The 115,343-nt window shown below is 66.9% G+C and carries 99 protein-coding genes and 2 tRNA genes (1 of these 101 cut by a window edge); 53 read left to right on the top strand and 48 right to left on the bottom strand.

What is annotated here, in order from left to right; genetic code table 11:
* On the bottom strand, window positions 1–74 hold the beginning of the coding sequence (locus tag OG804_RS22770) for an ATP-binding cassette domain-containing protein (RefSeq protein ID WP_328389696.1). 1,018 nt of this gene lie to the left of the window's left edge; 74 of the gene's 1,092 nt are visible here — the first part of the coding sequence; the start codon lies at window positions 72–74; its stop codon lies beyond the left edge, outside the window.
* Between the two features lie 892 nt (window positions 75–966).
* Here OG804_RS22770 and OG804_RS22765 point away from each other — a divergent pair.
* Together OG804_RS22765 and OG804_RS22760 are read left to right on the top strand one after the other, a co-directional pair.
* Window positions 967–1,872, top strand: coding sequence for an oxygenase MpaB family protein (locus OG804_RS22765; RefSeq protein ID WP_328389694.1), 906 nt, complete (start codon window positions 967–969; stop codon window positions 1,870–1,872).
* Window positions 1,873–1,968: 96 nt separating this feature from the next.
* Window positions 1,969–2,478 carry an acyl-CoA thioesterase gene (locus OG804_RS22760; protein WP_328389692.1) on the top strand — a complete coding sequence of 170 codons (510 nt, stop codon included), beginning with the start codon at window positions 1,969–1,971 and terminating at the stop codon, window positions 2,476–2,478.
* Window positions 2,479–2,494: 16 nt separating this feature from the next.
* On the opposite strand, the gene OG804_RS22755 is transcribed toward OG804_RS22760, so the two are convergent.
* Window positions 2,495–2,773 (bottom strand): cold-shock protein, encoded by a 279-nt coding sequence (locus OG804_RS22755; protein WP_328389690.1) that lies wholly within the window; start codon window positions 2,771–2,773, stop codon window positions 2,495–2,497.
* Between the two features lie 92 nt (window positions 2,774–2,865).
* Here OG804_RS22755 and OG804_RS22750 point away from each other — a divergent pair, with 92 nt between their 5' ends.
* Together OG804_RS22750 and OG804_RS22745 are read left to right on the top strand one after the other, a co-directional pair.
* Window positions 2,866–3,507 (top strand): class I SAM-dependent methyltransferase, encoded by a 642-nt coding sequence (locus OG804_RS22750; RefSeq protein ID WP_328389688.1) that lies wholly within the window; start codon window positions 2,866–2,868, stop codon window positions 3,505–3,507.
* Window positions 3,508–3,662: 155 nt separating this feature from the next.
* Window positions 3,663–4,190: a helix-turn-helix domain-containing protein gene (locus OG804_RS22745; protein WP_328389686.1), complete on the top strand. Its 528-nt coding sequence runs from the start codon at window positions 3,663–3,665 to the stop codon at window positions 4,188–4,190.
* Between the two features lie 62 nt (window positions 4,191–4,252).
* Here OG804_RS22745 and OG804_RS22740 read toward each other — a convergent pair whose 3' ends face one another.
* Window positions 4,253–5,131 carry an NAD(P)-dependent oxidoreductase gene (locus tag OG804_RS22740; RefSeq protein ID WP_328389684.1) on the bottom strand — a complete coding sequence of 293 codons (879 nt, stop codon included), beginning with the start codon at window positions 5,129–5,131 and terminating at the stop codon, window positions 4,253–4,255.
* A 177-nt stretch (window positions 5,132–5,308) separates the two neighbouring features.
* On the opposite strand from OG804_RS22740, the gene OG804_RS22735 reads away from it, so the two are divergent.
* The gene (locus tag OG804_RS22735) at window positions 5,309–5,614 is read left to right on the top strand and encodes a winged helix-turn-helix transcriptional regulator (protein ID WP_328398629.1); all 306 of its coding nucleotides are present in this window, start codon (window positions 5,309–5,311) and stop codon (window positions 5,612–5,614) included.
* Window positions 5,615–5,657: 43 nt separating this feature from the next.
* Here the strand turns inward: OG804_RS22735 and OG804_RS22730 are convergent, their stop codons facing one another.
* Window positions 5,658–6,410, bottom strand: coding sequence for a GlxA family transcriptional regulator (locus tag OG804_RS22730; protein ID WP_328389682.1), 753 nt, complete (start codon window positions 6,408–6,410; stop codon window positions 5,658–5,660).
* A gap of 80 nt (window positions 6,411–6,490) precedes the next feature.
* On the opposite strand from OG804_RS22730, the gene OG804_RS22725 reads away from it, so the two are divergent.
* Window positions 6,491–6,694 carry an isochorismatase family protein gene (locus OG804_RS22725; RefSeq protein WP_328389679.1) on the top strand — a complete coding sequence of 68 codons (204 nt, stop codon included), beginning with the start codon at window positions 6,491–6,493 and terminating at the stop codon, window positions 6,692–6,694.
* A gap of 83 nt (window positions 6,695–6,777) precedes the next feature.
* On the opposite strand, the gene OG804_RS22720 is transcribed toward OG804_RS22725, so the two are convergent.
* Both OG804_RS22720 and OG804_RS22715 read right to left on the bottom strand, forming a co-directional pair.
* Window positions 6,778–6,850: transfer RNA gene (locus OG804_RS22720), tRNA-Ala, on the bottom strand.
* Between the two features lie 94 nt (window positions 6,851–6,944).
* On the bottom strand, window positions 6,945–8,228 hold the full coding sequence (locus OG804_RS22715; RefSeq protein WP_328389677.1) for an oxygenase MpaB family protein: 1,284 nt from the start codon (window positions 8,226–8,228) through the stop codon (window positions 6,945–6,947).
* Between the two features lie 281 nt (window positions 8,229–8,509).
* Here OG804_RS22715 and OG804_RS22710 point away from each other — a divergent pair, with 281 nt between their 5' ends.
* The gene (locus OG804_RS22710) at window positions 8,510–9,160 is read left to right on the top strand and encodes a TetR/AcrR family transcriptional regulator (RefSeq protein ID WP_328389675.1); all 651 of its coding nucleotides are present in this window, start codon (window positions 8,510–8,512) and stop codon (window positions 9,158–9,160) included.
* Between the two features lie 295 nt (window positions 9,161–9,455).
* Here OG804_RS22710 and OG804_RS22705 read toward each other — a convergent pair.
* From OG804_RS22705 to dnaA, 9 genes are all read right to left on the bottom strand, one after another.
* Window positions 9,456–9,529: transfer RNA gene (locus OG804_RS22705), tRNA-Ile, on the bottom strand.
* Window positions 9,530–9,866: 337 nt separating this feature from the next.
* Window positions 9,867–10,979 carry a DUF3566 domain-containing protein gene (locus OG804_RS22700; protein ID WP_328389673.1) on the bottom strand — a complete coding sequence of 371 codons (1,113 nt, stop codon included), beginning with the start codon at window positions 10,977–10,979 and terminating at the stop codon, window positions 9,867–9,869.
* Window positions 10,980–11,018: 39 nt separating this feature from the next.
* Window positions 11,019–13,520 carry a DNA gyrase subunit A gene (gyrA, locus tag OG804_RS22695; protein WP_328389671.1) on the bottom strand — a complete coding sequence of 834 codons (2,502 nt, stop codon included), beginning with the start codon at window positions 13,518–13,520 and terminating at the stop codon, window positions 11,019–11,021.
* Between the two features lie 85 nt (window positions 13,521–13,605).
* On the bottom strand, window positions 13,606–15,648 hold the full coding sequence (gyrB, locus tag OG804_RS22690; RefSeq protein WP_328389669.1) for a DNA topoisomerase (ATP-hydrolyzing) subunit B: 2,043 nt from the start codon (window positions 15,646–15,648) through the stop codon (window positions 13,606–13,608).
* Window positions 15,649–15,954: 306 nt separating this feature from the next.
* Window positions 15,955–16,521, bottom strand: a complete 567-nt coding sequence (locus tag OG804_RS22685) for a DUF721 family protein (RefSeq protein ID WP_328389667.1) — start codon at window positions 16,519–16,521, stop codon at window positions 15,955–15,957.
* Between the two features lie 346 nt (window positions 16,522–16,867).
* Complete coding sequence (gene recF, locus OG804_RS22680; protein ID WP_328389665.1) at window positions 16,868–18,094, bottom strand: DNA replication/repair protein RecF; 1,227 nt, start codon at window positions 18,092–18,094, stop codon at window positions 16,868–16,870.
* A gap of 184 nt (window positions 18,095–18,278) precedes the next feature.
* Window positions 18,279–19,454, bottom strand: coding sequence for a DNA polymerase III subunit beta (gene dnaN / locus OG804_RS22675; RefSeq protein ID WP_328389663.1), 1,176 nt, complete (start codon window positions 19,452–19,454; stop codon window positions 18,279–18,281).
* 1,294 nt (window positions 19,455–20,748) lie between these two features.
* Window positions 20,749–21,330: a putative glycolipid-binding domain-containing protein gene (locus OG804_RS22670; RefSeq protein ID WP_328389661.1), complete on the bottom strand. Its 582-nt coding sequence runs from the start codon at window positions 21,328–21,330 to the stop codon at window positions 20,749–20,751.
* 49 nt (window positions 21,331–21,379) lie between these two features.
* A complete protein-coding gene (dnaA, locus tag OG804_RS22665; protein WP_328389659.1) occupies window positions 21,380–23,581 on the bottom strand; it encodes a chromosomal replication initiator protein DnaA in 2,202 nt (733 codons plus the stop codon).
* A 573-nt stretch (window positions 23,582–24,154) separates the two neighbouring features.
* Here dnaA and rpmH point away from each other — a divergent pair.
* The 6 genes from rpmH (at window position 24,155) to rsmG (ending at window position 27,805) form a co-directional block, all read left to right on the top strand.
* Window positions 24,155–24,298: a 50S ribosomal protein L34 gene (gene rpmH, locus OG804_RS22660; protein WP_280468670.1), complete on the top strand. Its 144-nt coding sequence runs from the start codon at window positions 24,155–24,157 to the stop codon at window positions 24,296–24,298.
* A 105-nt stretch (window positions 24,299–24,403) separates the two neighbouring features.
* Complete coding sequence (gene rnpA / locus OG804_RS22655) at window positions 24,404–24,808, top strand: ribonuclease P protein component (protein WP_328389654.1); 405 nt, start codon at window positions 24,404–24,406, stop codon at window positions 24,806–24,808.
* Window positions 24,805–25,152: a membrane protein insertion efficiency factor YidD gene (gene yidD / locus OG804_RS22650; RefSeq protein ID WP_328389652.1), complete on the top strand. Its 348-nt coding sequence runs from the start codon at window positions 24,805–24,807 to the stop codon at window positions 25,150–25,152. The genes rnpA and yidD overlap by 4 nt, the downstream gene beginning before the upstream one ends.
* A 4-nt stretch (window positions 25,153–25,156) precedes the next feature.
* Window positions 25,157–26,248: a membrane protein insertase YidC gene (yidC, locus tag OG804_RS22645; protein ID WP_328389650.1), complete on the top strand. Its 1,092-nt coding sequence runs from the start codon at window positions 25,157–25,159 to the stop codon at window positions 26,246–26,248.
* Between the two features lie 79 nt (window positions 26,249–26,327).
* Window positions 26,328–26,873, top strand: coding sequence for a Jag family protein (locus OG804_RS22640; RefSeq protein ID WP_328389648.1), 546 nt, complete (start codon window positions 26,328–26,330; stop codon window positions 26,871–26,873).
* A 185-nt stretch (window positions 26,874–27,058) separates the two neighbouring features.
* Window positions 27,059–27,805 (top strand): 16S rRNA (guanine(527)-N(7))-methyltransferase RsmG, encoded by a 747-nt coding sequence (gene rsmG, locus OG804_RS22635; RefSeq protein ID WP_328389646.1) that lies wholly within the window; start codon window positions 27,059–27,061, stop codon window positions 27,803–27,805.
* A gap of 637 nt (window positions 27,806–28,442) precedes the next feature.
* Here the strand turns inward: rsmG and OG804_RS22630 are convergent.
* Window positions 28,443–28,826, bottom strand: a complete 384-nt coding sequence (locus OG804_RS22630; protein ID WP_328389644.1) for a hypothetical protein — start codon at window positions 28,824–28,826, stop codon at window positions 28,443–28,445.
* Between the two features lie 877 nt (window positions 28,827–29,703).
* On the opposite strand from OG804_RS22630, the gene OG804_RS22625 reads away from it, so the two are divergent.
* The 3 genes from OG804_RS22625 (at window position 29,704) to OG804_RS22615 (ending at window position 32,672) form a co-directional block, all read left to right on the top strand.
* A complete protein-coding gene (locus OG804_RS22625; protein WP_328398627.1) occupies window positions 29,704–30,660 on the top strand; it encodes a ParA family protein in 957 nt (318 codons plus the stop codon).
* A gap of 57 nt (window positions 30,661–30,717) precedes the next feature.
* Complete coding sequence (locus OG804_RS22620; protein WP_328389642.1) at window positions 30,718–31,734, top strand: ParB/RepB/Spo0J family partition protein; 1,017 nt, start codon at window positions 30,718–30,720, stop codon at window positions 31,732–31,734.
* A gap of 218 nt (window positions 31,735–31,952) precedes the next feature.
* A complete protein-coding gene (locus OG804_RS22615; RefSeq protein WP_328398625.1) occupies window positions 31,953–32,672 on the top strand; it encodes a GNAT family N-acetyltransferase in 720 nt (239 codons plus the stop codon).
* Between the two features lie 24 nt (window positions 32,673–32,696).
* Here OG804_RS22615 and OG804_RS22610 read toward each other — a convergent pair whose 3' ends face one another.
* The 8 genes from OG804_RS22610 to OG804_RS22575 form a co-directional block, all read right to left on the bottom strand.
* Window positions 32,697–33,890, bottom strand: coding sequence for an N-acetylmuramoyl-L-alanine amidase (locus OG804_RS22610; protein ID WP_328389640.1), 1,194 nt, complete (start codon window positions 33,888–33,890; stop codon window positions 32,697–32,699).
* Between the two features lie 175 nt (window positions 33,891–34,065).
* Window positions 34,066–34,398, bottom strand: a complete 333-nt coding sequence (gene trxA / locus OG804_RS22605; RefSeq protein ID WP_328389638.1) for a thioredoxin — start codon at window positions 34,396–34,398, stop codon at window positions 34,066–34,068.
* A 38-nt stretch (window positions 34,399–34,436) separates the two neighbouring features.
* On the bottom strand, window positions 34,437–35,426 hold the full coding sequence (gene trxB, locus OG804_RS22600; protein ID WP_328389636.1) for a thioredoxin-disulfide reductase: 990 nt from the start codon (window positions 35,424–35,426) through the stop codon (window positions 34,437–34,439).
* 88 nt (window positions 35,427–35,514) lie between these two features.
* A complete protein-coding gene (locus OG804_RS22595; protein WP_328389634.1) occupies window positions 35,515–36,378 on the bottom strand; it encodes a hypothetical protein in 864 nt (287 codons plus the stop codon).
* A 131-nt stretch (window positions 36,379–36,509) separates the two neighbouring features.
* The gene (gene sigM, locus OG804_RS22590; RefSeq protein ID WP_328389632.1) at window positions 36,510–37,133 is read right to left on the bottom strand and encodes an RNA polymerase sigma factor SigM; all 624 of its coding nucleotides are present in this window, start codon (window positions 37,131–37,133) and stop codon (window positions 36,510–36,512) included.
* Window positions 37,134–37,347: 214 nt separating this feature from the next.
* The gene (locus OG804_RS22585; RefSeq protein WP_328389630.1) at window positions 37,348–41,166 is read right to left on the bottom strand and encodes a murein biosynthesis integral membrane protein MurJ; all 3,819 of its coding nucleotides are present in this window, start codon (window positions 41,164–41,166) and stop codon (window positions 37,348–37,350) included.
* 1,218 nt (window positions 41,167–42,384) lie between these two features.
* Window positions 42,385–45,000 (bottom strand): DUF6049 family protein, encoded by a 2,616-nt coding sequence (locus tag OG804_RS22580; RefSeq protein WP_328389628.1) that lies wholly within the window; start codon window positions 44,998–45,000, stop codon window positions 42,385–42,387.
* Complete coding sequence (locus OG804_RS22575; protein ID WP_328389626.1) at window positions 44,997–45,533, bottom strand: NUDIX hydrolase; 537 nt, start codon at window positions 45,531–45,533, stop codon at window positions 44,997–44,999. Before OG804_RS22575 ends, OG804_RS22580 begins: the two co-directional genes overlap by 4 nt.
* A 461-nt stretch (window positions 45,534–45,994) precedes the next feature.
* On the opposite strand from OG804_RS22575, the gene OG804_RS22570 reads away from it, so the two are divergent.
* A complete protein-coding gene (locus OG804_RS22570; RefSeq protein WP_328389624.1) occupies window positions 45,995–47,455 on the top strand; it encodes a CCA tRNA nucleotidyltransferase in 1,461 nt (486 codons plus the stop codon).
* A 9-nt stretch (window positions 47,456–47,464) separates the two neighbouring features.
* Here the strand turns inward: OG804_RS22570 and OG804_RS22565 are convergent, their stop codons facing one another.
* Complete coding sequence (locus tag OG804_RS22565) at window positions 47,465–48,289, bottom strand: hypothetical protein (protein ID WP_328389622.1); 825 nt, start codon at window positions 48,287–48,289, stop codon at window positions 47,465–47,467.
* 166 nt (window positions 48,290–48,455) lie between these two features.
* Here OG804_RS22565 and OG804_RS22560 point away from each other — a divergent pair, with 166 nt between their 5' ends.
* Complete coding sequence (locus tag OG804_RS22560) at window positions 48,456–50,096, top strand: DUF4185 domain-containing protein (RefSeq protein WP_328389620.1); 1,641 nt, start codon at window positions 48,456–48,458, stop codon at window positions 50,094–50,096.
* Window positions 50,097–50,146: 50 nt separating this feature from the next.
* Here the strand turns inward: OG804_RS22560 and OG804_RS22555 are convergent, their stop codons facing one another.
* From OG804_RS22555 to OG804_RS22545, 3 genes are all read right to left on the bottom strand, one after another.
* Window positions 50,147–51,016, bottom strand: coding sequence for a biotin-dependent carboxyltransferase family protein (locus OG804_RS22555; protein ID WP_328389618.1), 870 nt, complete (start codon window positions 51,014–51,016; stop codon window positions 50,147–50,149).
* Window positions 51,013–51,657: a 5-oxoprolinase subunit B family protein gene (locus tag OG804_RS22550; RefSeq protein ID WP_328389616.1), complete on the bottom strand. Its 645-nt coding sequence runs from the start codon at window positions 51,655–51,657 to the stop codon at window positions 51,013–51,015. Before OG804_RS22550 ends, OG804_RS22555 begins: the two co-directional genes overlap by 4 nt.
* A gap of 63 nt (window positions 51,658–51,720) precedes the next feature.
* Window positions 51,721–52,476: a LamB/YcsF family protein gene (locus OG804_RS22545; protein ID WP_328389614.1), complete on the bottom strand. Its 756-nt coding sequence runs from the start codon at window positions 52,474–52,476 to the stop codon at window positions 51,721–51,723.
* 572 nt (window positions 52,477–53,048) lie between these two features.
* Between OG804_RS22545 and OG804_RS22540 the strand changes: the two genes are divergently transcribed.
* The 7 genes from OG804_RS22540 to OG804_RS22510 all read left to right on the top strand — a co-directional run bounded on the left by OG804_RS22540 (window position 53,049) and on the right by OG804_RS22510 (window position 60,164).
* Window positions 53,049–53,996 carry a winged helix-turn-helix transcriptional regulator gene (locus tag OG804_RS22540; protein ID WP_328389612.1) on the top strand — a complete coding sequence of 316 codons (948 nt, stop codon included), beginning with the start codon at window positions 53,049–53,051 and terminating at the stop codon, window positions 53,994–53,996.
* A 266-nt stretch (window positions 53,997–54,262) separates the two neighbouring features.
* The gene (locus OG804_RS22535) at window positions 54,263–55,303 is read left to right on the top strand and encodes a dihydrodipicolinate reductase (protein ID WP_328389611.1); all 1,041 of its coding nucleotides are present in this window, start codon (window positions 54,263–54,265) and stop codon (window positions 55,301–55,303) included.
* Complete coding sequence (locus OG804_RS22530) at window positions 55,300–56,022, top strand: hypothetical protein (RefSeq protein WP_328389609.1); 723 nt, start codon at window positions 55,300–55,302, stop codon at window positions 56,020–56,022. The genes OG804_RS22535 and OG804_RS22530 overlap by 4 nt, the downstream gene beginning before the upstream one ends.
* Window positions 56,023–56,290: 268 nt before the next feature.
* Entirely contained in the window at window positions 56,291–56,875 is a 585-nt protein-coding gene (locus OG804_RS22525; RefSeq protein WP_328389607.1) for a nuclear transport factor 2 family protein, read from the top strand.
* Window positions 56,872–57,642 carry an SDR family oxidoreductase gene (locus tag OG804_RS22520; RefSeq protein ID WP_328389605.1) on the top strand — a complete coding sequence of 257 codons (771 nt, stop codon included), beginning with the start codon at window positions 56,872–56,874 and terminating at the stop codon, window positions 57,640–57,642. The genes OG804_RS22525 and OG804_RS22520 overlap by 4 nt, the downstream gene beginning before the upstream one ends.
* Window positions 57,639–59,246: a class I adenylate-forming enzyme family protein gene (locus OG804_RS22515; RefSeq protein WP_328389603.1), complete on the top strand. Its 1,608-nt coding sequence runs from the start codon at window positions 57,639–57,641 to the stop codon at window positions 59,244–59,246. Before OG804_RS22520 ends, OG804_RS22515 begins: the two co-directional genes overlap by 4 nt.
* Before the next feature lie 192 nt (window positions 59,247–59,438).
* Window positions 59,439–60,164 carry a DUF1295 domain-containing protein gene (locus tag OG804_RS22510; protein ID WP_442941900.1) on the top strand — a complete coding sequence of 242 codons (726 nt, stop codon included), beginning with the start codon at window positions 59,439–59,441 and terminating at the stop codon, window positions 60,162–60,164.
* Window positions 60,165–60,175: 11 nt separating this feature from the next.
* Here the strand turns inward: OG804_RS22510 and OG804_RS22505 are convergent, their stop codons facing one another.
* Window positions 60,176–61,561 (bottom strand): MFS transporter, encoded by a 1,386-nt coding sequence (locus OG804_RS22505; protein WP_442941600.1) that lies wholly within the window; start codon window positions 61,559–61,561, stop codon window positions 60,176–60,178.
* A gap of 10 nt (window positions 61,562–61,571) precedes the next feature.
* The gene (locus OG804_RS22500; RefSeq protein ID WP_328389599.1) at window positions 61,572–62,075 is read right to left on the bottom strand and encodes an NUDIX hydrolase; all 504 of its coding nucleotides are present in this window, start codon (window positions 62,073–62,075) and stop codon (window positions 61,572–61,574) included.
* A 201-nt stretch (window positions 62,076–62,276) separates the two neighbouring features.
* On the opposite strand from OG804_RS22500, the gene OG804_RS22495 reads away from it, so the two are divergent.
* From OG804_RS22495 to OG804_RS22485, 3 genes are all read left to right on the top strand, one after another.
* Entirely contained in the window at window positions 62,277–63,056 is a 780-nt protein-coding gene (locus OG804_RS22495) for a pirin family protein (RefSeq protein WP_328389597.1), read from the top strand.
* 120 nt (window positions 63,057–63,176) lie between these two features.
* Window positions 63,177–63,650: a DUF4190 domain-containing protein gene (locus tag OG804_RS22490; protein ID WP_328389595.1), complete on the top strand. Its 474-nt coding sequence runs from the start codon at window positions 63,177–63,179 to the stop codon at window positions 63,648–63,650.
* A 59-nt stretch (window positions 63,651–63,709) separates the two neighbouring features.
* On the top strand, window positions 63,710–65,713 hold the full coding sequence (locus tag OG804_RS22485) for a M13 family metallopeptidase (RefSeq protein WP_328389593.1): 2,004 nt from the start codon (window positions 63,710–63,712) through the stop codon (window positions 65,711–65,713).
* Window positions 65,714–66,057: 344 nt separating this feature from the next.
* Here the strand turns inward: OG804_RS22485 and OG804_RS22480 are convergent, their stop codons facing one another.
* Complete coding sequence (locus OG804_RS22480) at window positions 66,058–66,951, bottom strand: L,D-transpeptidase (protein WP_328389591.1); 894 nt, start codon at window positions 66,949–66,951, stop codon at window positions 66,058–66,060.
* 664 nt (window positions 66,952–67,615) lie between these two features.
* Between OG804_RS22480 and lppU the strand changes: the two genes are divergently transcribed.
* Entirely contained in the window at window positions 67,616–68,230 is a 615-nt protein-coding gene (gene lppU, locus OG804_RS22475) for an LppU family putative lipoprotein (protein ID WP_328389589.1), read from the top strand.
* Between the two features lie 97 nt (window positions 68,231–68,327).
* Here the strand turns inward: lppU and OG804_RS22470 are convergent, their stop codons facing one another.
* On the bottom strand, window positions 68,328–69,020 hold the full coding sequence (locus OG804_RS22470) for a serine protease (protein WP_328389587.1): 693 nt from the start codon (window positions 69,018–69,020) through the stop codon (window positions 68,328–68,330).
* Between the two features lie 575 nt (window positions 69,021–69,595).
* Between OG804_RS22470 and OG804_RS22465 the strand changes: the two genes are divergently transcribed.
* The 10 genes from OG804_RS22465 to OG804_RS22420 all read left to right on the top strand — a co-directional run bounded on the left by OG804_RS22465 (window position 69,596) and on the right by OG804_RS22420 (window position 80,053).
* A complete protein-coding gene (locus OG804_RS22465) occupies window positions 69,596–70,450 on the top strand; it encodes an MlaE family ABC transporter permease (protein WP_328389585.1) in 855 nt (284 codons plus the stop codon).
* A gap of 4 nt (window positions 70,451–70,454) precedes the next feature.
* A complete protein-coding gene (locus OG804_RS22460) occupies window positions 70,455–71,318 on the top strand; it encodes an ABC transporter permease (protein ID WP_328389583.1) in 864 nt (287 codons plus the stop codon).
* A 3-nt stretch (window positions 71,319–71,321) separates the two neighbouring features.
* Window positions 71,322–72,872, top strand: a complete 1,551-nt coding sequence (locus OG804_RS22455; RefSeq protein ID WP_328389581.1) for an MlaD family protein — start codon at window positions 71,322–71,324, stop codon at window positions 72,870–72,872.
* Window positions 72,869–73,900 (top strand): MCE family protein, encoded by a 1,032-nt coding sequence (locus OG804_RS22450; RefSeq protein ID WP_328389579.1) that lies wholly within the window; start codon window positions 72,869–72,871, stop codon window positions 73,898–73,900. The genes OG804_RS22455 and OG804_RS22450 overlap by 4 nt, the downstream gene beginning before the upstream one ends.
* A complete protein-coding gene (locus OG804_RS22445) occupies window positions 73,897–74,892 on the top strand; it encodes an MCE family protein (protein ID WP_328389577.1) in 996 nt (331 codons plus the stop codon). Before OG804_RS22450 ends, OG804_RS22445 begins: the two co-directional genes overlap by 4 nt.
* Window positions 74,889–75,983, top strand: coding sequence for an MCE family protein (locus OG804_RS22440; protein ID WP_328389575.1), 1,095 nt, complete (start codon window positions 74,889–74,891; stop codon window positions 75,981–75,983). Before OG804_RS22445 ends, OG804_RS22440 begins: the two co-directional genes overlap by 4 nt.
* Window positions 75,980–77,074, top strand: a complete 1,095-nt coding sequence (locus tag OG804_RS22435; protein ID WP_328389573.1) for an MCE family protein — start codon at window positions 75,980–75,982, stop codon at window positions 77,072–77,074. Before OG804_RS22440 ends, OG804_RS22435 begins: the two co-directional genes overlap by 4 nt.
* On the top strand, window positions 77,074–78,237 hold the full coding sequence (locus tag OG804_RS22430) for an MlaD family protein (protein ID WP_328389571.1): 1,164 nt from the start codon (window positions 77,074–77,076) through the stop codon (window positions 78,235–78,237). The genes OG804_RS22435 and OG804_RS22430 overlap by 1 nt, the downstream gene beginning before the upstream one ends.
* A 183-nt stretch (window positions 78,238–78,420) precedes the next feature.
* On the top strand, window positions 78,421–79,383 hold the full coding sequence (locus OG804_RS22425; RefSeq protein WP_328389569.1) for a hypothetical protein: 963 nt from the start codon (window positions 78,421–78,423) through the stop codon (window positions 79,381–79,383).
* A 40-nt stretch (window positions 79,384–79,423) separates the two neighbouring features.
* Window positions 79,424–80,053 carry a hypothetical protein gene (locus OG804_RS22420; protein ID WP_328389567.1) on the top strand — a complete coding sequence of 210 codons (630 nt, stop codon included), beginning with the start codon at window positions 79,424–79,426 and terminating at the stop codon, window positions 80,051–80,053.
* 118 nt (window positions 80,054–80,171) lie between these two features.
* Here the strand turns inward: OG804_RS22420 and OG804_RS22415 are convergent, their stop codons facing one another.
* The 4 genes from OG804_RS22415 to OG804_RS22400 all read right to left on the bottom strand — a co-directional run bounded on the left by OG804_RS22415 (window position 80,172) and on the right by OG804_RS22400 (window position 83,851).
* A complete protein-coding gene (locus tag OG804_RS22415; protein ID WP_328389565.1) occupies window positions 80,172–80,741 on the bottom strand; it encodes a ribonuclease H family protein in 570 nt (189 codons plus the stop codon).
* Between the two features lie 9 nt (window positions 80,742–80,750).
* Entirely contained in the window at window positions 80,751–81,221 is a 471-nt protein-coding gene (locus OG804_RS22410; protein ID WP_328389563.1) for an SRPBCC family protein, read from the bottom strand.
* A 363-nt stretch (window positions 81,222–81,584) separates the two neighbouring features.
* A complete protein-coding gene (locus OG804_RS22405; protein ID WP_328389561.1) occupies window positions 81,585–82,388 on the bottom strand; it encodes a TIGR03084 family metal-binding protein in 804 nt (267 codons plus the stop codon).
* Window positions 82,389–82,495: 107 nt separating this feature from the next.
* On the bottom strand, window positions 82,496–83,851 hold the full coding sequence (locus tag OG804_RS22400) for a hypothetical protein (protein WP_328389559.1): 1,356 nt from the start codon (window positions 83,849–83,851) through the stop codon (window positions 82,496–82,498).
* A 156-nt stretch (window positions 83,852–84,007) separates the two neighbouring features.
* Between OG804_RS22400 and OG804_RS22395 the strand changes: the two genes are divergently transcribed.
* Window positions 84,008–84,808: a cyclase family protein gene (locus OG804_RS22395; protein ID WP_328389557.1), complete on the top strand. Its 801-nt coding sequence runs from the start codon at window positions 84,008–84,010 to the stop codon at window positions 84,806–84,808.
* Window positions 84,805–86,514: a thiamine pyrophosphate-binding protein gene (locus OG804_RS22390; RefSeq protein ID WP_328389555.1), complete on the top strand. Its 1,710-nt coding sequence runs from the start codon at window positions 84,805–84,807 to the stop codon at window positions 86,512–86,514. The genes OG804_RS22395 and OG804_RS22390 overlap by 4 nt, the downstream gene beginning before the upstream one ends.
* Before the next feature lie 27 nt (window positions 86,515–86,541).
* Here OG804_RS22390 and OG804_RS22385 read toward each other — a convergent pair whose 3' ends face one another.
* On the bottom strand, window positions 86,542–87,039 hold the full coding sequence (locus tag OG804_RS22385; RefSeq protein WP_328389553.1) for a pyridoxamine 5'-phosphate oxidase family protein: 498 nt from the start codon (window positions 87,037–87,039) through the stop codon (window positions 86,542–86,544).
* A 281-nt stretch (window positions 87,040–87,320) separates the two neighbouring features.
* Between OG804_RS22385 and OG804_RS22380 the strand changes: the two genes are divergently transcribed.
* The 6 genes from OG804_RS22380 (at window position 87,321) to OG804_RS22355 (ending at window position 95,059) form a co-directional block, all read left to right on the top strand.
* Complete coding sequence (locus tag OG804_RS22380) at window positions 87,321–87,950, top strand: MFS transporter (protein WP_328389551.1); 630 nt, start codon at window positions 87,321–87,323, stop codon at window positions 87,948–87,950.
* 196 nt (window positions 87,951–88,146) lie between these two features.
* A complete protein-coding gene (gene lon, locus OG804_RS22375; RefSeq protein WP_328398621.1) occupies window positions 88,147–90,474 on the top strand; it encodes an endopeptidase La in 2,328 nt (775 codons plus the stop codon).
* Between the two features lie 182 nt (window positions 90,475–90,656).
* A complete protein-coding gene (locus tag OG804_RS22370; RefSeq protein WP_328389549.1) occupies window positions 90,657–91,313 on the top strand; it encodes a fasciclin domain-containing protein in 657 nt (218 codons plus the stop codon).
* 150 nt (window positions 91,314–91,463) lie between these two features.
* Complete coding sequence (gene sigK / locus OG804_RS22365; protein ID WP_328389547.1) at window positions 91,464–92,126, top strand: ECF RNA polymerase sigma factor SigK; 663 nt, start codon at window positions 91,464–91,466, stop codon at window positions 92,124–92,126.
* Entirely contained in the window at window positions 92,116–92,970 is an 855-nt protein-coding gene (locus OG804_RS22360) for an anti-sigma factor (RefSeq protein ID WP_328389545.1), read from the top strand. The genes sigK and OG804_RS22360 overlap by 11 nt, the downstream gene beginning before the upstream one ends.
* Before the next feature lie 490 nt (window positions 92,971–93,460).
* Window positions 93,461–95,059, top strand: a complete 1,599-nt coding sequence (locus OG804_RS22355; RefSeq protein ID WP_328389543.1) for a molybdopterin-dependent oxidoreductase — start codon at window positions 93,461–93,463, stop codon at window positions 95,057–95,059.
* Window positions 95,060–95,132: 73 nt separating this feature from the next.
* Here OG804_RS22355 and OG804_RS22350 read toward each other — a convergent pair whose 3' ends face one another.
* The 4 genes from OG804_RS22350 to OG804_RS22335 all read right to left on the bottom strand — a co-directional run bounded on the left by OG804_RS22350 (window position 95,133) and on the right by OG804_RS22335 (window position 100,570).
* On the bottom strand, window positions 95,133–97,013 hold the full coding sequence (locus OG804_RS22350) for an ABC transporter ATP-binding protein (protein WP_328389541.1): 1,881 nt from the start codon (window positions 97,011–97,013) through the stop codon (window positions 95,133–95,135).
* Between the two features lie 69 nt (window positions 97,014–97,082).
* Window positions 97,083–98,186 (bottom strand): DNA polymerase IV, encoded by a 1,104-nt coding sequence (locus OG804_RS22345; protein WP_328389539.1) that lies wholly within the window; start codon window positions 98,184–98,186, stop codon window positions 97,083–97,085.
* Window positions 98,187–98,321: 135 nt separating this feature from the next.
* Window positions 98,322–100,262 carry a hypothetical protein gene (locus OG804_RS22340; RefSeq protein WP_328389537.1) on the bottom strand — a complete coding sequence of 647 codons (1,941 nt, stop codon included), beginning with the start codon at window positions 100,260–100,262 and terminating at the stop codon, window positions 98,322–98,324.
* Window positions 100,259–100,570 carry a hypothetical protein gene (locus OG804_RS22335; RefSeq protein ID WP_328389535.1) on the bottom strand — a complete coding sequence of 104 codons (312 nt, stop codon included), beginning with the start codon at window positions 100,568–100,570 and terminating at the stop codon, window positions 100,259–100,261. The genes OG804_RS22340 and OG804_RS22335 overlap by 4 nt, the downstream gene beginning before the upstream one ends.
* A 241-nt stretch (window positions 100,571–100,811) precedes the next feature.
* Between OG804_RS22335 and OG804_RS22330 the strand changes: the two genes are divergently transcribed.
* Window positions 100,812–103,604, top strand: a complete 2,793-nt coding sequence (locus tag OG804_RS22330; RefSeq protein WP_328398619.1) for an FAD-binding and (Fe-S)-binding domain-containing protein — start codon at window positions 100,812–100,814, stop codon at window positions 103,602–103,604.
* Window positions 103,605–103,882: 278 nt separating this feature from the next.
* Window positions 103,883–104,830 carry a DNA-3-methyladenine glycosylase family protein gene (locus tag OG804_RS22325; protein WP_328389534.1) on the top strand — a complete coding sequence of 316 codons (948 nt, stop codon included), beginning with the start codon at window positions 103,883–103,885 and terminating at the stop codon, window positions 104,828–104,830.
* Between the two features lie 109 nt (window positions 104,831–104,939).
* Here OG804_RS22325 and OG804_RS22320 read toward each other — a convergent pair whose 3' ends face one another.
* A complete protein-coding gene (locus tag OG804_RS22320; protein ID WP_328398617.1) occupies window positions 104,940–105,140 on the bottom strand; it encodes a hypothetical protein in 201 nt (66 codons plus the stop codon).
* A gap of 279 nt (window positions 105,141–105,419) precedes the next feature.
* Here OG804_RS22320 and OG804_RS22315 point away from each other — a divergent pair, with 279 nt between their 5' ends.
* The gene (locus OG804_RS22315) at window positions 105,420–105,656 is read left to right on the top strand and encodes a DUF397 domain-containing protein (protein WP_328389532.1); all 237 of its coding nucleotides are present in this window, start codon (window positions 105,420–105,422) and stop codon (window positions 105,654–105,656) included.
* A 72-nt stretch (window positions 105,657–105,728) separates the two neighbouring features.
* The gene (locus tag OG804_RS22310) at window positions 105,729–105,926 is read left to right on the top strand and encodes a hypothetical protein (protein ID WP_328389530.1); all 198 of its coding nucleotides are present in this window, start codon (window positions 105,729–105,731) and stop codon (window positions 105,924–105,926) included.
* Between the two features lie 18 nt (window positions 105,927–105,944).
* Here OG804_RS22310 and OG804_RS22305 read toward each other — a convergent pair whose 3' ends face one another.
* The 5 genes from OG804_RS22305 to OG804_RS22285 form a co-directional block, all read right to left on the bottom strand.
* Window positions 105,945–106,691 (bottom strand): succinate dehydrogenase/fumarate reductase iron-sulfur subunit, encoded by a 747-nt coding sequence (locus OG804_RS22305; protein WP_328389528.1) that lies wholly within the window; start codon window positions 106,689–106,691, stop codon window positions 105,945–105,947.
* Window positions 106,692–106,695: 4 nt separating this feature from the next.
* Window positions 106,696–108,666 carry a fumarate reductase/succinate dehydrogenase flavoprotein subunit gene (locus OG804_RS22300; RefSeq protein ID WP_328389526.1) on the bottom strand — a complete coding sequence of 657 codons (1,971 nt, stop codon included), beginning with the start codon at window positions 108,664–108,666 and terminating at the stop codon, window positions 106,696–106,698.
* A gap of 15 nt (window positions 108,667–108,681) precedes the next feature.
* Window positions 108,682–109,515 carry a hypothetical protein gene (locus OG804_RS22295; protein WP_328389524.1) on the bottom strand — a complete coding sequence of 278 codons (834 nt, stop codon included), beginning with the start codon at window positions 109,513–109,515 and terminating at the stop codon, window positions 108,682–108,684.
* A gap of 286 nt (window positions 109,516–109,801) precedes the next feature.
* Window positions 109,802–110,089, bottom strand: coding sequence for a hypothetical protein (locus tag OG804_RS22290; RefSeq protein ID WP_328389522.1), 288 nt, complete (start codon window positions 110,087–110,089; stop codon window positions 109,802–109,804).
* A gap of 442 nt (window positions 110,090–110,531) precedes the next feature.
* Window positions 110,532–111,719: an ATP-binding protein gene (locus OG804_RS22285; protein ID WP_328389520.1), complete on the bottom strand. Its 1,188-nt coding sequence runs from the start codon at window positions 111,717–111,719 to the stop codon at window positions 110,532–110,534.
* A gap of 460 nt (window positions 111,720–112,179) precedes the next feature.
* Between OG804_RS22285 and OG804_RS22280 the strand changes: the two genes are divergently transcribed.
* Both OG804_RS22280 and OG804_RS22275 read left to right on the top strand, forming a co-directional pair.
* Entirely contained in the window at window positions 112,180–112,758 is a 579-nt protein-coding gene (locus tag OG804_RS22280; RefSeq protein ID WP_442941899.1) for a C40 family peptidase, read from the top strand.
* A 3-nt stretch (window positions 112,759–112,761) separates the two neighbouring features.
* Window positions 112,762–113,166 (top strand): RNA-binding S4 domain-containing protein, encoded by a 405-nt coding sequence (locus OG804_RS22275; protein WP_328389516.1) that lies wholly within the window; start codon window positions 112,762–112,764, stop codon window positions 113,164–113,166.
* Between the two features lie 91 nt (window positions 113,167–113,257).
* Here the strand turns inward: OG804_RS22275 and OG804_RS22270 are convergent, their stop codons facing one another.
* Window positions 113,258–115,267: an acyltransferase domain-containing protein gene (locus tag OG804_RS22270; RefSeq protein ID WP_328389514.1), complete on the bottom strand. Its 2,010-nt coding sequence runs from the start codon at window positions 115,265–115,267 to the stop codon at window positions 113,258–113,260.
* Window positions 115,268–115,343 lie beyond the last annotated feature (76 nt).

The raw sequence follows: 115,343 nt of genomic DNA, 5'->3' as shown, positions 1-115,343 counted from the left end.
TCGAGCCCGTCCAGGGCGCGTACCCGGCGGCCGTAGTGTTTGACGAGACCCTCGGCGACTATTGCGTCGGGCATGATTCTCCTGGTTCGAGTGATTGTCGAGGACGAGTCGTAGATCGCCGGTGGCGGTATCGAGCCACCGACCTGAACGCTTCGGCAACCGGCCGATAGTGAGCAGTATTGTCTCGCTCGCCGACGTTTTCATCCGATTTATCCGGTTTCCCGGTGACCTCCCCGAACCTCGGGAGCCGCACCGCGGACCGGCTGTGCTCGGGGTAGCCGGTCCGAGGTGCGACAGACTCCATCGTCGCCGCGGCGGCCGGGCGGGTCGTGCGTAGCGCACTACTCGATTCGGCACGCGCCGATACTCGGTTCGTCGCCGAATCACCCCGGCAGGGGTGTTCGTGCTCACGATCACAGGGCATAGCGGCATGGTGACAGCGGAGTCCGACAGGTTCGTCCGGGCGCCTCGGGGCATGACCCCGGACGGTCGCGCCAACCCTTGTTCCGCTGGACGGAATGAGCCAGGAGTTATCGCGGAACATGCTGTGCACCAATAATTTTCGACCCACCCATGACCGAGCGGCGGACCCGCTCGCAGCACTGTGATCCGCACCAGAAAAAGTTCGAAACTCTTGGGCCCCTTGTGCGCGCATATTGGCGACATCGCGTAGGATCGACACCGTCGGCCCCTCCCCCCCGGGCCGACCCTATGCGGGCCTCGGCTAACTCCCCCCCTTCGCCGAGGCCCGCTCTCATATTTCGGGGTTCCACCCTCACTCGACGGCCCGCCCCGCCCCCACACGCCACCCAACACCCAGACTCTCGAGCCGGACGGTCTCGCGACCCGCGCTGCTTCCCACTGCTCCGTATCCGGTCGGCCGCGGCTGACGATATAACGCAATGGTGAGAGATTTGCAGTATCATCGTCTCACCAGCTCGATGCAGTAGATCAAGGGAGATCCGCATGACCGCGTCCGTCGCAGCCATCGACACGCACGCTCCGGCGGAGCGTCGTCCATTCGGTCCCGGCACCCGGACCTGGGAAGAAACCGGCCTGATCACCTTCTCCCTCACCGCGGGCTCGGCCTTCCTCTTGCAGACCATGGAGCCCACCATCTCCGCGGTGGTCGACGCCCACTCCACCTTCCGCACCGACCCGATCGGCCGCGCGGTGCGCAGTCTGTCCGCGGTGATGATGTGGACCTACGGCGGTGAGGAATCCCTCGGCGAAACCGACCGGCTGCGCAAGATGCACGCGACACTCAACACCACCGACGCCGAAGGCGTCCGCCATACCGCGCTGTCCAGTGGCCCGTGGGCCTGGGTGCTGCACACCGGCACCTTCGCGTTCTCCGAGAACGCGAAGTACTTCGCGAAACGGCCGCTCACCCGCACCGAGAAAGAGGACTACTACCGCGAAGCCCTCCAGTTGATGCGCAACTTCTCGGTACCGCCCAAGGAGTTGCCGGCGACCTACGCGGACTTCGAGAAGTTCTTCGCGGATCAGGTGGAGAACCACCTGGAAGCCACTCAGACCTCGAAGGACTACCTGCGGGTCATCCGAACCATCGCCGCGCCCACCCAATTGCCCCGGGTCCTGCACCCGGTATGGCGCGCGCTGACCGACCCGTTCGGACGGATGCAGTACTTCGTCACCGTCGGCACCACACCGGAAGCGGCCCGGCGGAAGCTCGGCCTCACCTGGAGCGAGTCCGACGAACGCAAACTGCGGATTCTGGGCTGGTTCGTCGCCCGGTTGATACCGCTGCTGCCGGAGCGGCTGCGGTACTTCCCCATCGCCTACGAAGCCCGCAAACTCGAACGCGACAAGGCGCGGCTGCGCAAGGTCATCGACGTGCGCCCGCTCTGATTCCACTCGACCGGCAGTCACCGCCCCTGATCCGCCCGGATCCGGGGCGGTTCTGTGTCGATACACTGTTGCCGTGCCCAACCGAGCGGAGTACATATGACCGGCGTCGTCTCGATACCCGACTACGACCAGGTGGTCGCGCTGCCCCGGGAACTGGGGCCGATCACCGTCCCGGAGTCCTACCGCGACGAGAACGATCACATGAACATCGCGCACTACTTCGACCTGTGCGTAGCGGGCGCCACCCGGGTCTTCGATCGGGTCGGGATCAGCGACGAGTACCGCGGCACCCGGGGTGTCGGATTCTTCACCGCCGAACACCACATCCGGTACTATGCCGAAACCCTGGTCGGCCAGGACGTTTCGATCTATGTCCGGGGTGTCGACCGTTCCGACAAGGTCGTGCACATCATCGCGCTGCTGGTCAACGACACCACCCGGCGGCTCAGCTGCACCGTCGAGGTCACCGCCGTCCACGTCGATCTGCGCACCAGATCGGCCACACCGTTCGCCGCCGATATCGCGGCCGCCCTCGATCGCGAACTGGCGACCTCGGTCGCGGACTGGCCTGCTCCGGTATGCGGCGCGATGGGTGTCCGGCGCTGACCACCGCTCCAGCGGACTAACCTGCCCCGTCGGGGCGGACGGTCACCGCCTCGTGGCCACGGGGTCGGGCGGTACTGACGAACAGCACCGGCTGACCCGCACGCAGAGTCCGGTAGCCGTCCGTTTCTATGCACCGGTATTCCACGAAGACCTGTTCGGTCCCGTCATCGGGTTTGATGTAGCCGAACCCCTTCTCCGAGTCGAACCAGAAGACTCTTCCCCGTCTCCAATCCGAGCCGTCGATCCCGGGTACGGCAGGCTCCGCAGCGGACATGACCAGGTCTTCTCCACTCACTCCATCAGGGTCGACACCTTCAAAACTACGCCCCGGCAGCGGCGGCGTCACTGTCGCCTCCGGTTCGCGGGGCCGGAAGCTATTGTGCCCCTGTGCTCGAACCTCCCTTCCTCTCCGCCACTCGTGCCGGTTACAACGCGATCGCGACCGCCTACACCCAGCACTTCGAGGGGGTACTCGAAGGCGACCCCTGGGCCAGGGCGGTGCTCACCGCGTTCGCGGAACTGGTCGGCGATACCGGACCGGTCGCCGATATCGGTAGTGGCCCGGGCCGGGTCGCCGCCTTCTTGTCCGCGGCGGGGGTCCGAGTGCACGGGATCGACCTGTCACCGGCCATGGTGGAGATGGCCCGGCGCAGCTTTCCGGATATCCGATTCGACGAGGGCTCGATGACGGCACTCGATATCGCGGATCATTCGCTGGCCGGCGCGCTCGCCTGGTACTCCCTCATCCATATCCCACCCGCCGAACGGGCCGCGGTGCTCGCCGAGTTCCACCGGGTGCTGCGACCGGGTGCACCACTCCTGCTCGCCTTCCAAGCCGGTCGTGACGTGAGTCATCACGACGAGGGATTCGGGCACGCCATATCCCTCGACTTCCACCGGCTCGTACCGGAGGAGATCGAGGATTTGCTCGAGGGCGTCGGCTTCACAGTCGACGCGCGGCTCGGTCGCCGAGCCCGGGGTGAGGAGCCGACCCCGCAGGCCTACCTTCTCGCCACCCGCTCGAGTTGATAGATGACCGAATGCCATCAAAACACTTCTACATCAGATCATTTCGATAGCTATCAAGATGATCTGACGGTGGCGTTCGACCGCTCCGAACCCCCCGACCTGGACTGATCAAGACGATCCTTGACGCCATCATTTCGATAGATCAACCTGGTCAGGTGGTGATCAAGAAGAACCCCTTCGGCCCCACCGGGGATACTGTTCGCAACAATGTCCTTCGGTATCGCAACCGGATGAACCTGGGCTATGCCGATCTCGCGCGCAGGCTCGAGGCTCTCGGCCGGCCGATCCCGGTACTCGGATTGTCGCGGATCGAGCGGGGTGAGCGCCGCATCGATGTGGACGATCTGATGGCGCTCGCGGTCGCCTTGGGCGTCTCCCCGACCAGTCTGCTACTCCCCGACACCTCCGGCTCCGACGATGTCGTCACCGCCACCGGCATCGAAGGCACGGCAGCGGATCTGCTCGGCTGGCTCCGGCTGCACACCCCGTCGGCGCATATCGGCAAACCGGCCGACGATCGCAATGTCCGCGACGCGATCCGGTTCATCGCCGACGCCCGACCGCGCTGGGATATCGAGAGCCTGACCCTCGAGCAACTCCCCGGCGTGGGCCACCAGGCGTACGCCGAGGAGATCGCCGAGAAGGCGCGCCAGGCGAATCCCGGTGCGGGCCACCGCGCATAACGATCGACATTCGGGTCGAGGTACGCCGAGCGGCCGGTGCCGAGCCGAACGCCGGCGCACGGTCAGGAAACTCGGGAGCCCATCAGTTCGAAGATCGACACCGGACGCCCGGCCTGTTCGCTGACGGCTCGGGCCCGGCGCCACAGGCCCTGTGCCGCATGAGAAAGCGTGGCGTCCACGCCGACCTCTTCGCTCGCGTCGATGATGTGCTGCGCGCCCGCATCCATCATCTGGAACGCGGCGAGATCACCCTGTCCACCGTTCTTCGCTGCCGCTGCCCATTCAGCCATGAAGAACGGGTAGGCCGCACTGGAACGTTGGGCGTAGGGCAAGAACTGATCGATATCGTTGCCGGATCGCTCGATCACGGCCAACGCCTGATCGAACGCGAGCATCCACGGATGGAAGGTGATCAGCAGCGCCTGGTAGAACACCTGGGCGAGACCGTCGTCCTCGCCCAGATACTCCTGGGGGCTCAGCGGAAGCAGCAGTTCGGCGTGCGCCTCGAAGACCGCGCGTGGGCCGCTGTAGAAGACATACGAAGCCGGGTGGGCGATATTGTCGCCTGCGGACATGAATCCGCCGGAGACGAACTCCGCGCCGTGGGACCGCACCCACCCCGCCCCTTTCCGAGCGTTGTCCGGCGAATCCGACGATAGGTTGGCGATCACCTTCCCGGGAAGCCGGTCGGTTGCCCCGCCGAGTACGTCGTACATCGCGGCATAGTGGGTCAGGCTCAGCACGATCACCTCGTTGGCGTCGAGGGCCTCGGCTATGGTCGCGGCCCGTTTCGCCCCGAGTGCGGCCATCGCGTCCGCCTTTTCAGCGCTTCGGTTCCACACGGTGACCTCGGTCCCGGCGGCCAGCAACGCACGGACCATCGCCCGGCCCATCGGGCCCAGCCCGATCACGCTGACTGACCGACTGTTCTGCTGAGACATACGGGTGTCCTCTTCCATAGTGGTTCAGATGGTTTCGGCGCCGGTATCGATACTCGTCGCCGCAGGTAGAGTCGGAAAGAACGCACTCGCGGGTGTGGTTGCTTACCGCGAGGTCCGTATCGAGGTCGGGAGGACGCAGTGACCGGTATCGGTGATACGGATCACGAGGTATGCGGTATGTCGGTGGCCATCGACGTGGTCGGCGGCAAATGGAAACTGCATCTGATGTGGATCCTCGGCGAGGGCCCCCGGCGGTTCGGGCAGATCCGCCGGAACCTGACCGGAGTGAGCGAGAAGGTGCTCACCGAGAATCTGCGTCAGCTGGAAACCAGTGGCGTCGTCCACCGCGAGGTGTACCCGGAGATCCCGCCGCGGGTCGAATACTCCCTGACTCCACTGGGTGAGGATCTCGCCCGGGCCCTGCGACCACTGGAGGAGTGGGGTGACCGGCACCGCGACCGGCTCGGCCGAGCGGCCTGCTGACCCACGGCCGTGAGCTTCGCGAGCCCATCCGAGCGCGTTCCGATCAACCCGTCCGGAACCGCTTCCGGTAATCGGCGGGTGTGACCCGCAGTGTCCGGCGGAAAGCCCGCGCGAGGGTGTCGACGGTGTTCAGCCCGCTGATCGCGGCGACGCGTTCGAGGGTGTCGTCAGTGGTTTCCAGCCGGTTGCGGGCGACCTCGACCCGGGCGCGCTCGATGTAGGCCGCCGGTGTCGTACCGAGCTCCTGTTTGAAGACGCGGGTGAGTTGCCGCTCGCTGACGTGCATTCGCTCCGCCAGTGCGGCCACGGTGAGATGTTCGGTGACGTTGCGAGTGATGTAGTGGCGGATCTCGTCTATCCGCCGCGTCGTCGAAAGGGGGTCGAGGGGAACACTGAACTGACTCTGGCCGCTGGGACGTTTGAGGTAAACGACCAGCTGTCGCGCGACGCGCAGCGCCAACGCCTCACCGAAGTCGTCCGCGACCAGCGCCAGCGCGAGATCGATGCACGCACTCAGCCCGGCTCCCGTCCAGACATCCCCGTCCCGGATATATATCGGGTCCGCGTCGACGGTGACCGCGGGATATTCGGCGGCGAGTTGCCGCGCCGTCGACCAGTGGGTGGTCGCCCGTTTCCCGTCGAGGAGCCCGGCGGCGGCCAGGAGATGCGCTCCGACGCATACCGATGCGACCCGTCGCGTATTGCCGGCGAGCTCGCGGACCCGTTCCGCGACAGCGGCGTCGGCGACCGCCCGGACGCGGCGCCGCTCGTCGGACTCGACCGCCCCCGGAACCACCAGGGTGTCGATGGCGCGAGTCGCGACCTCCGCGAAGGTGATATCGGGCAGGTAACACCGATCTGGTCATCGCCGGCTTCATGACCCACATGTGTGTCACCTTCACCGCCGAAGGCGCCTTCCTCCGCGGGAACAGGCCGACTGTCGTCGCGGACGCCTGCGCGACGCGGCCGCTGGCCGGGCTCGTATCCGAAATACCGGCCGACGGGTTGCACCACAGCGCGTTGGCGACGATCGCCGACCTGTACGGAGTGGTCGTCGCCTCCGCCGATGAACTCGGGTGAGCAGGGCACTCGGGTGAGCAGGGCACGGACCTGAGATACGAAACGCCTCCGGCCTGTTCTCACAGGTAGGAGGCGTTTTGAAGTGGAGCCTAGGGGAATCGAACCCCTAACCCCTGCCTTGCAAAGGCAGTGCTCTGCCAATTGAGCTAAGGCCCCGGCCGGACAGGCGGGCGCGCCGCGAGTCGCCTGCGAAACAGTAGCGTTCCGGCACGTACACCGTCAAACAAGGGTACCCGGCCCGGACGGCGTATCACCTGCGCAGCGCACCGCTGGCCTCGAACTCCGCCTCGCGGCCCTGCATCTGCTCGCGATACCAGTTCTCCCGATGCCAGAGCATGATCTGTTCGTGCAGGCGTCCGATCGGCGGGATCCGCCGCGCGACCTCCATGACGGTCACCAGCGGAATCCGGGCGATGGGCAGCAGTACCCACGGGAACGCGGACGGCATGCGATAGTTCCGGCGCGTGGTGGGCAGCATGTACAGGGCCGGATAGGCCGAATTGATCCGGTAGTTGTACTGCGCGCGCACGCGGGCTAGGCCGCGGTGCTCCTTCCTGGGCGCGAACGCCTCCGGATAGGACTCGATGAGCTCGGCCCCGTGATCGCCCGAGTCGTAGGCGCGGGCGACCATTGTCATCGCCATCACCCGCAGTGTGTCGGCGACGGTCTCCGGATGCCAGGCCAGCCGGACACCCAGCAGGTATCCCAGGTACTTCTGAAAGTGCAGGAGCGCACGGAATTCCGCGGGTGTGGTCTGATAGCCGAGCGCCCACAGCCCCAGGCCGGGGATGGTGCTGCCCGCGATCAGGGTGAGCAACTGGTAGGTCTGGCTGATCGGCAGCCCCCACCGTTCGATATCCCATTCCGGGTGCCGCTCGACTCCGGAGCGCACCGAAACATGCATGATCCGCACCTTCAGTGCGGTAGCCCGCCCCGCCGACCCCGGCGTCAGCAGCGCGCCCGGCCGGGAGACATCCATCCAGAACCGGCAGGTCTCCAGGAAGCGGCGCAATGCGCTGTCGCCCGCGTACCCGCCGGCCAGCGACAAGGGTGTGGCGACCGCGGATTCGGTGTACATCTCCAGGGTTTCGGCGCCGGCGAAACTGAACAGCATCGTGCCCCAGCGCCGCCATACCGCGGCACCGCGCTCCACGAGTTCGGGTTGGACCCAGTCGGGAACGGTCTCGAACTCGTCGAACAGGGCACACATGGCGTCCGGGGCCCCGGGAACGGCGTCGATTCCGTCGCGCAGGGCGGTCTCCAGCAGCGACCGTCCGCGTTCGCGCCCGATCTCACCGCGCACGACCTCCGCGACGAACCGTTCCGCGACCGGATCGCCGGAGAACATATCCGCGCACAATGCTGCGGCCTGCTCATCGGTCGGGAACAGCTCACTGCCGGTGAGCCTGCGAACCATCCGTTCGGCCCACCGGACCCGCGGGTTCTCCCGGGCCTGCCAATAGCGGAAGGCCGCCGGACACCGACCGGCGGCCTTTTCGGTGCTGCTGTCCGGGGTCGTCGCTGGTATCGACATCGCTGTTCTCCCTCGCCGGGACAGCCGTGTATCGACCGGCTGTCGCCGTTCTGGTGCACCGCCGCGGTCGCGCGGCCACACCATACTGACATGTATGGAAGCGCAGTACCATGGAGTACGGAGAAGAAGGACCGGTGAGCAGAGTCGCGAAGACCGAGACGCGCGGACGCCGGACCCCGGACAGGAATCGGGCCGACCACCGCGATCGACGAATACGTCGAGGCCCCCGACCCGCTCCCCTACCATCGGGGTATGAGTCCCAGCGCTGACCCATCGGACCGATGACGGCGGATCCGTCCACCGCTTCGCACCCCGACCCGCCCGATGCCCGGACGGCGACGCAGCGACCGAAATCGAAAAAGGCTCGAGCCCAACAGAGCCGGCGCCGACGCCCGGCCCGGCTGTCCTACGACGACTGGGTCGACGGCGCGCTGCACCTCCTGTCGAGCGAAGGCGTAGGGGCGATCAAGATCCCGCGACTGTGCCAGGAACTGGGCGTCACCAAAGGTAGCTTCTACTGGCACTTCGACGATATCGAGCAGCTCATGGCGGCGATGGCCGACCGCTGGAGCGCGGTACAGAGCGACACAGTGCGCGAACTCGGCGCCTTCGCGGCGATACCGGTGGAAGACCGTATCGAGAAAATGGCCGCGATGCTCGTCGATCACCGGCACTGGATCGTGGAGACCACAGTGCGGGAATGGTCGCGGAGCAATCCGAAGGTCGCGGCCGCCGTGCGCAAACTGGATCAGGGGGTATTCGAAACCGTCTACCGAATCATGCTGGATCTCGGCTTCGACGAGAATCAGGCCGGCCTGCGGGCCGGCGCGATGGTGTACATCGGACTCGGGTTGATCCACGGCCGGGACAATCTGCCGATACCGACCACCGAGCAGGTGTACTCGGTCATCGAACTGCTGGCCCGGCCGTGATCATATGAGTTCCCCGGTGTGCACCGGGTCATCCGGCAACGATGGAGGATGCGTCAGCGGGTGGTAACCGCGTGCCACGCATCGTCGTCATCACGCCGGCGCAGCTTGTTGATACCGATGAGAACCGCAGCGACAATTCCGATGGTGAGAACGTATTTCATGAGCACAGCTTAGTGGTTGCCGATTCAATACGCGTCGAGGCCCGAACCGGTCAGCGCAATGGCCACCGCACAGCAAAAACCCGACCCGTTCCGCGCGGTACAAACCAGCCGGAAACAGATCGGGTTCTGTTCTGTGGGTCTAGGAGGACTTGAACCTCCGACCTCTTCGTTATCAGCGAAGCGCTCTAACCGCCTGAGCTATAGACCCGTGATTTTGATCGTTGGACGCTAGCGAGACTTTACTATCGTCAACGACCGAACAGAGACTACAGGAACACTCGATGACAAGACAAAACGCCTGGTAAGGGCCGGTGATCACTCCCACGTTACGGGTGGTTCCGGCAGGCTCGGGACCGAGAGCCGTACCTACGTCCGCGGTCGACCATGGATCCGCGGCACTTCGCCCGGTCGACCGGCTGTGTTCCAGCCCCGAAATAGACCGAGAGAAGAACAGCCGTTCAGGGGTTGTTCGCCGATGGGATCGCCCACAACGCGAAACGGCCGGCGCCCGTAACCGGGCGCCGGCCGTTTCGTAGTGCGAACGATCAGTCCGGGTCGGCCAGGGTGACCTGGATTCCGCCGACCATGTCGCAGCACTGGTTGTAGATGAACGTGCCGACCGTGGCCAGCGCGGTGAACAGCACGACGTTGATCAGGCCGATCACCCCCGCGTAACCGAAGACCGTGCCCGCATCGATCAGACCCACCGATCCGCTGTCCGGGGAGACCATATCGGTGAAGGTGCTGTTGAGCCGTTCCCAGACGCCCATACCCGCCAGCACCATGTACAGCAGCGCGACGGCGATCATCCACACGAAGAACATGGCGACGCTGATCACCAGGGTGATCTTCAGCGTGGACCACGGATCGATGCGGCGCAACTGAACGGTGGCGCGCAACGGTTCTCCGCCGAGCACCGCCTGCGGCAGCCCACGGGGAGCGGGCGGCGCGGACGGGGCCGCGGGGGGCGGCGGCGTGTACGGGTTGTGCTGTGGGTGCTGAGCCTGGGGTTCGGGGGGTAGTGGATGCCGGATATCGGACAGATCCGGCATATCTTTCACCAGCTCCGGCCGGGCGATACTGCGGGTCGGTCCGTCCAGGCCAACGGATTTGGACATGGCCGCTTCCTTGCGTGCCGCCTTGGCAGCCAGGTCGCTGGTGGTGCGGGCATTGGTGACCCCACCTTGGAGCCCGCCGCCCTGCAGCCCCCCGCCCTGCAGCCCGCCCGAGCGCTGCTGGGCACCGCCCACCGGCATATGGCCGGGCCGTGAGAGGTTCGACTGCGGCTCCCGCTGCGGCAGCTGCGACCAACCCTCCTGATAGCGGCCCGCGTCACCGCCGTTGCCGCCCTGCTGATTACCGCTCCCGCCCTGCTGATCGCCCGGCCCGCCACCGGCCTGCGGACCGGAATTCCGGTCCGCAGGGGTGTTGCGCGATTCGGACGCGAATTCGCCTTGCTGCTCCTGCTTTTCGGGCTGCGGACCACCGGCGGGCGAACCGCCGGGCGGATTACCACCCGGCTGGCCACCGCTCTGTTCGTGGTCCGCGGCCTCGCCCGGCCGCTGAGTCGGGCGCGGCGAAATCGGGGACGGGGTGACCCGCTCGGTCACACCGTTCGTCTGCTGCCGCTCGTCGCTCGGCTGTTTCGGAGTGGTCAATGGGAATCCTCGGATCCGTTCTTTGCCGCCGATATGGGATTACTGCTCGGGAGAACCGCCGCCGTCGATCTGCTCGGGCTCGTCGGCGTTACGTGCGATCGCAAGCAAGGTATCGCCCTCGCCGAGGTTCATCAATCGCACGCCCTTGGTCTGCCTACCGGCCTTGCGCACCTGCCGGGCGGCAGTGCGGATAACCCCTCCGCTGGAGGTGATCGCATACAGCTCGTCGTCGTCGTCGACGATGAGCGCCCCCACCAGGGTGCCACGCCGGGTGTCGTACTGAATCGTCAATACGCCTTTTCCGCCGCGACCCTGCGCCGTGTACTCCTCGATGGCGGTCCGCTTGGCGTACCCGCCCGAGGTCGCGACCAGCAGATATGTCCCGGAACGGACGACGTTCAGAGACAGCAGGGCGTCCTCGGCGTTGAACCGCATGCCCTGGACGCCGGAGGTGGCGCGGCCCATCGGGCGCAACGCCTCGTCGGTGGCGGAGAAGCGGATCGACTGTCCCTGCGCCGAGACCAGCAAGAGGTCGTCCTCGGCGGAACACAGTACGGCTCCGACCAATTCGTCGTTGTCGCGCAGATTCACCGCGACGATCCCGCCGCTGCGGTTGGAGTCGAAATCGACCAGCCGCGACTTCTTGACCAGGCCCTTCTGCGTGGCGAGCACCAGATAGGAGGCGTCCTCGTAGGACTTGATCCGGATCACCTGGGCGATCTTCTCGTCCGGCTGGAACGCCAGCAGGTTCGCCACGTGCTGCCCACGCGCAGTGCGGTTGGCCTCGGGCAGTTCGTATGCTTTGGCCCGGTAGACCCGGCCTTTGTTGGTGAAGAACAACAACCAGTCGTGGGTCGAGGTCACGAAGAAGTGCCTGACGATATCGTCCTGCTTCAGCCCCGCGCCCTGCACGCCCTTACCGCCCCGCTTCTGGCTGCGGTACAGATCGGTCTTGGTGCGTTTGGCGTACCCGGTTTCGGTGATGGTGACCACCACGTCCTCGCGGGCGATCAGATCCTCGTCGGCGACATCTCCGTCGGCGGAGACGATTTGAGTGCGCCGGCCGTCGCCGTATTTTTCGACGATCTCGGCGAGCTCGTCGTGCACGATCGCGCGCTGACGTTCGGGCTTGGCGAGAATATCCTTGAGATCGGCGATCTCGGCCTCGATCTTGGTCAATTCATCGACGATCTTCTGCCGCTCCAGCGCCGAGAGCCGGCGCAGCTGCATATCCAGGATCGCGGTGGCCTGGGTTTCGTCGATGTCCAGCAGTTCCATCAGGCCGGTACGCGCGGTATCGGTATTCGCCGAGCGCCGGATCAGCGCGATGACCTCGTCCAGCGCATCCAGCGCTTTGACCAGGCCGCGCAGGATATGGGCCCGTTCCTCGGCCTTGCGCAGCAGGTACCGGGTACGCCGGATGATGACGTCCAACTGGTGTTTGACGTAGAACCGGATCATCTGGTCCAGCCGCAGCGTGCGCGGGACGCCGTCGACGATCGAGAGCATATTCGCGCCGAAGCTGGTCTGCAGCTGGGTGTGCTTGTAGAGATTGTTCAGCACGACCTTCGCGATCGCGTCCCGTTTGACGGTGACGACGATCCGCAGGCCTGCCCGGTCAGAAGACTCGTCGTGGATATCCGCGACACCCGCGATTCGGCCGTCCTTGACCTGTTCGGCGATCGCGTTGACGAAGTTGTCCGTATTGACCTGGTACGGCAGTTCGGTGATGACGATCGTGGTGCGACCCCGCTGGTCTTCCTCGATCTCGACCACGCCGCGCATCCTGATCGATCCACGCCCGGTGGTGTAGGCATCGTGGATGCCTTGGTTACCGACGATCAGACCGGAGGTCGGGAAGTCCGGACCCTTGACCCGCTCCATACAGGCGGCCAGGGTGGCTTCCTCGTCGGCCTCATAGTTTTCCAGCGCCCAATAGATGGCCTCGGCCAACTCGGTGAGGTTGTGCGGCGGGATATTCGTCGCCATACCGACCGCGATACCGTTGCTGCCGTTCATCAGCAGGTGCGGCACCCGGCTCGGCAGCACAACCGGTTCCATGGTCTTGCCGTCGTAGTTCGGGATGAAATCGACCGTTTCGTGGTCGATTTCGCGCAGCATCTCCATGGCCAGCGGAGTCAGGCGACACTCCGTGTACCGCATGGCGGCGGCACCGTCGTTACCGCGACTGCCGAAGTTGCCCTGGCCGTCGACCAGCGGGTACCGCATCGACCACGGCTGCGCCATCCGGACCAGGGTGTCGTAGATGGCGGAGTCGCCGTGCGGGTGATAGTTACCCATCGTGTCGGCGACCGGGCGCGCGGACTTCACATAGCTGCGATCGGGGCGGTAGCCGTTGTCGTACATCGCGTACAGGATCCGGCGGTGCACCGGTTTGAGGCCGTCGCGAACCTCGGGCAGCGCACGGCCGACGATCACGCTCATCGCGTAATCGATATAGCTGCTCTGCATTTCCTGCTGGATATCGACCGGTTCGATCCGGTCGCCCGCACCGTTGGGCGGCAGGGTGGTGTCGGTCATGGAATCTCCTTGTCCGGGAGGAAGTCGGGTGCGGCGATCGCGGAGAACACGCCGCGGCCGGAATCAGCCGCGGCGGTACGCGTCGCTACACGTCCAGGAAGCGGACGTCCTTGGCATTGCGGGTGATGAAGCTGCGACGCGCTGCCACGTCCTCGCCCATCAGCACGCTGAACAGCTCATCGGCGGCGGCCGCGTCGTCCAGCGTCACTTGACGAAGGACACGCACCGACGGGTCCATGGTGGTCTCCCACAGTTCCTTCGGGTTCATCTCGCCCAGACCCTTGTAGCGCTGGATACCGTCGTCCTTGTTGATCTTCTTACCGGCCGCGAGCCCGGCCTCCAGCAGCCCGTCACGTTCACGGTCGGAGTAGGCGAACTCGGGCTCGGAACGCTGCCATTTCAGCTTGTACAGCGGCGGCTGCGCCAGGAAAACGAAACCCTGTTCGACCAGCGGACGCATGAAGCGGAACAGCAGGGTGAGCAGCAGGGTCGAGATGTGCTGGCCGTCGACGTCGGCGTCGGCCATCAGCACGATCTTGTGATACCGCAACTTGGCGATATCGAATTCGTCGTGGATACCGGTGCCGAACGCCGTGATGATCGCCTGGACCTCGTTGTTCTTGAGGACCCGGTCGATTCGCGCCTTTTCGACGTTGATGATCTTTCCGCGCAGCGGCAGGATCGCCTGATACATCGAATCGCGACCGGATTTCGCCGAACCACCGGCCGAATCGCCCTCGACGATGTAGATCTCGGATTTACTCGGATCCTTGGACCGGCAGTCGGCCAGCTTGCCCGGCAATCCGCCGAGATCGGTGGCGCTCTTGCGGCGAACCAGCTCACGCGCCTTGCGTGCGGCCACCCGGGCCTGCGCCGAGGACACCGCTTTGTTCACGATCGTCTTCGCGTCGGCCGGGTTCGCCTCGAACCAATGCGACAGATGTTCGTTGCAGGTGCGCTGCACGAAGGATTTGACCTCGGTGTTGCCGAGTTTGGTCTTGGTCTGGCCCTCGAACTGCGGCTCGCTCACCTTGACGCTGACAATGGCCGCCAATCCCTCACGGATATCGTCACCGGTGAGGTTGCCGTCTTTCTCCTTGAGCAGCTTCTTTTCCTTGGCGTACTTGTTGACCACCGTGGTCAGCGCGGCGCGGAAGCCCTCCTCGTGCGTGCCACCCTCATGAGTGTTGATGGTGTTGGCGAAGGTGTGCACGGACTCCGAGTAGCCGGAATTCCACTGCATGGCGACCTCGAGCTCATGCCCGGTGCCCTTGCTGGTGAAACCCACCACCGAATTGTGGATCGCCTGTTTGGTGCGGTTGATGTGCCGGACGAAATCCTCCAGCCCACCCGGATAGTGATAGGTACGCGATTTCACCTTGTGCTCGGTGGGCGCCGTCTCGTCGACATGTTTCGGCGCGTCCGCCGTCTCGCTCACCACATCGTCGGTGATTTCGCTCTCGGTCACCCGCTCGTCTGTCAGGACGATGGTCAGACCCTTGTTGAGGAACGCCATCTCCTGCAACCGACGCGCGACCGTCTCGAAGTTGTAGGAGGTGGTTTCGAAGATCTCCGGGTCTGCCCAGAACCGGATGGTGGTGCCGGTGGCCTTCGTCGCCTCACCCTGCACCAGCTTGCCGGGCTTCGCGTCTTTATAGGTCTGGGTCCAGTGATAGCCGTCGTGGTCGATCTCGGCCTCGAGCCGGGTGGACAGCGCGTTGACGACGGAGATACCGACTCCGTGCAGACCACCGGACACGGCATAGGAGTCGGAGTCGAATTTGCCGCCCGCGTGCAGCTGGGTCATGACGACTTCGATGGTCGGAATGCCCTGGGCGTGCATGCCCACCGGAATACCGCGGCCGTCGTCGATCACCTGTACACCGCCGTCGGCGAGCAGCGTGACGTCCACCCGGGTGGCATAGCCGGCCATGGCCTCGTCGACCGAGTTGTCCACAACCTCCTGGATCAGGTGGTGCAGACCGCGCTCACCGGTCGAACCGATATACATACCCGGCCGCTTGCGAACGGCCTCGAGCCCTTCCAAGACCGTGATGGAAGAGGCGCCGTATTCCTTCTTGTCCGATGCCTTGCTCGGGCCTGGTGCTTTGGAGTCGTTGGCAGCCACTGGTCGGTAGCTCTCCTTACTTGCTGATCCCCGGGACGGCGGTGGGACAGCGCAGGTGGGCCCGGGATCGCTCAGAGGGCTGCACACAACGCGCCGAAGGTATCGCCGCTGATTTACGTTTCCATCCTACTTCGCAGTCCAACTTACAGTGCATCTGCGACACCCCTGACGGCTTCCAGGATGGGAGAAATCAGACCGGCACGGGTCCCTTCGCAGCGCGGCGGTTTCCGACCATCAGATTCGTCCTGAGAGTTCACTGTGGGGCCGAGGCCGCAAAAGCGGTCGCGTTCCACGTGAAACCGGGTGCTATCCGTAGGTATCGCGCGGGCCCCGGCCACGGACATGCCGTTGCCCCTTACGCCAACTCGGCGCCGTCGGACCGGAGATGCGCAGCGAGCGCACCACCCCCGGGCCCACGGCGGCACTGATCTTCGCGAGCAACTGCGACTGCAACAGGCGTAGCTGAGTCGCCCAAGCGGTGGACTCGGCGGCCACGCTGAGCACGCCGTTCTCGAGCTTCACCGGTTTCGCGTGGGCGGCGATATCCTCGCCGACCACACCGGACCAATGCCCGAAGACCGTGCCCTCGGCGACTTTGGTGGACCAGCCACGGCTGCGCGCGATCGAGGTGGCGAGCTTGGACAGCGGCTGTGGATCACGGTCGTCGGGCCGGGGGCCGGACCAGCCACCGCGGCGGCGAGCACCGGAACGATGGCCGCGGCGCGGCGACGAACGGCCCTGACCGACTGATTTCCCACTCGCGCGGGCGGCGGCCCGGGCCTCCTCCAGCGCACGGCGGGCAAGATCGACACCGCGCAACTCCGGTTCGGGCGGGGGCGTCGCGCCACCGGGCGTTCCGGGCTGGTCGATCATCGCTGCTCCGCTCACCGATCCGAGTTATCCCCAGGCTGACCGGTTTTTCCTCAGGCTGTGCACATCCGGGAACCCAACTTCGGTACCGAAGTTCCCGAATCGGGCAAGCGACTGCCTTGCTGGATAAACACCCAGGTCAAGGTAGTTATTGCGGCACCTGCGCCGGTTGCCGCCGACCGGGGCCGGTCGCCGGCCGGGCTACGGAGCGACGACCTGGTGAAACAAGTTATCCACAGGCTGTGGATAACTTGCATACTGCAGGCCGATTGGGGATAACGGCCCGGTGTACCGGCTCACTCTACGAACGCCCCGGCCCGCATGCAAGGCAGCACCGGGTGCGTGTCCGTCATCCCGGCAGATCACCGGCGACCGTCTCCGGCAGGTCCGCGGCGGGCGGCGGAAGAGACTCCGGCGGCGCGGGTAACAGGCCGGAGACCCGGTGCTCGGGGTCACCCGTGGTCGTTACCCGGACCGTGTTCCCGACCAGCTCGGCCGGCACGTCCTCGGGCACGGCGGCGGTGACCAGTACCTGCTCCGCGGCGGCCGCCACCGCGGCCAGTGCGGTGCGCCGCCGCCGGTCGAGCTCGGCGAACACATCGTCGAGCAACAGCACAGGTTCGGTACCGCCGGCGCGCAACAGCTCGAACGCCGCCAGCCGCAGGGCCAGGGCGAACGACCAGGATTCACCGTGGCTGGCGAACCCTTTGGCCGGGGTCGCGCCGAGCATCAGGTCCAGATCGTCACGGTGCGGACCGACCAGGCAGATACCCCGTTCGAGTTCCTTGGACCGCGCCGCCACCAGTTCCCGCAGCAGTATCTCCTCCAGCATCGCGGGATCGTCCGGTTCCGGCACCCGGTCCGGATCGAGTAGTTCGGCAGGCAGCGCGCCACTGCGGTAGCCGACCGCGGCCGGGCGTGACTCCGGTGCGAGAGCCGCGTAGGCGCGCACCAGGTGGGGGTGCAGCTCGTGCACCAGACTCAGGCGTTCCGCGAGCAGCACCGACGCGTGCGCGGCGAGATGCCCGTCCCACACATCGAGGGTGTTCAGATCTGCCCGCGCCGACCGACCGGCGGTCTTCAACAGGGCGGACCGCTGCCGCAGCACCCGGTCGTAATCCGCGCGGACCCCGGCCAGACCGGGGCGCCGCGCGGTGCACAACTCGTCGAGAAAGCGGCGGCGCTCTCCCGGGTCGCCCCGGACCAGAGCCAGATCCTCGGGCGCGAACAACACGGTGTGCAGAATGCCGAGAATCTCCCGGGGACGACGCACCGGTGAACGATTGATCTGCGCTCGATTGGCGACACCGCGGTTGAGTTCTATGTCGACGCGCAGCTCCCGACCGAGATTCACCACATTCGCGCCGATCCGAGCCCGGTCCGCACCCGATCGGATCAGCGGAGCGTCCGCGGAAACCCGGTGCGATCCGAGGTTGGACAGGTAGCCCAGAGCTTCCAGCAGGTTGGTCTTGCCGTTACCGTTCGCCCCCAGGAAAACCGTAGGGCCTGTGGATAACTCGATCTCAGCCTGTTCCCAGGATCGGAAGTCACGCAAGGTCAGAGCCCGGATATGCACCTTTTCACACCGTCCGGGAGATGAGCACCGAGTTATCCACAGCTGTGGATAACTCCGGACAGTGCAGGTCGGAGCGGTGGTTTGCGGAGGTATCGCTGTCGTGCCCCGCCGCGATCGCGATGCGGGACACCACGGCCTCCCGAACAGCTACGCGCCGAGTGGTCGCTACCGAACCCACGCCCACTCAGCCCGGAAGCCGGACCGGCATCAACAGGTAGATGTAATCGCTCGCCAACGCGGGATAGGCACCGGTGTCGAGCGGCTCCGGTTCCTCCTCACGCGCGGGCAGCAGGACCGCGGGGCGACTGGGCGTCGTGAAGCCGAAGGTGACCCGGTCGGAGCGCAACGCCGAAAGCCCATCGATCAGGTATCCGGGGTTGAAGGCGATCGTCAGCGGCTCGCCCCGGAAATCGGCGGTGAGCCACTCTTCGGCCCGTCCGGCGTCATCGCCACCCGCCGACAGCAGCAGGCCTTCACCGGAGAACTCCAACCGCACCTGCGCGCCTCGCTCGGCGACGAGCGCGACGCGTTTGATCGCCTCGGCGAGCGACGCGACCTCCAGTGTGGCGATCGATGTGTGCTCCTTGGGGAGCAGCTGGCGGAATTTCGGGAACTCGGCATCGAGCAGCCTGGTAGTCGTCCGCCGTCCGCCGTTCACGATCCCCAGCAGGCCGTCGGCGCCCGCGCCGGAGCCCAGGGACAGTTGCACCGGCCGATCGGCCGCGCCGAGCGTCTTGGCGGCCTCGGACAGGGTCCGGGCGGGGATGAGTACCGCGGTCTCGATATCGGTACGCGCGGGCTGCCACTGGATATGCCGCACCGCGAGCCGGAACCGGTCGGTCGCCGCAAGGACCACCTGCGGTCCTTCGATCTCGACCCGGATACCGGTGAGCATGGGCAGCGTATCGTCGCGCCCCGCCGCGACCGCCACCTGACCGACCGCCTCGCCGAACACCTCCACCGCCAGTTCGCCGCTGGACTGCGGCACCTCGGGCAACTGGGGGTAGTCCTCGACCGGCATGGTCGGCAGCGAGAACTTCGCGCTCCCGCACTGGATCAGCACCCGCGTGCCGTCGACCGAGACGTCCACGGGCTTGTTGGAGAGCGCCTTGGTGATATCCGCCAGCAGTTTGCCCGAGACCAGGACCCGGCCGGGCCCCGCGACCTCCGCGGCGACTCTCATCTGCGCGGAAACCTCGTAGTCGAAGCCGGAGACGGTCAACCCGTCCTCGTCCGCGACCAGCAGGACTCCGCCGAGTACCGGGACCGGCGGGCGCGACGGCAGACTGCGTGCCACCCAGGCGACCGACTCCGCGAAATCCTCACGCGCGACCCGAAACTTCATGCCTGCAAGGTCCATCGCCCGAGGTGTCCTCTCCCGTTCAGTGTGGATCGGCGGCTGTCCTGCCCCCGTGTATCCCGCTGCGCCGACTCCGCCGGCACATCACGCGGCGGTCGATGCGGCGGTCGGAGATCCGGACCGACCGCCCCAGGAGTCTGGCACGAGCGACCGACATCAGACCGTACCCCGTATCGAGCCACCGGGTCGGCTGCCCCTCCGAGTGGAGGATACGTCCTCCTGGGTCCGGCAGGCCAGGCCGGTCGTTCCGATATGGGTGCGCCGCCCCGGCCTGCGCCGATCACCTGTGGACGGCTGTGGACGAACAGGCCGCCGACTCGGGACGCTTCCACAGCCATCCCCTGGCCGAGGTGGGGACAACTTCATGCCGGTCTGTTTCCGGATCGGCATGGTGGCCGGTGCGGACAGGCGGCATCGGACTCCCCCGGGTCATTTCGGTGAGCGCCCCGCGATCGGGGAGGGCATGCGGGGGCTCGGGTGCCGGCGAACCGGTGCGAGACCTACGGGACGACAGGGAGAGATTCCGGACGGGACGGGAGCGGGGGTCGACCACTGCCCACTCCGTCCTTGCCTCGTTCCTGGTTCGGTTTCGGTCGTCCGGTCCGCTCGAGACTTGTCCACACTTCCTGTTTTGAAGAGGAATTCTCTAGATGAAGAACAGGAGTAGTAATAGGTCCTGTGGATACTGTGGATTTCCCCTGTTATCCCAGTTCATAGCGCGTGTCCGCCTGTGGATGGCCGTGGGATAACTCGAGGATGAATCTGCCTCGGCTGTGGACAGGTTTTGTTGTCCACATTGCATCCACAGCGCGTCCACAGGTTGGTCCCCAGATTTGGGCCAGTTGTGCACACTGTGCATGGATCCGTGGATAACCTGTGGATTCCTCGAGGATTCCACAGGGATTCCCCAGGTTGTCCCCAGCCCTCTGACCGGATCCTGCGCTGGTCAGCTCCTGTGGACGAATTTGCCTGTGGAAACTGTGGATAAACAGCCTGTGGACAACCTGTCCCCACCAGGGCTCGAAACCTGTGGATGAACCAGTGGACAACCTGGGGATTCCACAGGCAGAATTATTACAAAGCGCCTGGTCAGCGAGTGATAACCCTGTTAGCGACACACCTGTGGATGGTTTGGACACGCCGACCGCCACCAGAGACGGCTGCGCGGTGCGATTCGTCCGATTTCCCAACCCGATTGCGCCGGAAGAGCTTTCCCGTATCCCGGGTGCGGCCGGCGCTCCGGCCGGAAGATCTCGGACGGTGAACGGGCCGGATCGGTGCGCGACTCGGTGACTCAGGCGACGCGAACCGCGATTCCGGGATAGCTCAGGACCAGACCCGACTCGTCGTAGGTCAGGCGGCAGGCGAACCCGTAGGCCGGCGCGGTGTAGTCGTAACACTGGTAGGCGCCCTGATCCGAGGTGCGCAGATAGTCCTGTTCCAGTCGCATGACCGACAGGTCGTCAGTGCGAAGGTAGGCGGCCGGCGCGGCGGCGCGACCACCGACGGGCAGTGCCAGACGGTGCACGGGTAGCGCGTTGGTCAGCGCCGACGATTCCAGGTCCACGTCGAGGCAGCCGTCGAGATGAGGGGCGACAGCGCCGTCGACCAGCCAATGCCCCGCGCCGTCGGCCTCGAGCAGTACGGCGCGCCGTCCCGTCGCCGACAGGCCGGTCGCCCTTGCTGTCCGGGTGAACCAATCGGCGTCCAGGGTTATCTCGTATTCCACGATCCAGGTCCGCCCGTCCTCGACGGCCGTGGTGCAGCCCTCGATCCGGTATCCGGTGCCGACGGTGTGCAGATAGACGACCTCGAAGCCCGACCGCGCGTCCAGATGCGACCAGGCCGCCGTCACCGGTATTGCGGCCCACGACACGACAGCTCCACCTCCGGGCGGACCCGCTATTCGGCGGCGGCCCGATCTCCTACCGGGAGCGCTGTTTGATCCGGGCGGTTAGCTCCTGGACCTGGTCGTACACCCGGCGCCGCTCCGACATCTCCTTGCGGACTTTCTTTTCCGCGTACATGACCGTCGTATGGTCACGCCCGAACGCCTGTCCGATCTTCGGCAGCGACAAGTCGGTGAGCTCACGGCAGAGATACATGGCGATCTGCCGGGCCTGTGCGAGTGGCCGCGCCTTACCCGGGCCCGTCAACTCCTCCATCGAGGTGTTGAAGTACTCGGCCGTGACACCCATGATCGTGGACGCGGTGACCTCGACATCCTGGGATTCGGGCATCAGATCACGCAGCACCACCTCGGCCAGCGACTGATCCAGTGGTTGCCCGTTCAACGACGCGAACGCGGTGACCCGGATCAGCGCGCCCTCGAGCTCGCGGATATTGCGCTCGACCCGGCTGGCGATCAGCTCCAGGACATCGTGCGGTACATCGAGCCGGTCCATCCGCGCTTTCTTGCGCAGGATCGCGATCCGCGTCTCCAGCTCCGGCGGCTGTACATCGGTGATCAGACCCCACTCGAATCGTGTGCGCAGTCGCTCCTCCAGCGTGGCCAGCTGCCTCGGGGGGCGATCAGAGGACACGACGATCTGTTTGTTCGCGTTGTGCAGGGTGTTGAAGGTATGGAAGAACTCCTCCTGGATACCTTCTTTGCCCTCGATGAACTGGATATCGTCGACCAGCAGGATGTCGGTCTCCCGGTAGCGGCGTTTGAAGGCCACCTTCCGGTCGTCGCGCAGACTGTTGATGAAGTCGTTGGTGAATTCCTCGGTGGAGACGTACTTGACCCGCATTCCCGGGAACAGTCGCTGCGCGTAGTGGCCGGCGGCATGCAGGAGATGAGTTTTGCCGAGTCCGGAGGCGCCCCAGACGAACAGCGGGTTGTAGGCGCGGGCCGGAGCTTCGGCGATGGCCACGGCCGCCGCATGGGCGAATCGGTTGGACGCGCCGATGACGAACGTCTCGAAGGTGTACTTGGCGTTCAGACTCGCGGCCGGTTTGGCCCTGTCGTCGCCGTCGGGCGATTTCGCGAAGAAGGTGGGCCAGGAATCCCGGACGTTGACAACCTTCTCGTCCTCATGGTGTACATCCGGTTCCGCGTCGCTGCCCGAATCGCGGACGCTCTCGCGGAGACTGTCGCGATCGGGGTCCCGCATCGGATCGCGCGCCGCGACATCGGCGGCGAGGTCCGGGGCGAACAATGTTTCTTGAGCCGGGCGGCCGGTGCGCCGCGAAGGAGCCATCGGATCGAATTCGGGACCCGGTTCCCGGGCGACAGGTGCGGTGCGCTCGCGGCCGCTGGTCGGATCCGCGATATCGGCGCGGTTCGCGGGGTAGGGCGCGCGGTACTCGCTCGGCGGATACTCCCGCTCCCGCTCATAACCCGGGTCTCGCGTGTAGTCCGCCCCGGGCGCGTACTCGCGCGGGTAGGTCCGCGGGGCCGGATAGGGCTCCCGGGGCGGCTCCTCTGCCACCCGGGTGACTCCGGGGTCGGTCGGGAATTCCGTGCCGTGCGGCAGCTCGGGCAGCGTCGGCCGTCGCACGGGTTCCGCACCGATCGGATCCGATCCGCGCGGGAGTTCGCCGTTGAGCGGCAGTTCGGCCTCATGGGAGAAGCCGCCGCGCGGGAAACGTGGCTCGCCGGAGGGTTCGGGAGTGCGCGGGTAACCGGGGTCGCGCTGGTACCCGCGTGCCGGAAACTCGCCCCCGTCGGATTCCCGGATGCTGTCGGCCGGCCAGGCGGGCTCGGCCGGGCCGGCCGCCGGAAATGTATTCGGCCGGGTACGGCCGGGGGGAAAATGTTCCGGCCGGGCGGTGGCCGACTCCGGCCGGCTGGTCATCCGCGGATTCCGGGTCGGCCCGTTGTCGGGACCGGTCGGCAGCGGCGCGGCTATCCGAACCCCGAGGCCTTCCACCTGTGGCCCGAGCCGTCGGCCGAGTGATCGGAGGATGGGTTCGCGCAGATCGCGTTCGATGGCTTCCTGGGCGAGCGAGGACGGAACCGAGAGCAGAGCGAAGCCCTGTACGACCATCAGCGGTTTGACCAGTTTGAGCCAGGCTTGCTGAGCTCGGGTCACCGCGCCGATGCCACCGTCGGGCGAACCGGTGGTCAACTCCGCGACCACCTCCGGCCACACGGTGGCCAGTACGTTCTGCTCGTCGTCCATCCAGTGTCCTCCCCGGGAGTCGGTTGCTCGGCGCAGACGTCCGGGGCTCGCGGTGCGTCTACTGTACTGGTTTCGTTTCAGTGACACCGCATACGTCCGCACCACCAGATCTGCCGTATCCCGTGGATACGCGCCCGGGGACGCTGCCCGGAGTCCCCGATCTCCCGGCTGCGGCATAGCACCTTCGGCCCTACGAATATGCCATTCACAGGGTATTTCCACACAATTATCCACAGATGGGGACAATCTCGGCGGACCACCGTTCTGGTCGCGTGCTGCGCCGGAGCGATGGCAGGCGCACGACCTGCGAGCCTGTGGCCCACCACGATCGTACGGTGATCATCGCCACCGCGACCCGGAGTGCGCCGGGTGCCGGCGGCGTCCGCGGATCGCCGCGACGGGGGCGAGTTTGACCGGGTAGAACTGGGTAAGTACCCTCGTACAGTCACCCCCGGCGTGGTGATTGTTCTGTGCTGACCGTTCGCCAGAACCACAATGCCGGGCAGACATCATCAGAATCACCGAAAAGCTTCGGGTGCCGCTGGGCATCCACCAATTCGAGGAGTGTTGACCGTGGCCAAGGGCAAGCGGACGTTCCAGCCGAACAACCGTCGTCGGGCGCGGGTCCACGGTTTCCGTCTCCGGATGCGGACCCGTGCGGGTCGCGCCATCGTCTCCGCGCGGCGCCGTAAGGGCCGCGGCTCCCTCACCGCCTGATTTCCCGTCGAATTCGGTGTCCGATGCCGGGTCCGCCGAACCCCGTAACCCGCGCCGCCGGTAACCCAGCCGGATCGGCGGCTTTGACGAACCCCGGACTTCCGGGTGCTTCCTGAGCCGCACCGGCTGCACGATCGTGCCGATTTCTCCCGAACGGTACGACGCGGCCGGCGAACGGGAAAGCGGGATCTGGTTGTGCACGCCCTGATGGACCACCCGGATATGGCAGCGACAGACGCGCCAGTTCGTTTCGGTGGTCCGCGCTTCGGGCTGATCGTCAGTAAGGCGGTGGGAAATGCGGTCGTACGACACCGCGTGGCCCGCCGCCTGCGTCATATCTGCGCCGAACTGACCGCCGACGTCTCCGCCGAGGTGGATATCGTGATTCGCGCACTACCCGGCGCCGCCACCGCCGATAGCGGCGAATTGCGCCGGCAACTCGAGAGCGGCCTGCGCAAACTCGGTATCCGGCCGGCTTCCGCAGCCGCCGGCCGCGGTGCATCACAATGACCGGCCGACGTTCACGCGCGGCTGCTCTGCGCCGCTGGCCGGCGAATATTCTGATCTTTCTGATCGAGCTGTACCGGACCTACGTCTCCCCCACTCGGATGCCGGTGTGCCGATTCACTCCGACCTGCAGTGAGTACGCGGTCACCGCGCTGCGCACCCGCGGCCTGGTGGTCGGCCTCGGATTGACGGTCGCGCGACTGGCCAAATGCGCCCCCTGGCACCCTGGTGGATGGGATCCCGTGCCGGAGCGGCGGCGCAGCGTCAGCCACGACGATCCGCGGCCCGAAGCTTGTAAGGGATCACCGCACGCGGTGATCGGTGACACTACCGACGGGAGTGCATAGCGCCGTGCTCGATTTCATCTATTATCCGGTGTCCTGGATCCTCTGGTTCTGGCACCGGGTCTTCGGCTTCGCCTTCGGGGCGGACAACGGCTTGTCATGGGCGTTGGCCGTCGTGTTCCTCGTCTTCACGCTGCGCCTGGTGCTCTACTGGCCGTTCGTGAGGCAGGTGCGTACCACCAAGCAGATGCAGGAACTGCAGCCGCAGATCAAAGAGCTGCAGAAGAAGTACAAGAACGATCGCCAGAAAATGGCGACCGAGATGCAGAAGCTCCAGAAGGATCACGGCTTCAATCCGCTCATGGGTTGTCTGCCGATTCTGGTTCAGGTGCCGGTGTTCCTCGGGCTTTTCCACGTGTTGCGATCGTTCAACCGGACCGGACACGGGTTCGGTCAGATCGGTATGGACCCCTACACCAACGCGCACACCCCGAACTACGTCTTCAACGCAGACGATGTGCAGTCTTTCCTCAGCGCTCGTATCTTCGGCGCCCCGATCTCGGCGTTCATCACCGCGCCGGCCGACGAACTGCTGGCATTCGCCGACTACGGCGGGGTCCCGAGCAAGGTGAGCATCGCCGCCGTGGCGATCCCGCTCATGATCATCGCCGCGATCGCCACCCACTTCAACGCGCGTGCTTCGGTCGCCCGGCAGAGCACCGAGGCCGCGGCCAACCCCCAGGCCGCGCTGATGAACAAGTTGGCGCTGTGGGTCTTCCCGTTCGGTGTCCTCGTCGGTGGCCCGTTCCTGCCTATCGCCATCCTGCTCTACTGGGTCTCCAACAACATCTGGACCTATGGGCAGCAGCATCTCGTCTTCGGCCGGATGGCCAAAGAAGAGGAAGCCAAGCGCCAGGCCAAATTGGAGAAGCAGTCGCAGAACGCCCCGAAGCCGGGGGCGAAACCGGTAGACACCACCAAGAAGAAGGCGGGCGGTGACGCCGATGCGGTGGACGACGCCGGGGCCTTGGAGACCAACGGTTCGGCTCCCGATAAGCCGGCCGCCAAATCGGGCGGCAAGCAGTCGAATCAGCGTAGGTCGAGTGGGCAGAAGCGACCTGGTAATCGCGGCCGCGCCAATCAGAAGCGTCGGCGCTGAACCACTCCCCCAGACCCCATGTGATCATGATTCCGGGCGGTGGGCCGATCGGAATCCGGCGAGCAGATAAAGGAAACATATGACTCTCGAGACCGAAGGCGGCGACGCCACCGTATCCACGACCGTCGTGGAAGCGGACTCCGATGACGGGGTGAGCGACGCCGAGGAGGCGCTCATCGAAGAGGGTGAGATCGCTGCCGACTACCTCGAGCAGTTGCTCGATGTGCTCGACTTCGACGGCGATATCGATCTCGACGTTGAAGGCGATCGCGCGATCGTGAGTATCGACGGAGGTGACGATCTGTCGAAACTGGTCGGCCACAGCGGTGAGATACTCGACGCGCTTCAGGAACTCACCAGGCTCGCGGTGCAGCAGTCGACTGGTATCCGGAGCCGGTTGATGCTCGATGTGGCCGGCTGGCGGGCGAAGCGTCGGGCGGATCTGAGCACACTCGGTGCGGCGGCCGCGCAGCGCGTGCTGCAGACCGGTGCACCCGAGGAACTCGCGCCGATGACTCCGTTCGAGCGCAAGATCGTGCACGACGCTGTCGCGGCGATCGACGGCGTTGCCAGCGAGAGCGAGGGCGTGGAGCCGAACCGCCGGGTGGTAGTCGTACCGGAGTAATCCGGTCGGTCCGGTACGTGCGGTATCCGGGCGGTCAGTGGTTGGATAGGGCCCGGGTCTCATGGACCCGGGCCTTTTCCGTATCCAGCGCCGGACCGGGGCGCCCCTGCTCCTGCGGTGCGGCACTACGGTGGAAGACCCGAGAATTGGCCCATTGGGGCTCGTAGTCACGACCACACAGAAGGGTGTTTCACGTGAAACCAGATCTCGGCGATTCGGAGCCCGGGCCGCCGGAGTCGCTGCCACCGGCCGAGGCGGAGATCGTTTTCGGTGACCGGGTGGAGTTGGCGCGTGACTATTGGACCGCCCTCGCGACTGCTGGAGTGGAACGTGGATTGATCGGCCCGCGGGAGGTCCCGCGACTCTGGGAGCGGCATATTCTCAACTGTGCCGTTGTCGGCGAACTGATCGGCGAAGGCGCATCGGTGGTCGATATCGGCAGCGGTGCCGGCTTGCCCGGAATCCCCCTAGCCCTCGCTCGGCCGGATCTTCGCATCGTCCTGGTCGAGCCGTTGTTGCGCCGGACCGTTTTCTTGAAGGAGTTCATCGACGCGGCCGGGCTCGGGATCACCGTGGTCCGGGGTCGCGCGGAGCAGCCGGGCGTCATTCAGGAGGCGGGCGGCGCGGATGTGGTGACGTCCCGGGCGGTGGCTCCCCTGGCCCGGTTGGCCGAGTGGTCGATCCCGCTGCTTCACGACCACGGTCATATGCTCGCCCTCAAAGGCGCCAGCGTCGCCGAAGAGTTGGATCGCGACCGCGCGGAGGTCGAACGAGTCGGTGCCGGCAACTTCACCGTACTCGAGTGCGGCGCGGGAATCGTCGAGACGCCGACCATGGTGCTATCGGCCGAACGTCTGCGCCGATCGGAGCGCTCCCCCAAGAAAGCGAGTAGGCGTATCGCCCGCGCGGAGCGGCGGGTCGGTCGCAAGTAGGACTACGTCCCACTCCCCCGGGCATACGGCAAGGGAATGTTTCCCGTGAAACATTCCCTTGCCGTAGTTGTAGCCAGAGGCGATCATCCTCCCGGAGTCCCGGAGTCCCGGAGTCCCGGAGTCCCGGAGTCCCGGAGTCCCGGAGTCCCGGAGTCCCGGAGTCCCGGAGTCCCGGAGTCCCGGAGTCCCGGAGTCCCGGAGTCCCGGAGTCCCGGAGTCCCGGAGTCCCGGAGTCCCGGAGTCCCGGAGTCCCGGAGTCCCGGAGTCCCGGAGTCCCGGAGTCCCGGAGTCCCGGAGTCCCGGAGTCCCGGAGTCCCGGAGTCCCGGAGTCCCGGAGTCCCGGAGTCCCGGAGTCCCGGAGTCCTGGAGTCGCGGAGTCCTGGGGTCGCGGGGTCGCGGGGTCGCGGGGTCGCGGGGTCGCGGGGTCGCGGGGTCGCGGGGTCGCGGGGTCGCGGGGTCGCGGGGTCGCGGGGTCGCGGGGTCGCGGGGTCGCGGGGTCGCGGGGTCGCGGGGTCTCCCCGGTAGATGTGCACGGGACCAGCGGGTGCTGGACCAGGATGCCGCCAATATCGGGCAGGTCTGGCCACAAACTCCCCGGCATAGCGGGTTCACGGGTTTGATTGATGGGCAACGTACTTCAGCGCATGCGGTTCATTCTCTGGTCTGCATCTGCAGGGACGGTGGTGACCGCGGCGCGGTGTTGTAGCGGGCCGCGGCGTAGTTCCTGTGGGCGCCGGCCGATCGTGCGTGCGCCGAGGGTGATCGGACTGCCGATGCGATCGGACGGCAGCTCTTCGTCGGTGGCAGGCTGCTCCGCGCTGCATCCGCGGGCGACCGGGTAGGCGAATGTGATCGGACCGGCGGGCGGCAAATCGGCGATCTGACCGGTGATCACTTGGACGAACGGCTCGGTGTCCCCGCCGCCGGGATTTCCCGCTCGCACCAGACCCTGCGGTGGCAACAGCCCGTGCACAACCACAGGCAGCATCAGCGGGCTGGCGAGGATCAGCAGTCCTGCCACGTGATAGCCGTGCGGGGCTGGTGGCCTCTTGATGGGCGTGGTCAGCCCTCGGCGGACGGCCGCTGTGGACGTGGTCGATACCCAGTGCTGCGCGGGTCGCGAGGGTGACTTACCTCCGGCCGTGTCCTCGCGTCTATCCGGATCGGCGAGCCGTTCTGTCAGCCGACTGGACCACTGAACCTTGCCCGGCTCGTGTCGGGTGGGCATCGAACCCTGCGCACTGAACGTCACTGTGACATTAAGGTCTGGTGTCCAGGGGTCCGTGCAATGGGTGGAGCATGGGTGTCGACCATCGAGGCTGGTCGATGATGCCACTCTGCGCGCCTCTCGTTGGGGCGACAACCGACCGACGGGCCACCCTCGAGACGGATGTTCGACGACACTGCGGCCCGGCTGCGTTGCCGACCGTCCAGCGCTCGTGCACCGATGTTTCCCGTGAAACATCGTCAGTCGACTCGGCTGAACCGGTCATCGTGCCACCGAATTGGGAAACTTACGCGTGTCATGGGCGCGTCGCCGCGATTCAGCTTTCTAATCGCGCCTGCGGCTGGCAAGCTAATGAACGTCGGGCGTGAGCTTCGGTGCCACGGAGAAATCTTGGTGTTGCAACGGTGAAGCTCCGCTCGGTCGACTGGCGGCTGAGCGTCAGCGTCGGAGGAGGTAGCTTCGCGTGACCACGCATCGTTGCGAAGCTGTCCGGTCCGCGCATAGGCGCCGCGGTTGTCGTCACAGATCAGGATTTCGATCAGGAACGGCTTTGTTGACGACACGACGCCGACGTCCGTCAGGCCACGTGATCTTGCAGTTCTCGCGTTAGGAGCGGTCTATGTCGAGCGGTTCAGCGAATGTTTCACGGGAAACATCACGCGTACCGGGAATGCTGGATGGCAGCAATATCGGTCCGGAAGCATTCGGGAGTACGCCGTACGGCCATATCTCCCCTACCGAGACGCCGATTGCCGCCGAAGCGCACCGCGCTAGCCAGCTAATGCATCCAGGAAAGGTGACAGTGCCGAAACCGCATGAGCAACGCATCATCACCGTGGCCAACCAAAAGGGCGGGGTTGGGAAAACCACGACAACGGTGAATCTGGCTGCAGCCCTGGCGCACCAAGGGATGAAGGTGCTGGTGATCGATCTGGATCCGCAGGGCAATGCCAGCACCGCGCTGGGGGTCGAGCACCACTCCGGGGTGCCGTCGACCTACGAACTGTTGATCGGCGAGATCAAGGTCCAGGACGCGATCCAGCAGAGCCCGCACAGCGATAATCTGCTCTGCATTCCCGCCACGATCGATTTGGCCGGCGCCGAGATCGAGCTGGTCTCCATGGTTGCGCGCGAGGCCCGACTCAAGGGCGCCATCCAGGAAGCCAATATTGCCGGGTACGACATCGACTACGTCATGATTGATTGCCCGCCTTCGCTCGGGCTGCTCACCATCAACGCCATGGTCGCCGCGCGCGAGGTACTGATTCCGATCCAATGTGAGTACTACGCCCTCGAGGGTGTGGGTCAGCTGATCCGGAATATCGGCCTGGTGCAATCGCATCTCAACCCGGAGTTGCATGTCTCGACGGTGGTCCTCACGATGTACGACGGCCGTACCAAATTGGCTGACCAGGTTGCTGAGGAGGTTCGCAGTCACTTCGGTGATGTGGTGCTGCGCTCGGTGATTCCGCGCAGTGTGAAGGTCTCCGAGGCGCCCGGGTACGGGATGACAGTGCTGGATTATGATCCGGGCTCCCGCGGCGCCATGAGCTATCTGGATGCCGGCCGGGAGATGGCCGCACGCGGTGCGGTGAAGTACGCCGTCGCGGCGGATGGCGCGGAGTGAACGGATCGGGTGTGATCGGGTGTGGTTGTGGACGCGGGCAAGGGAAAGGGTAGGCCGGTGAGTCAGGCGAAAAAGGGCGGGCTGGGACGCGGTCTTGCGGCATTGATTCCGACGGGCCCGGCGCCTGTCGCCGCCGGGTTGGGGACTGAGGCGGCCAACGCCGTGATCGGCTTGGACCCTGGACCCCGACCAGCGTCGACCTATCTGCATCAGGTGCCCGAGCCTCCCCAGGCCCCGGATCTCGCCTCGGTAGGCGATGCCGTCTATCGCGAGATCGCACCGGACCGGATCGAGCCCAATCCGAAGCAGCCGCGTCAGTATTTCGATGATGAGGCACTCGCCGAACTCGTTCATTCGGTTCGTGAGTTCGGGCTCATGCAGCCGATCGTGGTCCGCGAACTGGAATCCGGCGGCGACCGCTATCAGCTCATTATGGGCGAGCGCCGTTGGCGGGCCTGCCAGAAGGCCGGGCTCGAAGCGATTCCGGCCATCGTCCGTGAGACCAACGACGACGCGATGCTGCGGGACGCGCTACTCGAGAACATTCATCGCGTCCAGCTCAACCCGCTCGAAGAGGCAGCCGCCTATCAGCAGTTGCTGGAAGAGTTCGGGGTCACCCAGGAGGAGCTCGCCGCTCGGCTCGGCCGTTCCCGGCCTGTGGTGACCAATATGATCCGGTTGCTGAAACTGCCTATTCCGGTGCAGCGGCGGGTGGCGGCCGGTGTGTTGTCTGCCGGGCATGCTCGGGCACTTCTCGGTTTGGAGGGCGGAGCCGACGCACAGGAAGTACTCGCGGCTCGGATCGTTGCCGAGGGACTTTCGGTCCGGTCCACCGAGGAGTCGGTGAAACTCGCGAACAGGGAGCAGGAGCCGCCCAAGCCGCCGGCACCGAAGCGGCCGCCGATCCACTCCCCTGGCTTACAGGATGTTGCCGAGAAATTGTCGACATCGTTCGATACTCAGGTTTCGGTGAGTCTCGGCAAGCGAAAGGGCAAAATTGTGGTCGAGTTCGGAAACGTGGCCGATCTGGAACGGATCGTCGACCTGATGCTCCAAACCGCGCTCGAGAATTGAAATTGTGCCGCGTCTACTGCGCGACCTCTCCCTCGGAGAGGAAACGTCACTGTGACAGTGGTGTATTGCGGGAGTCATTGCGCGGCGACAGGCATGGACCGAAGACCACGGTGACGCGAGATGAGGCAGGTTCGCTTGATCGCATATTCTGGCTGGCGAGAAAACTATGATGCGGCGTGAGCGTAGACGAATCGGATAGCTGGAGGCTGAGCAGAGCGGTGTCGACCAGCGTCACAGGACTTACCTTGGAGAGCATCAGCCGACTACCGGCGCATGCTCGACGCTGTGTGTTCTGGGAGATGGACCCCGCGGTGGCCGCGGATTCCTACAGTTTCAGCGACCCGGGTTTCGAGAAGGAAGCCTGGATCTCGACCGTGATGCTCGAGTGGGGTTCCTGCGGACAACTCGCGACCGTCGACGACAAAACCGTCGGATGTGCGCTCTACTCACCCCCACGAGTCGTTCCTCGCGCCGGCCTCTTCCCCACCTCGCCCGTAAGCCCCGATGCGGTCCTGCTGACCACTCTCGGCACCGAGTACCCCGACCTGGACGGCGATATCGCCTACCGACTGGTGCAGGGGGTCGTTACCGATCTGGTCCGGCGTGGCGTCCGGGCGCTGGAAGCCTTCGGCATCCGGGGGGCGCCGGCGAGCACTGCCCTCTCCGATCGGCCCACCGGGACGATGCGGCTGATGGAACGGATCGGCGCTCCCGATCGCCGACGGTCCGGCGTGGACTGCAGCCCACAGAACTGCATGATCGAATCCGATTTCCTGGAGGAAGTCGGATTCGAGGTGGTGGCACCACACCATCGCTTTCCACGGTTGCGGCTGGAACTCGACTCCGACCACGGCTGGAAAGAGGACGTCGAACACGCCCTCGATCAGCTGCTCGCCGCCGCGTCCATGACCGTGCCGACTCGGGTACTCACCTTCTGAACCAGACCCGGGCCGGGGAATTCGCTATCCGCTGTCGGCGGCGGCGAGTTCCTCGGCCAGCAGTTCGGCGAAAGTGTATGTGCCGGTGGGCTGATCGTCCTGTCCGAGCAGGTAGAGACGTTTTACCGAGATCAGGATCGCTTCTGCGATGACATCGCGCATCCGTGGGCTGGCCAGTACCGACGCGTCGTACTGGTTGGTGACGTAGCCGAGATCCACCTGAACGGTAGGCATCTTGGTGAGTCGCAGCAGGTCCCAGGTGCGCGGATGGGTGCGACAGTCCTGCAGCGAGGTTCGTGCCACCACCTCGCGCTGGATGAACCCGGCAAGCACCTGCCCGATCATGGAGACCGAGCCGTGCGAGTTGCCGAAATAGAAGCCGGCGACCCCGTTGGCCATCGGGCTGGAGTTGGAGGCGCAGCGTAGCGAGATCATCAGGTCGGCGTCGAAGGCGTTGGAGGTTTCGGCGCGCTCCACGTCGGTGGGATTACTCCCCCACGGCCGCGACAGGAAAGTTTCCATCCCAGTGGCGGCCATCCGGCCCTCCAGTCGGCTGGCCAGATCCCACAGCATCTCCGATTCGTACACGTCCCCGTACTCGGCGGGTACGGCTCGGCCGCGGTGGTCTCCACCCAGACCGGGGTCGATGACGATGCGCTTACCGGTGAGCTGCGGCCCAGCCCGGTGCACCACTTCTTCCTCCGCGATCCGGTGCGGATTTCCGCCGGTGACCCGCGCCCCGAGCAGTTCCAGCGAACGCAAAGTGTCCGGACCGCAGATACCGTCGGCCGACAGTCCGATCTCGCGTTGGAACGACGTCAGCCCCTCGTGCGTGTGCGGACCGAAGAATCCGTCGACGCGGTGCACATAGAAGCCGAGGTCCTGGAGACGCCGCTGGAGTGTCGCGACGTCATCACCGTAGAGCGGTGCCGAGAGTTGGTAGATGAGGGTGCGGGCGCCCAAACGGTAGGACGCTTCCTTCAACGCGCGGTAGGTCGCCGGACCGACCACACCGTCGACCAGCAAACCGCGGTGCTGCTGGAATGCGCGCACCGCGGAGTCGAGCTGATAATCGAAGGTGGCTTCGGTGTCTTTCCAATATTCGCCCGCGCCATCGGTGTCCACGCCGTTGTGTGCGTGCAAGAACCCCAGACTTGCCAGGGTGCTCCGAACCTCTGCTACGGCTGGACCGGTGTCGCCGTGACGAAGTCGGTGCATGCGTGAGGGCCCTTCCTTCCGTCAATCCCGGGTACCCACTCATGCGACGGCCTACACCCTCGCACGACGGAGCGTGGTCGATTCTGTCAGACCCGGACCGGGATTCGACAATCTTGGTCAGGGCATACTACGGCGCGTCGCCGTGTCATGGCCGCCTGATGGCGTAATCGAGACGTCAGATAACGTCCTCGAGTTCGCGAAGGAGAGCGGCCTTGCCCTTGGCTCCGACGATCTGTTTCACCGGCTTGCCACCGGCAAACAGGATCATAGTCGGGATGCTCATCACCTGGTAATCGCGAGCGGTATCCGGATTGGCATCGATGTCCAGCTTGGCCACGGTGAGTTTATCGCCGTGCGAGCCCGCGATCTCCTCCAGCACCGGGGCGACCATCTTGCACGGGCCGCACCAGGTGGCCCAGAAATCGACCAGCACCGGCTTCTCACTTTGCAACACCGCATCCACGAACGATTTGTCGGTGACGGTGACCGTGTTGGTGCTCTCGGACATGGGTGTTCTCCTTGATCTCCGGGCGGGTTCGCCCCGGGTCAGTTGGCTGCGGGAACGGCGATCGGCTGATCGGCGTGCGGCAGCGTATTGCTGGTGATATCGCCTTTTTCGGCGAGCCAGCGTTCGGCGTCGATCGCGGCTCGGCAACCCGTGCCGGCGGCGGTGATCGCCTGCATGTACGTGTGATCCACCAGATCACCGGCGGCGAAAACGCCGTCGACGGTGGTCGCGGTGCCCGGATCGCGCACCTGCACGTAACCCTCGGTGTCCAGATCGATCTGACCGCGGACGAGTTCGCTGCGCGGGTCGTGGCCGATGGCCACGAACAGGCCGGTCGCGGCGAGTTCGGAGGTTTCACCCGTGCGGGTATCGCGCAGAGTCAACGAGGTGACACTGGTTTCGCCGTGCACTCGGACCACTTCGGCGTTGGTGTGGAAGCGGATCTTCTCGTTGGCCTTGGCCCGTTCGAGCATGATGCGCGAGGCGCGGAATTCGTCGCGCCGGTGCACCACGGTGACGCTCGCGGCGAACTTGGTGAGGAAGATCGCCTCCTCCATTGCCGAGTCGCCGCCACCGGCCACTACGATGTCCTGGCCCTTGAAGAAGAAACCGTCGCAGGTGGCGCAGGCGCTCACACCGCGGCCGAGCAGGTCCTGCTCACCGGGGACGTCGAGATACCGGGCCGCCGAACCCATGGCCAGGATCACCGCGTACGCCTCGTACACGTCGTCGCCCACCGTGACCTTCTTCACCGGTCCGCTGAGGTCGATCGCGTCCACGTCTTCGGTGCGGATATCGGCGCCGAACCGCTTTGCCTGCTCACGCATCTGTTCCATGAGGTCGGGGCCCATGATGCCGTCGCGGAAACCCGGAAAGTTCTCCACCTCGGTGGTGGTCATCAGCGCACCGCCGAACTGGGTGCCCTCGAACACCAGCGGCTGGAGTTCGGCGCGGGCGGCGTACACGGCGGCGGTGTAACCGGCCGGTCCGGAGCCGACGATGATCAGGTCGCGAACTGGCGTGCTCATGAGACCCTTCCAGGAAAGCTAGCGGGGACGATTCGGTCAACAACAGGGTAGACGCGCTTTGTTCCCCGCTCTCCGCCCCGCCATCGTGCTAGCCGATATCCGTTGCGGTCATGAACTCGGGGCTGCCCGGCGCGCAGCCCGGGCCGACCACCAGAGCGGTGATCTGGGCACCGTTACGCCCGCCGACCAGGATGAGCACCGACTCTCGCCCGCGGAAGTTCATATCGGAGGATCCGAGCACAGGACGTTCGATCCCGTTGGCCCGGACACACGCCGCGAGCGCCGCGGGGTCGGCCAGCCGACCGCCGACATCGTGACGACCCAGTGTGCGGAGCGCCACGGCGGTATCGAGCCCGGCGGCCGGTTCGTCGCCCTGGGAGGGCGGAGCGGCGATCGGCGCTGTATCGCGCTCGGGATCGCTGATGAACAGCGCGGCACCGGCCGCGATCACGATCGCCGCCGCGGCGGCCAGACCGGCCGCGATCCGGCGCCGCCGGCGACGGGCGTCCAGGGAGATCGGCGCCGAGACCCCGGCGGCCTCCGGAAGTGTTCCGGGACTTGCGTTGTCGGGCGCTGGGACGAGGGACGCGGGCCCGGCGGGGAGCTGTGGGGGCGGAGGATCCGAAGGGGCCGGCGACCAGCCGCCCAGCGGGTCGGTGATCTCTACCGGCCAGGCCCCACCGGAGGAGTCGTTCGGGGCCGAACCCAGCGATTCGGCCAGCGCGTCGAGCCGTGCGGCGATATCGCCGGGGATCGGCCGGGTGATCCGCTCGGAGGATCCCAGGCCTGCCAGGGTGTCACGTACCTCGTCGAGCGAGTCCAGATAGCGTTTGGCGTCCGGGTCGCGCTGTACGGCGGGCCACAGTCGGGCGCTGAGCTCCGGGTCGATATTTCCGGCGTGCAGATCGGCGAGCAACTCCGCCGCGAAGGGAGGTTGCGGAATAGGGCTCATGACCTGCACACCTCCAATGCTGCTGCGTCCATCTGACTCGGGTACCGATTCCTGCGGCCGGTGTTTCTGTACTCCCTCGGGTACATACCGTTCGGGAGGGAAAATATTTCACTGATACTGACGCGGCGGGGTTACATCTGGTTCCCCTCCGCGTACAACGAATCCAGCTCCGTTTTCAGGCGCTGGCGGGCGCGCGCACATCTGCTCTTGACCGTACCCACCGGAACGCCGAGCATCTCCGCGGCGTCCGCGACGCTGTACCCTTCCACGTCGACCGCGACCACGGCCGCCCGCTGATCCGGTGGCAGCTGGAAGAGCGCGCGTTCGAGGACGATCGAGATGTCCACCCGGCCGTAATCGTCTGAGTTATCCGATATCTCGGGCCAGACCTCCGGTGGCAGGAAGAGCGCGGGCCGGGCGCGGTTACGCCGGATCCGGTCCAGGCAGGCATTGACCACGATTCGGTGCAACCAGGTGCGCACTCCGGATTCCGCGCGGAAAGAGCCCGCGTTCCGGTGCGCGGAAAGCAACGCCTCCTGCAAAGCGTCGGCCGCGTCCTCCGGTGTGTAGCAGACTCGGGCAGCGGTCTGCCAGAGGTGATCGTTGTGCCTGCGGATCAATTCGGCGAAAGCATGCGGGGCGCCGTCGGCGTGGGCCCGGAGCAGATCTATATCGCTTGTCGCGTCCGGCTGGGATTCCCCTGTTCCCGCCGTACCTGTCCCTGCGCGACCCCCCGCGTTCAGTTCGGACGACAATAGCCAACCCCTTGGACAGCGCTCGCGACAGCTTCGACGGCCGACACCCCGATCCGACAATTACTGTGTGTAGGCAGCGTGCGGAATCGTACCCCTGATCCCACCGGGCTCCCTGCTGAGAGCGCGGATCGCGATCATATCCCGGCAACTCGTTCGGCGGCAACCGTTTTCGGCTCGGTCCCTCTGGGCAGGGCCGACTGATCTGACGCACCGATCAGGGTTTCGCCTCGAATCCGAGTTCGGAGATCGAGCTCTGGAACTGTCCGCCCGAATTACCCAGCCCGGTGACCCAGATCAAGACGTAGCGGGCGGACTGATCGGTGTGTATCGGTACCTCGGTGACGCCGTCACCCAGCACCGCCGTGCCGACCAATTGGGTCTGGTCCAGCGTGGCCGCCTCGGTCGGCGAAGTGCGGATCTCGACGGAAGTCCCCGGGGTCGAGGAGGTGATCGCCACCTTGGTGAGGGTCGCCGGCGCGGGCAGCGTGGCCAGCAGCCCGACCCCCTTCTTCAGCGCCGGGAACTGCTGGAAGTACTGATCGGTACCCCAGGACGTAGCCGGATCGCCGTCCATTGTCGCGGCCGCGCCGCCGGGATCGTCCGGGGTGCCCTCCGGGGAGAACACGACCATTCCGCTAGCCGGAACCGGCACGCCGTCGGCCGCGGCGGGGGCCGGGGACGTGCCCTCCGATGTCCCCGATTCCTCCGGTGCGCGACTTGTGGTGAGGCCGATGACCTGCTGTTCGTTGAGCGGCTCGCTGGAATCGCCCGGCGCGAAAACACTCACCAGCCACCAGATGACGATCCCGACGACGAGGGCGGTCAGGATGCCCAGGGCCACCATGATCCACATCATCCGCTGGGACTTCTCGCGTTCGGCGGCGAGCAGTTCGGGATCGGCCAACGATTCGTCGACCGGCGCGGGGGCACGCTGGCCCAGGCGCAGCACCGGAATGAAATCGGTCTTCTGATCGACCACCGATGCCTGCTCCAGCACATGCTGGACGGTGGCCGCGGTCCGGACACCCTTGTTCGGCTCCAGTGAGCGCACCGCCACCGCGGAGATCTCGAAGGGGACCTCGGGCCGGATCTGGCGGGGTTCCACCGGGGTGCCGTCGGGACCGAAGTCGGCCGGGTACAACCCGCCGACCGTGACGGCGCTCCCGCTCACCCCGGTCTGGCGCAGCGGCCAGCGCGCGGTCATCAGTGCGTACAGCATCGCGCCCAGGCCCCGGACGTCGCTCTGCGGATCGGCGTCGCCCAGCGTGCCGGGGAAGGCCAGCACCGCATCGCCGGACGCACTGATGCGGATCCGGTCGGGGTGGTCGATGGAAAGCGCGCCGCCGCTGCGGTGCGCCATTTCCGTGGCCGAGGCGAGGACGCGGATGGCGCGGGCCGCGCCGATCGGAGACGGGACGGTCTCGGCCATCTCGCGCAGCGATCGGCCGGGAGTCCACTCGGCCACCACGATGCCGCCGGAACTACCGCGCACCACGTCCAGGACCCGGGCCAGGCCCGGTGAATTGATCCGGCCCAGCCGCAGGGTGCGGGACAGGATCGCCTGCGGTCCGTCCTGACCGGAATTACCTGCTGACTTCTGATCCGCGTCGACGAAGGTCAACGCGACCTCACGATCGAGTTTGATATCGAGCGCCTGCCAGAACCGCAGCCCACGGGCCCCGCCGTGGCCCGCCAGCAGCCGGTAACGGCCGCCGGCGACCGAGGCGCCGGGGATGAGCTCGGGCCCGCGCTGGACGCGGCTGGACCGCGTTATCGGCGGCACCGGGATCATGCCGGTGTCGTAGACCGGATCGGTGGCCGATACGGTCGCGCCGGTCTGATGGAGATGCTCGTCCGACAGATGATCGTCGGGATCCTCCGGTCGGTGTTCCTGGCCCGATGTCGCCGCGAAACCGGTGGCATCCTCGTCGTCGGGATATGGTCCCGGACCCGGCGGGTGGGTGGAATCGGGCGCGGACGGTCCCGTGACCCCCCGCCGGGTGTGCGGGTCGCCCGGCTCCGTCTGTTCCGGGGGAACATCGGTGGACAGGCGGCCACTCGCCGAATTCCCGGGAGAATCGGCGGTTGGGTCGTCGCCCACCGCGTCGTCGCTCACCCTCGGACCTCCTTCGCCCTGGTATGCCGCAACTTCGGCGGTCCTGCCTCTTGTGCTCGTCTGCCGAACAGGGTACGGGAACTGGCCCGTGCCGGTGCGCTCAACCGAGTCCGGCCGGATCACCGGCAGCACCATTGTGCTCTGCGCGTCCATGGTCCCGTCGAAGCCGGAGTACGCGAGATACGGGTCGGGGCGATGCATGATCCGAGTGGCGTACTCGTCCTCGGCGGGTCCGAGGTCGATTTCCGGAGCCGGCGGGGTGATACCGAGACGCCGCGAGATCGCCACCGTGATCGCTACCACCTCGGGGATACCAGCCAGGCGCATCAGTCCGAAGGCCACCGCGAACATGACGATCGCCGTGATACCCACCCGGATGAAGGAGCCGGGACCACCGAGAGATTCGGTCAGCCGGTCGAGGCCCATCACCCGGTCCGCGATCAGCATGGTCGCACCGCCCGCCAGGGAGGCCAGCAACACTCGGCTGACGGTTCGTCCCACATTGGCCATCCGCAGATCGCCCAAGCTGCGGTGCAGCAGATAGCCGCCGATCACCGCGCCGGTGGTGAACCCGAGACCGGTCGCGATCCCGAGCACGATCACCACCTGTTCGCTGCTGTCGGCGATGAACGGGGCCAGCGCCGAGAACAGGATCTTGATCGTGGTGATCCCGAGAATGATCCAGGTGGGTGTCCAGGCCTGCTCCCGGGCGTAGAACACCCGCAGATGAATCAGCACCAGCGAATACGGGATCAGGGTGAATGCCGAGAAACTGACCGCGGTGCCGAGCCGGGAGGCGTCTTCGGCGAAGCGGGCGTACCCGAAGAGCGCGTCGCCGACCTGCGGACCCGCGACCGTCAGGAAGGTGACGATGGGGATCAGCGCGATCATGGTCAACCGCGTAGCGGCGGACAGATCGTCGACCACCGCGGGAGTGTCGTCGTTGGCCGCGTTGCGGCTGAGCCGGGGCATGATCGCGGTGAGCAGCGTGACGCCGATGACGCCGTACGGCAACTGGAGCAGCAGCCAGGCGTTCTGGTAGATCGCCGGCCCGGCCTCATCGGCCTGGGAGGAGATGTTGTTCGCGAAAATGCCGCCGATCTGGCTGATCAGCACATAGAGAATGATGGCGCCGGCCATGGTGCCGAACTGTTTGAGCCGGGCGTCCATACCCCACAGCGGGCGCAGATCGATACCCTGGCGGCGGATCGCGGGCAGCAGGCTGGCCGCCTGCGCGATGACGCCGAGAGTTACGCCGCAACCCAGGACGAGCAGTTTCGGATCGCTCATCCGCACCGGGTCCAGGGTGATTTCGCCGGGCGAGAGCGCGTACAGGCCGAGGACGACCAGCACCACGACATTGTTGAGCACCGGAGCCCATGCCCCCGGCTTGAAGGCGCCCCTGGTGTTGAGGATGGCCGTGAACATCGCCGACAGGCCGTAGAACAGCACGGCGGGCACCAGAAGGAAGGTCAGCGCGGTGGTGAGTGCTGTGTTGACCTTGCCTTCGGAGGAGACGAAGACATGGGTGGCCAGGAGCGGCGCGGCCGCCGTGGCCAGGATCGCCGCGGTACCGAGGATCACCGAGGCCGCGGTGACGAGCCGCCGGATGAAGGCGGCGCCGCCGTCGGAATCCTCCTGTTCGGCCCGGACCAACGTCGGTACGACGATGGCTGTCAGCACGGCGCCGAGCACCAGTTCGGCGATCATATTGGGGATCAGGCTGGCGGAGGTGAACGAACTGGCGATCGCCGGACCCAGGACCGTGAGCAGGAGCAGCTGTTTACCGAACCCGGTGATTCGGCTGATCAGCGTGGCGATCGCGATCGAGCCGGAATCCTTGAGCAGCTTGGTCTGACTGTTGTCGGTCTGCTCCGTTGAGGTATCGGCGGAGGGCTTCTCGGCGACGGCGACCATGGCCCCGGTACCCGGCCTGTTGCGGCTGGGAACCGGGGCGTCGCTCCGAGCTGCCGGCACGGGGCGGGCGGCCTCGCGGCCGGGCGTTACCTGCCGGAACGGCTGGGAGGGCGGCGCCTGCCGGTGCGGTGGCGCCGGTGGATGCGGTGGCCTGCCCGGTGGCGACGACTGTTGCGGCCCGGGCCGGTTCGGCGGCACCCGCGGCGGGGACTCCGGTGGGCGCCCTGATGCGGGCACGGGAGGCCGGTCGGGTGGGCCCGACCGGGCCGCGGGCCTACCGGGCGCGGGCGGCGGCTGCATCGGCCGCATCCGCTGCGCGGGGAACGGCTCGGAAGCGGGTCCCGCCGGGGGAAAGCCACCGTCGGGCCGGGGACGAGGTGGGGGCAGCCCGTCCGCCGGGCGTCCGGGCGCCGGCGGGGGCACAGCGCCGGGACGCTGTGGGTGCCCGGGACCGGGCCCCGGCGGGCGGCCCTGGGGTGCGGGTTGCGGACGGTTTCCCGGTGGCGGCACCGCGGCTTGCGGGACCGACGGCGGCGCGGACCGCTGCTCGGGCGGCACTGCCGGCCGGGACCCCGAGGGCGGGTTCGCCGGACGGCCGGGCGCCGGGCCGCGGGAAAGCCGCGGATCCGGTTGGCGGTTCGGTGCGTACCGATCCTCGCCCGGATACGGTCCGGGGCGCGGGTTCGGGCGTTGACCGGGTGGGGCTCCCTGGGGCGGCGGACCACCCGGACGCTCGGGCCGGCGCAGCTGCGGCGGTGCTTCGCGGAAGGCGTCGGGACGTTCGCGGAAGGCGTCAGGACGTTCGCGGTCCAGTTCCGACTCGCCCGGATGACCGCTCATTTCCGCCTCCGGGTCCGGTTGGACCCGCTCCCACGGTGCTCTGGGGGCCCGGCGGACTCGTGGACCGTCGGGCTGTCGACCGGGCTGTTGCCGATGAGCGGAGGATTCATCGTCGCTCATCATGCCTCCTGTATCGCCCGGACCCCGCGTGGCGGTTGTCCCCTGTGTCGCGTCGAACACATCGGCTCGGCACAAACGCGCGACGAACCGTCCGGTTCGTCGGCGGTAGCGCGTCCGACTGCGCACCGGCACCCGGACGAATCCGGACAGCCGGTGCGCACTTCTCTATCTTCCATGGGTCGCGCGCCCGGGTCACCCTCCCGTGGGCGCGGGCGACACGATCTGCTGCCGTCGCCGCGCCGACCAGGGAGTCAGCTGTTACACCCGCTCCTGCCGGCGTGCGGTCTGCTGCGCCTCGTCGCTCAATTGGCGGCGGCCCCGACCGGCTCGGCGCCGCCGGGCGCGACCCAACCGGACGACCCGCTGCCGCAGCCCGGGATCCATGCCCTTGTCGGCGGGGTCGCGCTGACCGTGGAACCGGCGCCACAGCCGCCGGCCGGCCAGCAGGAAGAGCAGGGCGGCCGCGCACGCGGTGATGATCGCGAGGATCTGCCCGTAGGCGTTCGATCGCACCGAGATCGAGGTGGCGTAGCCGAGCGGCACTCCCTCCGGAGTGCTCAGCGATATCGGCACCACGAGTTTGCGGCTGTCGCTGACCTCGGTCGGAATCTGGAACGACCGGGTACCCCGGGGCGGAAGCAACTGCTCGCCGATGTCGGTGATCTTGGTTTCCGGTGGGGCGTCGATCCGGAACCGGATCCGCACCGAAACCGGCAGATCGTTGCGTGCCACCAGCAGCAGCGGACTCGACTCCGACGCCAGCGTGTACACACCTCCGGGCGGCAGCACCGAAACCGACCGGAAGATCTCGTCGACCGTGCTCGTGGCCTTTTCGATCCGTCGCTGCGCGAAGACCTCGGCCTGCGCGGTCGGGCCGCCACGCCGATCGGACAGCGACAACGCGCGCACCAGGTCGTCGCGCAACGGGTCGAGATAGGCGCGGGGGGTCGGCTCCGCCTCGGGCACCTCGACCATCGCCTGCAGCAGCTGCGAGATGCGATGCGACTGATCCCGCGCGGGTCCCGCGAAATACCCGGGCACCGCCTCCACTGTCGCCTCGGTGAGCGGGGCCAGCTGATACGGCGCGGGATCGGGCGTCTGGCCGACCAGAGCGTCGAACGGCCGGGGATCGGCCAGTTTGTTCTCGACCAGCAGGTCGAGCTGGCGCAACAGTGCCGCGGCCTCGTCGCGGTTCGCGCCCCACTGCTGCGGCGGCATGATCAACTGCGACCGTGGCCGCCCCGGATCCGACTGCAGCGCCCGCCAGGACACCGCACCCAGCGCGTCCTGCAGGCGCGCGCTACGCGAATCGTTGGTCACCGGGTATCGAGCAGACTCGGGTACATAGGCCGGGGTCGGCGGATTGGAACCGACACCTGCCAGAGCCGCCGCCGGCCAGATGTCGAAGGTGGCGACCCGCAGCGCCGGGTCGGCCGTCGAAGCGCCTCCACTGCCCGACTGGGTCGGTGCGGAGCCCGCCGGCACCTGTCCCTGCGCCCCGGGACCCGGCTGTTCGCCGGCTTCGGTCTCCCCGGCGGGGACCGCCCCGGCGGTATCCCCGGACTGCGGGGCCGGCGCGGGCGGTGGAACCGCACCCGGCACACCGGGCAGCCGCACCACATCGGGCACGGCCGCGTACGGATCGCCCACCCCGCCCTCCGGCGCCACCGCATTACCGGCCAGCACCGCGGTACCGAACCCCTGAGCCTTGAGCAGTTGCGCAGCGGCCGGGTCCACACTGCTGGCATCGGGCAGGCTCACACCACGGACGGACCGGGTGTTCAGAATCGAATCGACGATCGACGCCGGCGAATCCAGCGCCCGGGCGGTCAGCGCGGGGTCGGCGGCCGCCGCCAGCGCCGAGATGTCGACCTGGGCGAACGGCAACGCCACCGTGCACATCGACGACGCAAGGGTGCGCAACCGGTCCAGCCACAGTTTCGCGGATTCGGTTCCGGCACCCGGGCGGGTCGCGCCGTCCGGATCGGACGGGCTGGCCAACACCCGATAATCACTGGTCATCGCCTGCACCGTGAGCAGCAGGTCGGGATCGATCGCCAGACATACCGCCGACGACGGACCATCAGCGGCCGCATCGTCACCGAACACCGACTCCAGCGCCCCCACCAGCTCGTCCAGCCGACCGCCCCGGCTCAGCGAAGCCGCCAGCTCGTCATCGGTCAGCTCGACCATCCGATCCAGATCGCCGGTCTGCCCGGCCACCATGCGGGGACGATCGGCGAGCGGCCACAACACGGTGGTCTGCACCGGCGGCGCGGCAGGTGCGGGCAGCGGCGGTGCACTACCGTCCGCGGCAGCGGGCAGTCCCAGCACCGGCAGCAGGAACCGCGCGTCGTCCAACCGGGCCTGACCGCCGTAATCCGGGGTCCCGTTCACGTTCAACAACAGCGGATAGACACCCGGCTCGGTGATGTTCAGCGAAGTACCCGCAGCGTCCCGCAGTGGGACGGTCAGGGTGAACTGCTGGCGCTGGCCTGGTTCCAGACGCACCGACACATCCTGGAAAGGAGTCGGGAATTCGTAATTCGCCTGATCGAGTTTCAATGTCGTGCGAAGTTCGCCGGGGTCGGACACGGCCCGCGCCCGCTGCACCCGGACCGCGACCTCGTCGACTCCGCGGTCACCGATATTGGTGACGGTGCCCGCCACTGTGAGCACCGGTTCACTCTCGGCGGTGACCGTGCCCGGACTCACCGAATCCAGGGACAGCTTCAAGAACTGCGGCGCCGAGGAATCCTCCGCCGACCCCGTCGGCTGGGCATGGGCCTGGGATACGAGCAGCGCGGGCAGCGCCGTCATCGAGCCGAGGATGGTCAGGATCACGAGCATGATCCGACTCAGTCCACGCGTCATCGCTTGCCGGTCTCCATCCGGTCGATCAGGCGGTTCGCCACCTCGGCCAGCCTGCGCTCATCGGCATAGGCAAGCCTAGAGTTCAATTCGCTCAGCGGTACCCAGTCGACCTGGGTGACCTCTACATCCGCGTCGGACAGTTCTCCACCGACCGAGCGCAGCAGAAAATGATGCACTGTTTTGTGTACCCGTCGGCCCTCGGTGACGAACCAGTAATCGATACTGCCCAGTTCGGCGACCACGACGCCCTGGATACCGGTTTCCTCGGCGACCTCTCGGATCGCCGTCTGTTCCGAGGATTCGCCCTCTTCGATATGTCCTTTGGGCAGCGACCATAGCAGCCGCCCGCGGCGGTCGGTGCGGCCGATCAACGCGGCACAGCGCCCATCGGGCGGGCCGTCCAAACCGTCGACGACCAATCCCCCGGCCGAGGTCTCTCGCACGGTACGCATACGAGGTTTCGCCGCACCACCGGTCGAACCACGGCGCCGCGGCTGGCGGCGTCTACTGTTCGCGCGATCGGCCGGAGACACTACGCAATACTAGAGCAGTATTTATTCGCGCCGCCTTCGGCGGCGCGGGTCGGGGCCCTATCAACCCCGGTTCTTCACTCCGCCGCACAGTCGCTGCGCTCCTTCGCTCTGTTGCTCCGGAACCGGGGCGGGCCCCGACCATACGGGGCGGACATCGAGCGAGGTGGAGCACGTATATTCGCGCGTTCGCCGGGCGTATATCGCGCGTCGGAGGGATGTATGTGGCGCGTAGAAGGGGCGCGTGTGGGGCGTTGGAGGGATGTGTTGCGGGGCGTTGGAGGGGTGCGGGGTACTCGGAGGCGGCGCGGGATGAGGGGACTCGGAGGGCGGCGACTGTGGAGGCGGTCGGTGCGGTTCGTACCTGCGCGCGGTGAACCCGCTTCCCCGCCGCCCGTCGGCGCGGGACTCCGCCGCCGGTCGGCCCGAGAATCGCGTTTGCCGGTACTCGGTAAGGTTCTGCTGTGGTTTCGACCGAGTCCGACGACGCAGTGCAGGATCGCCGTACCCGTTTGCTCGCGTCCGCCGCGATCACCCTGGGTGCGCATGCCGATGTCCTGACCCCGCTCGGGGAAATGTTCGCCGCGCGCGGTTTCCAGCTGTACCTGGTCGGGGGCAGTGTGCGGGACGCGGTTCTGGGCCGTCTCGGCACCGATCTGGATTTCACCACCGATGCCCGGCCCGAGCAGGTGCAGGAGATCGTGCGCGGGTGGGTCGATCAGCTGTGGGACACCGGCGGGCTGGCGTTCGGGACGGTGAGTGCGGCCAAGAGCGGGCAGCAGTTGGAGATCACGACGTTTCGTAGTGACACCTACGATCGGGTTTCGCGGAATCCGCAGGTCAGCTTTGGTGAAACCCTGGAAGGCGATCTCGTCCGGCGGGATTTCACCGTGAATGCGATGGCGGTCAAGGTCGCGGCCGACGGGGCGCTGGAATTCGTGGATCCGCTGGACGGGATGGCCGCGCTGCTGGCCGGGGTGCTGGACACGCCCGCCGCTCCGGAGGACTCGTTCCACGACGACCCGCTGCGCATGCTGCGCGCGGCGCGTTTCGTCTCGCAGCTCGGATTCGAGGCGCATCCGCGGGTGCGCGCCGCGATCACCGCGATGGCTCCCGAGATAGACCGGATCACCGCGGAGCGGATCCGGACGGAACTGGACAAGCTGATCGGCGGCGACCATCCGATCGACGGCATCAACATGATGTGTGAAACGGGCCTGGCGCAGCGGGTGCTACCCGAGGTGCCGGAGATGAAGTTGGAGATCGACGAGCACCATCAGCACAAGGACGTCTACTGGCATTCGCTCACCGTGCTGGACCAGGCCATCGACCAGGAAGAGGGCGATCCCGACCTGGTGCTGCGCTGGGCGGCGCTACTGCACGATATCGGCAAACCGGACACCAAACGCAACGAGCCGGGCGGTGGGGTGAGCTTCCACCACCACGAGGTGGTGGGCGCGAAGATGGTGCGCAAGCGGATGCGCGCGTTGAAGTATCCGAAGCAGTTCACCGAGGATGTGGCCCGCCTGGTGTTCCTGCACCTGCGTTTCCACGGGTACGGCAAAGGCCAGTGGACCGATTCCGCCGTGCGGCGCTATGTCACCGACGCGGGAGATCTGCTACCCCGCCTGCACAAACTGGTCCGAGCCGACTGCACCACCCGCAACAAGCGGCGGGCGGCCGCGCTGCGCGCCACCTACGACGAACTCGAGGTGCGGATCGCGCGGTTGCGGGAGCAGGAAGATCTGGCCCGGGTGCGGCCCGATCTGGACGGCAACGCGATCATGGAGTTGCTGGGCTTGTCGCCGGGACCCGATGTCGGGCGCGCCTGGCGCTTTCTGAAGGAACTGCGCCTGGATCGTGGTCCGCTCACCCGGGACGAAGCCGAGGCCGCACTCGAGCAATGGTGGCAGAACCAGAAGTGATCCGCCCGGTCAGAACACGATCAGGGTGGTGCCGGCGACGATCGCCGACCGGATCTGGGCCAGATCGAACGACCCGCTGACCGGCGCGAGTTCGATTCGGAACCGCACCATGTCGCCGTCGCGCACGGCATGCCGGACCCGGGCGCCGCTGGGCAACTCCGCAATCGGGATGGGGGCCATCGTCCGCCACCGCCGCGGTACCGGCAGACCGGACCAGGTGGCGCGCCGTACTTCCAGGCGCAGCACATCGTCGGTGACCGAGGCGTCCAGCTCGGCGGTGATCCGTTTGCCCCGGTGCACGGCGCGGACCAGTCCGCGCTCGGTGATCGACAGCTTCCATTCCCGTTGACGGGTCGCGAGCCAGCCCAGCACGGTTTCCACCGGGACCACGCCCTCGATATCGACCTGGTTGGCGCGGACCCGGGTCGGCACGCCCGGGACGAGCCGTACCTCGTGTGAAATGACGGTGACCTCGTCGATGGGCCGATCGTCCCAGCGCAGCTTCCGCAGCACGGCCTTGGTCTGGAAGTGCGCGCCGCGGCGGCGCACCTTGAGAACGTCCAGGGTTCCGGTCAGCCCATGGCCGAGCAGTGTCGCGCTGATCTCCTGTCCGCCGAAGCGGCTCAGGATTCCCTCGCTGAGCACGGTGAGCAGGGTGTCCGGCAGCAGTGCGGTGACGGTTCCCGCGCTCAGATCGGCCATCGGTTCCACCCAGGCGGTGGTATAGCCGATCCACTGCTCCAGCCAGGATTGCTCGAACAGACGTTTGCCGAGGTCGACGGCCCGCAGCGCGGAGAACGGGTTGGCCGATCGGGGATCGAAGTAGGCGGCCATGATCACTCACGAGAGTACTGGGCGGGTGGGCCGCGGACCATCCGGAGTCGTGCAGGTCACGGTTGCCGCCGGGGTGAAGCGGGCCCGCCGGGCGCGCGGCTCGATCGGCGCCGCCGGCGTTCAATCCCCGCGGGCGGTGCCCGATTCGGGTAGGTTCACTCCCGCAATGGGACTCGACAAGAGACTGAGAACTGCGTCGACCGAGGTGATTCGGGGACGCCACCGAAGTCGTTGCGGGCTGGCTTTCCTCGGCCTGGTTCTCGTCGGCTATGTGGTGGTGCCGATACCCGCGCGCGCCGCGCCGCACCCGTGGGCGCCGCCGCCGGTGAACGATTGCGGCGAGGTCGGTTTCGATCCGCTCGCCCGCGAACCGGATCCGTCGGTCCCACCCCCGCCGCCGCTTCAGGTGCCCCCGCAGATCGACATCCCGGTTCCGGTGCCGCAACTCCAGCCGGTGCCCGTGCCCGATCCGCCGCCGGACAACACTCGGATCACGCCGGATCCGCTGCCTGCCGACCCCTGCCACAATCCGTGTCCCGATATTCGTGACACGCCGAAACCGGTGGCGCCGAAGACAGACGAATCCACACCCCCTGCCCCGCCGGGCGGCTCGTCGAGTGGCGGCAGTTCGGGTTCGGCGAGTGGTTCCGGTTCCGGTGATTCGCCGCGGTTTCCGACGATCCAGATCAAACCGGAGATCGAACCCATCCCGTATCCCGTTCCCGGCGGGGAAGGCGTGCCGCCGCAGCCCGCGCCGCCGCAGCTGCAGCCGCCGGCCGAACCCGGTCCGCCGGCCGCGCCGGTGGCCGGACCACAGGTCGAGTCGGTGCGACTGGTCGAACAGATCACCGGGCACGGTTCGCGAAATCGGACGGATATGCGCTGGCAGGTGGACGGCACCGATCTGGGATTGATGTGGGAGACGCGGCCGGGTGAGGTCGCGGTGGTCTTCGGTGACACCTTCGGTAAGGGCTGGTCGCCCGGCGGTGCGGGTGGCGACGACGAGGACTGGCGCAGCAATGTGCTGGCCTACAGCACCGACACGGACCTTTCCGACGGACTGCGGTTCGACACCATGGTGCAGGACAGTCGTTGTCACGCCGCCGAACTACTGGGCAGTCGGAAGATCAAGAACTGGGAGACCACGACCATCCCGACCTCGGGTTTCGCGTTGGGGGGTCGGCAGTACCTCAGCTTCATGTCGGTGAACCGGTGGAGCCGGATCCCCGGACTCTGGTGGACGAACTACGGGGGTATCGCCTACTCCGACGACAACGGCAGCACCTGGGTGAAGGATCAGCACGCCAGGTGGGACAACCTGTTCGGGCTGGGCCGTTTTCAGGTCGCGGCCATGGTTCCGCACGGCGATTACGTCTACATGTTCGGTACGCCCAACGGCCGTATCGGTGTGATCGGACTGGCCCGGGTCCCCAAGGACGACGTGCTGAACAAGTCGGCATACCAGTACTGGGTGGGCGGCAACTGGGCGCCGGCCGTGGAGAACCAGGCGACCCCGCTGGTGGCGGGGATGGCCAGCGAACTGTCGGTGCGTGTCGATCCCGGCTCCGGCCTGTGGCAGATGACCTATCTCGATCCGGCACGCGCCGCGATAGTCCTGCGAACCGCGACCGACCCCCAGGGGACCTGGACCGAACCGGTGCCACTCGTGTCGACGGACGACTACCCGAAGGCCTACGGCGGTTTCATTCATCCATGGTCCACCTCGCGGGACCTGTATTTCACGATCTCCGAGTGGGATTCGTACAACGTTTACCTCGTGCACGCCCGATTGACGCCGCCCGCCTGAGGAAGGCCGGCGAAGCGGTACCGGCTCTGCTCCCCGAGCGGTCTCGCCTGTTACTGCGTCGGTACGCGCGCCGCCCCGCGGAACCGTATCCGCTGGCCCGGCCTGGCCTGGGCCATGCGGTCGATATCGGCGTCGGCGACTACCGCGATCACCGGATAGCCGCCGGTGATCGGATGATCGGCGAGGAACACCACCGGTTGCCCGCCGGGTGGAACCTGCACGGATCCGAGTGCCATTCCTTCCGTGGGAAGTTCGGCGGTCGAGATCCGCCGCAGCGGTGGCCCGTCGGCGCGGTCCAGGCGCGCGCCGACCCGGTCGGTGTCGGGGCTGACTGTCCAGTGACCTGTGAACAGGGCGGCCGGATCGGTGAACCAGTCGTCCCGGGGACCGGGCAGGGCACGGATCTCCAGCGTTCCCGATGATCCCGGCTGTGGCGCCTGGTCGATATTCGGCCATTCGGCTGGTTGTGGACCGATGGGGACAACTTCGCCCCCGCGCAACGGAGGCGGACCGATACCGGACAGCGTGTCGTGACTGCGGGAGCCCAGTACCGGCGCGACGTCCACTCCCCCACGCACGCCGATATAGCTGCGCAATCCGGTGCGTGCGAGGCCCAGGCGCAGTACCTGTCCCGGGGCGAGGTGCAGCACACTCGCATGGCCCACCGGAGTGCCGTCCACCGTGGCGGGCGCGGGCGCCCCGGTGACCGCCGCCAGCACCGGAACCTCGGCCCGCAGCGTCAGCCCGCCGAGCAGGACTTCGATCCCGGCGTGGCCTTCCGGATTTCCCACCAGGCGATTCGCCAGTCGCAGCGCCCCACGGTCCGCGGCTCCGGACGGTCCGACGCCGGAATCGAACCAGCCGGGGCGACCCAGGTCCTGAATGGTCGCCGCCGGACCGACCCGCTCGATCACGATCACGGTTCGGCGTCCACGTCTACGAACCGGACGCGGGTGCCGGCTCGGATGAGCGCGGGCGGGTCCCGCTCGGTATCCCACATGGTCAGCTCCGTACTACCGATGAGTTGCCAGCCGCCCGGGGTCTGCCGGGGGTACACCGCGGAGAAAGCGTCTGCCAGGCCTACCGATCCCGGCGGAATCCGGGTGCGTGCCGTGGGACGTCGGGATACGGTCAGCCGCCAGTCGGTCGCGGACAGGTAACCGAACCCCGGTGCGAATCCGACGAAAGCGCAACGCCATATCGTCGCGGTGTGCGCTGTGACGACCTCGTCCGGTCGCATATCGAGCGTTTCGGCGACGGCGGCGAGGTCGGGCCCGTCGTAGCGGGTCGGGATGCGTACGGGTTCTGTTGTGTCCGGCGATGTTCCACGGGAAACATCGCCGGCACCGGCTGCGCGCACCGCGCCGACGACGCGTTCCAGTTCCCGGCGGACCCGGTGTGCCGATCGCACCGAATCGAGGGTGACGAGAACCGTCTCCGCGGCGGGCAGGATATCCACCACGCCTTCGACCGGCTGCGCGGCCAACTCCGCGACCAGCCGCGCGACCCGATCCGGGTCGGCCGCCGTCAGCAGGAATGCGCGATCACCGGCCGGACGCACCGCCGGATCCGGCCCCCGGGCTCCTGGCGCTCGCGACAATTCACCTCACCCCGTTCCAGCTCGCTAGGTGAAGGACGCTACCGCGATCCCCGCGTCCTCGAGCGTGGCGCGGATTCGTTGAGCCATCTCGACCGCGGCCGGGGTATCGCCGTGCACGCAGATGCTGTCGGGCGAGACGGCGATCGAACCACCCCCGCCGGCCACTCGGGCGGTGCCGGTCTCGGCCAGCGATACGGCCTGGGCCAGTGCCATATCGGTGTTCAGCACCGCGCCCGGTGTATCCCGCGAGACCAGCCCGCCCTGGGCGGTGTAGGCGCGGTCGGCGAACCCCTCGCTCGCGAACTGGGTTCCGGCGGCCACGGCGGCCTTCTCCAAGTGCGTGCCGGCCGGTCCGAGCAGCACGAGGGCGGGGTCGTAGTCACGAACAGCGCTGACCACGGCATCGGCGAGGGTCGAATCGGCCGCGGCGGCGTGATAGAGCGCGCCGTGCGGTTTCACGTACCGCACCCGGTCGCCGGCCGCGCGGGCGAACGCGTCCAGGGCGCCGATCTGATACAGGGTTTCATCCCGCAGGTCCGCCGGCGCGACCGCGAGCGCTCGCCGCCCGAATCCGGCCAGATCCCGGTACCCGATATGCGCCCCGATCCGCACCCCCTTCTCCACCGCGGCCGCGGTGGTGCGTCGCATGATCGACGGGTCGCCGGCGTGGAACCCGCACGCGATATTCGCGCTGGTCACAATATCCAGCATGGCGGCGTCCTCCCCCATGCTCCAGGCTCCGAACCCCTCCCCCAGGTCACTGTTCAGGTCCAGCCCCATGACGACCCTCCTTCCGGTCTGCCTCCATTGTTCACGCAGCCGCGGCGGCCCGCACGGCCCCCGGCTCGGTACCGACAACGACGGCCGCAGTGACCACCCGCCGACCCGCACCCTCGACAGGTAGTGCGCGTCGTGTCGGGTGACTCGTCCGGCCGCGACAAGCATGCGGACGCCGCGGTCTCGAGCTGCTGACACCCGACTTCGCGGCGCCGGTTGGTCCGCACGCCCGGCGTCGAGCCTCGCTGATCGTGGGGAGGATGAATCGAGCGGATGGTGCGCCCGCACGGTTCCGCGGGAGCGGACCGGCGGTGTTGGACGTCTCGTTCCGAGTCATTGCCCCCGGAGGGGTGTACCCGAACGACCGGATCTGCGTCGATCACCCCGGATTTCCCGAAATTATTGTCGTGCAACGCGTTCAGGGCAGGGGCGCGGTCGGCTACGCGGGGTACGGTTACATGTCCTCGGCCCGGGGGGTACGGAATGTTCTGCCGCGGAGGCAGGGCGGGCTGGGGTAGCGTCGTGGAAATTGTCGGCCCGCAGGCGGGCCGATCTGTCGGGGAGGAGACGGGCCGGTGCACGATGCGGGGGCGTCGACACCGCTGCCTCCCGGCGGGGCGAACGCATTGGCGCGAGCACTCGGACTGTTGGGTGACGAGTGGACCCTGCTGATTCTGCGATGTGCGTTGCTGGGGGCCAAGCGCTACAGCGAGTTCCGTGCCGAGTTGCCGATCTCCTACGCCGTGCTTACTTCGCGACTGGAGACGCTGGTTCGCGAGAATATGATGGACCGCCATGCCTACCAGGAAAATCCGATCCGCAAAGAGTATGTACTGACGCCTCGCGGTCGGTCCGTGTGGGCGGTCCTGGTCGCTATCTGGGACTGGGAGCGCCGGTGGATCCCCGAACAACCCGAGGTGATGGCGGCGGCCGTACGTCACCGTGTCTGTGGTCGGAATTTCTCCGCGGTGTTGTGCTGTTCGCACTGCGGCAAGCGGGTCACGGTCGGCAATGTCGGCACGCGCTGGGGTCCGAGCGGATCGTGGCCGCGTTCGGTTCCGGATGCCACCACCCGGCGTCGCTCGCCGGGGCGCAGTCGGGGCGAGCGTCCGAGTTTCCTGCCCGAGACCATGGCCGTCTGCGGGAACAGGTGGTCCTCGGCTCTGGTCGGCGCCGCATTTCAAGGGGTCGGTCGGTTCACGGATTTTCAGGAGGCGCTCTGTGTTCCGCCCAGCCTGCTGACCGAACGCCTGCAATGCCTGTGTGAACACGGTGTGCTGAGCACGGTTCGGATTCCGGAACGCCCGGATCGGGTCGAGTATCGGTTGACCGACAAAGGCCGCGCGTTCTTCCCGGTGATCGTGACCGTACTCCAATGGGCCGAGCGCTGGTATCACGCCGAGGAAGGTCCGGCGATGCTGTGGACGCACCGAGAATGCGGTGCGGAATTTCGCGGTGTACTCACCTGTGATCAGTGCGCGGGAACGCTGCGTGGCGAGGATGTCGACGTCATGTCCAGGTAACCGCCGTTCTTCGGTGTCCGGACCACCGCGCGGTATTGCCTGTCGTTGACAGGTCGGTAACTCTGACTGTTGTAGTAGCCTCGGGACCGATGGTGCGCTGTGGTCCGGACGGGACACCAGAGACAACCGTTCGCTGTGGTCCGGCACGAGCGGATCGGGAGATATGAGGACGGCTCAGGTGACACGCGGATTGCGCCTGCGGCCACCACCCGGGAAGGGATAGAGCCATCACGAGCTATCGCGTCGTCCAATGGGCCACTGGAGCCATGGGCACCGCTTCATTGCGAGCAGTCATCGATCACCCGGGTACCGAGCTGGTCGGGCTGTACGTCTACAGCGACCACAAAGCAGGACGGGATGCCGGAGCTCTGGCGCGGCGACCCGAAACGGGAGTGCTCGCGACGCAGTCGGTCGAGGACATACTCGCCCTCGAGGCCGATGTCGTCATCCATTCCGCTCGCCTCGGACCGTACGGCACCCACGACGCCGACATCATCAGGCTGCTGCGGTCGGGAAAGAACGTCATCTCCATCAATGGCTACAGCCGGCCGCAATATTGGGCCGGGCAGCGGCTGGCGGCATTGGAGTCCGCGTGTGCCGAGGGCGGTACGAGCCTGATGTCGGCCGGGCTGAATCCCGGATTCGTCGGGGAGCAGCTCGCTGTGGTCGCGTCGGGGTTGACCAACGAGCTGGAACACTTGGAGATTGTCGAGTCCGTCGACGGCAGAGGGGTTCGGCAGCCGGAATATCTCTTCGGCGTACTGGGTTTCGGCGCCGATCCGGCGACCATCGACCCGAATGATCCGCGGTGGGCGCCGGTGGCCGCCCTCAACGGAATGTACGAAGAGGCGATCGGGGCCATCGCGTTCCGGCTCGGCCTCGACCTCGACCGCGTCGAGACCGACCATCGGATCCACGCCGCCGACCACGATATCGAGCTGCGCGCGGGAGTCGTCCGGAAAGGAACCGTCAGCCACACGAACTGGCGCTGGCACGGCGTGGTGGGCGATAAGCGCACCCTCACCATCTCGATCCACTGGTATGTCGACACCGCTGAACTCGAACGCGTCGATCCGCCTCTGTGGCAGGTCGCGGTGACCGGCCGGCCCGGGCTGACGATCTCGGTCGACCTCCACAAACATCCCGAGGACAAGTCCCGGATGTCGGCCGAGCAGTACGCGCTGGCCGCGGCGGTGGTCAACTCGATTCCCGCGGTCTGTGACGCACCGCCCGGTCCGGTCACCCGCCCCGTGGTCACGCCCTTCCGCGCCGATGCGCGACCCGATCAGCACAGGAGCATTTCGTGATCGATCAGGACGAATTCCCGATTCTGCGCCAGGTGGTGCTCGGCGCCGCGAATGTCGAGAGTGTCGCCGAGCAGCTGTCGGGCAGCTTCGGGCTGGCGCCGGGTTTCGCTGATCCCATCCTGGAGACCATGGGCCTGGCGGATGAAACCATTCGGGTCGGCCCCCAAGCGCACCTGGAAGTCGTTGCCCCGCTACGCGACGATGTCGCGCTCGCGTCCTGGCTTCGCAAGGGCGGTGGTGGTGGGTACGCGCTATCGATACAGGTGCCCTCGGTACAGCCGTACGTGGACCGGGCGGCCGCCGAAGGTGTACGGGTCGCGGCCGACCTGAACGTCTACGGCCGCCGTATCGTGCAGCTGCATCCCGGGGATATGGGGCTGCTGATCGAGCTCGACGAGATCGAGGATCCGAGCGTGTGGTTCTGGGACGACGTGCCGCGTGTCGAACCGGTCGCGCCGATCATCGACGACGTGCGCGCGGTCGGGGTGAGCACACCGGATCCGACAGCACAGGCCCTGCGGTGGGCCGCGGTGTTCGGGACCGGGATCGACGAGTCGTCGGGCGTGCCGACGCTGCGCCTGGGCTCGCGCAGTGTGCGTTTCTCGAGCGGACCGCGGCGAATGCTCTCGGCGGTCGAGGTGTCGGCGGTCTCCGGCGCGGCGGTCCCGAGCGAGCCGGTGCTGATCGGTGGTGTGCGGTTCACGGTGGTCGCGGGGTGAGTCGGCACGGGTCCGGGACCCGACCGAATCCAAGACTTGTCACCCTCGGCTCGTCCGTGTGCCGCCTGCATCCCGGGAAGCGCGGAGCTGTGTGAGGGCCCCGCCCACACCTGCCGAGGTCGGGCCGAGGCGGGCGATACCCGGTGCGGCAGGCGTTGCTTGAACCGGTGGGTGATGCTTTCAACCAGCACTTCAGTTGACAGTGTGATAGTTCTTGCTTTTGCAAACAGAGTTACTCGTCGATGACGCTGGCCCGAAGGACTCACCCGTGGACCCCACCTCGGCGCGGATCAACGCGCTTCCCGAAACCACAGCGGCAGCTCTGGCGATATTGATCGCCAAGCAGGAGGTGCAGGATCTGCTCGCACGCTACCTGCGCGCGATCGACCGGGCGGATCTGGCGACGCTGAAATCCTGTTATCTCCCGGGTGCCACCGAGGACCACGGTGGTTTCTTCGAGGGCCCCGCCGCCGAGTACATCGAGTCGATCGCTCGGACGCTGACGCATCCGAAGGCCCTCACCACGCACGCTCTCACGAACGTCCTGGTGGAGGTCGACGGCGACCGCGCTCGTGCCGAGTCCTACGTACTGGCCTTCGCTCGGGTACGCCGCCCCGACGGCAACCCCGGCGACACCCTGACCGCGGCCCGGATGGTCGACGATCTCGAATGCCTCGACGGGCGCTGGGGCATCCGTCACCGGGCGCTGCGCTGGGACTGGAACCACGATATGGAACCCACCGAGACCTGGGTCTTCGGCATGCTCGGCGCCCCCGAGCAGATGCGGCGCAGCCAGAAGTATCCCGACGATGTGCTCTACCAGGGCGGCGTCGGCGTCGAGGCGTCGGCGTGAGCGAGTTACGAGGCGTCCCGGTCGAAGGGGCACGGATCGTCGTCACCGGCGCAAATCGGGGTATCGGTCTTGCGTTCGTGCAAGAGGCTTCGGCGCAGGGCGCGGCCACCGTCTACGCCGGGGTCCGCGACCCCGGTGACATCACCGACGAGCTGCGGGCGACCGGGGCGGTCCCGGTCCGCTTGGACGTGACCAGCGACGAGGACGTCACCACGGCAGCCTCGATATGCGCGGACGCGAACATCGTCATCAACAATGCGGGGTTGTTCACCGGCACGCGTCTGATCGAGGCCGCCGACCCGGACGCCGCGCGTGCCGAGATGGAAGTGAATTTCTTCGGTGTGCTGCGGATGACCCGCGCCTTCGCCCCGGTATTGGCGAAGGAAGGCGGCGGGTCCTTCATCAACGTCCTGTCGGTGGCGGCGATCGCTCCGACCGCGTTCATGGGCGGGTATTCCCCGTCCAAGGCCGCAGCCCTCAACCTCGGCGGCATCGCTCGCGCCGAGCTGGGACCCCACGGCATCACGGTCACCTCGCTCATCGTCGGTTCTGTCGACACCCGGATGGCGGCGCACGTGAACGGTCGCAAGGAGGATCCGCGCGATATCGCCGTGGCGGGGCTGGCGGCGATGACCCGCGGCGAGTGGACCTTCGACACCGACTTCATGGCGGTGGATTCCCGGGCTCGGCTGGCGCGCGACCCCGTGCGCTACGAAAAGGGACTCGGCAAACTGCTTTTCGCCGACGAGCTGAGGACCGGAGCATGAGCGACCACGATCTGGTGCAACTCTGGGCCGATATCGAACCCACCTACGGACACCATGCCGACGGCACCCGGGTCGAGCGTTTGGAAGACCTGCCGCGTTTTCGAGCGGCGGCCACGCCACATGCGCCGGCGATGGTGACGACCACAGCGACCACGACCTACGGCGAGCTCGACCGGGCGGCCAGCCGTCTGGCCAATGCCCTGAGCGATATCGGTGTGCAGCCCGGCGACCGCGTCGCCTACCTGGGCGAGAATTCCCCGTATTTCCTGTTCACGTTGTACGGGGCGAGCAAGATCGGCGCGATACCTACCGCCCTCAACGCGCGACTCGCGCCCGCCGAGGTCGAATACATCCTGCGCGACTGCGAGCCGCAGGTCATCGTGCTCGGCATCGGCAGTGAGCATCTCGTCGAGACAGCCGAAGCGGCCGGGGTCCGGGTCGTCGTCACCCTTGCCGAACACTCCGGTGCGGTGACATACGACGAGTGGGTGTCGACGGCATCCGAAGACGACCCCGGCTTCGCGCGGGCTGCCGAGGAAACGGCACTGATCCTCTACACCTCGGGCACGACAGGGCATCCGAAGGGCATCGAACTCACCGGCGCGAATATCGGCCAGGCGCTGGGGGCCCTGCAGCACGAGCTGGACCTGGACCAGACATCGGTGACCTTCGCGCCCGTGCCGTTCTTCCATGTGGCAGGCCTGGGTCTGGCTCTGGTATCCGCTGTCAACGGTGCTTCGATGTTGCTGTTCAACGCGGCCTCGCCGACAGATTTGAGCCGGATTCTGCGTGATTATCGGGTATCGCACGGCGTCGCGGTGCCGACGGTGATCCAGTTCTTGCTCACCCTGCCCGATGTGCGGGCGAGTGACTGGAGTGCACTGAAGTGCATCGTCTACGGCGCGTCGCCGATGCCCGAGCCGGTGCTGCGAGAGGCGACAGAGGTCTTCGGCTGCCGGTTCATGCAGAGTTACGGGCTCACCGAATCCACCGGCGGTATCACCATGCTGAGCCCGCAAGATCATCGGCCGACCGCCGAGACCGTGCATCGACTCCGGTCGGTCGGACGGGTCGTGCACAACGCCGCGGTTCGGGTGGTCGATCCCGGCACGCTGGAGGATCTGGGTCCTGGTGAACGGGGCGAGGTGCTCATCGGCGGCGGCCAGCTGATGCGGGGCTACTGGCGGAATCCGGAAGCCACCGCGGCGGCGTTCGTCCAGGGTGGCTGGCTGCGCACCGGTGACGGGGGCTCCCTCGATGCGGACGGATATCTCTATCTGCACGATCGGCTCAAGGACATGATCGTATCGGGGGGTGAGAACGTTTATCCGGCCGAGGTCGAAAGCGTGCTCACCGGTCACCCCTCGGTCTCCCAGGTCGCGGTGGTCGGTGTGCCGTCGGCGAAGTGGGGCGAGACGCCGGTCGCGGTGGTCGTTGCCGCCGCCGGCGCCGCGATCGACGGTACCCAGCTGATCGCGTGGGCACGTGATCGGATGGCGCACTACAAGTGCCCGACGGAGGTCATCGTGGTCGATGCGCTGCCGATGAACGCCAGCGGCAAGTTGTTGAAGCGGCAGCTGCGGGAGACATACGGCGATCGTTGACGACGGCCTGCCCATCGGACGGCCGAATCAGCTGTCCGGTGGGCACGGCCGAGGTGGCACAACGGTCTGCGTTCGGCCGCCGAATCAGACCTGAGCACAACGGAGGCACCTGTGCACGATCTCGCCTGGGGCGATCTCGCCCTCAACCTGGTGCTGTGCGCGCTCGCCGTGCTCGCCTACCTGGGCGTTGTCATGGCGGTGGCGATCCGCATCCGCAACCACTCGATCATCGATATCTTCTGGGGGCCCGGCTTCGTTCTGGTCGCGGCGGTGAGCTATTGGGCGTCGACGGGAGCGGGCGGCGACGATGTGCGCCGAACTGTGATGCTGGCACTCACCGCGATCTGGGGCCTGCGGTTGGGCGCATATATCGGCAATCGCAACCGGGGACACGGTCAGGACCCTCGCTACACCGCGATCATGCGACACCGGACCGGCTCCCTCGTCGGGTTCCTTGTCCGCAAGATCTACGGGTTGCAGGGCGTACTGCTGCTCGTCATCTCCTTGCCAGTGCAGCTGGCGATGTACGAACCGCGCCCGCTCGGCGTGCTGGGGGTATTCGGGATCGCGGTGTGGCTGGTCGGGTTCCTTTTCGAGGCCGTCGGCGATGCGCAGCTGGCACGGTTCAAAAAGGACCCGGCCAACGCGGGGCTCATCATGGCTCGTGGTCTGTGGGCGTGGACGCGGCATCCCAACTATTTCGGCGACGCCTGTGTATGGACCGGTCTGTGGTTACTGAGCCTCGGTCACCCGGCCGGACTGGTCGCGGTCCTGTCCCCCGCCGTGATGACGACCCTACTGGTGCGATACAGCGGAAAAGCATTGCTGGAGAAAGGTATGCGGCGTCGGCGCGGTGCTGCCTTCGACGACTACGTAGCCCGCACCAGTGGGTTCTTTCCGCTGCCGCCGCGTCGGTGACGAACGCGGCGTCACTTGATCCGGACAGCCGCCGCCCGTGAGCGGCGGTTGTTGAGCAGGAGCGCGATGATCCCCGCCCCGTAGCAGCCGGCTCCCGCCAGCGCCACGGCCGCCGACCTGCCGTCCGCCGGAACCACCAGCGCCGTCACCGCGACGGCCAGCACGAACGCGATATTGAACACCGTGTCCTGTAGCGCGAACACCTGTCCGCGCCGGTCGTCGGCGACGTCGATCTGCATCGCGGCGTCGCCGGTGAGTTTGATCGTCTGGCCGGCCAGGCCGAACAGGAATGCGCCGATGAGCAGCAGTTGGTGGGCGCGGTGGACGGCATCGGCGGAGTGGGCGAGAGCCGTCGGCAGCACCAGCGCCAATTGCACGGCGATCGCGCAGGAAAGTCCGAGCAGGATGGTCCGGGGGCGACCCAGGCGTGGGATGAGGAACGGGGCCAGCAGGGCGGCGAGCAGCATTCCGGCCGCGGTGGCGGTGATCGCGACACCGAAGCCGATCAGGCCGCTGTCCACCGCCGCGCCGTGGGACGGGGATTCCCGGAGCACGAGCACCATGACGAGAGTGTCGGCGCCGAAGACGATTCGATGGGTGCCGATCCCGATCATCGCCGTGGACACATCGACCGAGTGCCGCACCGCGCGCGCCCCGACCAGCAGTCCGGTGAGTACGGCCCGCACCGCGCCCACCGTGTCGCCGGGCTCCGATTCCGGGCCCAGAGCCCGGGGCCGGAACCCCGCCGCGAGTACCACCCCGGCCACCGAGCCCGTCACACTCAGGGCGACGGCGAGCGCTGATCCGGCGTCGCCCGCGCCGACCATGCCGATCACCGCCACCGCGGTCGCCGCGCCCGCGGCGGCGCAGGCCGAACCCACTGTCGCCAGGACGGAGTTGGCCGGTACCAGACGCCGCTGCGCCAGCACCCGCGGCAGCGCCGCCGAGACACCGGCGGCGGTGAACCGGCTGATCCCCACCACCGAGAGGGCGAGCAGCAATAGTGGGCTCGCGCCGACGCCGGCGAGCAACCCCAGTGCGACGGCGGCGATCAGCAGCCCGCGCACGATATTTGCGACCAGCAGCACCAGCCGCCGATCCCATCGGTCCAGCAGGGCCCCCGCATACGGTCCGATCAGCGAATAAGGCAGCAGCAGGACGGCGAAACCCGCCGCGACGGCGAGTGGATCGGTCTCGCGTTCGGGGTTGAACAAGATGGCGCCCGACAGCGCCGCCTGGAACATGCCGTCACCGAATTGGCTCGTGAACCGCACCAGGGTCAGGCGGACGGCGCCGGGACTCTCCGCCACCGCGGCACGCAACGCGTTGAGCCTGTAGCGCCGCCCTCCGGCGGGTGTCCGGTCTGTGGCGGCGGGTTCGGGCGCAGAGCTGGACACCGCCGCGACGCTACCTGCCCCGCAGGCCGGGAGGTATTCGGGCAGGTCCGCGCTCCCGCTCGGTGATCAGGAGGTCGACGGCCTCGCGCATATCGGGGGCCATCGGGAGGTCCTCCAGCGCGTCGGCGTCTATCCAGGCGTAGTCGTCGTGCTCGTTCGGCGCCAGCGTTATCTCGCCGGCTTCGGCCTCGGCCAGAAAGCTGAACTTCCGCACTTTTGCTTTGGTGCGGGTGGCGTAATCGAACCAGCCCAGGAAATCGGTGACGCGGCGGGCGACCAGTCCGGTCTCCTCGAACAGCTCCCGGATCACGCTCTCGGCGAGTGATTCCCCGGATTCGACCCCGCCGCCGGGCAGCTCGTACATGCCGCCGAGGTAGTCGCCCGGCACTCGGCGCACGACCAGCAGTTTTCCGTTCCGGAATACCGCGACGCCGACGACCAGGGCGGTCACGCCGTCGCGCCGGGCGGCGGCACGCAGCCGCTGCTCGATCCGCGCGAGTGTTTCGGGGTGCATCCTTCACCTCCCGGTTCGGTATATCCATTTTCGATCAACGCGTGCCACACCGCTATTACCGCCCACCGTTGCTCACCATCCGTTCATCCCGAGGTCGCTCGCGTAAAATGCCCAGTGCGGACAATCGACGCGGCGGGGTGACGACGCCTAGGTACTACATGCGGAAAGGTAATTGTGCCCGAGCCGGAAAGGAGACGTGCGATGTCCACGCTGCCGACACCGCATATCGATGTCCATCGTGCGGGTGATCGTATGAAGACCCGGATATCCTGGCTCGATTCCAAGCACTCGTTCTCCTTCGGCGCGCATTACGACCCCGAGAACACCCATCACGGCCTGTTGCTGGTGAACAATGACGATATCGTCTTGCCCGGTGAGGGCTTCGATACTCATCCGCATCGCGATATGGAAATCGTGACCTGGGTGTTGGAGGGTTCCCTTGTGCACCAGGATTCGCTCGGTCACAGCGGCGTCGTCTACCCCGGCCTCGCGCAGCGGATGAGCGCCGGTACCGGTATCCGACATTCGGAGAAGAACGACTCCTGGCGTGTCGACGGTAACCGGCCCGAGCACGAGGAACCGGTTCATTTCGTGCAGATGTGGGTGTTGCCCGATGAGCCCGGTATCGAGCCGGGCTATCAGCAACTGGAGATCGACGATCAACTGGCCGCGGGCGGGCTGGTGACCGTCGCCTCCGGTCTGCCGCGGTATCGCGACCGCACCGCCATCGCCATCAACAGCAGCCATTCGGCGTTGCACGTGGCGGAGCTGGCGCCCGACGGGCAGCCGTCGGTGGAGCTGCCCGAGGCGCCCTATGTGCATGTTTTCGTCGCTCGCGGCACGGTCGAGATGGAGGGTTCGGGCCGGCTGGACGCGGGTGACGCGGTGCGCCTGACCTTTTCCGGCGGCCAGCGTCTGACCGCGCTGGTTCCGGCGGAAGTGCTGATCTGGGAGATGCACGCGCGGCTGGGTGCCGGGTAACGTCCGAAAAGTCCGGGTAGGGGTCGACCCGAATGGTATCGACCATCGACAATGATGTGCGGACCGAGATCGCTCGAGCGATACCGACAGGTCGCGAGCAGCTCAGCTGAGGAGGAACGTATGTCCTACCCACCACCCGGTGGCTATCCCGCGCCGGGACCGTACCCGGGTCCCGGCGGACAGCCCGAGTACTGGCAGGAATCGCCGAAGCGCAAAGGTATGGCGATCGCCGCGCTGGTTCTCGGCATTCTCGGTGTATTGAGCTTCTGGACCATCGTCGGCGGCGTGCTGTTCGGGTTGCTCGCGGTGATCCTCGGTGTGATCGCGATGGTGAAGGTCAATCGCGGTACCGGCGGCGGCATGGTGATGGCGGTGATCGGCCTGATCCTGGGCGTGCTCGCCATCATCGGAGTGATCGTGGTCGGCATCGTCGGCTGGGGTATCTGGCAGGATTCGGGCGGCCGGGATTTCGTCGACTGCGTCAGCAACGCCGGGGGCGACCAGAGCGCCGTATCGCGCTGCGAAGACGAGTTCAACCAGCGGCTCGAGGACCAGTACGGGGTGACGATCGCTCCTCCGGAGCCGACGAACTGACACGGTGTGGTGGTCGCACAACCCGCCCGGTACAGCCGGGCACCGGCATACTGGATTGTGTGACTTCCGACCTGAGCAGCCTCTCCGGCATCGATCTGACCCATCTCGACCCGGCTGTCCGAGTGCAGGACGACCTGTTCACGCATGTCAACGGCGCATGGTTGGCCGGGTACGAGATCCCGCCCGACCGGGCGGTGGACGGCGCCTTCCGCAAGCTCTACGACCAGGCCGAGCTGGACGCCCAGGAGATCATCCGCAATGCCGCCGGGGAACCCGGCAGCGATGCCCGCAAGATCGCCGACCTCTACGCCTCGTTCATGGACACCGATTCCGTCGAGGCGGCCGGTTTGGGGCCGATCGTCGAGGAACTGTCGGCGCTCGCCCGGATCGCCGACCGCGGTGAATTCGCTGGACTGCTGGGCCGGCTGCAGCGCACCGGCGTATCGGGTGCGGTCGCGGTCTATGTGGACACCGATGACAAGAACTCCCAGCGGTACCTCGTCCACGCCACACAGTCCGGTATCGGGCTGCCCGACGAGTCCTACTACCGCTCCGAGGACTACGCCGAGGTGCGCGAGCGATATATCGCCCATATCGACCGGATTTTCGCGCTGGCCGCCGCGGACCCCCGGGTCGCGGAGCTGCTGCCCGCCGGTGCGGTGGGTTCGCGGGTTTTCGAGATCGAACGCGAACTCGCGGCGGGCCACTGGGACGTGGTACGCCGTCGTGACGCCGAATTGAGCTACAACCTCACCACTTTCGCCGAATTGCAGGCGACCGATCCGGAATTCGACTGGACCGCCTGGGCCGAGGGCCTCGCCGAGGGCGTCGCGGCGAGCGGTCCGGAAGTACTGGCGGAACTGGTGGTCCGGCAACCCGATTACCTGCGGACGTTCGCTCAGCTGTGGGCGACCGAACCACTCGAGGAATGGCGTCTGTGGGCGCAGTGGCGGGTACTGCGCTCCCGCGCCGCCTATCTCACCGACGCGGTGGTCGAGGAGAGCTTCGATTTCTACGGCCGTACGCTGACCGGCGCCCAGGAGAACCGGGAGCGCTGGAAGCGCGGCGTCTCGCTGGTGCAGGATCTGCTCGGCGAGGCCGTGGGCAAACTCTATGTCGCCGAGCACTTTCCGCCCGAGGCCAAGACCGCGATGGTGCGGCTGGTGGCGAATCTGCGCGAAGCCTACCGGCGCAATATCGCCGAATTGGAGTGGATGAGCCCGGCGACGCGGCAGGCCGCGCTCGCGAAACTGGACAAGTTCACCCCCAAGATCGGTTACCCGGACCGCTGGCGCGACTACTCCGCGATCTCGGTGGACCCGGCCGATCTGGTCGGAAACTACCGCCGCGGGTACGCCGTCGAACACGATCGCGATCTGGACAAGCTCGGCGGCCCGGTGGATCGTGACGAGTGGTTCATGACCCCGCAGACGGTGAACGCGTACTACAACCCGGGAATGAACGAGATCGTCTTCCCGGCCGCCATCCTGCAGCCGCCGTTCTTCGATATGAACGCCGACGACGCCGCCAACTACGGCGGTATCGGCGCGGTGATCGGGCACGAGATCGGGCACGGTTTCGACGATCAGGGCGCGAAGTACGACGGTGACGGCAATATGGTCGACTGGTGGACCGAAACCGATCGCGCCGAGTTCGGTAAGCGCACGCGGGCGCTGATCGACCAGTACGACGTGCTCTCTCCCACCGAGCTCCCGGACGAGCACACCGTGAACGGCGAGTTCACCATCGGCGAGAACATCGGCGATCTGGGCGGTCTGTCGATCGCGCTGCAGGCTTACCGGATCTCGCTCGACGGTCAGCAACCGCCGGTGATCGACGGTCTGACCGGGCTGCAGCGGGTGTTCTTCGGCTGGGCGCAGGTCTGGCGGACGAAGTCACGCCCGGAGGAGGCTGTCCGCCGGCTCGCGGTGGACCCGCACTCGCCGCCGGAGTTCCGCTGCAACGCCGTGGTGCGCAATATCGACGCGTTCCACGAGGCTTTCGAGCTGAAACCCGAGGATGCCCTGTATCTGGCTCCGGAACAGCGGGTCAAGATCTGGTGATCACGCCCCGCTGACGAAAACGGTGGCTGCCCGAAGCTTCGGGCAGCCACCGTTCTCAATTCTCGGTCGCACAGGTTCCGAAGTGGGCCGGCCCCCGAGTCCGCAGCGCGTTCGTGTGCAGACCCAGTCCAGAGGTTTCTGGAACCACTGGCCTATCCAAGCTGGTCGAGGCCCATCTCCGCTACCTGCCACCCCTCCGGACGGTCACCATCCCAAGGTCGGGGGCCGCCCCGGTTCTGGAGCGACAGAGCGAAGGAGCGCAGCGACTGAGCGCCGGAGTGAAGAACCGGGGTTGACAAGGGCCCCGACCCGCCCCGCCGAAGGCGGGGCAATAAACACAGCTCTTACACGCCGTTCCAGTCGCCGAGTCCGTCGCCGGCGTTCAGGGTGCCGCCCTGGGTGTTCTGGACGACCACCGCGTCACCCTTCTTCACGTTTTCGAAGAACCATTTGGCGTCCTCGGTGCTGACGTTCAGGCAGCCGTGGCTGGTGTTCGCGTAGCCCTGCGACCCCACCGACCACGGTGCGGCGTGTACGAAGATGCCGCTGTTGGAGATGCGCGTCGCGTATTCGACGTCGAGTTTGTAGCCCTCGGGATCGTCGATCGGCACACCGTAGGTCGAGGAGTCCATGACCATCTGCCGCTCCTTCTCGCCGACGATGTAGGTGCCGTTGGGCGTCTCGTGGTCGACCTTGCCCATCGAGGTCGGCATGGTGCGCACGACCTCGCCGTTGCGGGTCACGGTGATCATCTTGGTGTTGTCGTCCGCGGTGGCGATGAGGGCGTCGCCGACGTGGAAGGCGCTGCGGCTGCCGCCGGCCTCGACCACTACATCGCTCTGCGCCGGCCAGAACTCGGTGGGCCGCCAGCGCACCTGCTTATCGCTCCACCAGTAGAAGTGTCCGGGGACGTCGGTCGTCGCGGTGATCTTGATGGCGCGTTCGGCCGCGGCCCGATCCCCGACCGGCTCCTTGAAGTTGATGATGATCGGCTGCGCGACGCCGACCTCTTCGCCTTCGGAGGGGTTGATCGCCGGCGGCGCGAAGTTGGCCGCGGGCGGCCCGGGTTCGGTGACGCCGGCCGCCGACCCCGTGGGCAGTTCCGGCAGCGCGTAGGCGGGCGCGGTGGCCACCGTGGTGGCGGTGGCGATCGCGGCCGTCAACAGGACACCCTGCCGGAGCCGCCGCGTTGTCCGGCGACTGGTCGACAGCGACCCGGTGTTGTTGAAGACATGCATAAGAGTGTTCGTCCGTCCATTCGACTCTGGAGCGCACGGGGCCTGTGGGCCACCGGCGTCCTTCGGAGCACCCCGGCGAGTGTTCGCGGAGTATGTGGAGCGCCTCCACGGCTGCCGACGGTTGGTGAGCCTGTCCGGAGAAGGCATGTGCGCGCCGCCGGTCGTGGAGTTGTGGAGCGGTCCCGACGAGCTGTGGCGCATCACGGAAGCTCGTACCGATCGAACTGGTGCGCCTCCGCTCCGAGTTCCTTCGTACTGCCTTTACTAAGTCGTGACCAGCCCCGATTTCCGTTACATAGCCGTTATGCATGATTTGCGTCCCCCGCCACCCTCCTGTGATGTCGGCTCCGATTGCCCGGCGGACGCCACGTGTGCCGGGGTTTCCCGCCCCGCCTGCGGACTTGGCCGAGAGCCCGGCCGCCGACGTGTCCAAACCAATTGATGACATATGTCACGGACCTGCCGGGTGGGTCGGGCGCGATCCGGTGAGCCGCCGGGGAGGCCTCCCCGCGTCCGGGGCTATCGAGTCGACGCTCGCGCCGCCATGGTGTATTCATGGCGTGATATTTGCTGGCAAAGCTGTAGTGAGGTTCGGATTCGGGGCGGGGGAGAGTTCGGCGTCGCAGCGGGAGGACTGTGCGTGTCTGGATGGGCTTCATCTCGAATGACGATGGCGGTTGCCGGGGCCGCGGTAGCGGCCGGGCTGGTGGTCGCCGGCTGTAGTTCCACCATCGAAGGCCGGGCGCAGCCGGTGATGGAAACCGGGACGGTGAATGCGGTGGATGTGACCGGCTCCCCCGATACCAGCGAGAAATCGCCGACCACCACCTCCAGCGCGCCTACCACGACCACAACGGGTGGCGATGTCAGCTTCGACGCCGAGATCGGCGCGTGCGTGGCGCTCGGCGGCACCACCACCGACGCGAGCATCGAAGAGGCGTCCTGCGGTAGCAACGAGTCGAACTACAAGGTGATCGGCAAGGCCGAGCAGAGCACCCAGTGTGTGAGCGACGCCGACAACTACTACGCCGAGAGCCGCAACGGTATCGAGATGGGTGCGCTGTGCCTCGATATCGACTGGGTGATCGGCGGGTGTATGGATGTGGGCGGCGGGGCCACGGGCCCGGAGCGGATCGATTGCACCGCTACCTCGGCGGCGGACGGCGTGAAGGTCGTCGCGATCGAGGAGAACGCCGAGGATGTGAGCGCCTGCGGTTCGGGCAGCAGCGGGTATGTGTACCCGGAGCGCCGCTTCGTGGTGTGCGTCGAGGAGCTCTGAGGTCTGCTCCGGTTCTGCCGGGGGCGCGGCGGTACCTGTACGGATACGAAACGAGCGGGCCCTCGGGCCCGCTCGTTTCGTCTCTTCGTATACCGGCTCAGATGGGCAGATAGCCCGAACCGACGCCGCCCCGGCTGTTGATATCGCCCATGATGGTCGCCATATTGGTGCCCACCTCGGGGCCGAAGCAGGCGATCGCCAGGTAGGCGTTGACCATGCCGACCAGCGTCGACCCGACGACTACCGGTGCGCCGGAGTCGCCTTCCATCACACACATCTGCGACCAGGTCTCCATACTGCTCGCGAAGACATCGCCGTAGGCGATACCGCAGGTGTTGCCCGTGGTGCGGCCTTCTTTGCAGACGATCGCCGGGAACTGGGCCGGCCCGCCGACTCCGGTGATGCTGAGGTTGCCGACCCGGTTGACCGGGGTGACCCGGCCGGGATCGAACTCGAGGACCGCGTAGTCCAGGTCCTGGTTGGAGTAGACGAAACGGCCGAGCACTCCGGCGCCCGGGTCCTGTTCCGAATACACCTCGTGCCCAGGGGTTCCGCAGTGTCCCGCGGTGAGTCCGACCAGTCTGCCGGCTCCGTCACGTCCGATCGTGGTGAGCGTGCACTGAATCGCGTACTCGGACATGTGACCGGACTCAGAGGAGATGATGAGTCCTGACCCCCCACCGAGTACGGGCCGGCCGGGATCGGCGGCCGCCGTCCCTGTGCCGATCAGCGCCGTGCTGAGCGCGACGGCGAAGACGGCACTGGCCGCCTGGGCGAGTTTCCTGAACATATCCCTCCAGACCTTGAAGCCGCACGATATCAATGTGTGGCACCTCATCGTGGCAGCAAAGGCCCCGACGTGCGCCCCGAGTCGCCATTACTCGCGAGTTCCATTGCGTCACTGCGGAGTTCGGCTCTTCGGTCGTGCACTCGGCCGGGCGACTCCCGCCGACGGCGGACACCGCGCGAACTCCGGCCACGATAACCCTGGGAAGAATAGCCGAACGCTATAAATTGTGCCGGATTTGGGGGCGCGGGTCGAGTAACGGTCGAATCTCCACACCGCCGCGAAAGGGTTAATTTCAAGGAATACTCTCCGTTATTTAAGTGAACCACGATTCACCCTGGTTCCCGCCATCTACGGGGCTTTTAGTGCGGGTCAGCTGTATGTTCTTCCAGAATCGTGGAACTCTCATTGGGACACACACCAAGAAACCTGCGATAACCAGGTGGTCACGCCACGAAGTGGTGAACATCTATGACCGCGCTCACGCGTCTATGGTGTGTTCCGCACTACTACGTAGTAAGGTGCCTCAAGCAAACCAGCCGTCGGGGTAGGTAACCGACGTCGAGAGGGGTTAGTCAGTGCAGTCGACCAAGAGTCCACCAACAGGTTCCAGGTTGAGCGGAGCGGTCGAGTGGACGCGGGACTACTGGCGCGACCACCCCAGGCGTTCAGTGGAGACACTCGGCCGCCAGATGACCATGGCCGTCGAAGCGGTAACCGAACTCGTAGTCAGCATATTTCGCGGCCGGTTCCCGCTGAACGAGTTCATTCGGCAGTGTGCGTTCATGGCGAATGTGGCCGCGGCGCCGACTCTGCTGGTGGCCATCCCGATCGGCGTTATCGTATCCATCCAGGTGGGAGCCGTCGCCCAGCAGGTCGGCGCCACTTCTTTCATCGGTGCGGCCAACGGTCTCGGCATTATTCAACAGGGTGCACCGCTGGTCACCGTGCTGATGATCGCGGGCGCGGTCGGTTCGGCCATCTGCGCCGATCTCGGGTCTCGAACCATTCGCGAAGAAATCGACGCCATGAAAGTCATGGGCGTCGATCCGCTGCGCCGCCTGGTGGCGCCCCGACTCGGTGCCGCAATGCTGGTCAGCGTGCTGCTCTGCGGTTTCGTGGTCTTCGTCGGATTTCTGACCGGCTACATTTTCAATATTTTCGCCCAGGGCGGCACACCGGGTTCGTATATCTCGACTTTCGCGTCGTTTGCGGTAACGCTCGATCTGTTTGTCGCACTGTTGAAATCGCTGTTGTTCGGTCTGCTCGCGGCAATCATCGCCTGTGATACCGGATTGAACACTCGCGGTGGTCCGGGTGGTGTCGCCAACTCGGTGAATACCGCCGTTGTCATGTCCGCGGTGATGTTGTTCGGAGCTAATGTGATCTTCACCCAGGTATACAACACTTTGTTCCCCCCACAGGTGGTGTGAGCCGGTGTCCGCAACGTATGTGCCTCCGCTGCTCAAACCGCTTCAGCAGCTACGCAATGCAGCCGGCGCGCCGGTCGATCTGCTCGCCAGGCTCGGCCATCAGGTTTTCTTCTTCCTGCGTTCGGTCGGCTCCATGCCACTGGCCTTCAAGCAGTACCCGAAGGAAGTCTGGCGGCTGCTCTCCGATGTCACCTGGGGAAACGGCAATCTGATCGTCGGTGGCGGAACCATCGGCGTAGTCCTGATCCTGAGCGCTTTCGGCGGTATCACCGTGGCCATCCAGGGCCACACCTCGCTCGACCTGCTCGGCCTGAGTCCGATCACCGGTGCCATCTCGGCCTTCGCGACCACCCGTGAACTCGGCCCGCTACTCGCCGCCCTGGCCTTCGCCGCACAGTCGGGCTGTCGCTTCACCGCGCAGCTCGGCGCCATGCGCATCTCCGAGGAGATCGATGCGCTGGAGTCGGTGGCGATCCGCCCGCTGCCCTATCTGGTCAGCACCCGGATGATCGCCGCGATGATCACGATCCTGCCCCTGTACTGCCTGGGCCTGGCGATGGCCTATATCTCCTGCGCGCTGACGGTGCAGCTGATCGGCGGCACCGCCAGCGGGACCTATCAGCACTACTTCTATCAGTTCCTGATTCCGACGGACGTGCTGTATTCGCTGCTCAAGGCGATCGTCTTCGTCGCGATCACCACGTTCATCCAGTGCTACTACGGCTTCTTCGCCTCCGGTGGCCCCGAGGGTGTGGGTGTCGCGGCCGGGCGCGCGATCAAGATGTGCATCATCATCGTCGTTTTCGCGGACCTGTTCATGACCTTGGCCATCTGGGGTGTCAACCCCGGCATCCGGATCTCGGGGTAGGCAATGATCATCGATCCGAGTGGGCGCGGGCCCACGATGAAACAGCTGCTCATAGCGGGCGTCTGCGGCCTGGTCGTCTTCGCTGTGATTCTCGGGTTCCTCATGGCCCGCTACCAGGGCTACTTCGTGGCGAAGGTGAAGGTCGTCGCCGAGCTCACCACCACGGGCGACGGGCTTCCCGAAGAGGCGGACGTGAAGTTCCGCGGTGTGCTGGTCGGCGCGGTCAAGACCGTGTCCGTGGCCGCCAAAGGTGAAATACAGCAGGTGAACATCGAGCTGAAGCCCGAGTTCGCCGACGGCATCCCGGCCTCGGTCACCGCCCGGGTGGTGCCCAGCAACCTGTTCGCGGTCACCTCGGTGGAGTTGGTCTACAACGGGCCCAGCCAGGACCATCTCGACGAGGGTTCGGTCATCCAGGAGGACCGCAGCCTCGGCACCATCGCCCTGCAGGACACCCTGACCACGGTGCAGAACATCCTCGACGCCATCGATCCGATGCAGTTCGGCCGGGTGCTCGGCACCCTGTCCTACGCGCTCGACGGCAGCGGGCGGGTGCCCGGCTCGACCATCGAGCGGCTCGACCGGTGGCTCACCTCGGTGGACGGATCGATCCCGGATCTCGGCGTCTTCCTCGGCGACCTCTCGGGTTCGGTGCACGCGCTCAACGAGTCCGCGCCCGAACTGATGGACGTCCTGGCCTCGTCGGTGCAGACCGCGAGCACGATCGCCGACCGCCGCGAGGAACTGGTGAACCTGATCAGCGGCGCCAGCGGCACGGTCGACCAGGTGAACGATCTGTTCGCCCGTAACCCCGATGTCGGCAAAGAGCTCACCGTGGGTATGAATCAGACCTTCGGTGCGCTGGCCGCGAATCCGGCGTCGATCACCAACGCGATCAGCAACCTGAACGCATCGTCGCGCAAGCTGAACACGGTGTTCACCTGGGGTCCGCAACGGCAGATGGTGTGGAACGCGGGTGTCACGTTGACTCCGTTCAATCCCAACACCGTGGCCGACTGCCCACGTTACGGCGACCTGGCCGGTCCGAGTTGCGCCACCGCGCCCGCGGTCGCCGACCCCGGCTACCTCCCGGAACAGGTGAAACCGCGCCGGCTCCCGGCCGCCGACGGTCTGCCGGTGCTGCCGCCGATCCCCGGTCTGCCGGAGATCCCGGGGGTCACCACCCAGGCCGGGGCGCCCGCGCCGGTTCAGCCGCAGAACAACCCGTTCTCCGGTACGCCGTTGGAAGGGCTGTTCCCGCAGGGACTTCCGCAGATTCCGGGCCTGCCCGGCGCCCCCGCGCCGGGTCCGGCCGCGCAGCCCGGTGCGCAGCCGCAGAATCCGCCGGCCGAGCCGGGTGCGCCTGCCCCGGCCGCGGACAGCGGCACCGCCCCGGGTAACGGCACGGTGCCCGCGGCCGCGCCGATCAGCTACGAGGGCGACGCGGCGGTGGCAGCGCTGCTGGGCCGCAAGCCGAGCTCGATGGAGTACTTGATGCTGAGTTCGATTCTGGAAGGCGGAAACTTGCGAGTGACCGAGGAGGCCACCTCGTGAGGGGAGTTCGGAAACCGCTGATCGGGTTCGGCCTGTTCGCAATCGTCTCGGTGCTGGTCACCGTACTGGTGTGGAATACCCTGGCCCGCACGGTCGACGGTGGTACGAGATCGTATTCCGCGGTCTTCACCGATGTGCTGGGTCTACGCGAAGGCGACGACGTCCGGATGGCCGGTGTTCGGGTCGGCAAGGTCGAGAAGATCGACCTGACCGATGACCACAACGCCCAGGTCACCTTTATCGTCCAGGACGATCAGACCCTGTTCGGCAATACCAAGGCGCTCGTGCGCTACCAGAACTTGATCGGTCAGCGCTATGTCGCGCTGGCGCCGGGCTCCGGCGGGGATGCGTCCCAACTTCCGGAGGACGGCACCATCCCCGTCGACCGCACCGAGCCGTCTTTCGATATCTCGGCGCTGCTCAACGGATTCCAGCCGCTGTTCCAGGTGCTCGAACCCGAGCAGGTGAACCGGCTCTCGGAGACCTTCATCCTCGCCCTGCAGGGCGACCGGGTCTCGTTGAGCTCGTTCATCACCCAGGCCGCCACCATGGCCACCGATTTCCAGCGGCGCGACGCCATCCTCAGTGATGTGATCACCAACCTCAGCGGCGTGATGCAGGGTTTGGCCAAACGAGGGGACGAATTGGAGACGCTGATAACCCAGACCAGGGCGCTGATCGGCGGCCTGTACGAGCAGGGGCAGTCGCTGCTCGGCTCGACCGAGCAGATCGCCGGCGCCACCACCGCACTCGTGGGCATGGTGGGCAATATCCAGCCGAAGCTCGAGGCCGTTCAGAATTCGACACGTGACGCTTTGACCCTGTTCCTCGCCAATGGCGCCAAACTGGATCAGGCCGCGATCGACCTGCCGTCCATCCTCGCCGACGCGGGCCGCTTCACCTCCGAAGGCGCGTACGCGAACGCCTACATCTGCCGGCTCGATGTTTCGCTCTACGGCGTTCTCTTCCCGCGCGGGCTGTTCTCGCAGATCGGCGGAAACTCGCAATCGGCGGTGTGCCGTCCATGAGCAAAGTCAAGACCTGGTTCGACAACAACCGCTACTTCGGCCTCGGCATCATCGGCGTCATCCTCGTGGGCATACTGCTGGTGGTATCGACCGGATGGCGCAACCTCGGCATCGGTGAACAGTCCGTCAAAGCCGAATTCGTACAGTCCGCCGGTATCACCGTCGGCGACAAGGTCGATGTCGCCGGTGTGCCGGTGGGCCGGGTGGCCGGCGCCGAACTGGAGGGCGATCACGTCCTGCTCACCCTCCAGATCAAGAACGGCGTGAAGCTCGGACCCGACGCGCGGGCCTCCATCAAGATGGCGACCCTGCTCGGCGCCCGTTACGTGGATCTGGATCCCGGTGACGGTTCGGGCCTGCCCGACGACCGGATCCCGAAGAACAACACCGCGGTTCCCTATGACCTGGCCGATGTGGTCCAGAAGGGCACCCCGGAGTTCCAGGAACTCGATCCCGGCAAGCTCGCCGAATCGCTGAACCTGTTCAACGAACAGCTCAACGGTTCACCGGAGCTGGTCGTCCAGTCGCTGGACAGCATCGGCGCGCTGGCCAAGGTGATCGACAACCGCAAGAGCGATGTGGAGCAGCTGCTCAACGACCTCGACCGGGTGACCACCATCCTGGCCGACAACCGCAACAGTGCGCTGCTGATCATCACCCAGGGTGAGGCCATCGCGTCGCGGGTGGTGGAACGCCAGCAACTGCTGCGAACCCTGCTCGACAACGTGGCCACGCTGACCGCCCAGCTGCAGGCCATCGGCGCGCAGAACAACAACCAGTTCAGCAACACGCTGGACCAGTTGAACACCATGGCGTCGGGTCTGCAGAAGAACAAGGACAACCTGGATCGGCTGCTGTCGATCATGCCGCCGTCGGTGCGCTATCTCGCCAACGCCTGGGGTAACGGCAACTACGCCGAGGTCGGTATTCCGTGGCTCTTCCCGGACAACTGGTTGTGCTTCGCCCAAGTCGCCGAAGGGTGCCAGGGATGATCAAGAACAAGGTGAAGAAGGCCGCCGAGGCGCTGGTCGTCGGGGTATCGGCGCTGGCGCTCGGTAGCTGCTCGATGGTGAACAGTGTGGTCGGGGGCGGCGATATCGAGATCACCGCCGATTTCGAGAACATCGCCGGCATGTTCGAGGGCAATCCGATCACCGTGCTCGGACTCGAGGTCGGCAAGGTCGACAAGATCGTGCCGCACGGTGATCTGGTCGAGGTCCATATGACCATCGACGGTGGTGTGGAGATCCCGAAGGACGCCATGGCCGTGGTGGTCTCGCCCTCCATCGTCACCGACCGCCATATCGAGATGACCCCGCGTTATGTCGAGGGCGACAAGTTGAAGGACGGCGACCATCTGCCGTTGGAACGCACCGATGTCCCGGTCGAACTGGACACGATGCTCAAGACGATCGATAAATTCGCCGACGCGCTGAAACCCCAGGAAGGACAGGAGGGCATCGGCCCGCTGTCGGGCCGGGTGCTCTACCCGATGCTCAACGGCCAGGGCGCGAAGATGCGTGACACCCTCAACGCGCTCTCCGGCGCGCTGAAACTCGGTGTCGACAACAAGGACCACATCTCCAACATCATCATCAAGCTCAACGAGCTGACCACGATGCTGGCCGAGAACGATCAGTCGGTCCGGGATTTCAGCAACCAGGCCACCCAGATGACCACCATGCTGGCCGAACAGGCTCCCGGTCTGCAGGCCACGCTCCAGCAGCTCTACGACTTCCTGAACAACACGAGTTCGATCTTCGCCACGCATCAGGATCAGCTGGTGGACACGCTGACCCGGATGAACTCGGTGATCGACCAGCTGCGGCAGAACGCGCACGGCGTGACCGAGGTCGTCGATGTCGCGCCGATGTTGCTGCAGAACATCCACCGGTCGATGAACTACGAACAGGGCTACGTCCGGCTGCACGCGCTGATCGGCACGAACCTCGCCAACGGTGAAATCGTCAGCCTGTTCTGCGAACGGATACAGATGAAGTCCGACGGCTGCCGGACCGGCCGGCCCGAAGATTTCGGACCGGACTTCGGACTCACCGCCGCACTGCTGGGACTGACGAAATGATGCGAACGATCCGACGCGCCCGCCGCGCCATGGCCGCTCTCGCGGCGGCCGGCACCGTGGTGCTGGCTTCGGGATGCGGCCTGACAGTGGAGGACATGCCGCTGCCGAAACCCGGTACCAGCGGTGAGACCTTCACACTGCAAGCGGTGTTCGAGAACGCGCTGAACCTGCCCGATCAGGCGAAGGTGAAGGTCGGCGGTTCCGATGTCGGCGTGGTCACCAATATCGAGACCAAGAATTTCCAGGCCTTCGTCGATATGCAGATCCGCAAGGATATCGAGCTGCCGGTCGGCACCACGGCCGAACTCCGCCAGGCCACGCCGCTCGGCGATGTGTTCATCGCGGTCACCAAACCGCAGACCGAGCCGGGAACGCAACTGCTCGAGGACGGCGATTCGCTGCCGATCGACAAGACCTCGGCCGGCGCGACGGTGGAGGAACTGCTGCTGTCGGTATCGCTGATGTTCAACGGCGGTGGAATCGCGCACCTGACCAGGCTGGGCACGGAACTGGATTCGATCGTCGGCGGCCGCAGCGATCAGCTGGTGCACCTGGTCAACGAGATCACCGGTGTGGTGTCGAGTATCAATGCCAATTCCGCGCAGATCGACAGTGTTCTCGGTGAATTCAATGTACTGGCCGACACGCTGGACGCTCGGCGCGCCGAGTTGGGCCAGGTCGCCGACACTCTGCCGGATATGATCGGCGCGGTCGCGGAGAACAACCGGGCGCTCGGTGATCTGCTGAGCAAGATCTCCACCACCAGCGCGGCGCTCGGCGATTACGCCAACACCACCGGCGGGGATCTGGCCGGAACGCTCGACAGTCTCAACAGCCTGATGGCGGCTCTTGCGGCCACCGGCGACAATTTCGGCGCGTTGATGGATGCCCTGCACGATCTGAAGGCCCCGGTGAACGCCACCTTCCGCGGTAGCAGCCTGGCCGCCCAGGTGAACGTCACCAACCTCGATATCGCGATGCTGACCGCACCCGGGACCAGCCACTTCTACGATGTGCGCGATCTACAGGACTTCGCGGGCAGCCTGATCCAGATCCTCCAGGTCGTCCAGTACCGTGTTGGAGGCCAGTGATGTTGTCCAAGAACAAGATCCTGTTGTCGAATGTCGGACTGGTCCTGGCCCTCCTGATCGGCGGAACGTATCTGCTGGTCAACGTCATGCGGGTCAACCCGCTGCGCAGTACCTACACGGTCGTGGTGAACCTCGACCGGTCCGGCGGTCTGCAGCCCGGCAACGATGTCACATTGCGCGGGTACCGGGTGGGCGAGGTGAGCAACCTCGAGCTCGTCGATGACGGCGCCGGGATCCAGGCGAAGGCCGAGATCGATTCCCGGTACGACATTCCGGTGGACACCAAGGTCGCGGTGCAGGCACTGTCCGGGGCCGGTGAGCAGTACATCGATTTCCGGCCGGCCACCGATCAGGGTCCGTACTTGAGCGACGGTTCGGAGATCACCTTCGATCCGGAGCGGGTGAGCACCCCCGTGCCGGTGTCGTCGGTGCTGGAGAACTCCAGCGATCTGATCGCCCAGGTGAATCCGGAACATTTCTCGGTGATCCTGAACGAACTCGATATCGCCCTCAGCGGCGGGCCCGACCAGCTGCGTTCGCTGATCGAAGGAGTCAGCCTGGTCACCGCGGGTATGGACTCGCTGCTGCCGCAGACGACGAACCTGATCGCGAACCTGCGCACCATCGCGGGCACCACCGCACAGGCGCAACCGGATCTGGGCACGTTGACCGACAATTCGCGGGTTCTCTTCGATCAGTTCAACAAGGCGAACGCCGAACTGATCAAGGTGCTCGACCAGGCGCCGGGACAGTTCGCCAGCGTGACCGCCACGCTGGACACCACCAGTGATCCGATCACCGCGCTGGCCGGCAATTTCCTCGCCCTCACCCGGGCGGCCCAGCTGCGCACGCCCGCACTGGCGGCGCTGTTCCCCGCGCTCGAGCTCGGCGGTGCGGCGCTCGGAGTGCCCGCGCACGACAACGAGTTCCACACCATTCTGGATATCTGGTTCCGGCCCTACTGCCAGTACCAGTCCACGCCGGTGAAAACCCAGGTGGTCCAGGACGGAACGCTGCCGATGTGGAACTACTGCGATAGTCCCGGACCGGGCCAGCAGATCCGTGGCGCCGTCAACGCGCCGCGGCCGAACATCCCGGACAACGGGGCGACCATCCCACCGGGAGTGGATCCGAACGAACGTACACTGCCGCCCGTGCGGTAACAGGACCGGTCGTCCGGCGCCGGGTGCGACGGTGCATACTCTCGCAGAGATGCCCGCCACACCCGGCGGTCGGTTTCTACCGGTAGATTACGGCGCGATTCCAGCCGCGCCGGAAAGGTGTGAACAGTACTGATGTCCTCAGAAAAACCCGTCTCCGACCCCTCGGAGCCGGAAGGCACTGGTGTGCCAGCGGACGCCGCGGCTGAGCACACCACCTCCGGTAGCGAGAAATCCGAAGCTGTGACGAGCAGCGACGAAGCCGAGAACAACGCTGAGAACGAGGCCGACGCCGCTACGCCGGGAGCTGCCGACCCGGCGGCCACCGCGGAGGCCGGTACGGCCACGGACTCGGATTCTGCCCCGAAAACCACGGAATCGGTGGTAGCGGGCGCAGCGCCCGCCGCCGACGATGCGACCGTCACGATCGGCAAGGCGTCTGCCGCCGATGAGGATGAAGCGAGTACGGCGGAGGCTGAAACCGCGAAGGCGGACTCCGGCGACACGGTCGCAGTGAGTAAACCGGCTGCGCCGCGCGACGACTCCGAGAAGGCCGTCGACTCCGCGAAGAAGGCCGACGACTCCGCGAAGAAGGACGACGCCGGGAACAAGCCGGCGGACGCTGCCGATTCCGCGCAGCCCGGCGGTCGGCGTTTTCCGTTGCCGGCCTTGATCGGAGCGGCGGTACTGCTGGTCGCGGCGCTCGTCGCGGTCGGCGTGTTCTTCTTCCTCGCCGGGAACAAGCAGGACGAACTGGACCGCCGCGCCGCGGCCACCAAGGCCGCCTGCGATTTCGGGAACAATTTCGCCACCTACACCGGCGACAAGGCCGACGACTATCTGCAACGCCTGGATCAGTCCTCGACCGGTGACTGGAAGAAGTTGGTGTCGCAGATCGGTCCGGATCTGAAGGCTCGTTTCGCCGAATCGAAGGTCACCTCCTCCGCCAGCGCGGTGCAGTGCGGCTACGAATCCGGGTCCGGCGACGACGCGCGGGTGGTGCTGGTCATCGACCAGCAGTTCACCACGGCCGATGTGCCGCAGCAGCAGGGGCCGGGCCAGGTCAAGGTAGCGGCGAATGTATCCATGAAGAAGGTCGACGGCACCTGGCTGGTCGCCGATTTCGATACGCCGATGATGCAGCAGTAGTTGCAGCCGCGAGACGAAACAGAAGTTAGGACTCGAAGCTATGGCTGAGAACGAGACCTCGCCGGCACCGGACACCGACGGAAAGTCCGGTCTGCTGCCGGTGGCGGCTGCCTTCGTGGCGGGTGTGGTGCTGGTGGCGCTGGTCGCCGCGGGAGTGGTGTATTTCCGCGCATTCCAGCAGAACCGGGGCGAACTGGCCGCGCAGGATCAATCCACGCGAGCGGCGTGCGATTTCGCCCGATCCACCAATACCTACGACTACCAGGGCGACCTGGACGGTTTCCTGCGCGCGATGAAGGACGGCGCCACCGATAACGTGGTGTCCTCGCTGGAGCAGAACTGGGATGTGCTGCGCCAGCTGCTCACCGAATCGAAGGTGAAATCCTGGGTCGACGACGCGACCTGTGGTTTCCAGTCCGGTGACGAGAAGACCGCCAAGGTGCTGGTCAATATCGGTCTCATGAAGACGAACTCGGTCACTCCCGAGCCGAAGCGGCAGGACATCGCGGTGACCGCCAGCCTGGAGAAGGACGGCGACCGCTGGATCGTGAACCAGTGGGAACTGGCCATGCTGGCGGGTGTGGGCGGCGGCGGACAGCCCGCGCCCGGCGGCCCCGCACCGGCGGCTCCCGACGGCGGGCAGCCGGCGGCTCCGGCTCCCGGAAACTGAGCCCGGGCGCCTCCGGCGGTGGGTCGAGCCACCACCGCCGGAGGCTATTCGGGTGGTATCGAATTATGAGTACTACGGCGACAACAGCGCGGGCGCTCGCATCCCGGCCGGGCCGGGGTCAGAACAGGTGGAGCGCCTGCGCTGTTGTCGCGTAGTCGGCGGCCGGTACGGCCGTCTGTTCCGCAGCCTTCCCTGCTGCCGCGGAGGTTTCGGGGGATCGAGCGGCGCCGGCCAGCGCCCGGCTCGGCGGGGCCGCCATGGCCGCGGCCTTGCGAGCGGCGGCGCCGGCCAGCGCATCGGCCTGCTCGTTGAAGTAGTTGCCGACATGGCCGCGTACCCAGCGGAATCGGACCGGTCCGGGCCGGCCGGCGATGGCCTGGTCGATATCCCGGATGAGTTCGACATTCTTCACCGCGGCGCCGGTGGAGGTGCGCCATCCGTTGTTGCGCCAGTTGGGCAGCCATTCCGACGCGCACTTGATCGCGTACAGCGAATCGCTTTCGATCAGCAGCGGATCCGAACCGGGGTGGGCCCGGACCGCTTCCAGCACGGCACGTAGTTCGGCGATCTGATTGGTTCCCGATGCCTCGCCGCCGCTCTCCGCGCCACCCGCGTGGTCCACCCATGCCCAACCGATCGCTCCGCCGGGATTGCGCAGGCACGATCCGTCGGTACTCACGATGATCATGGCAGTACCCTACGCAAGTCGGCCGACAAGATCGGTACCGTGCAGTTCCTCGATGGCCCTGCGCAATCGAGACTCGGTGCGGCGCAGCATATTGCGCAGTAGCGCGTCGCGTGGGCGGTCGCGCAGCTCGGCCGCGAAGCCTTGTGCGCCGGGGTAATCGAGTTCGGAGGTCAGGACGGACCGGCCGCGGCCGAGGGGGTCGAAACGCAGGGTCAGGCGGGCGGTGACCGGCCCGCTGAGCAGGTAGCCGAGGACCGCGTCCTGGCGATGCTCGGCGATCTCGCAGTGGAGGACGGGTCGCCAGGGGCCGAGCCGGTAGCTGATCCCGTACCGTGCGCCCACGCCGCGCTCCGGATCGCCACGCCGGGTGATCGTGTCCGCTCCCGCCATCCAATGCGGGATGGACAGGGGATCGTCCGCATAGGCGAAGGCAACGGTGATCGGCGCCGTTACGTCGCTCGCGTATTTGATGAAGCCCACGGGCCCTCCCTCCATGGCTGCCCGACAAAAGTACTATAACTTTCCGGTTTATTTCAGGCAGTTGCGGATTCGATAGCCGTTGGACACCACTTGTGATGTACCGCCGAATCGTTGAGCGAGCGTATCAGAGCAGGTAGACGCGTGGCGGCCGATGATCACCCGGCTGAACGCTCGAGACGAGGGTCACAGGACGGTGAATGATCTTGAAGCCCAGCCGATCCGCGAGCAGGGCAGGTTTCGTGGACCCCGCCCGGGGTACCTATCACCAGCCGGCGGGTGTCGTACTCGACTGCCGTGAGCACGCATCCGGCCAACGTCGTCCGGCTGTCGCGGAAACCTGGTGTGATGCTCGCCGGCCCCGGATCAGCCCGCTCGGCCCGGCTTCCGTCCGGCGCCCGGCGGCCCGGCGAATGCCTGCGCGATGTTCAGCCACTGTGCCGCGCTCTCGCCTGTCGCGCGCAGTGTCAGATCGTCGGGATGTCGGCGCTGGGTGACGAGCAGGCAGAAGTCGAGGACCGGACCGGTGACCTGTTCGGACGCGTCGGCGGGACCCCAGGTCCACAGCTCGCCGGACGGGGCGCGCAATTCCACCCGGAACTCCTCGCCGGGTACGGGCAGTCCTCGGACGGTATAGGCGAAATCTCTGGTCCGTACGCCGATATGGGCTATCGAGCGCAACCGGTCGGTCGGCACGCGGTGTACCCCGAGCGCGTCGGCGACATCCTGGCCGTGGGCCCAGGTCTCCATGAGCCGGGCGGTGGCCATCGAGCCCGGGCGCATGGGCGGGCCGAACCAGGGCACCTTCGCGTCGCCGGGGACGGCGCGCAGCGTGTCGGCGAGTTCGGTCCGGCCGTGACGCCAGCGGCGCAGCAGCTCCGGGGCCGGTGCGCCGGCGGCTTCGGCCGCCGCCTCGTCGACGAAGGTGGTCACCCTGGGCGCGGCCTCGGTCAGCAGATCGGCGAAGGTGGTCCCGCCGGTACGGGCGTCGGCGGCGGCCAGTGTGGCGACCTCGTCGGTCCAGGTGAGATGGCCGATCTGGTGGGCGATGGTCCAGCCTTCGGCGGGGGTGGGCCGGGTCCAGTCCTGTGGCGGCAGGTCGGCGACCAGGGCCTCCAGGTCGGCGCTCTCGGCGGCGAGGTCGCGTAGGAACGCGTCCAGATCGGCCATCGGTTTCCTCGTCTTCGTCGCTTACGCCCGCGGTGCGCGTTCAGCATTGCAGCGCGAGGTGAGAAATACAAGCACGCCTGCTTGTATTCTGCCGGTCCGGCGAACGACTACCAGCCGAAGACCAGCAGGTGGGTCGCGCCGACCAGCAGCCCGAGAGCCGCTCCGTGCAGATAGAGCAACCAGGCGTCCTGTTCGATGGACGCGTAGAACATCTCCATGAACTCGCCGGGCGTGAGTTGCTGCAATTTGCGGGCCGCGAACTCGTCGATGTTCTCGGCCTGCTCCCGGATGAAGTCCGCGTCCTCGACCAGCGACGGCGCCAATCCGACGGCCGCCCCGGCCGCGCCGACCTTCAAATTGTCGAACTGGCGCCGGCCGAAGGCTGCCCGCACCACGGAGGTGGTCCGGCCGAGTTGCCGGTGGATCTCGTCGGAGATGAGCTGTTCCAGCAGCAGCCGGGTCTTGTCGCCGTTGGGTCCGTTGAGCAGCTCGTCGGACAGGTTCGGCAACGTCAGCACCTGATAGGCGAGAATATGCGCCAGATCGGTGGCCGCCTGGGGTTGCCGTTTCGCCAGCAGGGCCTGTTTCCAGAGGTACTTGTACCGCGGCTGCGGATCGCCGGGGGTGAACACCACCCGTACGGCGATAATGTTCACCACCACGCCGATGAGGGCCGACGCGAGCAGCACGATCACCCAGGACGGCACCCAGCCCCAGACCGGGATATCCGGGTGGATGTGCAGGTAGAGGGCCAGCAGCAGCCCGAACGGGGCGCCCAGCAGCCCGATCCGCACCATGAACTTCAGTTCCGGGGCGGCGATGGTGGTGGTGAGGTCCTTCAGGATCTGCGGATTGTCCTGCAGGTACCGGATGACGAAACCCTTGACGTCGATGAGCTGATCCACATTGTCGCCGAGTGAGGTGAACGCCTTACCGCACAGGTCCGGCATCTCCCGCTCGACCCGCTGGTAGATGAGCTGGCGCATGGCCCGGGGCAGTGTCTGCCACAGGTCCGGGTTCTCCCGGTTCATCACCTCGTCCACAATGCTCTTCACCTGTTTGCCGGCGAGGGCGGCGACGTAATCGGAGATACCGTCGAGATCGAGTTCGTGGATGAAATCCTTGGGACTGCCGATCCGCATCAATGCCTTGTCGACACAGATGCTGGCCATTTTCTCCGCGCGCGCCGGGATGAAACCCTGAAAACCGAGACGTGACCCGTCTTCGGAAAATGTCGGCAGTACCTGGACCCGGCGCGGGAGATAGGGATACAGCACGTCGAGACCGGGAATGCGGATTCCGCGGAACAACAGCGGCCAGAAGAGCATCACCACGCCGGTCCAGTTGGTGAGCCAACCGGCCGCCGCGCTGAATATCGGAAAGCTGATCAGGTCGACGACGAATTTGCTCTGACCGGTGAGTTCTTCCCAATTGATCAACACTCCGGACGAGAGTGTGATCATCGCGCGCTCCCCCTCGGCCGGATTGTGGATCAGAGATCATCACATTGTCATCGGGTCGTCCCGGGTGTCAATCGGGCCGGGCCGGTGCGCCACCAGGTCCGGTGGCCCTCGATCACCGGCCTGCCGGACTGCGGAAAACCGGAATAAGGTGCCGATATGACCAACCCCGAGTCCACCGCGGTGCTCCCCGCCTTCCTCGACGCCCTCGCCGCCGGGCGTCTCGAGGTGATCGATCTGACCACCCCGCTGAGTAGTGCGACACCGGCCCTGCGGCTGCCCGAGCCGTTCGCGAACCTGATCGATTTCAGCCTCGAGGAGGTCAGCGCCTACAACGAGCCCGGACCGTTCTGGCGGCACAACAACATTCACACCGGGGAGCATGTCGGCACGCACCTGGACGCCCCGGTGCACTGGGTCACCGGGCGGGACGGCGACGATGTGTCCCAGATCCCGGTGCGCCGGCTCATCGGACCGGCCGCCGTGCTGGATCTGACCGATCGGGTGGCCGCGGACCCCGACTATCTGCTCACCGTCGCCGATGTCGAGACATGGGAGCGGGAGCACGGCCCGCTCGCCGCCGGGATGTGGCTGCTGCTGCGCACCGGCTGGGAATCGCGCGGCGAGGCCGAGGCCGAATTCCTCAACGCCGACGACACCGGCTCGCACACTCCCGGAGTAGCGGTCGAATGCGCTCGGTGGCTGGCCACGGAACGCGAAATCACCGGGCTCGGGGTGGAAACCGTCGGCGTGGACGCCGGACTGGCCGGGGGCTTCGATCCGGCGTTCCCGGTGCACCACTACTTCCTCGGCAACGACAAGTACGGGATCACCTCCCTGCGCAATCTCGGGCGCCTGCCGGCCGTCGGCGCGATGCTGGTCGTGAGCCCGCTACCGGTCGTCGGCGGTACCGGTAGCCCGTCGCGGGTGCTGGCCGTGATCGATCGGACGGCCGCGTGACGCCCGGCGTCCGGGCCGATCCCCCCGCATCCACCGGGCAACGCGTCTACGGCCCGACGGTCGCCGATGTGGTGGGCCGGACCCTGGCCGACCTCGGCGCCGGACATGTCTTCGGTGTCGTCGGTAGCGGAAACTTCGTGCTGACCAACGCGCTGCGCGCAGGCGGGGTCCCGTTCACCGCGGCACGGCACGAGGGCGGTGCGGCGACCATGGCGGACGCGTACACGCGGATGTCGGGGCGAGTCGGTGTGGTCTCGCTGCACCAGGGCTGCGGACTGACCAACGCGATGACCGGAATCGGTGAGGCCGCCAAGAGCCGGACCTCCATGATCGTCCTGGCCGCGGACACCCCGGCCGCGGCACTGCGGTCCAACTTCCGGATCGACCAGGACGCCATGGTCCGCAGCGTGGGTGCGGTGAGCGATCGGGTCTTCTCAGCGAAGACGGCGGTCGCCGACGTGACCAGGGCATACCGCACGGCCCTGACCCTGCGACGCACTGTGGTCCTCAATGTGGCGATCGATATCGCCGCCGCCCCCGCCACCACGACCGGACCGATCGCGGTGGCGGTGCCCTCGACGCGAGTACGACCCGACATCGATTCGGTGGTCCGGCTCGCGGAAGCGCTGCGCGGCGCGCGGCGGCCGGTCTTCGTGGCCGGGCGCGGCGGTCGCCACGCGGGCCCCGACATCGCCGCGCTGGCGCGGGCCTGCGGTGCGTTGCTCGCGACCTCGGCCGTCGCGAACGGGCTCTTCGCCGGCGACGAGTTCGCCCTGGGCATTTCCGGGGGCTTCTCGTCGCCGACCACGGCCGATCTGATCGCCGGCGCCGATCTCATCGTCGGATGGGGCTGCGCGTTGAACATGTGGACGATGCGGCACGGCCGGCTCATCGGCGCGGGAACGAAGGTCGTCCAGGTCGACGACGATATCGACGCCATCGGAGCCCAGCGCGCGGTCGAGTTCGGGGTCCTCGGCGACAGCCTCCTGACCGCCCGGGATGTCCTCGCCGCGCTGGGGCCGCCCGGCGCGAACGTGCCGGAGGGCTACCGCACCGCGGACGTCGCGTCCCGGATCGCGCGAACGGGCCGCTGGCAGGATATGCCGGTGGACGACTCCACCACCGACGAGCGGATCGATCCGCGGATACTGACGATCGCGCTGGACGAGTTACTGCCCGCGCAGCGGATCGTCTCGATCGATTCCGGCAACTTCATGGGCTATCCCGCCACACATCTGTCGGTGCCCGACGAGAACGGGTTCTGCTTCACGCAGGCTTTCCAGTCGATCGGACTGGGGCTGGGCACCGCGATCGGCGCGGCTTTCGCGCAACCCGGCCGGCTTCCGGTACTGGGTACCGGCGACGGCGGGTTCCTGATGTCGATCGCCGATCTGGAGACGGCCGTCCGCGCCGAATTGCCGCTGGTGGCGATCGTCTACAACGATTCCGCGTACGGCGCCGAGGTGCATCATTTCGGTGGCGCCGACCACGCCACGGTGACGTTTCCGGAAACCGATATCGCCGCCATCGCCGCGGGGTTCGGGGCCACCGGGGTCACCGTGCGGTCGATCGCCGATCTCGAACCGGTGCGGCGCTGGCTCGACGGCTACCGGACGACGGGCCGGGCCCGCCCGCTGGTCATCGACGCGAAGATCGCCAGTGACGGTGGTGCGTGGTGGTTGGCGGAGGCTTTCGCCGGGCACTGACCAGCGTCGTCGGTCGCGTTGCCCGGTTCAGGCGCGCTGACGCTCGGCTCGCTGCTGGATCAGCTCCTCGACCGCGGTGGGCAAGGTGGTTTCGAAGTCGATGAGTTTGACCCAGGTCGGGGTGATGACGATCCGGACCATGCCGTCGTAGAGCGAGCGGACCTCGGCCTCCCACTCGACGCGCTGGTCGGGGGTCATCTCGTAGCTGCCGTTCATCTGCAGGTACTCCGCCGGAATGCCGTCCACCACGTCGAGCTCCGCCCGTCCGCGGATGAGCAGGATCTTCGGCGGGTGCACCTCGGTGTCGATCGTCAGCGCGACCTCGGGGTGGTGCCGCAGGGAGGGGAGTTTCGGGGCGTTCTTCGAGGTGCAGACGACGATCTGGGAGCCGTTCCAGGTGAATCCGATCGGGATGTTGCGGGGTGCGCCGTCCTTGGCGACGTAGGCCATGCGGAGCAGGTCGCGGGCCAGGAGTTCCTGGCTGGTCGGGAGGTTCAGGATCGCGGTGATCTGGTTCGGTCCCATGATGGTCGCTCCTCGGTCGGTGTCGTCGCGGCCGGTTCGGCTGCTCGTATCCCAGGGACGGAGCCGCCCGAAGGTTCTCGACATCCGCGGCGCGGGAAATCCGGAATCTTTCCGGACCCGATCATCGCGGCGCCTGAAGAGCGGCTGACCGAGCGTGTTCTTCGCGGATCCGACAAGACTTCGGCGACGGCGGAGAGCCGCAACAACCACCACGAGATCGCATACGAGCCTCGAACCGAGGGCGGCACGGTCTACCGGGCAGAGGTCTCGATACCGGCGAAGTGGACCTGGATGCCGCTGTGGGCTGTGTCCACGGGCGCCTAGTCGCCGTTTGCGCAGACCGATGGGCGCAGTTCCGCAGCTCAGGAGTGCGCATCGGCATCATTGCCACAGTGCTCATCGTGTTCGGGCACTTCGCCGCCTACACGTTCGTGAGCCCGGCACTGCAGCAGCTGTCGGGTATCGACGAACGCTATATCGGCCCGCTGCTGTTCGCATTCGGGGTGGCCGGCATGACCGGCAACTTCGTCGCCGGCTCGGCGCTCTCCCGCAGCACACACCGAACCGTGCTGACCATCGCCGTGGCCTTGGCGGTCGCGATGCCGCTCTTCCAGCTTCTGGGCGGGACCAGGGCCGGCGGTATCGTCCTGTTGATCGCTTGGGGTCTCTCCTACGGCGGTGCGTCCGTGGGCCTGCAGACTTGGATGATCAAGGCCGCCCCCCGCGCCGTGGAAGCGGCGTCGTCGCTGTGGGTGGCGGTGTTCAACCTGTCGATCGGTCTCGGCGCGCTGGTCGGCGGCGTCATCGTCGATACGCTCACCCTCCAGGGCGTGCTGTGGCTCGGCGGTGTCTGCGCGCTGCTCGCCGCCCTGGCGATCTGGACCGCCCGTACCGACGACGCTCTGCGATAACCGGGCCGGTACCCGGCTCTTCAACGTGTTCTGACATCTCTTCTTCTTCGCCGTGGGCGAACACCGGCCCGGGATGGAACAAAGGCGCCATCGACCAAGTTGAGTGGGATTAGCTCAACTATTGGAGGTTGTGTTCGTGACTACACCACTGAATCTTCCGGTGCTGTTCCTGACCGATCCCATCGTGCTCCCCGGGATGGTCGTACCGATCGAACTGGACGAATCCGCACAGGCGGCGATCGACGCGGCGCAGGCCGGGAAAACCGGAACTGTCCTGCTCGCCCCACGGCTGACCGAGGGCTACGCCGCCTACGGGGTGATCGCCACCATCGAACAGATCGGCCGGGTGCGCGGCGGCGCGGCGGCCGCGGTGCTCAAGGCGGAACGACGCGCGAAGATCGGCCACGGCGTCACCGGGCCCGGCGCCGCCCTGTGGGTGGAGGCCGAACCGGTCGAGACGCCCGCCGCCGACGGCCGCACCCGGGAACTGGCCGCGGACTACAAGAAGCTGGTCGTCTCGGTGCTGCAGCGGCGCGAAGCATGGCAGATGGTCGACGCGTTCAACCAGCTCACCGACCCGTCCGCCATCGCCGATACCGCCGGATACGCCCCCTATGTGACCGACGAACAGAAACGTGAACTACTCGAAACCCCGGACGTCGCCGAGCGGCTGAACCGGCTGATCGAATGGACCAAGGCGCATATCGCCGAGGCCGAGGTCACCGAGAAGATCGGTGACGAGGTCCGCGAGAACATGGAGAAGAGCCAGCGCGAATTCCTGTTGCGCCAGCAACTCAACGCGATCCGTAAGGAGCTGGGCGAGGACGAACCCGACGGCGCCGACGACTACCGGACCCGGGTCGAGCAGGCCGACCTGCCCGAATCCGTCCGCGAAGCCGCACTGCGGGAGGTCGGCCGGTTGGAGCGGTCCAGCGATCAGAGCCCGGAATCCGGGTGGATCCGGACCTGGCTCGACACCGTGCTGGAACTGCCGTGGACCGTCAAGACCGAGGATTCCGCCGATGTGGTGGCGGCCCGGGCGGTGCTCGACGCCGATCACCACGGCCTGGACGAGGTCAAGGACCGGATGGTCGAATACCTGGCCGTCCGGGCACGGCGCGCACAACGCGGCCTGGAAGTCGTGGGCGGGCGCGGGTCCGGCGCGGTACTGGTACTCGCCGGTCCGCCCGGTGTCGGCAAAACCTCGCTCGGTGAATCGGTCGCGCGGGCCCTGGGCCGCAAATTCGTGCGCGTGGCGCTCGGCGGTGTCCGGGACGAAGCGGAGATCCGCGGCCACCGGCGCACCTATGTGGGCGCGCTGCCCGGACGGATCGTGCGCGCGATCAAGGAGGCCGGCTCCATGAACCCGGTCGTCCTGCTCGACGAGGTCGACAAGATCGGCTCGGACTTCCGGGGTGATCCCGCATCGGCGCTGCTCGAGGTGCTCGATCCCGCCCAGAACCACACCTTCCGCGACCACTACCTGGATATGGACCTGGACCTGTCCGATGTGCTGTTCCTGGCGACCGCCAATGTCATGGACACCATCCCCGGCCCGCTGCTGGACCGGATGGAAGTGATCACGGTCGACGGGTACACCGAGGACGACAAGGTAGCCATCGCGCGTGACTTCCTGCTGCCCCGGCAGCTCGAGCGCAACGCGCTGACCGCCGCGGAGGTCCGGGTCACCGACGCGGCGCTGCGGGAGATCGCGGCCGACTACACCCGGGAGGCCGGGGTGAGGCAGATGGAACGGCTGATCGCCAAGGCGCTGCGCAAGGCGGCCACCCGGTTGTCCGAAGTCGCGCCGGCCGCCGCCGACTCGCCGAGTCCGGCGGACGCCGTAGCCGGTCACGAAGCCCTGACCATCGATATCGGTGACCTGAAGGACTATCTCGGCCGCCCGCGTTTCACCCCGGATTCGGCGGAACGCACCGCGGTACCGGGTGTGGCGACCGGACTGGCGGTCACGGGTCTCGGTGGCGATGTCCTCTATATCGAAGCGAACACCGCCGAGGGTGACCGTGCCCTGACGCTGACCGGCCAACTCGGCGACGTCATGAAGGAATCGGCGCAGATCGCGCTGACCTACGTGCGGTCGCATCTGGGCGAGATCGGTATCGAATCGGCGGTGCTGGACGGCAGTCTGCACGTGCACGTGCCGGCGGGCGCGGTACCCAAGGACGGCCCGTCGGCCGGTGTCACCATGGTCACCGCGCTGGTGTCGCTCGCGCTGGGGCGGCCGGTGCGCTCGGATGTCGGAATGACCGGCGAGGTCACACTGAACGGCCGGGTGCTGCCCATCGGCGGGGTGAAACAGAAACTGCTCGCCGCCCAGCGGGCCGGACTGAAGACGGTGTTCATCCCGGCTCGCAACGAGCCGGATCTCGACGATGTCCCCGCCGATGTCCTGGCCGATCTCGATGTGCGCCCGGTAGGCGATGTCGCCGAGATCCTGGCCTACGCCATCGAACCGGTGCGCGAGCCGGCTCTGGACAGCCGGGTGCTGGCCGCCAGCGCCTGAGCCGGTCCTACAGGCCGCGGCAATCCTCGAGGGTTGCCGCGGCCTTCTGCTGTATCCGGAGGCGTCGATTTCGGCTGATCCCGGCTTGCGCCCATCCGACGTGCGGATCCACCCGAATTCCGTCCTGCAATGTTCGCGGTGCGGCCGCTGCGGGTCGTCCTGGCTGAAGGTGATGAGAATCCATGAAGAGCATGCAACGTGTTGTGATGCTGGCGGCGATCGTTTCGACCACCGCGCTGCTGGGGTCGACGGCTTGTTCCAGCGGCGACGAATCCGGCGACTCCGCCGCCGCGACCACGAGCAGTCCGATGGCGGGCGCCGCGTCGCCCGTAGCCGACGATCCGGGCGCCGGTCCCGTCGGACCCGGTTGTGCCGATTACGCGGCTCAGGTTCCCACCGGAGCGGGTTCGGTCGGCGGTATGGCACAGGATCCGGTCGCGGTGGCGGCTTCGCACAACCCGATGCTGAAAACCCTGGTCCAGGCGGTGTCGGGTCAGCTCAACCCGCAGGTGAATCTGGTCGATACGCTCAACGGCGGCGAATTCACGGTTTTCGCCCCGGTCGATTCGGCCTTCGCCGAGATCGATCCGGCGACGCTCGAGAGCCTGAAGACCGACTCCGCCACATTGACGAAAATCCTCACCTACCACGTGGTTCCCGGCCGGATCGGTCCCGACGCCATCGCCGGGGACCATCCGACGGTGGAAGGCGGCGCTGTCACGGTGACCAGGCAGGGCGAGAACATCGAGGTCGGCGATGCCTCGGTGATCTGCGGCGGGGTACAGACCGCGAACGCCACCGTGTACATGATCGACAAGGTCCTCATGCCGCCTGCCTGATCGTTTCCCAGCGGGTGCGGGGCGGTTACGCCAGACTGGCGTGATGATGCGTCGGGCTCGGCACAGTGATCCGTACAACAGTCCGGGAGGCAGGCCCATCCGGGTCGTCGGCCACGGCGAACGCCTTGCCATGCAGTCAAGGGCGCGATCATGACGAAGGGGCCGGGGTCCGGCTCCGGGCCGATGCGGCTCGTCGATGCGGACACGGAGGGCGCGTGCCCGGTTCGCACCGACGGGTACGACGACCGGGCCGCGCAGCGGCGCCTCGCCGAGCTGCTGTCCGCGGCCGGGAACGGCGACCGGGAAGCGTTCACGAGCTTCTACCGGGAGACGAGTCCGCGCGTATTCGGGCTGGCGCGGCGGATCCTGCGCAGCCCGGCAGCCGCCGAGGAAGCCACCCAGGAGGTGTATCTCCAGGTCTGGTCCGCGGCGGCCCGCTACGACCCGGCTCGGTCGAGCGCCATCGGCTGGCTGATGATGATCACCCACCGGCGCGCTGTCGACCGGGTGCGGGCCGAGGAATCGGCCACCGGCCGGGAAATCGTCTACGGGCACACCCATCTGGGACGCGATCACGACATAGTCTCCGAAACGGTGGACCAGCGGCTCGACGAGCAGGCGGTCCGCGACTGTCTCGACGTGCTGACCTCCACCCAGCGTCAGGCGGTCGCGCTCGCTTACTACAGCGGGCGCACCTACCGCGAGGTCGCCGATCATCTCGAGTCTCCGCTACCCACAATCAAGAGCCGCATCCGCGATGGACTGAAACGGCTCCAGAATTGCCTCTCAGGGGTTGCCTCCGATGCCCGATAAATCACCACCCGATTCGCCGGAAAATCACGGCGACCTATTGGATCTAGCGGTTCCCTACGCCCTGGACGCGGTCGAATCCACCGAGAGCGCGGAAATCGAACAGCGGCTGCACGCCGCTGATCCCGCGACCGCCCGCGCCTTCGAGGACACCGTCCGCGATGTACGGGAAGCCATGGGTGCGCTGTCGGTTCTCGACGCTCAGACGCCCCCGGCCCGGGTCGAGGCGCGAATTCTCGCCGCACTCGACACCGCGCCGGGCGCTCGGTCCGAGCTGAATGTCGAAACAGCGCGGCCGGATTCGTCGCTCGGCGAGGCGCCCGGCTCGACTGTCCCGCGCACGGACGCCGGGGGTACCGACGAATTGGCAGTCGCACGCGCACGCAAACGGGTGATTCCGCGCAGGTGGGCCGTGGCAGGTGCCGCGGCCGCGGTAGTGGTGGCCATCGGTATCGCGATCGGTGTGGGGGCGGTCGTTCAGCGCGGCGACGAGCCGGCGGGGACCGTGACCGCGCAGGAGGTGCTCGCCCAGCCCGACGCCCGGACCGCGACCACCTCGATCGGCGCCGGCGGCATTCTCACCGTTCACGTATCGGACGCGCTCAGCGCGGCCACCGTGTCCTTCGACGCGACACCGGCGCCACCCGACGGCAGCGACTACCAACTGTGGCTGATCGATGGGAGCGGAGTGCCGCGTTCGGCCGGGGTGCTGACCGATCTCCCGGCCGCGAGCGCCCCGTACGTCACCCGGTTCACCGGTTCGGATCAGCTCGCGATCACGCTGGAACCCGACGGTGGGTCACTGGCGCCGACCAGTGATCCACTCGCCGCGATCACCCTGGGCTGACCTGCGCACAGCAGGCGGAGGCGCGGGCGGTCCACGGTTCGTTCCCGCATGAGTACACCGCGGTGACGATCCTGGCCGGCATGGTGACGCGTCCCCGATCGGGTATGCCGACCGGGGACCGCGCGGCGGCATCGACTGCCCGGTCGGCACGCGGCCGGGCAGATCGGGCAGTCGAAGGGTGCCGCGACCCGGATCCGGATATCGCCGGGCGAGCGCGGCAGCGGAACTCCGCGGAGGCCTGCCCGCGCCTGGCATCGAACGACAGCACCAACACCCTGCGAACCGGGCCGGACCCGATGAATCTGTCGCGTTCCGCGGGGTCTGGAGCGGCGGCGCGGGCTCGATGATCGCCGAGCGATATCTGACGGTTCGGTGACACCGTGCGCCGGCGTCTTCCCTGGCGTGGCCAGGAGTGACACCATCCGCAGCGGGTGATGTTACGAATTCCCAGCTGCCCGGGGCCACCGCCCGACGATGAACGAGGACGCTGATGCAGGACACCACGAGTTCGGCCGGTTCCGCCGGGCCGGCCAGGCGCGCCGTCGGACGGCTCGCGGCGGGACTGTCGGGTCTGCTGGCCGCCGCCGTAGTGCTCGGGGTCGGCGAACTGGCCGCGGCCGTGATCGCCCCGGCAGCCTCGCCTTTCCTGGCCACCGGCTCGACCGTGGTCGACCACACGCCGGAGGCGTTGCGCGAGTTCGCCATCGAACAATTCGGCACCCACGACAAACCCGTGCTGTTCCTGAGCATGGGCGTGGTGATGGTCGTTTTCGCCGTGGCCGCGGGACTGCTGGAACGCCGTCGACCCCCTTGTGGCAGTGCGCTGCTGGTGGTGCTCGGTGCGGTCGTCTGCGTCGCGACGATGCAGCGCCCGAACGCCACCGCGGTGTTCGCGTTGCCCATCGTGCTCGGCGTCGCGGCCGGTGTGGTCACGCTGCGGCTGTTGATCGCGCGTGCGCCGCGTCGCGCGGCGGAACCCGCCACGGCTGCCGAGGAGACCGTCGCGCAGCAGACGACCGACGCGTCCCGGCGCCGGTTCCTGGCGTTGGCCGCCGGGGCCGCCGTACTCGCGGCCGGGACCGCGGCGGCCGGTCGCTGGGTGGGGGAGCGGGCCCGGGCGGTCACCGCCGATCTGGAACGTTTCGTCGTGCCGCGGCCCCGGGTCGCCGCTCCGACCCCGCCGCCGGGCACCGACCCGCCGGTACCGGGAATCACCGAATTCGTCACTCCGAACGAAACCTTCTACCGGATCGACACCGCCCTGCGGATACCGGCCGTGACCAGTGCGGACTGGCGTCTGCGCATCCACGGAATGGTGGATCGCGAAATCGAACTCACCATGGACGATCTGCTGCGGCGGCCCGCGGTGGAGAAGATGGTCACGCTGACCTGTGTCTCCAACGAAGTCGGTGGCGACCTGATCGGCAACGCTCGGTGGATCGGGTATCCGCTCGCCGACCTGCTCGCCGAGGCCGGAGTCCGTCCCGACGCGGATATGGTGCTGTCCACCAGTGCCGACGGCTTCACCGCGGGGACGCCGGTCGCGGCCCTGACCGATGGCCGCGATGCGCTGCTCGCGGTGGGTATGAACGGCGCACCGCTTCCGGTGCAGCACGGATATCCCGCCCGCATGGTGGTGCCCGGACTCTACGGATACGTCAGTGCCACCAAATGGGTGGTCGACCTCGAACTCACCAGATTCGATCTGGCCGAGGCCTATTGGACCCAGCGCGGATGGTCCGCTCTCGGCCCGATCAAAACGGCGTCCCGGATCGACGTGCCCGCGGCCTTCGGCACCGTGTCCCCGGGACCGACCGTTGTGGCCGGGGTGGCGTGGGCGCAGCATCGAGGGGTCGCGGCGGTGGAGGTCCAGGTGGACGACGGGCCCTGGCAGCGGGCCGAGCTCGCCCCGGAATACTCCCTGGACACCTGGCGTCAATGGACCTGGCGCTGGGATGCGCCGCCCGGCTCGCACACCCTGCGGGTTCGGGCCACCGACGGTGTGGGTCGCGTACAGACCGAACAGCGCGCCAGTCCCGTACCCGACGGTGCGACGGGCTGGCATTCGCGGGCGGTCACCGTCGGGTGACGGTGACCGCCGGTGCGCTGTGCGTACCTCTCTCTTCGCTCCGGCCGTGCGCGGGCGCGCACGGCCGCGCCCATCAGGCCGCGGCCGGTGCCGGTTCGTCGGCGAACTGCGTCCGGTACAGCTCCGCGTATCGCCCACTCGCGGCGAGTAGTTCGGTATGCGTTCCGCGTTCGACGACGTGCCCGGATTCCACCACCAGGATCTGATCGGCCGCCCGCACGGTGGAGAGCCGGTGCGCGATCACCAGGGCGGTGCGCCCCTGCAGCGCTTCGGTCAGCGCGGCCTGCACGGCGGCCTCGGAGGTCGAATCGAGCGAGGCCGTGGCTTCGTCCAGAATCACCACCCGCGGCTGTTTGAGCAGCAGGCGGGCGATGGTCAGACGCTGACGTTCACCGCCGGAGAGCCGGTAGCCGCGTTCCCCGACCACGGTTTCCAGTCCATCGGGCAGGCCGGCGACCAGCTCGCTCAACCGGGCCCGCTCCAATGCGTCCCACAGCTGTTCCTCCGCGGCGTGCGGGGCGGCCAGCAGCAGATTCGCCCGGATGGTGTCGTGGAACAGGTGGCCGTCCTGGGTGACCAGGCCGACGGTTTCCTGGATCGATGTCGTGGTCAGCTCGCGGATATCGGCGCCGTTGAGCCGGACCGCCCCCGAATCGACGTCGTAGAGGCGTGAAACCAGCTGCGCGATGGTCGATTTTCCCGCGCCCGAGGAGCCGACCAGGGCGATCAACTGGCCGGGCTCGGCCCGCAAAGAAACGCCGTGCAGCACTTCCTCACCACCGCGGGTGTCCAGAGTCGCCACTTCCTCGAGAGAAGCGAGCGACACCTTGTCCGCGGCGGGATACCCGAACCGCACATCGTCGAATTCCACCGCGACGGGGCCGGCGGGCACCGGGCGCGCGTCCGGTGCGTCTTCGATCAACGGCCGCAGATCGAGCACCTCGAAGACCCGCTCGAAACTGACCAGCGCGGACATGATCTCCATCCGGGCACTGGCCAGCGCGGTGAGCGGTGAATACAGCCGGGTCAGCAGCAGCGACAACGCCACCACCGCACCGGCATCCATCTGTCCGTGCAGTGCGTACCATCCGCCCAGACCGTAGACGAGCGCGACGGCCAACGCCGAGACCAGCGTCAACGCGGTCACGAAAACGGTCTGCAGCATTGCGGTGCGCACGCCGATATCGCGTACCCGGCGCGCGCGCAGCGCGAACTCGCTGGATTCCTGTGCCGGCCGGCCGAAGAGTTTCACCAGGGTCGCGCCCGGCGCGGAGAAGCGCTCGGTCATCTGAGTACTCATCGACGCGTTCAAGCCGGCGGCCTCGCGCTGGATATCGGCGAGCCGGTCGCCCATCCGGCGCGCCGGAATCACGAAAACCGGTAGCAGGAGCAATGCGAGCAGGGTGATCTGCCAGGACAATTGGAGCATCACCACCAGGGTGAGCGCCACGGTGACGATATTGGCGACCACACCCGACAGGGTGTCGCTGAACGCGCGCTGTGCCCCGATCACGTCATTGTTCAACCGGCTCACCAGCGCGCCGGTGCGGGTCCGGGTGAAGAACGCGATCGGCATCCGCTGTACGTGATCGAACACTGCGGTGCGCAGATCGAGGATCAGGCCCTCACCGATACGGGCCGACAACCAGCGGATCGCCAATCCCAGCCCGGCGTCGAGGACCGCGAGGACCGCGATGGCCAGCGCGAGCAGTATCACGGTCCGCGGCGCCGACCCGGCGAAGATATTGTCGACCACGCGGCCGGCGAGCAGCGGCGTCGCGACCACCAGGACGGCCGCGGCCACACTGAGTGCCAGAAAGGCGACCAGCCGGCGCTGATGCGGCCCGGCGAAGCGCAGGATGCGCCGTGCCGTGGCGAGACTGAACGCCCTTTTCTCCTCGGGTGCGTGCATGCGCCGGTACATCTGGTCCCAGGCCACCGATTCCATGCTCATCTGACATGTCCTTCCGCTCCGGAGCTCGATTCAACTCCAGTGCACCGACACTAAAAGCTCAACCGTTATTCAGGTCAAGTCCGTGTCCGTGTCGCCCGCCGCTGCCAGGGGCGCCAGTTCGAGGCGGACCCCGAGCAGCCGTACCGGACGGTCCAGCGGGAATCGGTCCAGCACGCGCAACGCGGTATCGACGATGCTGGGGATATCGGTGGTCGGTTCGCTCAGCTTGGACTGCTTGCTGCGGGTGTAGAAGGTACTGGTGCGGACGGTCACGGCCACCCGGACGGCGATGCGGCCGGCCGTGGTGATCTCCGCGGCGACCTCGGCTGCCAGCCGGGCGACTTGCGCGCTGATCTCCGCGCGATCGTCGAGATCCCGCGGGAAGGTCTCCGATCTGCTCCGCCCGACCGCCGGCGGTGGTTTCGTCACTACCTCCGTATCGCCCGCACCCCGGCCCATGACCCACAGGTAGGGCCCGTTGGCGGGACCGAACTCGGCCGCCAGGCGGGACCGGTCGGCGACCATCAGATCCCCGACCGTGTGGATATCCAACTCGGCCAGCCGGGCCGCGATCCGGTTGCCGATCCCCCAGAGCGCATTCGTCGGCCGATGCGCCATCACCTCGGACCAGTTGGCCGCGGTGAGCCGGAACATGCCCTCCTGCGATCCGGGATGGTCGGCCGGGGTATCGGCCGACTTTCCGACCGATTTGGCGAAGCCGGTCGCCAGTTTGGCGGTGAGCTTGTTGTCTCCGATGCCGATCGCGCAGGTCAGGTCCAATTCGGCGATGGCGGCTCGGATAGCGCGAGCCAGCCGCTCCGGATCGTCGGTATCCGCCGCGACGAACGCCTCGTCCCACCCCCAGACCTCCACCTGATCGGTGAACGACCGCAGTCGCGCCATCACCTCCTCGGACGCTTCCTCGTAGCTGGGCACGTCCAACGGTAGGAAAACCGCGTCCGGGCATTTGCGCGCGGCCGACCGCAACGCCATTCCCGCCCGTACCCCGAAGGCGCGCGCCGGATACGACGCACAGGTCACCACCTTGCGCGGTTCCTCCGGATCACCGTTGCCGCCCACGATCACCGGGCGACCGCGCAGTTCGGGATGACGCCGGAACTCCACCGCGGCCTGGAATTGGTCGAGGTCGACATGCAACAGCCATCGGGCCACGCCTCTGTCTTACTCCACCTCGGTGACAAGAAGGTGGATATCGTGCCGAGCGCCGTCCGCGAAGCGGTCGGTCGATCGGTGGTCGCGATGAGGTCGTCCCGGGAACGAGGTGCACCGCTCGGCCCGAGTTCGGACCTAAGCGACGGGTTCGCCTCCCGGCTCGGGTTCACTCACTGTGGCGAGAGCGGGCGATACCCGGTGGTCGTCGGACCTGGACCGCGCTGCCGCCGTGATCGCCAGACCGCGCAGACTGGAAAAGGCGACGCTCGAGGACGGGTGGGTGTCGGCCACCGGCGCCGCCTTCGACGGTCCAGGTTCCTGCACCTGTGCGCCGGTCCCCTCGCCGGACCGGGTTTTCGTTCCCGCTGATTCCCCGGAATCGCCCGCGAGCCCCTCGTTCTGGGCTTTGTCGCCGGCCGCCTGGGAACCCGGAGCGGTGCTGCCGGCCTCCGCGGCCGTCCCGGCGCCTGGGGCTCCCGAATCCGCGCCCGTGCTCGGAACTCCGGAACTCGCGCCCGTGTTCGGAACCCCGGAATTCGCACCCGAGTCCGGAACCCCGGACGAGCCGGGCAGGCCTCCTGCCGAGTTGTCGGTTCCCGATGGATCACTGATCCCGGCGGGTTGATTGTCGACGGCGTCGATGACAGTGGCCACGGCGTCGCCGGTGGCCGTGATGATCTCGTCGAGGTTTCCGGCGAGACCGCTCACCGCGGTGATCAGGTCGGGAATGGTGCCGGTGATCTGGCTGACCGCTGTCACCATGTTCGCGAAATCAGCGGGCTTCCACACCGTGGAGTCGGTTCCGGTGGAGTTGGGGGTTCCGGTGGAGTTGGGGGTTCCGGTGGAGTTGGGGGTTCCGGTGGAGTTGGGGGTTCCGGTGGAGTTGGGGGTTCCGGTGGAGTTGGGGGTTCCGGTGGAGTTGGGGGTTCCGGTGGAGTTGGGGGTTCCGGTGGAGTTGGGGGTTCCGGTCGATTTGGGAGTTCCGGTGGAACTCGGGGTTCCGGTCGAGTTGGGACTTGCGGTGGAACTCGGGGTTCCGGACGGGCTTTCGTTCGGGGCGGAAGCGGGGTTGCCGGCGGCGACCGGTACCCCTGACTCACTGGTGTTCGCCGCCGGTGTCGTGTTCAGGGCCAGGCTGGACGGAGTGTTCTGGCCGTCGTTCTGATTCCGGCCGGAACCAGCGGGGTTCGACCCGGGCTCAGGTGTGCCGCTGTCCGGTTCGACGGCCGCTGTCGGCGATCCGACCGCTGCCAGGTACGTCGGTTGTCCCGCGGTGTAGGTGAGCTCCGAATTGAGGGAGGGCAGACCGCCGGGGGATCGGAATCCGCCGGCTTCCACCCCGTCCAACGCCGTGAGCAGCTGGTCGTAGGCGCCCGACACGGTGGTGTGCGCATCGGCGCACAGGGTCGTGAACTCCGTTACCTTGGTATCGATCTCGGTGACGAAGACCTGGTCGAGCCAGTCGCGGCAGACCGTTTTCGGATCGCCGGCCCCGGTGGGTTGTCCGGGAAGTTCGGTGCGCAGGCTGTCCGGCACCGTTTCGCTACCGGTATCGTCGCGGCCGCGTGCGGTATCGATGATCCAGTCGATCTGCTGCGGGCTCTTTCCCGCGGCGGTGGCCGGATCGAATCCCGTCCGGGCGGTCTCGGCTTTCTGGCGCAGGGCGCCGTCGATTCCGTCGACCGCGGTCGTCGCGGCGGTCCGGACGGCTGCCAGGGTGTCCAGTCCAGTGGTGATGCGGGTGCCGGCGTCGGCGAGGAACTCCTGGGCATTGGTGGCCGCGGCGGAACCGTTCCAGAAACCCGGGAGCTCACCGAAGCGCACCGCCTGGGTGCCGGCCTCGTCATTGACCCGCCCATCCAGTTCTTCGGCCAATATGGAGGCGAAATCACGCAGGGCGGCGAGGTCCATACCGCGCTGCTGGTCGTAGCCGGCCGCCAGCGCGTGGTAATCGCCGCCCGCCGGTGCGCGGCCGGTCCATTCGCGGTAGCGCGGGAGGAAGACCTCGAAGAAGCGCAGCCCCGCGGCGCCGGTGTCCAGGATCGCGTCGGCGCTGCTCTGGTCGGTGGTTCTCATTCGAATACTCCCGCCACCGCACCGAGGTTGGCGGCCGTGCTCTGATCCACACCGGCGCAGCTGTTCGCGCTGGCCTGCAACGCCGTCCCGCAATCGTGCACACAGTTGGCCCAGGAGAACAGGTAGCGGCGGATCTCGTCGAACCCCTGGCCCAGCCGTTCGCCCGCCGGTCCGTAATCCCGGCCCGCGTCCGTGGTCTCGAATGCGCGCAAGCTGTCGGCGGTGCGCAGTGCGGCGTCGTTGACCGCTCCTGCCGAATTCCGCAGTGCGCCCGCGATGCCCTGCACCGCCCCGACATCCATCAACATCTCGGTGCCTCCCCGTGCTCAGGCGGTAGATCCCTCACCGCCGCGGCCCGCTCGTGACCACGGGCCACAGGTTTCGGGATTCCTCGACCCGAATCCTGCTTTGCTACAAGGTTGGACGGCACCAGATGGAGACAGGTTCCATCGCCGCCAGAAGTTTCTTTGTGAGTTCGAGGCCGTGGGCTGTGGCGGGCGAACAGAACGGGGTAGCGAGCCTAGGCTGGTGCGTGTGACCGACCAGGACATGCGACGGGACACTCTAGCGCGGCATCTGCGCGCCCGAATCGGTGCGGACGCGGTGGACGTCACCCGCCGCCGCCGGGTCGAGTACTCGTCGGACGCGTCGAATTACCGGGTGCTGCCCGAGGCGGTGGTCTTTCCCCGGTCCGACGGGGATGTGGCGGCGGTGCTGGAGATCGCACGGGCCGAGGGCCTGGCCCTGACCCCGCGCGGCGGCGGCACCTCGGTCGCGGGCAATGCGGTGGGCGCGGGCATAGTGCTCGATTTCAGCAGATACATGTCCCGGGTACTCGAGATCGATCCCGACGGCCGGACCGCGCGGGTCCAGCCGGGTGTGGTGCTGTCGGATCTGCAGAACCGGGCGCGAGCCCACGGGTTGCGGTTCGGGCCCGATCCATCCACCCAGAACCGCTGCACCCTCGGCGGGATGATCGGAAACAATGCCTGCGGGCCGCATGCGATCGCCTGGGGCCGCACATCCGACCGGGTCCGGCGGTTGCGGATCCTCGACGGCACCGGTACCCCCCGTCATCTCGCCGACGCACTGACCGCGGTTCCCGGCCTGCCGGAGTTCACCGCCGCTTCCCTGGCCGTGCTCCGCACCGATCTCGGCCGGTTCGACCGGCAGGCGTCCGGCTACGGTCTGGAACATCTGCTGCCCGAGCGGGGAACCTCGGTGGCCGGTTCGTTCGTGGGTACCGAGGGCACCTGCGGTGTGCTGCTCGAAGCCGAGGTCGAACTGGTCGACATCCCCGCCGCGACCCTTCTCGTCGTACTTGGCTACCCGGATCTCGCGACCGCCGCCGACGATATCGCCGCGGTGGTCTCGGTCGCGCCGGTCGCGGTGGAGGGTATCGACGCCGGTGTGGTCGAGGCCGTGCGTGCGCACCGGGGTCGTGTTCCCGACCTGCCGCGCGGTGACGGGTGGCTGTTCGTCGAACTGGCCGGGGAGAACGCCGCGGCGACCGCGGCCGCCGCGCGACAACTGTGCCGGGTGACCGGTGCGCTGGACACGCGGATCATCGACGATCCGGGCGCGGCGGCCGCGCTGTGGCGGATCAGGGCCGACGGCGCGGGTCTGGCCGGACGGACCCGGGACGGGCAACCGGCCTGGCCGGGTTGGGAGGACGCCGCGGTCCCGCCTGCCCGGCTCGGGGCCTACCTGCGCGATTTCGACGAATTGACCCGCGAGCACAAACTCGATGGGCTGCTCTACGGGCATATCGGCGACGGCTGTATCCATGTCCGGCTGGATCTGCCCATCGCCGCCGCCCCGGACCGGTTCCGCGCTTTCCTGACCGACGCGGCGCATCTGGTGGTCGGCCACGGCGGTTCGTTGAGCGGCGAGCACGGCGACGGGCGGGCCCGTTCCGAACTGCTGGAGATCATGTACTCGCCGGAGGTCCTGGCGGTGTTCGCCGGTTACAAGGCGCTCTTCGATCCCGCGAACATCCTCAACCCGGGTGTCGTGGTGGACCCGCGCCCGCTCGACGCCGATCTGCGGTTGTCAGGGTTCCCGCCGTTGCCTCGGGTGGGTGGTTTCGCGCTGGCCCGGGACGCGGGGGATATGTCCACCGCGGTCCACCGTTGTGTCGGCGTCGGTAAATGCCGGGCCGATACCCGCGCGACGGGTGGTTTCATGTGCCCGTCGTATCTGGCGACCGCCGACGAGAAGGACACCACGCGCGGCCGGGCGCGGATTCTGCAGGAGGTGGTCCGCGGGGAGCTGGACTGGGCCGCGCCCGAGGTGTCCGAATCGCTGGACCTGTGCCTGTCCTGCCGGGCCTGTGGTTCGGATTGTCCGGCCGGTGTGGATATGGCGACCTACAAAGCCGAGACCCTCTACCGCCGCTATCGCCGGCGGCCGCGCCCGCGCGACCACTACACGCTGGGGATGCTCCCTCGTTGGCTGTCCGTCGCTACCCGGGTACCGCGACTGGTCAACGCACTGGCCGGGGCCGGGCCGCTGCGGCGGCTGGGCCTGCGGGCGGCCGGTATCGATCCGCGCCGGGAGGCGCCGGAACTGGCCGACCGCTCCTTCCGGCGGATCTGGCGCGCAGAATCGGAGAAACAGCAGGTAGTAGACCCTGAAGTGGCCACCGTGATGCTGTGGGTGGATACGTTCACCAACGCTTTCGACCCGAATATCGCGGTGGCTGCGGTCCAGCTGCTGAACTCGCTGGGATATCGCGTGGTGCTGCCACGCCGCCAGGTGTGCTGTGGACTGACCTGGATCAGCACCGGGCAACTGGACGGCGCCCGGGCCAAGCTGCGCGCCACCCTCGCCGAACTCGATCCCCATGTCCGCGCCGGGGGGCTGGTCGTCGGTCTCGAACCCTCGTGCACCGCCGCACTCCGAGCCGATCTACCGGAACTGCTGCCCGAGGATCCTCGGTCCGGTCCGGTCGCGGCCGCGGTCCGCACGCTGGCGGAGTTCCTCACGGCGCAACCGGACTGGCGACCGCCGCGCTATCCGGGGCGTTCGGTGGTGGTGCAGCCGCATTGTCACCATCATTCGGTGCTGGGCTTCGAATCCGATCGCCGAATATTTGCCCAGATGGAGGTCGAGGTGACAGAGATCGCCGGGTGTTGCGGACTGGCGGGTAATTTCGGCATGCAGCAGGGGCACTACGAGATATCGGTCGCGGTGGCGGAAAACGGGATACTGCCGGCCTTGGCCGCCGCGGAACCGGACGCGGTCGTAGCGGCGGACGGATTCTCCTGCCGTACCCAGGCTGCCCAGCTCGCGACTCGACGCGGACGCCATTTGGCTCAAATCCTATTGGGGGACTTTTGATTTCGGTTCGCAAAGGGCTTCGATATCCGCGGTGGGTGGCCGGACCTCGGGTCCGGCCACCCACCGCGGCGGCTCAACTGCCGAATGGAAGGGTGCCCGGCCCGACTTCGTAGCCGGAGCTGCCGGCGAAAACCGAGCCCCAGATATCGAGCAGCCAATTGAGCGCCTGAGTGATCATAGGAACCTCCGGTCAAGGCAACAACTAGGTATTTGCTCAACTAAACCGTCCATCGGCCCGCGGTGAGATGCCGTTACTCGGCCGGGCGCACAATGGCAGGATGCCCATCCGATCAGCGGGCCCTGCGGCAGGCGCACCGCGGGCGACCCGGACTCTGTCCGCCGGTGCACCGATAGATCTCGCCCATACCCTGGCGCCGCTGCGCCGGGGCCCCGGCGACCCCTGTCACCAGATCACTCCGGACGGCGCGCACTGGCACGCGTCGCGGATGCCGACGGGGCCGGTCACCTACCGATTGGTCCAGGCCGATCCGGCCACGGTGACAGCGGACGCCTGGGGCCCGGGCGCCGCGGAATTCCTCGACCGGCTCGACCATATGCTGTGTCTGGACGACCAGTTGGACGATTTCGTCCCCATTCATCCCACGGTGGCCGCGGCGCATCAGCGGTACCCCGGATTGCGAATGCTGCGAACCGGCCTGGTGCTCGAAGCGTTGATACCCGCGGTCCTGGAACAGAAGGTCCACACCGTTTCGGCCCATGCCGCGTGGCGTTGCCTGGTGCATCGTTTCGGCAGCGCGGCGCCCGGGCCCGCCCCCGAGGGGATGCGCGTCGCGCCGGACGCCGACACCTGGCGCCGGATCCCGTCGTGGAGTTTCCACCGCGCCAATGTGGGACCGCAGCGCTGGCAGACCATCGTCCGGGTGGCGGGGCTGGCCGATTCGCTGGAACGCACCGCCGCGCTACCGCCGGGTGAGGCCGCTCGCCGGCTTCGCACCATCAGGGGAATAGGTGAATGGACGGCCGCGGAAACCGCGCAACGCGCCTTCGGGGACGCGGACGCGCTCTCGGTGGGTGATTTCCATCTGGCGTCGGTGGTCGGCTGGACCCTGCTCGGCCGTGATATCGATGACGCCGAGATGGTCGACTATCTAGAACCCGTACGCCCACATCGCTACCGGACCATCCGCCTGCTGGAGATCAGCGGCCAGGCGCGTAAGCCGCGGTTCGGGCCGCGCACCCCGATCACCGATCACCGCTGGCACTGAGACCGGCCGCGGAGCTCGGTGCGGGAACGGCGGGCTCCAGCGCGCGCTCGATCGACCCACCGCTGCTGGTGACGGGGGGATCGCCGGAGCGGGCGAAGGTCGTGATGCGCTATTGCAGGGCGCGATTGTCCAGCACGCAGCGTCCGGAGTCCACCAGGGTGGAGCGAGCACGCCGGCGGACCCGGCACTCGTCGACGGTGCAGTCCAGATGTAGTTGCATCGCCGAATGAGCTTGATCGAGGGTCATAACGCCGGGATCGTCACCGCAGTCGAGCAGGGTGGGGATCGGGGCGTCCAGATTCAACCGCATCACACGACCTCCTTCTGAACCCGCGGTCGACTCCTGTTGTCCGCGGTGGTTTTCCGGGTGTGCACATACGACCAACAGCTCACCATAGGCCGAGAACGTCGCAGATCGTGTGAGATTCGGCGACTTTGTCGGCATCGGATCGGCGAATTTCGTGTAGACGGGTGTACAACCGGGCGATCGGGCCCAGCGCGTAGCATCGCGCTACATGCTTTACGGCGCGTTGCGCCGAACCATCGACACGAATAACGGCGACTTCGCGGCTGGTGAAGGAGAATCTGGATGAGCATCGGCAACGGTACGAATGTGGACCTGTCCGGCGCCCGGTGGCTGAACGGCGGGACCGGAGAAGGTGTCGACACGCCGGGATCGCACAATGTCGAGATCGCGATGCTCGCCGACGGCCATGTCGGAATGCGGGACGGCAAGAACCCCGACGGGCCGGTGCTGGTCTTCACCCCGGGCGAATGGGCGGCCTTCACGGCCGGGGTCCGCGATGGTGAGTTCGACCGGCCGTAACGCTGTTCACCGGGATGGTCGGGCCCGCGAGCACGGGGTTTGGACCGCTAGGTAACGGGTAGACAACAATATGTGGACCGAGGGATAAAGAATTCTCATCCCCGCCTCCGTAAATTTGGGCCCGGCGACGGCATCGAATGGTTGATCGTCGGGCTGCTCTTTGCGGTGTCGGCGGTGGGGGTATTCGCACTCACCGGCTCGGTGCTCTCGGCGTTGTTCGTCGGAGTGCTCGTGGGGCTGGTCGCGACCGGTGTGGTCGCGATGCTGTGACCCGTTTTCCGAGACCGGTCAGCGCCGGAAGAGCTTGTTGCCGAGCCAGACGATCGGATCGTATTTCCGGTCGGCGACTCGCTCCTTCATCGGGATCAGCGCATTATCGGTGATCTTGATGTTTTCCGGGCAGACCTCGGTACAGCATTTGGTGATATTGCAGTAGCCGAGTCCGTGTTCCTCCTGCGCCGCGTCCCGGCGATCGGCCACATCCAGTGGATGCATCTCCAGCTCGGCGATCCGCATCAGGTAGCGGGGCCCGGCGAAAGCGTCCTTGTTCTCGTCGTGGTCGCGTACCACATGGCAGGTGTTCTGGCACAGAAAGCATTCGATGCACTTGCGGAACTCCTGCGACCGCTGCACATCCACCTGCTGCATACGGTAGTCACCGGGCTTCAGATCCGGCGGCGGCGTGAACGACGGTATCTCCCGCGCCTTCTGATAGTTGTAGGACACATCGGTCACCAGATCGCGTATCACCGGGAAGGTGCGAAGTGGCGTCACTGTGACAACGTCTTCGGGTGTGAAGGTGGACATGCGGGTCATGCACAGCAGGCGCGGTTTTCCGTTCACCTCCGCCGAACACGAACCGCACTTTCCCGCTTTGCAGTTCCAGCGGACCGCGAGATCGGATGCCTGAGTGGCCTGCAGCCGGTGGATGATGTCGAGAACCACTTCGCCCTCGTGCACCGGGACCGTGAAATCCTGCAGTTCGCCGCCCTCGGTATCGCCGCGCCATACGCGGAACTCGGCGTCGTAACTCATCGGCTCACGCCTCCTTGCTGTCCGGTTCGCCGCTGACCGGGGTCGACCCCGCCGCGGCGTCGTCCGCCGCGGCCGGGTGGCCCGCGAGTTCGGCTGGGGTGTAGTACTTTTCCAACTCGCCGAAGTCGAAAAGGGCGAGTAGTTCCGAGCGCATGGGTGTCTGGTCCTGCACCGTCACCGAGATATCCGGTACTCCGGAGACTCCGTCGTCGCCCACCGTGCAGACGAGGAGTTTGTTCCGCCACTGCGGATCCATCCCCGGATGGTCGTCGCGGGTGTGTCCACCGCGGCTCTCGGTGCGCAGCAGCGCGGCCTGCGCCACACACTGGCTGACCACCAGCATGTTCCGCATATCGAGTGCCAGATGCCAGCCCGGATTGAATTGCCGGTGACCTTCGATGGTGACGTGTTCGAACCGATCCCGCAGCGCGTCGAGACGGGTGATCGCTTCGCGGACCTCCTGCTCTTTGCGGATGATCCCCACCAGATCGTTCATGGTCTGCTGGAGATCGGTGTGCAGGGTGTACGGGTTCTCGCCGGAACCGCCCTCGGGCGGGTCGAACGGAGCGAGCGCCAGCTGGGCGGCCGCGGCGATATCGGTATCGGCGACAGCCGGGCGGCCGGGGAGCCGCTCGACGTACTCGGCCGCCCCGAGCCCGGCACGTCGACCGAAAACCAGCAGGTCGGACAGGGAGTTACCGCCGAGACGATTGGAACCGTGCATACCGCCTGAACATTCACCCGCGGCGAACAGGCCGGGGACCTGAGCCGCGCCGGTGTCCGGATCGACCTCGATACCGCCCATCACGTAATGGCAGGTGGGGCCCACCTCCATCGGTTCCTTGGTGATGTCGACATCGGCCAGTTCCTTGAACTGGTGGTGCATGGACGGCAGCCGGCGAACGATCTCCTCCGGTGTCAGCCGGGAGGCGATATCCAGGTAGACACCGCCGTGTTCGGTTCCCCGACCAGCCTTGACCTCCTCGTTGATCGCCCGGGCCACCTCGTCGCGTGGCAGCAGGTCAGGCGTGCGGCGAGCGGAATCGTTGTCCCGCAACCACTGATCGGCCTCTTCCTCGCTCTCGGCGTACTGGCCCTTGAAGACCGCGGGGATGTAGTCGAACATGAACCGTTTGTCGTCGGTGTTCTTGAGGACTCCGCCGTCGCCGCGGACGCCCTCGGTGACCAGGATCCCCTTCACGCTCGGCGGCCACACCATCCCGGTCGGGTGGAACTGCAGGAACTCCATATTGATCAGGCGCGCCCCCGCGCGCAGCGCCAGCGCGTGCCCGTCGCCGGTGTACTCCCAGGAGTTCGAGGTCACCTTGTAGGACTTGCCGATACCGCCGGTGGCCAGAACGACCGCGGGGGTCTCGAACAGGATGAATCGACCGGATTCGCGCCAGTAGCCGAAGGCGCCGCTGATCCGATCACCGTCCTTGAGCAGATCGGTGATCGTGCACTCGGCGAAAACCTTGATCCGCGACTCGTAGTCACCGGTTTCCGCGTAGTCCTCCTGCTGCAGCGAGACGATCTTCTGCTGCATGGTGCGGATCAACTCGAGCCCGGTGCGGTCCCCGACGTGGGCGAGCCGGGGATAGGTGTGGCCGCCGAAGTTGCGCTGGCTGATCCTGCCGTCGGGGGTCCGGTCGAACAGGGCGCCGTAGGTTTCCAGCTCCCACACCCGGTCGGGCGCCTCCCGGGCATGTAGTTCGGCCATCCGCCAGTTGTTCAGGAACTTCCCGCCGCGCATGGTGTCGCGGAAATGGGTTTCCCAGGTGTCCTTTTCGTTGGCATTGCCCATTGCCGCCGCGCAGCCGCCCTCGGCCATCACGGTATGGGCCTTGCCGAAAAGTGATTTGCACACGACCGCCACTTTCAGGCCGTGTTCTCGGGCTTCGATCACCGCGCGCAGGCCGGCGCCGCCGGCACCGATCACCACGACGTCGTAGGTGTGCCGCTCCACTTCGGGCATAGCCGTACAAACTCCTCAGTCGATGATGCGAAGATCCGAAATCGTGCCGCTGGCAACCAACATCACGTAGAAGTCGGTGAGCACGAGGGTGCCCAGCGTTGTCCAGGCCAAGGTCATATGCCTGGTGTTGAGTTTGGAGACCTGCGTCCAGAACCAGTACCGCACTGGATGCGCGGAGAAATGCTTGAGCCGTCCGCCCGCGATATGCCGGCACGAATGGCAGGACAGGGTGTACGCCCACAGCAGGACGACATTCGCGGTGATGATCACACTGCCCAGCCCCATCCCGAAGCCGCCCGTTTTGCCGTGGTAGGCGATGACGGCATCGTAGGTGTTGATCAGCGAGATGAGCACCGCGACGTAGAAGAAGTAGCGATGCGCGTTCTGGATGATCAACGGAAGCCGGGTCTCACCGGTGTATTTCGCGTGGGGTTCGGCGACCGCGCAGGCCGGCGGCGAGAACCACACCGACCGGTAGTAGGCCTTGCGGTAGTAGTAGCAGGTCAGCCGGAACCCGAGCAGGAACGGCAACACCAGGAAGCCCAGCGGCAGGAATATCGGGAGGTCGCCGAAGGGCGTTCCGAAATGGCTCGAGCCCTCGACGCACGATGTGCTCAGGCAGGGGGAGTAGAACGGTGTCAGGTAGTGGAAATCGGGCACCCAATACGCCGTTCGCACAAACGATCTGATGGTCGCGTAGGTGACGAACGCGGCCAGGCCGATCACCGTGATCAGGGGCGGTAGCCACCACCGATCCGTGCGTAGGGTGCGGGCGGCGATCCGTGCCCGGGTCCTGCTGAAGACACCTGTGCCCGATTCGGGAGGGGCTGTGGTCGTTACGGCACTCACTGGTCGATGCCTCGCTGATCGGCGGTGCGGGTGGTCATGGGTACCTCCGCGATCGAATGTGATGCTGAGCACCATACGCCCGGCCCGCTATCGGACGAGCAGGGTCCACGCAATCCCGATGCCCTCGAGGGTGGGTGATTTGCGCCACATTTACTGCCGCTCTTGTTCGGTGAACACGTCGCAAACATGGGCGGCCGGTCGCCTGTCCGGCGACCGGCCGCCCATGGCGCATCGGGCTCGGGCCCGATGTCCGGCGTTCAGTTATTCGACGGTGAATTCCCCGCGGTTATTGAGTGCGCGGCCGCGAGTGGAAGCCGAGTCCTTCGTCCTGGGCTCCCATCCAGGCCGATTCGTCGGACTTGCTGTCCGGGACGTAGATGGGCTCCTGGCCGCGTGCCGCCACCTGCGGTGGCGGGCTCTGCTCGAGTTCGTCGGCATCGATGCAGAGCCGCTCGAGATCGTTCTCGAGGCGGCGGACGGTGCCGGCGTCTCCGTAGTTGGCGCGCAGTACCCCGATGGACTGGCGGAGCTGGTTTACGGCGTATCGGAGTTCCGCGAAGTCGCTGCGTGTCATGGATACCTCCTGAGTTGCTCACCGGTCGCGGTGCGAACGCCGCCCGGGCTGCGTTGGCCTTCCGGCGTGGCTTGTGACCGACCACACAAGGTGATCTACAACACAGTACGGCAAAATCTCGATTCCGGCTCGCCGGATGATCAAGATCAGGTTTCGGTTGGGGGTCGTGTGCACAACTCGACCACTGGTGGTCGCTGGTGCCGGCGGTCGGCTGTCGCGGTGCCCGGTGGGCGCTCTTCGGACTTGTACGGGCCTATAGCGCGAGTTCTAGACGTGCGTATATAGCCCTCGAGTGAGGTCGATCGCGATATATACAGAGATCTAGCGCTGTTACAAGAAAGCTATAGAAAGTCCTGATCGACCGGTTCTCCGGCTGTCAGGACTCGCTACCGGTATCTACCGGATCCGATTGCGGAGTGAAGAGTCCGCTGGTGCGAGGTGGTCATGTCGCCGCACCGCGCAGGTATCGGCCGAAATGCGGGACCGTGAAACCGATCGTGCCCCGTTCGGCGGAGTAGATGAGGCCCTTCTTGATCAAACCGTCGCGCGCCGGCGACAGCGAGGCGGGTTTGCGGCCCAGTTCGGTGGCGACCGCCGAGGTGGCGACCGGGCCGTCGTCGCCGGACAGATCCGCCATCGCCCGCATGTACTCGCGTTCGGCGGGGGTCGCGCGTTCGTATCGGGAACCGAAGAAACCGACCGCCAGTTCCTCCTCCGCGGTCGGCGCCGCGACCTCGACGTCCTCGGCGCTGATGGGGCTGCCCGGCGCCTGATCCCAGGTCGCCTTGCCGTAGGCCTGCACGAAATAGGGGTAGCCGTCGGCTTTGCGGTAGAGCGATGTGAGGGCCTCGTCGGAGAATTTCACGTCCTCGCGTTCGGCCGGCGCGATCAACGCCAGGTCGGCCGACTCCCGGTCCAGCCTATCGATGCGGTGGTAGCTGAACAGTCGTTCGGAGTAGCTCTTCGACGCCGACAGAACGGCCGGCAGATGCGGGAGACCCGCCCCGACCACGATCAACGGCGCCGTGTCCTGGCTGAGCTCGTGGCACGCGCCGCAGATCGCCGAGATATCGGCGGCGCCCAGGTCCTGCATCTCGTCGATGAACACGGCGATCCCCGCGCCGACATCCTGGGCCAGCGCCGCGGCCTCCATCAACAGCTCCACCAGATCGATCTCGATATCGCCGGAATCGGCGCGCCCGGTCACCGCCGGTACATCGATACCCGGCTGCCACCGTTCCCGCATCCCCCTGTCCGCGGTCGCGCGCAGGGCGAATGCCTTGAGAATTCCCAGGAAATCGTCGACCCGCTCCGGATTGCGGTGTGTCTTCGCGATGGCACGCGCCGCCATGTGCAGGGCCGAGGACAGCGGCCGCCGCAGTTCCTGGTCGGGGCGGGCCTCGATCTTGCCGGTGCCCCAGCCGCGCGAAACTGCTGCCGAGCGCAACTGATTGAGCAGGACCGTCTTCCCGACACCGCGCAGCCCGGTCAGCATGACACTGCGTTCCGGCCGGCCCCGGGCGATCCGTTCGAGCACGATATCGAACGCGTCGAGCTGTTTGCCGCGACCCGCAAGTTCGGGTGGACGCTGACCTGCGCCGGGCGCATACGGGTTCCGCACGGGGTCCATGCCCTCATACCGTAGCGGGCCGATCGGGAAATCTGGGCGCATCTATTTCATGTCCTAGAGAGGGTTAGCGGAGGCTCGATATCAGAGTGCCCCGGGGATCCGGAAGTGAACTACCGGCGAACACGCCCGGGCGAGACCTCGCCGTGACCTGCTCGGTGGGCCGAAAGATGCTGGCGGCGCAGGGCTTTACACCTGTACTCCCTGTTCGCGAGAAATACCGGCGTGTTCGGCTGGACAACACCGGTCGGGCATCGTAACCTTCTTGTGACTTAGTGGAGTCGAGTCGTTTCGTAAGTGAGGCGGCGCCACTGGGTCACCGCCGCCGCCGACCGCCGCGATATGAGCAGGACGCGCGATCGGAGCGACGGGAGAGCACGAAGATCGGAGACGTAGCTCGGTGGGTAAGCACAGCTTGCAGCGAGAATCCAAGCTGCCTAATTCTGTCAAGGGTGCGCTGGTCATGGGCACGCTGGCCGCGACCACGGGCACGATGCCCGCGATCGCCTCGGCCGCGACCGCCACGATCGATGTACCCGGTATCGGGAAATTCGATGTCGAGGTGCCGGACCAGTACGCCGCACCGGCGCAGCAGCTCAACCAGCAGCTGAACCAGGTGCTGGAGCAGGCTCCGCACGCCATGCCCGCCGCGCCCGCTCTGCCCAACTTCGCGCCCCCCGCGCCGATTCAGCAGCAAACACTCGGTGATGTCGCACTCGACGCCGCCAAGTCCAAGGTCGGCGCCATGTACTCCTGGGGTGCCGCCGGTCCGGCCAACTTCGACTGCTCCGGCCTCGTCCAGTGGGCCTACAAGCAGGCCGGTATCAAGCTGCCGCGCACCAGCTTCGAACAGTCCCATGTCGGCGCGCCGATCGCGTTCGAGAGCCTGAAGCCCGGCGATATCGTCATCACCAACGGTGGCGGCCACGTGGGGATGTACGCCGGTGACGGCATGCTCCTGAACGCCGTGCAGTCCGGTGAGCCGGTCACCTACACCCACCTTTCCCCCGACGATGTGGTCACCGCGCGTCGTATCGTATAGCGGGTGAACCGAGCCGCTACCGAGTACAACGACGGCCCCAGCCAGGCCCGGGTCGACTCCTGGGTTTGGGCTGTACGGCTGTTCAAGACTCGGTCGGCTGCCGCGGCCGCCTGCAAAGGCGGGCATGTGCGTGTGAACGGTGTGACGGCCAAACCCGCGCAACCGGTGCGACCCGGCGATGAGATCCGTATCCGCAACAGTGGTGTCGAGCGGATCGTCGTCGTCGAGCGAGTGATCACCAAACGGGTCGGTGCTCCGATCGCCGCCCAGTGCATGATCGATCGCAGTCCACCGCCGCCGCCCAAAGAAGTTCTCGCTACCCTCCCGCAGCGTGACCGCGGGACCGGCCGCCCCACGAAACGGGAGCGCCGGGAAACCGATCGACTGCTCGGCCGGACCGATCAATGATCCACAACGACCGAGCACTCGTCGGCACACCGCCTCTTCGGTGGTCCGGTCATCACGGCACGCCCTACGTGCTCGGGTCCCGCCGCGATGGTCAGTTCCCCCGAGGGTCGGCGGTGTCCGGATAAACCCATGAATTGTCGACCGGTGGTCCGGTGGGCCGGGACGAGCCGGTGACCGGAGTCGAGAACACAGCGATGAAGGCGACCGGGTCGGCCGCGGTGAGTTCGATGAGGTTTGCCGCGGCCGCCGAGATCCGCGCGAACCGCCGTGCCAGCCGTCCGGCATCGAGAGCCGGATCCTCGGACATCGATCCTGGGTGCCCGGTACGCGACTGTCCCACCAGTTCGGGACCGATCGCCGAATCTGCGGATACGGCCGCGCCGACCACTGTGTCCTCGAAAACCTGTGCGGCGTGGACGACGCCACGGATCGTGCATCCGGTTTCGCGAATATCGCGCAGGGCGTTGTCGAGGTCTTGACGGTCGGCGGTATCGCAGCGCACCACCACGATCCGGTCTTCGAAACCCTCGAGCAGCGGCGGCACCGGCCGCGGCGAGCGAGTCGGGACCACGACATCGCGGGCACCCGCGGCGAGTAGTCGGCGCACCATCACCGAGCCCAGTGCGCCGAGTCCGCCGCTGACCACATACGTACCGGCGCTGTCGATCTCCATCGGCGTATCCACGGCGACCCGGCCCGCCATGAACCGGATAGCCCTATTGGCATCGACCATCCGGGTCCATGCGATGATATCCGTGGGTGGGGGGTCATCGGCGAGCCGTATCGATGCCAGCGTTCCGGCACCCGTGACCTCCGCCCGCAAATCCTCCCCGCCGGATTCCCGGTCGCGATCGGCCCCGCGGTCCGTGGTGGGTGCGAAGCCGGGCGGGCGATCCGGCTGCGCCGAATCGCGGTCACCTTCCCGTTCGGTGAATGCAACTGCCGGAGAACTGCTCCCTGCGCCCTCGGGCATCTCGGTTCGACCGATGCGATGGGTTCCGTCGTCTCGTCCCGCTTCCCGATCGAGAACTCGGGTGGTACCCGAATACGGATTTTCCCGATTCTTCGTGCGCCCCGGCCGGCCGGCCGCCGCCGCACCGAGCGTTCGTGCGGCGTGGAGCTGGGCGAGGCACGTGAGGAAGGCCGTGCCCTCGTCGTCCCGCTGTGCGACAGGGTAGGTGCTGTGGGTGAACCGCGGAATCGCCCGGACCGCTTCCGCCAGTAGTGGTTCCGGACCCAGCTCCAGAACCGTGGTCATACCGTCGTCGGCCGCCTGCCGCAGCGCCGCGTGCAATTCGACTCTGCGGGTGAGGTTCTCGGCCCAGTACGGCGCCGACATCACGGCAGAATCGATGACCCGGCCCGCTCGGCTACCGGAGTAGACGCGGATACGCGGCACGGTCGGACCGATCCGTTCCAGCGTGGTGCGGAATTCGGGTACGACCTCGCCCGCGCTCGGGCCGTGCGCGGTACCGCCCCGCGCCGTGCGAGCGGCGGCGATCCCGCGACGTTCGGCCCGGCGGATCACCACGTCCACATGCTGGGTCGCCCCGGAGATCAGTACCGACCGCGGACCGTTGACCGCCGTGATCGCGACCTTCTCACCCATCGGCTCCACCAATCGGATCACCTCGGATTCCGAGGTGAGCAGTTCGGCGACGGCCACGGAATCCTGTACACGCGCCACCGCGCGCCCACGCGCCACCGCGACTGTCGCGGCATCGGGCAGCGGCAGCGCGCCGGCGGTCACGGCCGCCGCGACCTCTCCGATCCCGTGTCCGACCACCGCGTCCGGCGTCACACCCCAGGAGACGAGCAAGCCGGCCAGCGCGACCTGGTAGGCGAACAGGGCGGGTTGTGTGAATTCCGGTTGTGCGTACGCACTCTCGGCGCCCGGCGGTCCGACCGCGGTACCGGCCGGGCGGAAACCGTATCGGGGTGTCCATACGCGCGGTCCGCCCGCGGCCGCGACAGCGTCACCGGCCGCGGTCACCGCTGCCGCGAACACCGGGTAGCGGGCGGCCAGCGTTCGACCCATCCGCTCGTGCTCCCCACCTTCGCCCGGGAACAGGAACACCACCCCGTCGCGAGAATCGTTCATTCGGGCGACAGCGCAGATACGACGGCCGCAGGCCGGGTGGGCGGAGCGGATACCCGGATATCGGCCTTGCGCGCTC

This window comes from Nocardia sp. NBC_00416 (assembly GCF_036032445.1).
GTDB lineage: Bacteria > Actinomycetota > Actinomycetes > Mycobacteriales > Mycobacteriaceae > Nocardia.
Note: the sequence above shows the minus strand (reverse complement) of the source record. Positions and strands in the feature narration are given on the sequence as shown.

What these genes read in the sequence shown, in the direction of transcription:
- OG804_RS22765 (WP_328389694.1), top strand. Translation starts at nt 967, where the DNA reads ATGACCGCGTCCGTCGCAGCCATCGACACGCACGCTCCGGCGGAGCGT.
- OG804_RS22760 (WP_328389692.1), top strand. Translation starts at nt 1,969, where the DNA reads ATGACCGGCGTCGTCTCGATACCCGACTACGACCAGGTGGTCGCGCTG.
- OG804_RS22740 (WP_328389684.1), bottom strand. Translation starts at nt 5,131, where the DNA reads ATGTCTCAGCAGAACAGTCGGTCAGTCAGCGTGATCGGGCTGGGCCCG.
- OG804_RS22735 (WP_328398629.1), top strand. Translation starts at nt 5,309, where the DNA reads ATGTCGGTGGCCATCGACGTGGTCGGCGGCAAATGGAAACTGCATCTG.
- OG804_RS22725 (WP_328389679.1), top strand. Translation starts at nt 6,491, where the DNA reads ATGACCCACATGTGTGTCACCTTCACCGCCGAAGGCGCCTTCCTCCGC.
- OG804_RS22715 (WP_328389677.1), bottom strand. Translation starts at nt 8,228, where the DNA reads ATGTCGATACCAGCGACGACCCCGGACAGCAGCACCGAAAAGGCCGCC.
- OG804_RS22710 (WP_328389675.1), top strand. Translation starts at nt 8,510, where the DNA reads ATGACGGCGGATCCGTCCACCGCTTCGCACCCCGACCCGCCCGATGCC.
- gyrA (WP_328389671.1), bottom strand. Translation starts at nt 13,520, where the DNA reads ATGACCGACACCACCCTGCCGCCCAACGGTGCGGGCGACCGGATCGAA.
- OG804_RS22685 (WP_328389667.1), bottom strand. Translation starts at nt 16,521, where the DNA reads ATGATCGACCAGCCCGGAACGCCCGGTGGCGCGACGCCCCCGCCCGAA.
- dnaN (WP_328389663.1), bottom strand. Translation starts at nt 19,454, where the DNA reads ATGGACCTTGCAGGCATGAAGTTTCGGGTCGCGCGTGAGGATTTCGCG.
- dnaA (WP_328389659.1), bottom strand. Translation starts at nt 23,581, where the DNA reads ATGGACGACGAGCAGAACGTACTGGCCACCGTGTGGCCGGAGGTGGTC.
- yidD (WP_328389652.1), top strand. Translation starts at nt 24,805, where the DNA reads ATGACCGGCCGACGTTCACGCGCGGCTGCTCTGCGCCGCTGGCCGGCG.
- OG804_RS22640 (WP_328389648.1), top strand. Translation starts at nt 26,328, where the DNA reads ATGACTCTCGAGACCGAAGGCGGCGACGCCACCGTATCCACGACCGTC.
- OG804_RS22625 (WP_328398627.1), top strand. Translation starts at nt 29,704, where the DNA reads ATGCTGGATGGCAGCAATATCGGTCCGGAAGCATTCGGGAGTACGCCG.
- OG804_RS22610 (WP_328389640.1), bottom strand. Translation starts at nt 33,890, where the DNA reads ATGCACCGACTTCGTCACGGCGACACCGGTCCAGCCGTAGCAGAGGTT.
- trxA (WP_328389638.1), bottom strand. Translation starts at nt 34,398, where the DNA reads ATGTCCGAGAGCACCAACACGGTCACCGTCACCGACAAATCGTTCGTG.
- trxB (WP_328389636.1), bottom strand. Translation starts at nt 35,426, where the DNA reads ATGAGCACGCCAGTTCGCGACCTGATCATCGTCGGCTCCGGACCGGCC.
- OG804_RS22595 (WP_328389634.1), bottom strand. Translation starts at nt 36,378, where the DNA reads ATGAGCCCTATTCCGCAACCTCCCTTCGCGGCGGAGTTGCTCGCCGAT.
- OG804_RS22585 (WP_328389630.1), bottom strand. Translation starts at nt 41,166, where the DNA reads ATGGTCGCCGTCGCCGAGAAGCCCTCCGCCGATACCTCAACGGAGCAG.
- OG804_RS22580 (WP_328389628.1), bottom strand. Translation starts at nt 45,000, where the DNA reads ATGACGCGTGGACTGAGTCGGATCATGCTCGTGATCCTGACCATCCTC.
- OG804_RS22565 (WP_328389622.1), bottom strand. Translation starts at nt 48,289, where the DNA reads ATGGCCGCCTACTTCGATCCCCGATCGGCCAACCCGTTCTCCGCGCTG.
- OG804_RS22560 (WP_328389620.1), top strand. Translation starts at nt 48,456, where the DNA reads ATGGGACTCGACAAGAGACTGAGAACTGCGTCGACCGAGGTGATTCGG.
- OG804_RS22545 (WP_328389614.1), bottom strand. Translation starts at nt 52,476, where the DNA reads ATGGGGCTGGACCTGAACAGTGACCTGGGGGAGGGGTTCGGAGCCTGG.
- OG804_RS22535 (WP_328389611.1), top strand. Translation starts at nt 54,263, where the DNA reads ATGGGCACCGCTTCATTGCGAGCAGTCATCGATCACCCGGGTACCGAG.
- OG804_RS22515 (WP_328389603.1), top strand. Translation starts at nt 57,639, where the DNA reads ATGAGCGACCACGATCTGGTGCAACTCTGGGCCGATATCGAACCCACC.
- OG804_RS22510 (WP_442941900.1), top strand. Translation starts at nt 59,439, where the DNA reads ATGGCGGTGGCGATCCGCATCCGCAACCACTCGATCATCGATATCTTC.
- OG804_RS22500 (WP_328389599.1), bottom strand. Translation starts at nt 62,075, where the DNA reads ATGCACCCCGAAACACTCGCGCGGATCGAGCAGCGGCTGCGTGCCGCC.
- OG804_RS22495 (WP_328389597.1), top strand. Translation starts at nt 62,277, where the DNA reads ATGTCCACGCTGCCGACACCGCATATCGATGTCCATCGTGCGGGTGAT.
- OG804_RS22490 (WP_328389595.1), top strand. Translation starts at nt 63,177, where the DNA reads ATGTCCTACCCACCACCCGGTGGCTATCCCGCGCCGGGACCGTACCCG.
- OG804_RS22480 (WP_328389591.1), bottom strand. Translation starts at nt 66,951, where the DNA reads ATGCATGTCTTCAACAACACCGGGTCGCTGTCGACCAGTCGCCGGACA.
- lppU (WP_328389589.1), top strand. Translation starts at nt 67,616, where the DNA reads ATGACGATGGCGGTTGCCGGGGCCGCGGTAGCGGCCGGGCTGGTGGTC.
- OG804_RS22470 (WP_328389587.1), bottom strand. Translation starts at nt 69,020, where the DNA reads ATGTTCAGGAAACTCGCCCAGGCGGCCAGTGCCGTCTTCGCCGTCGCG.
- OG804_RS22455 (WP_328389581.1), top strand. Translation starts at nt 71,322, where the DNA reads ATGATCATCGATCCGAGTGGGCGCGGGCCCACGATGAAACAGCTGCTC.
- OG804_RS22445 (WP_328389577.1), top strand. Translation starts at nt 73,897, where the DNA reads ATGAGCAAAGTCAAGACCTGGTTCGACAACAACCGCTACTTCGGCCTC.
- OG804_RS22440 (WP_328389575.1), top strand. Translation starts at nt 74,889, where the DNA reads ATGATCAAGAACAAGGTGAAGAAGGCCGCCGAGGCGCTGGTCGTCGGG.
- OG804_RS22435 (WP_328389573.1), top strand. Translation starts at nt 75,980, where the DNA reads ATGATGCGAACGATCCGACGCGCCCGCCGCGCCATGGCCGCTCTCGCG.
- OG804_RS22430 (WP_328389571.1), top strand. Translation starts at nt 77,074, where the DNA reads ATGTTGTCCAAGAACAAGATCCTGTTGTCGAATGTCGGACTGGTCCTG.
- OG804_RS22420 (WP_328389567.1), top strand. Translation starts at nt 79,424, where the DNA reads ATGGCTGAGAACGAGACCTCGCCGGCACCGGACACCGACGGAAAGTCC.
- OG804_RS22415 (WP_328389565.1), bottom strand. Translation starts at nt 80,741, where the DNA reads ATGATCATCGTGAGTACCGACGGATCGTGCCTGCGCAATCCCGGCGGA.
- OG804_RS22405 (WP_328389561.1), bottom strand. Translation starts at nt 82,388, where the DNA reads ATGGCCGATCTGGACGCGTTCCTACGCGACCTCGCCGCCGAGAGCGCC.
- OG804_RS22400 (WP_328389559.1), bottom strand. Translation starts at nt 83,851, where the DNA reads ATGATCACACTCTCGTCCGGAGTGTTGATCAATTGGGAAGAACTCACC.
- OG804_RS22395 (WP_328389557.1), top strand. Translation starts at nt 84,008, where the DNA reads ATGACCAACCCCGAGTCCACCGCGGTGCTCCCCGCCTTCCTCGACGCC.
- OG804_RS22385 (WP_328389553.1), bottom strand. Translation starts at nt 87,039, where the DNA reads ATGGGACCGAACCAGATCACCGCGATCCTGAACCTCCCGACCAGCCAG.
- lon (WP_328398621.1), top strand. Translation starts at nt 88,147, where the DNA reads ATGGTCGTACCGATCGAACTGGACGAATCCGCACAGGCGGCGATCGAC.
- OG804_RS22370 (WP_328389549.1), top strand. Translation starts at nt 90,657, where the DNA reads ATGAAGAGCATGCAACGTGTTGTGATGCTGGCGGCGATCGTTTCGACC.
- sigK (WP_328389547.1), top strand. Translation starts at nt 91,464, where the DNA reads ATGACGAAGGGGCCGGGGTCCGGCTCCGGGCCGATGCGGCTCGTCGAT.
- OG804_RS22360 (WP_328389545.1), top strand. Translation starts at nt 92,116, where the DNA reads ATGCCCGATAAATCACCACCCGATTCGCCGGAAAATCACGGCGACCTA.
- OG804_RS22355 (WP_328389543.1), top strand. Translation starts at nt 93,461, where the DNA reads ATGCAGGACACCACGAGTTCGGCCGGTTCCGCCGGGCCGGCCAGGCGC.
- OG804_RS22350 (WP_328389541.1), bottom strand. Translation starts at nt 97,013, where the DNA reads ATGAGCATGGAATCGGTGGCCTGGGACCAGATGTACCGGCGCATGCAC.
- OG804_RS22340 (WP_328389537.1), bottom strand. Translation starts at nt 100,262, where the DNA reads ATGAGAACCACCGACCAGAGCAGCGCCGACGCGATCCTGGACACCGGC.
- OG804_RS22335 (WP_328389535.1), bottom strand. Translation starts at nt 100,570, where the DNA reads ATGTTGATGGATGTCGGGGCGGTGCAGGGCATCGCGGGCGCACTGCGG.
- OG804_RS22330 (WP_328398619.1), top strand. Translation starts at nt 100,812, where the DNA reads ATGCGACGGGACACTCTAGCGCGGCATCTGCGCGCCCGAATCGGTGCG.
- OG804_RS22325 (WP_328389534.1), top strand. Translation starts at nt 103,883, where the DNA reads ATGCCCATCCGATCAGCGGGCCCTGCGGCAGGCGCACCGCGGGCGACC.
- OG804_RS22320 (WP_328398617.1), bottom strand. Translation starts at nt 105,140, where the DNA reads ATGCGGTTGAATCTGGACGCCCCGATCCCCACCCTGCTCGACTGCGGT.
- OG804_RS22315 (WP_328389532.1), top strand. Translation starts at nt 105,420, where the DNA reads ATGAGCATCGGCAACGGTACGAATGTGGACCTGTCCGGCGCCCGGTGG.
- OG804_RS22305 (WP_328389528.1), bottom strand. Translation starts at nt 106,691, where the DNA reads ATGAGTTACGACGCCGAGTTCCGCGTATGGCGCGGCGATACCGAGGGC.
- OG804_RS22300 (WP_328389526.1), bottom strand. Translation starts at nt 108,666, where the DNA reads ATGCCCGAAGTGGAGCGGCACACCTACGACGTCGTGGTGATCGGTGCC.
- OG804_RS22290 (WP_328389522.1), bottom strand. Translation starts at nt 110,089, where the DNA reads ATGACACGCAGCGACTTCGCGGAACTCCGATACGCCGTAAACCAGCTC.
- OG804_RS22285 (WP_328389520.1), bottom strand. Translation starts at nt 111,719, where the DNA reads ATGGACCCCGTGCGGAACCCGTATGCGCCCGGCGCAGGTCAGCGTCCA.
- OG804_RS22280 (WP_442941899.1), top strand. Translation starts at nt 112,180, where the DNA reads ATGGGCACGCTGGCCGCGACCACGGGCACGATGCCCGCGATCGCCTCG.
- OG804_RS22270 (WP_328389514.1), bottom strand. Translation starts at nt 115,267, where the DNA reads ATGAACGATTCTCGCGACGGGGTGGTGTTCCTGTTCCCGGGCGAAGGT.